This window comes from Chitinivibrionales bacterium (assembly GCA_035516255.1).
Taxonomy (GTDB): Bacteria; Fibrobacterota; Chitinivibrionia; order Chitinivibrionales; family FEN-1185; genus FEN-1185.
Genome location: DATJAL010000049.1, coordinates 1 through 96859, shown reverse-complemented (window position 1 = coordinate 96859; position 96859 = coordinate 1). Strand labels below are relative to the sequence as shown.

The 96859-nt window shown below is 55.8% G+C and carries 79 protein-coding genes and 1 tRNA gene; 58 read left to right on the top strand and 22 right to left on the bottom strand.

Features of this window, described 5'->3' with window-relative positions; translation table 11 throughout:
• Positions 1–208: 208 nt before the first annotated feature.
• From VLX68_14550 to nrdR, 18 genes are all read left to right on the top strand, one after another.
• Positions 209–3934 (top strand): tetratricopeptide repeat protein, encoded by a 3726-nt coding sequence (locus tag VLX68_14550; protein ID HUI93464.1) that lies wholly within the window; start codon positions 209–211, stop codon positions 3932–3934.
• A gap of 124 nt (positions 3935–4058) precedes the next feature.
• The gene (locus VLX68_14545) at positions 4059–4685 is read left to right on the top strand and encodes a MotA/TolQ/ExbB proton channel family protein (GenBank protein ID HUI93463.1); all 627 of its coding nucleotides are present in this window, start codon (positions 4059–4061) and stop codon (positions 4683–4685) included.
• Positions 4686–4829: 144 nt separating this feature from the next.
• Positions 4830–5642: a hypothetical protein gene (locus VLX68_14540; GenBank protein ID HUI93462.1), complete on the top strand. Its 813-nt coding sequence runs from the start codon at positions 4830–4832 to the stop codon at positions 5640–5642.
• A 1-nt stretch (position 5643) separates the two neighbouring features.
• Positions 5644–6150 carry a biopolymer transporter ExbD gene (locus VLX68_14535; protein ID HUI93461.1) on the top strand — a complete coding sequence of 169 codons (507 nt, stop codon included), beginning with the start codon at positions 5644–5646 and terminating at the stop codon, positions 6148–6150.
• A gap of 164 nt (positions 6151–6314) precedes the next feature.
• Positions 6315–7457 carry an AgmX/PglI C-terminal domain-containing protein gene (locus VLX68_14530; protein HUI93460.1) on the top strand — a complete coding sequence of 381 codons (1143 nt, stop codon included), beginning with the start codon at positions 6315–6317 and terminating at the stop codon, positions 7455–7457.
• Positions 7458–7541: 84 nt separating this feature from the next.
• On the top strand, positions 7542–8801 hold the full coding sequence (locus VLX68_14525) for a hypothetical protein (protein HUI93459.1): 1260 nt from the start codon (positions 7542–7544) through the stop codon (positions 8799–8801).
• 83 nt (positions 8802–8884) lie between these two features.
• Entirely contained in the window at positions 8885–12091 is a 3207-nt protein-coding gene (locus VLX68_14520) for a cyclic nucleotide-binding domain-containing protein (protein ID HUI93458.1), read from the top strand.
• Positions 12092–12135: 44 nt separating this feature from the next.
• Complete coding sequence (locus VLX68_14515; protein HUI93457.1) at positions 12136–13626, top strand: extracellular solute-binding protein; 1491 nt, start codon at positions 12136–12138, stop codon at positions 13624–13626.
• Between the two features lie 12 nt (positions 13627–13638).
• On the top strand, positions 13639–14538 hold the full coding sequence (locus VLX68_14510) for a sugar ABC transporter permease (GenBank protein HUI93456.1): 900 nt from the start codon (positions 13639–13641) through the stop codon (positions 14536–14538).
• 8 nt (positions 14539–14546) lie between these two features.
• Positions 14547–15392 carry a carbohydrate ABC transporter permease gene (locus VLX68_14505; GenBank protein ID HUI93455.1) on the top strand — a complete coding sequence of 282 codons (846 nt, stop codon included), beginning with the start codon at positions 14547–14549 and terminating at the stop codon, positions 15390–15392.
• Between the two features lie 7 nt (positions 15393–15399).
• Positions 15400–16515 (top strand): ABC transporter ATP-binding protein, encoded by a 1116-nt coding sequence (locus VLX68_14500; GenBank protein ID HUI93454.1) that lies wholly within the window; start codon positions 15400–15402, stop codon positions 16513–16515.
• A gap of 12 nt (positions 16516–16527) precedes the next feature.
• The gene (locus tag VLX68_14495) at positions 16528–16905 is read left to right on the top strand and encodes a hypothetical protein (GenBank protein ID HUI93453.1); all 378 of its coding nucleotides are present in this window, start codon (positions 16528–16530) and stop codon (positions 16903–16905) included.
• The gene (locus VLX68_14490) at positions 16865–17965 is read left to right on the top strand and encodes a tetratricopeptide repeat protein (GenBank protein HUI93452.1); all 1101 of its coding nucleotides are present in this window, start codon (positions 16865–16867) and stop codon (positions 17963–17965) included. The genes VLX68_14495 and VLX68_14490 overlap by 41 nt, the downstream gene beginning before the upstream one ends.
• A gap of 65 nt (positions 17966–18030) precedes the next feature.
• Positions 18031–18606: a L,D-transpeptidase family protein gene (locus tag VLX68_14485; GenBank protein ID HUI93451.1), complete on the top strand. Its 576-nt coding sequence runs from the start codon at positions 18031–18033 to the stop codon at positions 18604–18606.
• Positions 18607–18899: 293 nt separating this feature from the next.
• Positions 18900–18972, top strand: a tRNA-Thr gene (locus VLX68_14480).
• Between the two features lie 171 nt (positions 18973–19143).
• A complete protein-coding gene (locus VLX68_14475) occupies positions 19144–19896 on the top strand; it encodes an FHA domain-containing protein (GenBank protein ID HUI93450.1) in 753 nt (250 codons plus the stop codon).
• A gap of 61 nt (positions 19897–19957) precedes the next feature.
• Positions 19958–20461, top strand: coding sequence for a dCTP deaminase (gene dcd, locus VLX68_14470; protein ID HUI93449.1), 504 nt, complete (start codon positions 19958–19960; stop codon positions 20459–20461).
• A 194-nt stretch (positions 20462–20655) separates the two neighbouring features.
• Positions 20656–21141 (top strand): transcriptional regulator NrdR, encoded by a 486-nt coding sequence (gene nrdR / locus VLX68_14465; protein HUI93448.1) that lies wholly within the window; start codon positions 20656–20658, stop codon positions 21139–21141.
• Between the two features lie 30 nt (positions 21142–21171).
• Here the strand turns inward: nrdR and VLX68_14460 are convergent, their stop codons facing one another.
• Positions 21172–21387 (bottom strand): hypothetical protein, encoded by a 216-nt coding sequence (locus VLX68_14460; GenBank protein ID HUI93447.1) that lies wholly within the window; start codon positions 21385–21387, stop codon positions 21172–21174.
• Between the two features lie 212 nt (positions 21388–21599).
• On the opposite strand from VLX68_14460, the gene dacB reads away from it, so the two are divergent.
• The 8 genes from dacB to lpxA all read left to right on the top strand — a co-directional run bounded on the left by dacB (position 21600) and on the right by lpxA (position 36485).
• A complete protein-coding gene (gene dacB, locus VLX68_14455) occupies positions 21600–23078 on the top strand; it encodes a D-alanyl-D-alanine carboxypeptidase/D-alanyl-D-alanine-endopeptidase (protein ID HUI93446.1) in 1479 nt (492 codons plus the stop codon).
• 194 nt (positions 23079–23272) lie between these two features.
• Positions 23273–25714: an ATP-dependent Clp protease ATP-binding subunit gene (locus VLX68_14450; protein ID HUI93445.1), complete on the top strand. Its 2442-nt coding sequence runs from the start codon at positions 23273–23275 to the stop codon at positions 25712–25714.
• Complete coding sequence (locus VLX68_14445; GenBank protein HUI93444.1) at positions 25701–29921, top strand: hypothetical protein; 4221 nt, start codon at positions 25701–25703, stop codon at positions 29919–29921. Before VLX68_14450 ends, VLX68_14445 begins: the two co-directional genes overlap by 14 nt.
• A 7-nt stretch (positions 29922–29928) precedes the next feature.
• Positions 29929–32199 (top strand): outer membrane protein assembly factor BamA, encoded by a 2271-nt coding sequence (bamA, locus tag VLX68_14440; GenBank protein HUI93443.1) that lies wholly within the window; start codon positions 29929–29931, stop codon positions 32197–32199.
• A 330-nt stretch (positions 32200–32529) separates the two neighbouring features.
• Positions 32530–33051: an OmpH family outer membrane protein gene (locus VLX68_14435; protein ID HUI93442.1), complete on the top strand. Its 522-nt coding sequence runs from the start codon at positions 32530–32532 to the stop codon at positions 33049–33051.
• Between the two features lie 6 nt (positions 33052–33057).
• Entirely contained in the window at positions 33058–34110 is a 1053-nt protein-coding gene (gene lpxD / locus VLX68_14430) for a UDP-3-O-(3-hydroxymyristoyl)glucosamine N-acyltransferase (GenBank protein HUI93441.1), read from the top strand.
• Between the two features lie 180 nt (positions 34111–34290).
• Complete coding sequence (locus tag VLX68_14425; protein ID HUI93440.1) at positions 34291–35673, top strand: bifunctional UDP-3-O-[3-hydroxymyristoyl] N-acetylglucosamine deacetylase/3-hydroxyacyl-ACP dehydratase; 1383 nt, start codon at positions 34291–34293, stop codon at positions 35671–35673.
• A complete protein-coding gene (lpxA, locus tag VLX68_14420; GenBank protein ID HUI93439.1) occupies positions 35673–36485 on the top strand; it encodes an acyl-ACP--UDP-N-acetylglucosamine O-acyltransferase in 813 nt (270 codons plus the stop codon). Before VLX68_14425 ends, lpxA begins: the two co-directional genes overlap by 1 nt.
• Positions 36486–36671: 186 nt before the next feature.
• Here the strand turns inward: lpxA and VLX68_14415 are convergent, their stop codons facing one another.
• Positions 36672–39191 carry a radical SAM protein gene (locus tag VLX68_14415; protein HUI93438.1) on the bottom strand — a complete coding sequence of 840 codons (2520 nt, stop codon included), beginning with the start codon at positions 39189–39191 and terminating at the stop codon, positions 36672–36674.
• 318 nt (positions 39192–39509) lie between these two features.
• Between VLX68_14415 and VLX68_14410 the strand changes: the two genes are divergently transcribed.
• Positions 39510–42308 (top strand): DUF2723 domain-containing protein, encoded by a 2799-nt coding sequence (locus VLX68_14410; protein HUI93437.1) that lies wholly within the window; start codon positions 39510–39512, stop codon positions 42306–42308.
• A 170-nt stretch (positions 42309–42478) separates the two neighbouring features.
• On the opposite strand, the gene VLX68_14405 is transcribed toward VLX68_14410, so the two are convergent.
• Positions 42479–42811: a TIGR02147 family protein gene (locus tag VLX68_14405; GenBank protein HUI93436.1), complete on the bottom strand. Its 333-nt coding sequence runs from the start codon at positions 42809–42811 to the stop codon at positions 42479–42481.
• A gap of 228 nt (positions 42812–43039) precedes the next feature.
• On the opposite strand from VLX68_14405, the gene VLX68_14400 reads away from it, so the two are divergent.
• The 10 genes from VLX68_14400 (at position 43040) to VLX68_14355 (ending at position 55341) form a co-directional block, all read left to right on the top strand.
• Positions 43040–44197, top strand: coding sequence for an anhydro-N-acetylmuramic acid kinase (locus VLX68_14400; protein ID HUI93435.1), 1158 nt, complete (start codon positions 43040–43042; stop codon positions 44195–44197).
• A 271-nt stretch (positions 44198–44468) separates the two neighbouring features.
• Positions 44469–48215: a beta-ketoacyl synthase N-terminal-like domain-containing protein gene (locus tag VLX68_14395; protein HUI93434.1), complete on the top strand. Its 3747-nt coding sequence runs from the start codon at positions 44469–44471 to the stop codon at positions 48213–48215.
• Positions 48212–50536: a beta-ketoacyl-[acyl-carrier-protein] synthase family protein gene (locus tag VLX68_14390; GenBank protein ID HUI93433.1), complete on the top strand. Its 2325-nt coding sequence runs from the start codon at positions 48212–48214 to the stop codon at positions 50534–50536. The genes VLX68_14395 and VLX68_14390 overlap by 4 nt, the downstream gene beginning before the upstream one ends.
• Positions 50537–50548: 12 nt before the next feature.
• A complete protein-coding gene (locus VLX68_14385) occupies positions 50549–50845 on the top strand; it encodes an acyl carrier protein (GenBank protein ID HUI93432.1) in 297 nt (98 codons plus the stop codon).
• A complete protein-coding gene (locus VLX68_14380; protein HUI93431.1) occupies positions 50842–51951 on the top strand; it encodes a glycine cleavage T C-terminal barrel domain-containing protein in 1110 nt (369 codons plus the stop codon). The genes VLX68_14385 and VLX68_14380 overlap by 4 nt, the downstream gene beginning before the upstream one ends.
• 206 nt (positions 51952–52157) lie before the next feature.
• Positions 52158–52676, top strand: coding sequence for a hypothetical protein (locus VLX68_14375; protein ID HUI93430.1), 519 nt, complete (start codon positions 52158–52160; stop codon positions 52674–52676).
• A 12-nt stretch (positions 52677–52688) separates the two neighbouring features.
• On the top strand, positions 52689–53198 hold the full coding sequence (locus tag VLX68_14370) for a DUF5946 family protein (GenBank protein HUI93429.1): 510 nt from the start codon (positions 52689–52691) through the stop codon (positions 53196–53198).
• A gap of 83 nt (positions 53199–53281) precedes the next feature.
• Positions 53282–54016: a 3-oxoacyl-ACP reductase FabG gene (gene fabG, locus VLX68_14365; protein HUI93428.1), complete on the top strand. Its 735-nt coding sequence runs from the start codon at positions 53282–53284 to the stop codon at positions 54014–54016.
• Between the two features lie 7 nt (positions 54017–54023).
• Positions 54024–54965, top strand: a complete 942-nt coding sequence (locus VLX68_14360) for an ACP S-malonyltransferase (protein ID HUI93427.1) — start codon at positions 54024–54026, stop codon at positions 54963–54965.
• Positions 54966–54975: 10 nt separating this feature from the next.
• Positions 54976–55341: a GIY-YIG nuclease family protein gene (locus VLX68_14355; GenBank protein ID HUI93426.1), complete on the top strand. Its 366-nt coding sequence runs from the start codon at positions 54976–54978 to the stop codon at positions 55339–55341.
• On the opposite strand, the gene VLX68_14350 is transcribed toward VLX68_14355, so the two are convergent.
• The 9 genes from VLX68_14350 to VLX68_14310 all read right to left on the bottom strand — a co-directional run bounded on the left by VLX68_14350 (position 55336) and on the right by VLX68_14310 (position 61372).
• Positions 55336–55665, bottom strand: a complete 330-nt coding sequence (locus tag VLX68_14350) for a DUF86 domain-containing protein (protein ID HUI93425.1) — start codon at positions 55663–55665, stop codon at positions 55336–55338. The genes VLX68_14355 and VLX68_14350 overlap by 6 nt on opposite strands.
• Positions 55658–55945, bottom strand: coding sequence for a nucleotidyltransferase family protein (locus VLX68_14345; protein ID HUI93424.1), 288 nt, complete (start codon positions 55943–55945; stop codon positions 55658–55660). The genes VLX68_14350 and VLX68_14345 overlap by 8 nt, the downstream gene beginning before the upstream one ends.
• A 104-nt stretch (positions 55946–56049) precedes the next feature.
• Positions 56050–57135, bottom strand: a complete 1086-nt coding sequence (locus VLX68_14340) for an NAD(P)H-dependent oxidoreductase (GenBank protein HUI93423.1) — start codon at positions 57133–57135, stop codon at positions 56050–56052.
• Positions 57132–57596: a hypothetical protein gene (locus VLX68_14335; GenBank protein HUI93422.1), complete on the bottom strand. Its 465-nt coding sequence runs from the start codon at positions 57594–57596 to the stop codon at positions 57132–57134. Before VLX68_14335 ends, VLX68_14340 begins: the two co-directional genes overlap by 4 nt.
• A 178-nt stretch (positions 57597–57774) precedes the next feature.
• Positions 57775–58584, bottom strand: a complete 810-nt coding sequence (locus VLX68_14330; GenBank protein HUI93421.1) for a lysophospholipid acyltransferase family protein — start codon at positions 58582–58584, stop codon at positions 57775–57777.
• Positions 58585–58604: 20 nt separating this feature from the next.
• Positions 58605–59150, bottom strand: coding sequence for a dTDP-4-dehydrorhamnose 3,5-epimerase (gene rfbC, locus VLX68_14325; GenBank protein ID HUI93420.1), 546 nt, complete (start codon positions 59148–59150; stop codon positions 58605–58607).
• 12 nt (positions 59151–59162) lie between these two features.
• Positions 59163–60035 (bottom strand): glucose-1-phosphate thymidylyltransferase RfbA, encoded by an 873-nt coding sequence (gene rfbA / locus VLX68_14320; protein HUI93419.1) that lies wholly within the window; start codon positions 60033–60035, stop codon positions 59163–59165.
• Positions 60036–60188: 153 nt separating this feature from the next.
• Complete coding sequence (locus VLX68_14315; protein HUI93418.1) at positions 60189–60845, bottom strand: outer membrane beta-barrel protein; 657 nt, start codon at positions 60843–60845, stop codon at positions 60189–60191.
• 107 nt (positions 60846–60952) lie between these two features.
• Positions 60953–61372: a secondary thiamine-phosphate synthase enzyme YjbQ gene (locus VLX68_14310; protein HUI93417.1), complete on the bottom strand. Its 420-nt coding sequence runs from the start codon at positions 61370–61372 to the stop codon at positions 60953–60955.
• Positions 61373–61695: 323 nt separating this feature from the next.
• Here VLX68_14310 and VLX68_14305 point away from each other — a divergent pair, with 323 nt between their 5' ends.
• The 3 genes from VLX68_14305 to xerA all read left to right on the top strand — a co-directional run bounded on the left by VLX68_14305 (position 61696) and on the right by xerA (position 65820).
• On the top strand, positions 61696–63897 hold the full coding sequence (locus tag VLX68_14305; protein HUI93416.1) for a hypothetical protein: 2202 nt from the start codon (positions 61696–61698) through the stop codon (positions 63895–63897).
• Entirely contained in the window at positions 63894–64610 is a 717-nt protein-coding gene (locus VLX68_14300) for an outer membrane beta-barrel protein (protein HUI93415.1), read from the top strand. Before VLX68_14305 ends, VLX68_14300 begins: the two co-directional genes overlap by 4 nt.
• Positions 64611–64848: 238 nt before the next feature.
• Positions 64849–65820: a site-specific tyrosine recombinase/integron integrase gene (xerA, locus tag VLX68_14295; protein ID HUI93414.1), complete on the top strand. Its 972-nt coding sequence runs from the start codon at positions 64849–64851 to the stop codon at positions 65818–65820.
• A 49-nt stretch (positions 65821–65869) separates the two neighbouring features.
• Here the strand turns inward: xerA and VLX68_14290 are convergent, their stop codons facing one another.
• The 3 genes from VLX68_14290 to VLX68_14280 are packed head-to-tail and all read right to left on the bottom strand — an operon-like array spanning position 65870 to position 67227.
• Positions 65870–66361 (bottom strand): Spy/CpxP family protein refolding chaperone, encoded by a 492-nt coding sequence (locus tag VLX68_14290; GenBank protein HUI93413.1) that lies wholly within the window; start codon positions 66359–66361, stop codon positions 65870–65872.
• Between the two features lie 21 nt (positions 66362–66382).
• Complete coding sequence (locus tag VLX68_14285) at positions 66383–66706, bottom strand: hypothetical protein (protein ID HUI93412.1); 324 nt, start codon at positions 66704–66706, stop codon at positions 66383–66385.
• Positions 66703–67227: an RNA polymerase sigma factor gene (locus VLX68_14280; GenBank protein ID HUI93411.1), complete on the bottom strand. Its 525-nt coding sequence runs from the start codon at positions 67225–67227 to the stop codon at positions 66703–66705. The genes VLX68_14285 and VLX68_14280 overlap by 4 nt, the downstream gene beginning before the upstream one ends.
• Positions 67228–67360: 133 nt before the next feature.
• Between VLX68_14280 and rpiB the strand changes: the two genes are divergently transcribed.
• Complete coding sequence (gene rpiB, locus VLX68_14275) at positions 67361–67819, top strand: ribose 5-phosphate isomerase B (protein HUI93410.1); 459 nt, start codon at positions 67361–67363, stop codon at positions 67817–67819.
• Positions 67820–67833: 14 nt separating this feature from the next.
• Positions 67834–68292, top strand: coding sequence for a dCMP deaminase family protein (locus VLX68_14270; GenBank protein HUI93409.1), 459 nt, complete (start codon positions 67834–67836; stop codon positions 68290–68292).
• Positions 68293–68490: 198 nt separating this feature from the next.
• Here the strand turns inward: VLX68_14270 and hisA are convergent, their stop codons facing one another.
• Entirely contained in the window at positions 68491–69264 is a 774-nt protein-coding gene (gene hisA / locus VLX68_14265; protein HUI93408.1) for a phosphoribosylformimino-5-aminoimidazole carboxamide ribotide isomerase, read from the bottom strand.
• A 249-nt stretch (positions 69265–69513) separates the two neighbouring features.
• Between hisA and VLX68_14260 the strand changes: the two genes are divergently transcribed.
• Together VLX68_14260 and VLX68_14255 are read left to right on the top strand one after the other, a co-directional pair.
• On the top strand, positions 69514–70260 hold the full coding sequence (locus VLX68_14260) for a toxin-antitoxin system YwqK family antitoxin (GenBank protein ID HUI93407.1): 747 nt from the start codon (positions 69514–69516) through the stop codon (positions 70258–70260).
• Positions 70261–70498: 238 nt separating this feature from the next.
• The gene (locus tag VLX68_14255) at positions 70499–71413 is read left to right on the top strand and encodes a cation diffusion facilitator family transporter (GenBank protein HUI93406.1); all 915 of its coding nucleotides are present in this window, start codon (positions 70499–70501) and stop codon (positions 71411–71413) included.
• Between the two features lie 131 nt (positions 71414–71544).
• On the opposite strand, the gene VLX68_14250 is transcribed toward VLX68_14255, so the two are convergent.
• A complete protein-coding gene (locus VLX68_14250) occupies positions 71545–71763 on the bottom strand; it encodes a hypothetical protein (GenBank protein HUI93405.1) in 219 nt (72 codons plus the stop codon).
• A gap of 341 nt (positions 71764–72104) precedes the next feature.
• Between VLX68_14250 and VLX68_14245 the strand changes: the two genes are divergently transcribed.
• From VLX68_14245 to VLX68_14225, 5 genes are read left to right on the top strand one after another with little or no spacing between them, the layout of a single operon-like run.
• Positions 72105–73457 carry a TolC family protein gene (locus VLX68_14245; GenBank protein ID HUI93404.1) on the top strand — a complete coding sequence of 451 codons (1353 nt, stop codon included), beginning with the start codon at positions 72105–72107 and terminating at the stop codon, positions 73455–73457.
• Complete coding sequence (locus VLX68_14240; GenBank protein ID HUI93403.1) at positions 73454–74950, top strand: efflux RND transporter periplasmic adaptor subunit; 1497 nt, start codon at positions 73454–73456, stop codon at positions 74948–74950. Before VLX68_14245 ends, VLX68_14240 begins: the two co-directional genes overlap by 4 nt.
• Before the next feature lie 16 nt (positions 74951–74966).
• Positions 74967–78116 carry a CusA/CzcA family heavy metal efflux RND transporter gene (locus tag VLX68_14235; GenBank protein ID HUI93402.1) on the top strand — a complete coding sequence of 1050 codons (3150 nt, stop codon included), beginning with the start codon at positions 74967–74969 and terminating at the stop codon, positions 78114–78116.
• 30 nt (positions 78117–78146) lie between these two features.
• The gene (locus VLX68_14230; GenBank protein ID HUI93401.1) at positions 78147–78569 is read left to right on the top strand and encodes a hypothetical protein; all 423 of its coding nucleotides are present in this window, start codon (positions 78147–78149) and stop codon (positions 78567–78569) included.
• Between the two features lie 29 nt (positions 78570–78598).
• A complete protein-coding gene (locus VLX68_14225) occupies positions 78599–80884 on the top strand; it encodes a heavy metal translocating P-type ATPase (GenBank protein ID HUI93400.1) in 2286 nt (761 codons plus the stop codon).
• Between the two features lie 86 nt (positions 80885–80970).
• Here VLX68_14225 and VLX68_14220 read toward each other — a convergent pair whose 3' ends face one another.
• Together VLX68_14220 and VLX68_14215 are read right to left on the bottom strand one after the other, a co-directional pair.
• On the bottom strand, positions 80971–81393 hold the full coding sequence (locus VLX68_14220) for a PAS domain-containing protein (protein ID HUI93399.1): 423 nt from the start codon (positions 81391–81393) through the stop codon (positions 80971–80973).
• 100 nt (positions 81394–81493) lie between these two features.
• A complete protein-coding gene (locus tag VLX68_14215) occupies positions 81494–82954 on the bottom strand; it encodes a hypothetical protein (protein ID HUI93398.1) in 1461 nt (486 codons plus the stop codon).
• 237 nt (positions 82955–83191) lie between these two features.
• Between VLX68_14215 and VLX68_14210 the strand changes: the two genes are divergently transcribed.
• Complete coding sequence (locus VLX68_14210) at positions 83192–84019, top strand: hypothetical protein (GenBank protein ID HUI93397.1); 828 nt, start codon at positions 83192–83194, stop codon at positions 84017–84019.
• Positions 84020–84056: 37 nt separating this feature from the next.
• On the opposite strand, the gene VLX68_14205 is transcribed toward VLX68_14210, so the two are convergent.
• Entirely contained in the window at positions 84057–84824 is a 768-nt protein-coding gene (locus tag VLX68_14205; protein ID HUI93396.1) for a sialate O-acetylesterase, read from the bottom strand.
• A gap of 448 nt (positions 84825–85272) precedes the next feature.
• Here VLX68_14205 and VLX68_14200 point away from each other — a divergent pair, with 448 nt between their 5' ends.
• Positions 85273–85539 carry a hypothetical protein gene (locus tag VLX68_14200; GenBank protein HUI93395.1) on the top strand — a complete coding sequence of 89 codons (267 nt, stop codon included), beginning with the start codon at positions 85273–85275 and terminating at the stop codon, positions 85537–85539.
• A gap of 304 nt (positions 85540–85843) precedes the next feature.
• On the opposite strand, the gene VLX68_14195 is transcribed toward VLX68_14200, so the two are convergent.
• Positions 85844–86488, bottom strand: a complete 645-nt coding sequence (locus tag VLX68_14195; protein HUI93394.1) for a hypothetical protein — start codon at positions 86486–86488, stop codon at positions 85844–85846.
• Positions 86443–86952: a hypothetical protein gene (locus VLX68_14190; GenBank protein HUI93393.1), complete on the bottom strand. Its 510-nt coding sequence runs from the start codon at positions 86950–86952 to the stop codon at positions 86443–86445. The genes VLX68_14195 and VLX68_14190 overlap by 46 nt, the downstream gene beginning before the upstream one ends.
• Before the next feature lie 243 nt (positions 86953–87195).
• On the opposite strand from VLX68_14190, the gene VLX68_14185 reads away from it, so the two are divergent.
• From VLX68_14185 to VLX68_14155, 7 genes are all read left to right on the top strand, one after another.
• Positions 87196–89529: a right-handed parallel beta-helix repeat-containing protein gene (locus tag VLX68_14185; protein ID HUI93392.1), complete on the top strand. Its 2334-nt coding sequence runs from the start codon at positions 87196–87198 to the stop codon at positions 89527–89529.
• 690 nt (positions 89530–90219) lie between these two features.
• Positions 90220–92394, top strand: a complete 2175-nt coding sequence (locus VLX68_14180; GenBank protein ID HUI93391.1) for an ATP-dependent RecD-like DNA helicase — start codon at positions 90220–90222, stop codon at positions 92392–92394.
• A gap of 197 nt (positions 92395–92591) precedes the next feature.
• Positions 92592–92864: a hypothetical protein gene (locus tag VLX68_14175; GenBank protein HUI93390.1), complete on the top strand. Its 273-nt coding sequence runs from the start codon at positions 92592–92594 to the stop codon at positions 92862–92864.
• An 80-nt stretch (positions 92865–92944) separates the two neighbouring features.
• Complete coding sequence (locus VLX68_14170; protein ID HUI93389.1) at positions 92945–93592, top strand: DsbA family protein; 648 nt, start codon at positions 92945–92947, stop codon at positions 93590–93592.
• A 581-nt stretch (positions 93593–94173) separates the two neighbouring features.
• Complete coding sequence (locus tag VLX68_14165) at positions 94174–95910, top strand: T9SS type A sorting domain-containing protein (protein ID HUI93388.1); 1737 nt, start codon at positions 94174–94176, stop codon at positions 95908–95910.
• Between the two features lie 217 nt (positions 95911–96127).
• Entirely contained in the window at positions 96128–96496 is a 369-nt protein-coding gene (locus VLX68_14160) for a hypothetical protein (GenBank protein HUI93387.1), read from the top strand.
• 177 nt (positions 96497–96673) lie between these two features.
• A partial coding sequence (locus VLX68_14155; protein HUI93386.1) for a hypothetical protein occupies positions 96674–96859 on the top strand: 186 nt, incomplete at its 3' end.

Genomic DNA, 96859 nt, shown 5'->3' with positions numbered 1-96859 from the left:
GAATACGCGCTGGCGAAGGCGACGAGCATGATGAAGAGCGCGGGCCAGGTGAAGGAGATCGAGAAGTCGAAGAAGGAAGAGGAGAATATCAACAAAGAGATCGAGAACCTCAAGAAAAAGCTTAATAACGAGAAAAAGTAAGTAAAACTGGAAAAATAAAGAGTCCATAAAAAACGTGGGGGATGCTTGGAAAAAAGGGAGAGGATAAATGAGAAAATGTGCTAGCAAATCGTGGGTAGGCCTGTTTACCGCATTCTTGCTGTGTTATGCATGGACAGCGGGCACCGCATATGCCCAACAAAGTAAGGAAGACATCCTCAAAAAGATAAAAGAACTTGAGGAGAAAAAGAAATCCCTCACTGACCAAAGCCAGAAAAATGTAAGCGCAAAAAAAGAAAAAGGAAGCATTGAAGAAATCATCAAACGGTATGAAACCCTTCTTGAAAGCTGCACAAAAAAGAGCGATAGGTGTGCGGACGTTCTTTTTACCCTGGCGCAGCTGTACTACGACGAAGCGCGCGATAAATATATCAAGGCCCGCGAAGATTATGGCGACGCGATGAAAAAATGGGAGGATAACGGCTCAAAGGGTCCCGAACCGACAAACCCAATCCCCAATTATACCAAGCCCATGAAGATGTACCTGCGCCTCGTGAAGGAATATTCCGATTTCCGCACCATCGACGAGGCATATTTCCAGATGGGAAACATCTACCTTGTCATGGGCGACCTTGACAGCGCCGCATGGGCAATGGAATTGGTTGTCAAGGCAAACCCGAATGGCTGCCGCGCGGCGCAGGCCCATTTCCGGCTTTCGGACTTCGCCTATATGCAGCGCGATTTCCCCAAGGCGCTCAAACATCTTGAGCTCTGTAAACCGCCCGAATGCCTCTCTCCCGACAACCTCGGCATGGTGCAATACCGCAAGGGCGAAATCAACTATAACATGGGAGAGTTCGACAAGTCCGTGCAGTTGTTTTTTGAATACATTGAGAAATGCGATAAGGGAGAATATCCCAAGCAGGAATTCCGCCAGGAAGCCATGGAATACATGGCGATCGCCTTTTCCGACATGCCCAATGGATCCGAAGAAGCCGCAAAGTTTTTCAGGCGGATCGGCAGCAAGCCGTACGAAGACTATGTCATTTATACCATCGGCATGAAAAACAGGGTGCATGGTCAAACCGACGATGCAATCAAGTCGCTTCAGAACGCGCTCCAACGATTTCCTTATTATAAGGATGCTCCCATCGCCCAGCAGATGCTGGTGGAATGCTATATAATAAAGAAGGATTATGAGAAAGCCAACGCGGCGCGCGAAAAGCTCGTTGATAATTATGACGAGAAAAGTCAATGGTATTCGAAGAACACGACCCAGAAGGCGGTTATTGATCAATCGAGAAATGAAGTGCGGAAGGCGCTTGCCGCCATCCCTCTTTATTACCATGGTATCGCCCAGAAGAATAAAGATAAGGCAATGTACGAGAAAGCCCTTGCCCGGTACAACGAATTTGCCAAGAAATTTCCCGAAGACAAGTGGCACAACTACGAATTCAAATACTACATGGCCGAAATTTACAATACGCTCGGCGATTATCTGAAATCGGCTGAAAACTTCGACTACGTTGCAATGGCCGACCTTTCCACGTTTGGTCCTTATAAAGAGGAAGTCGACACGCTCGGGATGGACCAGACTGAAATTGAAAAGCAGAAAAAGGAAGAAAAGACCGGGCCCATATCCATTTCTCAGGAAGACGCTGCCTACAATGCGGTCGTTGCGCTTATGAACGCGAGAAAAAAAGCAATGGCCCGCGACGGCCTGACCGACGAGACCGCAATGACCCTGAACGAAACCAAGCTGCTGCTTGACTATATCCATCGGTATCAGGTAAAGTTCGCCAAGAGCGCGAATGCCGCGGAAATCACCTATATCGGCGCGGACGTTTATTATGCCGCGAAGATGTACGACAACGCCAGTAAAGATTACAAGTTCATTATCGACACCTATCCGGACTCGAAATTCGCCGCCAAGTCAATGCGCATGATCGCAAACTGCTATGTGAGCACTGGTGAATTCGACCTGGCCATGGCAAAGTACAAAGACCTCTTGAAAAAGACCGCGCAGAACACGCCTGAATACGCCGAAATCATCGAGCTGGCTGCCGGCGCCATGTTCAAGAAGGCAGAGTCCATGAAAAAGGCCAATAATGTCATGGGTGCGGCGGATGCGTTCAAGGCCATCGCCACCGATTATCCCAAGAGCAAGGTCGCGGCCCGCGGGTGGCTTGAGGCCGCGATATGCTACGAAGCCACGAACAACTTCGAACTGGCGGCCTCCACCCTGCAGGACCTTGCCGCCAAGTTCCCATCATCGGAACTACGGGAGAACGCGTTTCTCCGAGCGGCCGATGATTTTAAAAAGATAGAAAAATGGGCCAATGCGGCCAACGTGTATCAAACGGCCGCTCTTACCATCACAAAGCCCGATTATGCCATTCCCAGCCTTTCGTACGCCGCCGAAGCCTATTCAAAGGTGAATGATTACGATAATGCCGGAAAGATGTTCGAGCTTGCCTACGAGCGCTATCCCAAGGACGCGAAAACCCCGCTGGCGCTCTACAACGCAGGACTTATTTACGAAAAGGGAAAGCTTTACGAAAAAGCAATCAGGGCGTACATGGTTCTGACGCAGAATTTCCCCGCCTCCGAATATTCGGCCGAGGCTTTCTTCTCCGTTGGCCTCTGCTACGAGAAAATGGGGAAAAACGTGGACATGGCGGCCGTGTTCACCGATTTCGCGAGGAAATACGAAGGCGACAAATACAAGCAGGTTGAGGCTCTTGTAAAGGCCGGGAACGCCTACTTCAACCTCGGCGATTTCAAGGAAGCGCAGAAGGACTACCTGCTTGCCAATGAAGTATATGAGAAAAACAAGGGACATGCAGATATGCCCGTGGAAGCTGTCGCCGAATCGTATTTCAAACAGGGTGAAATTTTGTATAAGGCATTTACCGATATCAGCCTCAAAGGAAACAAACAGCAGGTTCAGGCCAACCTGAAGCTCAAGGAAGAAGCCCTGAAGAATGCGGCCGGTCCTTATGCCAAGTCAATTGAGCTCGGCGTTGAGGAATGGACCTTGCGTTCCACATATAAAATCGGCATGGGTTTTGTCGATTTTGCAGATGCCATTGAAGACCAGTCGATCGAAGGCTCGACCGAGCAGAAGATCGGGGCAAAGATAAAAATCCTGCAGGGCCTTCAAAAATATTATGAGAGTGCGCTCAAATATTTCCAGAAGAACATAGAGTGGGCCTATGATCAAAATATCACCGGCGAATATGTGACCAAATCCATGGACATGTTCATGAAAGTCCTTTTTCTCAGGGCAAACACCCTCGAAAAGGTCGGCATCATCATTAAAACTTCACCGGTACCGAAAGACCTTTCCAAAGAGGACAAACAGTCGTACATGGAGGTGCTGGAGGAGAAGGCGCTCGAGTTCATGGACAAGGCGTTGCCGCTTTACGAACAGGCCATAAACATCGCCGCGGACATGGGGATCGCGGAGAGCCCGTGGATTGCAAAGATCAAGGAACGGATAACGGAAATCAATCCTTCATCCGAGGCACTTAAGAAGACCATAACGCCGCGCCAGCCCAAGGCACCGCCTCCTGAGCAGGAAAAACCGGTTACGAAAAAGACCGAGGCGGGCGAAAAGACAGTGCTGGCGCCGACGACTTCCGAGGCTCAGGCTCCGGCAAAGAAAGTATATCGCGACGAGCAGTATCAGAGAAACATGAAGAGAATACAGAACATCGTGCAAATGGAAATTCCTCTTGAAGATAAAATTAAACAGCTGAAACGGATCGAGATAGAGGCGCAGAGGAGCCAGCAGGAGGAAGAGGACAAAATACAGGAACTCAAAAAGCAGTAGTGCATGAATCTTCAGCGGGAAAAGAAAGGAGTGAAAAAAGCGAGCGGTTTTTATTGATATACTTTGATTATTACAAATTTAACATTATTTTATTTATATCACTTTAATGGAAGGGGTTCAACCTATGCAAATGTTCAATTTCTTGTTGCTGGGCTTTCAGTCTTCGGCCAGTTTGGTTATGTGGCTCATTCTGGTTCTTTTCTTTGCGGCTCTCGGCCTGTTCCTCGAACGCTTCTGGTATCTCTTCCTCAAATGCGATATGGGAAGCGCCGCGTTCATGAAGGGCATTTCCAATTACCTGAAGGCCGGTGATTATGACCGCGCTATCAAGTATGCCCTCACGATGAAGTCGCCTCTTGCAAAGGGCGTGCTCACCGTTCTCCAGAACCGCACCAAAGGGCCCAAGGTCATCAGAAAAGCTGTTGACGAACTGTTTCTTACGGAAGGACCCAAAATCAAGAGAAACGTGTTTCTTCTGAATACCTTTGCCAACCTTGCAACGCTTACCGGTCTTACCGGAACCATTTATGGCACGATGGAGTGCTTTGACGCCATCGCGAACGCTCCCGCAGCGCAAAGAGCACAGCAGCTGGCTTCCGGTATCAGTATCACCATGTCGGCAACGCTCATGGGGCTGCTTTGCGCGGTTCCGTGCATTCTTGCGCATGGTATCTTGAGCGGCAAGGCGGACAAGGTCATTGAAGACATGGATGAAAAGATCACAAAGCTGAGCAACGCTGTTGAGGAATAAAGAAAACAGGTTTTTCCGTTAACGGTGATGTAACGTTTACGGTTAATTAAACGTTATTATAGTGCGAAGAAGCTTTAATTGTATTTTCCAGCGCCGGGTAACGGGAAAAGTATTTAATCCACATTTAAAACAGGATAAAGTACAATGGCAAAAAGACCATCAAAAATGACGGACGACGGTGGCGGTCACGATTTAGCCATCGATTTAAAACCGTTTATTAATTTCTTAATAGTGCTTGTCCCGGTGCTCATGCTTTCAGCGGAATTTGCCAAGATTTCCATTATCAATTTAAAGCTGCCTGAAGGCCGCGGGTCCAGCCCGTCCATCAAGCAGACCGTGGCTCCGGAGCAGACGGATGCAGATAAGCTTCTGCTTACCATGATCATCACCGACTCCGTTGTTACCCTCGGCGCAAAAGGCGGTTTTCTGCCCAGCATGTTTTACCGGGAATTTCACAAATACGTTTCGCGCGAGGACCGCACCGTGGAAGTTTCCGTAGAATATGACCCGTCAAATCCCAAGAAAGAAGTGAAGAACCCGAAAACAGGCAAACCGTTCCTCATTAACGAACGACAGGAGATCATGCTGTACGTTACCGATGAGAACCGGAATATTGTCAATTGCCTGTACACCAAAAACGGGGAAATGCTTACCGACGGCGCCGGCAATCCGTTGAAGGCGGCCAAGGTGGGCGACACGGTTTACATCCTTACGAATCCTCGCCGCATGGTGGTGGTGACGGCCCCTGACCAGTACACGTTGCACCCGCTGTCTGCCTACGATGAGATGAAAAACAGGCTCATGAAAATCAAACAGCGGTATTCCGACGTCAGCGACGCGAATGATATTATTTTGGCCGCGGAAAACCAGGTCGCCTACGACAAAATAGTCCAGCTCATGGATGTGGCGCGGGCGGCGGAGTTTCCCAACATTGCGATTTCAAAATTAAGGAGTTAATATGGCCATCCAGCGGGGAAGAAACAAATACACGACGCCGAAATCGACGGGGTTGATTGTAACCTCCCTGATCGACTTTTTTTCCATCGTCGTTATTTATCTCATGAAAAGTTATTCATCCGAGGGAAGCATTCTCACCAATGCAGATAATCTTGTGCTTCCCAACTCGGTTGCCGTTACAAAACCCAAGGAGATATTTCTCCAGGTGGCGGCAACGAACGACATGATCCTTGTTGACAACGTTCCAATAGTGCCGACCGAAGACGTGAGAAGAATTCCTCAGGAAAATCCTGACCCTATCGTGGCGAAGCTCGAGGAAAAATTGAACGCCTCCTATGCTCAGGAGCAACAGATGGTGAAGCTGGGGGCGCTTAATAAAATCCAGGGGAACGTGATCATTCAAATGGATAAAAACGTGGAATTTGATGTGTTATTCAAAATCATGAATACCTGCGGCAAAGTGGGTTACAATAACATGAATTTCGCAGTTATGGAAAGGGAGCAGTAGCTGTGAAGTACAAAGTATTAATCAAAAAATGCACAGATATCCAACGTGCCGAAAGAATCGCCGAGGAAGTAGCCCGGTGGTCAGGCACGACAGCGGATGTGGTACGGGGCGTTATTACGCAGAAACCAGTATGCATCCGAAAAGAAGCTGAGGAAAACGAGGCGATGCGTCTCAAGCAGCAGTTTGAGGCCATTGGCGCCGAAATCGAGCTGGTGGCTTTGGGTGCGCCGGTTGCTCCTGCGGCCGCCGCTGCCGAAGAAGGCGAGGAAGTCTACGGCCGCACGCTCACCGATCCTGAATATGCGCAGGTGCTCGGCAAGCGGCCCGATATTTTCCATATCGAACGGGATGCCAAGCTAAGGAACCTTCTTATTGTTTGCATGATCCTTGGCCTTGTCACGGGCGTGTGGATGAGCACCGTTAAGGTAGTTCAGGTCGCCACCGACTTCTTCGAGAAGATCCCTGAGGAGCGCGTCGCCAAGTTCGTGAAGGGCGATGTCGATGCGACCCTTGAGGACCAGAAAAAGAAAAAAGAAGAAGAAGAAAAAATGAAGAAAGAAGAGGAGAAAAAGCTGGAGAGCGATAAGAAAACGCTCAAGAAAGAATCTGATAAAAAGGGCGCCGGCGGTAAATTCGGCGGCGGCGGCGATCCTCGCGCGCGCGTGACCCAGAAGGGCGTTCTCGGAATCATTTCCGGAAAAATCACCGGCAAGGCCGTTGCCAGCGCCGATATCTTTGGCAAAGGCGGTTTTGCCACGGGAATTGACGGAATCTTATCCGGATTGGGCGGGTTGAAGGCCGGCGGCTCAGGCGGCGTCGGCAGAAAGGGCGCTGCGGGAATCGGATTCGGCGCCGGTTATGGGAGCGGCTTCGGCGGCGGCAGCGGGTTCTCGGGCGTTGATGACCTTATCGGCGGGCTCCTCGGCGGTGAAGGCGAAAGCAGCCTATCCCTTAAGAAGCGCGGCAGCCTTACCGTGTCCGAGCCCAAATTCGTGAAGGGCGGCGCATTGACAGGCGGCAGAAGTAGGGCGAGCATCATGCGCGTGGTCATGCAGAACCTTGCCGCGCTGCGGTATGCGTACAACAAGCGCCTGCGTGAAAAACCGGGTCTCAAGGGCAAGATCACCTGCAAATTCGCCATCGACGAATTCGGGAAGGTCATTTTCTGCCAGGTGCTCGAATCCACCATGAGCGATCCGCAGCTTGAGCAGGAAGTTGTCGACAAGATCAAACGGTGGGTCTTTGAGAAAATCGACAAGCCCGGTGACATTACCGAGGTCGAGTATCCGTTCGCGTTCTCGCAGTAGGGTCTTGACAGTAAAAATCCGGAAGCATATAATAAAGCCGTAGCCTTTTTTCTGCCGTAGCCCTTTTTCTATGGAGGATATGATATGAAGAAATTCATGTGTGCGGTGCTCCTTGCGGGGTTCTTTGTCAGCAGTTATGCAACTGACGCGAGAGTGCTCACCATGGGCGGGAACGATAATTTTTTCATGGATGACGTGAGCATTTTCCGGAATCCGGCCAATATCAATTATTATCCAAATATGATAATTGGTTCGCTCGGCGTGTATCTTCCCGACAGCACGGACACCGGCGCGCTCGCCGCACTTCGCCTTAATAACAAGGAGCCGCAAAAACCCTATGGCGGCACCATTCTTTCGTATTCGCTCAACCAATCTTCCGAATCCGGAAACCAGTATCCGCTGCTTTCTTTTGGTCTTATCTTGAACCGATATGATCCATTGCTTAATTATCTTGACCCGGGTTCCAGCGATTTCCAAATGGCTTTCGGCACCAACAGGCGTGATTTGGTTGCGCCGGTGGGAAAAATAGACCTCATGTTGGGATATGCGCTGCAAAATGGGGCAATGATCGGGGTGGGAACTTATCTGGCTTTTCAAAGACAAAACATAAATGACACCAATTACGAAACCAGCGTCTACAAAGCAAACGTGGGGATTAACTGGCCCATAGCAAAATCGATGAATCTTGAGGTTTCATTCGATTTTGCTTCACTTACCGGAATAGGAACAATAGCCCGCCAGACAGGAACGAATAGTCCTCTCGTCGACACCAACGAAAACATCGCGAAAAATGATTTGTACTTTAAAGGGGATATTCGTCTTTTTTCCGCGCTCACCGCGCTTAATGGAGATTTTGTCCCCCATCTTTCCATTGAAAGGATTGGGCTTGAGGGATTTTCCCAAATGAATTATTCGCTGGGCCTTGGCGTCAACATCAATATCGACAAAGGCTTTTTCTGGACGGGGATTGAAGGACTTGTTGAAGAAAAAAATTATTCAAAAGTTAATGGATATGTAAAAGACTCCATGCCCACAGGTATCGGTGGCCGCATAGGCGCCGGCCTTGAAAGAAACGTCGTATGGGACTGGCTCGTATTAAGAATCGGCGTTAATAAGAAATTGCTTTATGTCTCAGACGGCGGTGAAAACGGGCACTGGGAGCAGAACCCGGAGGCCGACGGCTCGGACGACGATTTCGCGGCCGTTGGGGTGGGCGTCAATATTGAAAACCGTTTCAGGATAGATGGTGTGCTTGCCGAAAATATCTTTTACACGTGGACAAACCTGATAAGCGCGCCGCAGCACCACGTCATGGACAGAATCACGCTTACGTACAGCTTCTGAAGCTGGCGTCGGCGTTGCTTGTTTCTTCATTAGCAAAAAGCGGATGATAGCGATGCTATCATCCGCTTTCTTATTTTACAACTATGGCAGAACAAAACCTCCGGTTCAGGCTCTTGTCATTTCTTCTCCTGTTTCTGTTCGGCGGCGCTATCGTCGGCGAAACCGTGAGCCTTTCGATGGCCGTGACCGTTGCCGGGGCGGCCGTCCTCGGTAAACTTTTTTTCATCAACGGCATGCTGCTTTTTTTTCTGCCCGCGCTGTTTTTCAGCAACATCGACCGCGTCAACCGGGGAAAACTGCTCTCCGCCCAGCTGCTTGCTGTCGCGGGGATCCTTTTCTGCTATTGCGTGCTTTTTATTGTGGTCGGGAAGGAAAACCTAGAAGCGGTTTCCTTCTGGATACTCCTCATCTACCCGGTATCGTATCTCTCCAAGACAACCTTGTTTCTCACCTTCTGGACCATGGCAAACGACATCTACACCACCGACGAAGCGAAAAGAGGGTTCCCGAAAATCGCGGCCTGGGGATTTGTCGGCGGCTTGTGCGGTGCCTGCGGTGCGCGGCTGCTGCTGGTGGCGGTTGATGCGGAAATGATCATCGGTCTGTGGGCGGCAGCGTATTGCGTGGCATTCGTTCTGTCCAGAAAAATCACCGCGAGATACTGGATAAAATTCATTAAAAAAGAAGTCCCGATGAGAGAACAGGCAGAAGGAAAAGGCATTTTTGCCGGCATCCTGGGCGTTCTCTCGAACAGGTTGATACGGCTCATCGCCATTCTCTATTTTCTGGTATTTATTGCAATTTTTTTCCAAGACTACCTGTTCTGGAAAAAAAGCGCGTTATGGTTTACCACGTCGAATTCACTCGCTTCATTTCAATTCACCTTTTATTTGGTTTATTCCGTTGTCATCATCGGGGGGCTGCAGTTCGCCATGCCCGGCGTCATCGCCAAATGGGGCTTCACCAGGATTTTTTACCTTCTGCCCGTCACGCTTCTCCTCGGATCACTGGTGATGCTTGCCCTAAGCGTGCTCGGTGGATCCCGGATGGCGCTTTTTTCGGGGTTCATCATTTTTCAGTTCCTGCGGTATGTCGTTTTTGAAAATGCCTTTTCACCCGTATACCAGATGTTTTTTGCCGTGATTCCAAAGGAAAAACGCGGCCGGGCCAAAACGTTCCTCGACGGCATGGTCAAACCGTCCGCCATCATGCTCACCGGGCTGCTTCTCATGGCCGCAGAACCCAACGTTTCCGTCATTCTGCTGATGATTTCCCTTGCATCATGCGCCATGGTGTTCGCGGTTGCGATGATACGAAAGACGTATACCGAAGCGCTGATACCGCAACCGTCCGCTCGTCACATCCCCGATGAGATTATAGCAGAAATCGGTAGTCGCCATGACCAAAAAATATTATCTTTAATCAAAGAATATTCCTCCTCGAACGACGGCGATGTCCGCAGCTTGGCGGTCAAGATTCTCTCGCGTGAAGGATCCAAGCAGGCCTTTAAAATTCTCTGCAGCATCTATGATAACGAGCCGGGTCGCACCGTGAGAGAGATGATCGCCCGTTCCCTGGCATCGTTTTCCGGCAGCGGCGATGTGCAGCCGATGATTGAAAAAATGCTCAGGGACGAGAATCCAAGGGTGCGTGCGAACGCGTTGTTCTCGCTCAACGCTGTGGATGCCGACTGGAAGGGCCGGCTGTATTCCACGGTAAAGTCCATGTTCTTTGAAAGCAACCCTCGTGTACAGATCGAAGCGGCCGTTTATTTGTGGCAAACGGGCGACGACCCAGAGCGGGAGAATGTGCTCGCCTATCTCGGTTATTTGCTTTCGGTGAAGAACGCCAACCGGCGTTCGGCCGGTTTGTATCTCGTGGCCGCGCTGAAGCCCGAGGGATGGGAGGAGACCTTGCTCGCAAACCTGCAGTCTTCGTCGCTGCAGGTGTTTATCAAAAGCGTTGAAATCATTTTCTCCTCGGCATCAAAAAAAACACAGTGCGCCACCCTGCGCGTCGTTGAGGGTCTTTCGCGAAGGCACATCGCCGCGGCGGGGCGCGTGTTGCAACAACAGGGCGCGGCGGCCATCACCGCGATCACGGAATATCTGCGCGGTGCGGACACAAAACGGATGATTGTGGAGTGCATCCATGCCCTGCGCGTCGTCATCGAATCAAGTGCCGAAGGGCTCAAGGGGTATCCACTCTCCCCTGAAACAACGTCGGTTCTCTCGTCATGGGTCCTCAGGGAACTCGAACAAGTCTATCGGGACTGCGTCGCCTGGTCGCTGCTGCAAAAGAAGGACCGGGAGGCGCCCGGAAACGACGGGATGATTTTTCTCGAAGATGCGCTGCGGGAGCACCTTTCAAGAGTGTGCGAATGGGCGCTCGACGTCGCGACGCTGCTTGACCCGAAGGGCGTGATGGTGGCCGGGAGGCGGGACCTTGACGTCAGTGAAAGCACGCAGCGGTTCAACCTGATCGAGCTGCTCGATAATTTCGGCCCGCACCACATCACCATGCTGATAACCCCCATCCTTCGCAGGGACCCGTGGGAAAAGCTCGCGAAAACAGGGAAGGGGTTTTTCACCATCGAAGAGGGGGGCGAACCGGACATCGGCTATTTCGTGCGCTCGTCAAACCGATTGATAAGCATGTGCGCCTTGAATGTGCTCCGGAACATGGCTGATCGGGAGCGGCTCATCACCAAAGAAAAGGAAACGCTGGAAAAGATACGGAAGGATCACCACTCATATGCTGCGAAGGCCGCGGCACAGCTGCTTTCGCCGGAGGCAATGTCGAACACTATGACCATAGATGCTTTTGAATTGCTGGAGCGGGTCATGTCCCTAAAGAAAACGCCGCTGTTCGGCAATGTTCCCGCCGAAAAACTCATGGAACTGGCCGAAATAACCCAGCGGCTCTCCTATCAAAAAGGGACGCTCATCTCCCGGGAAGGAGAGCTTTCCGACCACCTCTACATCGTGGCCAAGGGAAGCTTAAAAATTGTTAAGGTAAAGAACAATGTAAAAAGTATTTTATCTATAGTGCGCAGGGGCGAGACCTACGGCGAGATCGGCCTGTTCAACCAGGCGCCGCGGTCGGCCTCGGCATTGGCCAACGAAGACTGCGAACTGTGGGTGATCCAGCGGAGTGCCCTTAAGAGAATTCTTTTGGATATGCCGGAAATCGCGTATAATCTCCTGGAAGTGTTCAGCGAGAAACTGCGCAAAAGCGGGGATGAGGTGGCCCTGCTCCATACGACGCTGTCAAACAGCATCAAGGAATAAATTTCTACGAAACGCATTACAAACATTAAAAAGCAGGAGGGTGTATGATGAGAAGACGCAGTGCGGTGTGGTTCGTTTGCATTGCCGTGGCATCGCTTTGCATGATAGGATGCGCGGGCGCTAATAAACCCAAGCAGGAATTCACCGTCTTGATCCGGATGATGCCGGCTCAACAGCGCTGGTTTGACCAAGAGCTCGTGGCGAAATTCAACAAGGAGAACAATTGCAAGATTTCCCTGGCCATTTTCCAGAACCAGCTCGACATCGAACGGTTCCTCAAGCTTGACGCGGGCAAGAAACAGCCGGAAATCGGACTGGTCAAAACGCCGTTCGAGGCGACGCGCGTGCTCGTTTACAAGGGCTACATGATGCCCCTGACCCAGATTGAGGATTCGATGCAGGTGATGCAGGACCTCGCCGAATACCACCAGCTCGCCACGGCGCTGGGGTACGTGGACGGGACCCCGTATTACATCCCCCGCAAGCTCGAGACCAGGATCCTGTTTTATCGTAAGTCAATGGTGCAGGACGCGGTGTCGAAATTTGAGAAATACAAGAAACAGATCAACGACGAATTGAAGAAGCAGAACAAGTACGGCCTTCCCAAGGGCTACACGCTCGAGGCGGATCCCGCGCAGTGGGACCTGTATGACCTTTATGTGGTGGGCTCCATCTGGGCCAAGGAAACATACAACGGCGTGAAAATGCCGCGCATCGCCCACCGCGGGGCGAAATATGAAGGCACCGCGCTCGATCTGGTCGACCGCGCGCTCCAACTGGGGGCGACCCACCAGGACATCCTTGGCCTGGGCGACAAGACCGTCCAGACGTTCCTGTGGGAAAACGTGTTTGTCCGCAACGGGCTTTACAATCCGGGAATGTGGCTCGACCCGTGGCGCGGCTCCGACCTCTACAACGGCATCAAGGACGGCAAGGTGTTCTGCACCTACCTCCAGCAGATCGACTGCTTCAACGTGCACGGCTGGGCCGACGATCCCGGCATGCCCACCTATTTGCCTGATGTCAAGGACATGGGGCTCTGCGTGGTCCCCAAGGCCGTGTCGTTCGACCTGAACGCACAGGGCCTCCCGGCCTACGAGGGAACCCGTTCGATTTCCACCGGCGGATGGTGGTGGGGGATTCCCAAGACGAGCCCTAACGCGAAGCTCGCCTACAAATTCGCCCGTTTCGTCACCAGCAGGGAAAACCATGCCAAGGAATGCTCGAAATTCGGCATGATCCCGGTGAGGAAGGACCTTCTGATCAATCTGCCCGACGTGTTCGACGAAGGGTGGGTCGGCGAGATTTTCAAGACATCGGTGGAGCAGGTGAACGACAACCAGCTCACCACGGTGCCTCTTGTCAAGGGATATCCCCAGGTCGCGCAGAACCTGGTCGATGCCTGGTACACGCTGTGCGCCGGGTATAACGAGAAAAAAGACGGGAAAATGGACGCTGATGTCATGAAGCAGAAACTCCACAAGGATTTTCTGCAGAAGCAGAAGGATATTCTGGGAGCCGATTTTCCAAAATAACCGTGCCGGCGAATGAATGGAACGTGGCTAAAAGGAAAAAGTGCACGGATCCTCGAGTTGTGGCCGCTGCTTCCGGCAGCGGCCTACCTTGTGGGTTTTCTCATCATTGTTGGAACATACCTGATCGGGTTGAGTTTGTCGTTCGAAAAAAGCGGCGCGCTGGTGTTCCCGTCGGTAGGCACCTTCGCGTCGGTTTTTACCAGGCCCGATTTCAGCCGCGCCCTTCTTGACACAACTCTTTTTGTTCTCGTGGGAACGCCGCTCGAACTTGCGGCCGGATTTTTCCTCGCGCTCATCCTGTACCAAAGTTTCAGGTTCAGGAATTTCATCAGGAGCCTGTTTTTAATCCCCCTGGCGATTCCCGCGCTCGTCACCGCAACGCTGCTGTTCATCCTTTTCGACTATCCGGGCGGACACGTCAACCATTTCCTTTTGGGCCACTATGGCATCGTTCCGTCCCTGCTGAGCGTTCCGGTGAACTGGCGCGGCTCCGAGGCTTTAGCGCTCGGCATATCGATGCTTGGAAAGGTATGGCGGGACATGCCGATTTCCATGCTCATCCTGCTCTCGGGCCTCAATGCCATCGATCCCGAGCTGTTCGACGCGGCAAGGGCCATGGGCGCCGGTTTACGGAGAAGAATCTGGCACGTGGTGCTGCCGCTCATGATACCGTCAATCTCGGCGGTCGTGCTTCTCCGCTCGATCGAGATGTGGAAGGAATTCATCTTTCCCTTTATCCTTGCCGGCAAATACAACTTGCTCGGCACGCTCATCGAATCATTGTATAATGACTGGGGGAACTCCTATGGCGCGGCGGCCGTCGCGATTGTCATGGTGCTTTGCATCGTCATCACCACGGTGCTGTTCCTGTCGGTCATGGAATTGATAAAAAGAAACCTGGTAAGAAGCTAGGGTGATCCGTGAAGAACCGTATTGCAGCAAAAGAAACCTTTAAGAAGGTCCTGTGGGCCGCGAGCATCGCGTTTGCGCTCCTGCTCATTGCCGGACCTTTGTATCTGCTGTTTAAATATTCCATCAGCGACAGCGCGAGCATCAACACCGGCGGCGCGCCCATCCCTTTGTGGCCGTATCATCCCACTTTCAGGAATTTCATTTACCTTTTTTCCGACCGGCATTTTTACGGCGTGCTCATGAACAGCGTCATCATCGCGGTTTCCACCGTTGGGCTTTCGCTGCTGCTCGGGGTGCCGGCCGCGTACGTCCTCGGCCGTTTCAGGGTGCCGGGCATGAGGCTTTTACTGCTGGGGCTTATTTCCGTAAGGCTTTTCCCGGACATCGCCTCGGTGATTCCCGTCGCGGAATTTTTCATCAAGCTCAGGCTGCAGAACACCTATACTTCCGTCATCCTGGCGCACACGCTTCTGGCCCTGCCCTACGTGATTTTCATCGGCATGAGCGCCTTTGAAACCATCCCCAACGACCTTGAACAGCAGGCGCGGGTGATGGGGGCGAACGGGTTTTCCATTTTTTTCAGGGTGCTTTTTCCGCTCTCCTTTCCAGGACTCGCCGCCGCCGCCATTTACACATTCCTGCTGTCATGGGATGAATTCATCTTTGCCTATTTTCTTTTGGGGCTTGGAAAGATATCAACCATGACGCTTTTTCTGAAACAGAAACTCGCGTATTCGCCGCCGCAGAACCTGCTTGCGGCGATTTCGGTTCTGCTGAGCCTTCCGGTCATCGTGTTTTCCCTGATGCTGCAGAAATACATGACGGCGGGCATCACCACCGGCTCGGTGAAATAGGTGCCTCATGGCTGAAGTACTGTTAAAAGACATTTCAAAGCGGATGGGCGCGACCCAGATAATCAAGGGGCTGAGCCTCGAAATCAAAAACGGGGAGTTCGTGACCCTGCTCGGCCCCTCGGGGTGCGGCAAGACCACACTCCTGCGCATGATCGCCGGCCTGGAGACGATTGACAAAGGGGATCTTATCATCGACGGCAGGCGGTACAACGACGTTCCCGCCCAGCACCGCAGGCTTGCCATGGTGTTCCAGAGTTACGCGCTGTTCCCGCACATGACGGTCAAAAAGAACATCCGCTTCGGTCTCACCATCAACAATACGCCCGCGGCTGAAATCGAGAAGAAACTGGCGTGGGCGCTCGACCTGTTCAGCCTCAAGGGCCTCGAAGACCGCCTGCCCAAGGAAATTTCGGGGGGGCAGCGGCAGCGGGTCGCGCTCGCCCGCGCGCTGGTGCTCGATCCCGACGTCCTGCTCCTTGACGAACCGCTCAGCAACCTCGACGCCGCGCTGCGCGAGCAGGCGATGGAGGAGCTCAAGCGGATCCATCACCAGGTGGGCAAGACCATCATCTATGTGACGCACAACCAGGTTGAGGCAATGAGCATGAGCGAGCGCATCGCGGTGCTCAGCGCAGAGGGCCTTGAGCAGTATGACACGCCGCGCATGGTGTATGACGCGCCCGCCACGGTATTTTCCGCTTCGTTCATCGGCAGCCCGGCAATGAACTTTTTCAACGGCACGGTCGCGTTAAAAGGGGACGATGCCGGCGTTGACACGCCGCTGGGCTTCATCAAGCTCGACAAGGAGCGGTTTACGAGGGCCCAGGCCATGGCCGGGAAATCCGTGAAGGTGGGGGTGCGGCCGCAGAACATCAAGTATGCCGAGCATCATGAAGCAAAGCGGTATTCGGACACCACGGTTGACGTTGCCGTCGAGCTTGTGGAAACGCTGGGCGACCGCAGCCTGGTGGTCTCCCACGCCGAAGGCGGCACTATGCTCCGGTTCCTTGTGACTCGCGACGTCGCGCTTTCGCCCCAGGAGCGGGCCGAGGTTTTTCTTGACGGCAGAAGAGTGCACTTGTTTGATCCCCTTTCCAATACGAACCTGTTCTATCCATCGTAACGAGAGCCGCCTATGATTCGGAATGCGGGGAGCTCCCGGCTTTTTATTTTCACCCTTGTAACGGCGGGGCTGCTGCTCGCCGGATGCGGGGGCGGGGAACCCGACGGCAGCATAAGAAAAAAATTCGATGCGGTGGTCGCCAGCGATTTCAAGACCATTGTGGGCGACCTTCCCAAGGAGAGCCTGAGCGATTCGATGTTCTTCCGCATCGTCGAGTACAAGTCGTTCGATAAAGGCATGTACAGCGTTCTTGCCGTGGTTGATTATTACTATCTCAAGGACGTCCACGTGAAGCGTACCGTGAAATACCGGTATGTAAAGGCCGCCAGAAAATGGGAGCGCTTTGCCAATGAGTACCGGTTTTTCCAGGATTCCGCGCGAGCGCACTGACCCCCTGCGTCTTCCGGCGCTCTGGGTGCTGGCCGTGTTCGTTTCCCTGTGCGGCGCCGCCCCGCAGCTCCCCCCGGAAATGCACGAACTCGCGATCAATAGCATCGATTTCGTGTACAAGGAAAAATTCAAGCTCGCCGAGGACGAGGCCAAGAAAATAATCAGAAAATATCCGGACCATCCGGCGGGATACTTCTTCTACGCCGCGGCGCTGGAATTGTGGATGGACTATTACGAGACCGACAAGCGCGAGGTGGAATTCTACAAATATTGTGATTTGGCGATCGAACAGGCGGAAAAGCTCATTGCGCGGGGCGGCGTTGACAAGGACTGGGCGTTGTTTTTCATGGGCGGTGCCGACGGCATCAAGGGCACCTATGAATCGCGTTATGAAAAATGGATCACCTCGTTCAGGCACGGCTGGAAAGGGGTGTCCAACCTGCAGCAATTGTATAAAAGGAACCCCAATATAAAAGACGTTCTCTATGGAATCGGCCTGTACGACTACTGGCGGAGCGCGCTCACAAAAATCCTGTGGTGGATGCCGGGCATCGAGAACAGATGCCAGCAGGGCATCAATGAATTGTACGACGCGAAAAAAAACGGGATGTACACCTGCATTTCCGCGGGCGTGAACCTGATCGACATTCTCTGCAACGAGGCGCGCTACAAGGAGGCCCTGGCGCTCGCCGACGAGCTGCTCGAAAAATATCCCTTCACGCTGAAATTCTTCTGGGGCAGGGGAGCGGCGCTGTACGGCAGCGGCCGGTACAATGAGGCCGAGGGCGTATACCGCTACATCCTGATCAGGGTCGAGGCTGAGCCGTTCGACAACCACTACAACGCGGTCGTATGCCATTACTGGCTCGCCAAGATTTATTATAAAACCCGACAATACACGGAGAGCATCGCCGAATGCAACAGGATGCTGTATTACACTCCGGACGTGGACACAAAACGGCGGCTCGCAAAATATTATTCCGAAGCCGCAAGGATCCGGGCGCAGGCGCATAGCGAGAGCGTGAAAAGCGGGGGTGCGAAAGATGCAACGGGGAAATGAAAAGTTGATCGTTAGAAGTTGAAAGCGCCCTGCGCGGACGGAATGACGAAGGTGGGACACGATACATGACGAGAACCTTTGTGATACTCATGGTTTTACTGTCAACCTGCTTTTCTGAAACCTTCCTTGAACAGCAGAAAAAAGCGCCCAGGTTCGTTCACGCCGAAAAGGACAAAAAATATTTTGTCCAGGAATTGTTCCAGTCAAAAGGGCTAACCTTTCCGAACGTCGAAGTGTTCATCCGCGTCTTCAAAAACGAAGAAAACCTGGAATTGTGGGCCAGAAAAGTGAACGCCGGAAAATTCATCCTGATGCGGACCTATAAAATATGCAGCAATTCCGGGAATCTGGGGCCCAAGAGAAAACAGGGCGACGGCCAGGTCCCCGAGGGGTGCTATTACATTGACAAATTCAATCCCTGCAGCAATTTTTATCTTTCCCTGGGATTGAATTATCCCAACGAGTCGGACAGAATTCTTGGCGGCAAGGAAAATCTCGGCGGTGACATTTTTATCCACGGTGATTGCGTCACCATCGGGTGCATTCCGCTCACGAACTATTACATAGAGGAATTGTATTTGATCTGCGTATATGCGAAAAACAACGGACAGTTAAAATACCGGTCCATATTTTTCCGATAACAATGGACAAAGTGGGGATGAGCACGTTGAAGGAATATTTTAAAGACCCGAAACTTATTTCTTTTTGGGAAAATTTACAGCAGGTGTATGAGAAGTTTGAGACGACGCATGAGGTGGCGAATTATGCCATTGATAAAAAAGGAGATTACGTTGTAAAATAATTTGACAGGACTGAAGGATGTTCTCGCCGTCGATTTGATATCGGAAATCAGATTCTATCCTGCCTCCTGAAATATTCACCCTTCAATAATTGATAAAAACTATTTTTAAAATACTTATTTTTAACCCGCCATGCCGAGATAGCTCAGTTGGTAGAGCAACGGTTTCGTAAACCGTAGGTCCCCGGTTCGAGTCCGGGTCTCGGCTTTTTAATTCTCCATACCTGCCATTTTTCCCTCACTCGATAAAACAGATTGACATGAGATTTTGTCAACTTTAGGGAGGCGGGAACGCGGCGAGGAGGCTGACAAAAAGAGAAAGTAAAAAAGTCTTTCATGCCTCCTGTCAATCTTCTATTTTGAAATGGAAAGGGGGGGTATGCCAAATCTGTTCCTCAGCCGGTACCCTGCGCCGCCGATACCCGTTCCCAAAACGAGCAAAGCCTCCATCGGCCGGTCCGCCCATAACGCCATAGTGCTTTCCGAACCCCGCGTGAGCCGGTTCCACGCGCAGATTGAATGGCAGAAGGCAAAGAGCCGTTTTGTTCTTACCGACCTCGGCAGCGCAAACGGCACGTATATCAACGGAAAGAAAATAAAGATGCGCGAGCCCCAGCCGTTGAGCGAGCGGGACAAAGTCCGCATCGCCTCCACGGTTTTTACGGTGAGGTTCGTGGATGATCCGAACGCAATCGTGGATGAATACGAAGACCTGATGCAGCAGTCCTCGCGTGAGATGACGGAAATCATCGGCCCCTCCAGAATGGCCAGCCTTCCGCAGCAGCCGTCATTTTCCGGCGACCTCGAGCACCTGTGCGCCATCGAGCTCTTCCAGATACTCGAGACGGGCGAAAAAACCGGCCTGCTCACCATAAAGACCGCAGCCGGCGACGGCTGCTACACCATCCTGAAGGGAAAAGTCCTCACCGCGCAATTCAAGAACCTCCTCGGCGAAAACGCGGTGTACGAAATCCTGAAATGCCAGCGGGGATCCTTTGAATTCGTGCCGGAACTGGGCGACATCACCAACCCGCAAATCGAGCTCGCCACGTCGGTGCTCATCATGGAAGGGTGCCGGCTGCTGGATGAGGCGACGGGAAAGGCGCCCAAAGGCGCTGTCAAGCGGTTGTAATTATCAAGCGAGAATTCTCACGTAATGGCCAAAAACGAGCCTTTCGGGAAAACGGTGATGCATGATTCTGACGAGGGATGTGATACGGGAAAGACTGCGGACCGGAGAGCTGAGAATAAACCCTTTTAATCCTCGTTCCGTCGGCCCAGCATCCATTGACCTTTCTTTGGACAAACAAATACGGGTATTTAACGGCCGCCCCGTGTCGATAATTGACGAATTGACCAATTATAAATCGATCACGCGGCTGGTTGACATTACCAAAGGGTATATTCTAAAGCCCGGGGTGCTGGTGCTTGGCATTACTAAAGAGACCGTGACGTTGCCGGGCAATATCTGCGGCTGGATAAACTCCCGGTCGCGGTTCGCCCGAATCGGTTTGATGAGCCATATCGCCGCCCCTTTCATCAGCCCGGGAGTTTCAAACAAACAGGTCTTGGAGATTTTCAATGCGGGGATCCATCCGATCAATCTGGTCCCGGGAGTTAAAATATGCCATCTGGTGCTGCAGGAATGCAAAGGCTCCGCGATTTACAAGGGAAAATTCAGGAAGCAAACCTTGTGATGCATTTTTGATTTGGTAACCCATCCATAACAATCTCGACTTTATTTCTTGCAATTTCTCTTTGAAAACCGGAATTTTCCGATGTATTTTCCTACTATATATGGTATCAAGCACGGTATAATAATACCATATACGGAAATCCAAAGCATTATCCGGTGAAGTGATATTCCATCATTTCAAGGAGAAAAAATCCCATGAAATGCCCCTACTGCGGACACGAAGAAGACAAGGTGGTGGATTCGCGCTCGAGCAAGGAGGGACAGGCGGTGCGGCGCCGCAGGGAATGCCTGAAATGCGAGAAGCGCTACACGACCTACGAATACATCGAGACGGTGCCCCTCACCATCGTCAAGAACGACCAGCGCCGGGAGCCGTACGACCGCCAGAAACTGATGAACGGCATTTTATCGGCGTGCAACAAGCGGCCCATCAGCACCGAGAAGATCGAGGCGATTGTTGACAGGATAGAAAACCAGATTCAGAAGCTCTCGAAGACCGAGATCCCCAGCAAGGAGATAGGCGGCCTCGTGATGAGCGAGCTGTACCAGCTCGACGACGTGGCCTACGTGCGGTTTGCGTCGGTGTACCGCAAATTCAAGGACAAGGGCGAGTTTATCACCGAGGTGAAGGAGCTTGCGGCAAAGGGCGACACGCCGCACACACGGGAAAGAAGCAGGTAACGTGTAAGCGGGGCCGGATGGTAGGTCTCGTTACTCTGAGCGGATCACACTGCCCGACGGATTTGTTTCGTCGAAAAAGTCTTCCTTGAAGTAGAAGAACCCCTGATCGTCGTCGGAATAATATTCGGATGCCTCTTCGGAGAAAAATGACTTGAGAGCGGAATCCTGGTCCTGGCTTTCGATGATGCGGTGCTTGAGCGTGCTCACCTTTGACGGCGCGATGAACGCGATGGAAAATTTCGGCATACTGATAAAAACCTCCAGCCCTTTCATTGATTGAGATTTACTCGTATACTGAGAATTATATAAAAATAGGTTGTGAAACTATGCAAGAGAATAAAAATAGCATAATAATTTTGACCCGGACGGTCCATATTGCTAAATACGAAGACGAAAAATACTGCGGGGAAACGGAAAAACCGCTAAAGCCTGACCGCAGTTTTCGATGGGCTTTTTTTATGCTGGTTTCTCTGGCGTGGGGGATTGCGCTGCCTGCCACGCCGGCAAAGAACGAAAAGGCGTTTGATTCGGCCAATGCGACTCGGGCGCTTCCCGCAAAAAACCCTGCACAGGCAAAACTTGAGGCGCTCCTTCTTGCCAATAAATACCCGTTGGCGAACGTGGCGGTGGTGGTAAAGGACCTGGACAGGGATTCGCTTCTGATTTCCCTGAATGCGGATTCCATGTTTAACCCGGCGTCCTGTTCCAAGCTGCTCACCGCGGCGATGGCGTTTGACAGGCTCGGTACCAATTACACCTTCAACACCGCGGCATATGCTGGATCGCCCATTCCCGCGGATTCAGGGATATGCCGTGGAAATTTTTACCTTAAAGGCTCGGGCGATCCGTATTTCGTTGTTGAACGGATGTGGCTGTTTGTCCAACACCTGGTCTGCGTTGGACTTAAAACGATCGAGGGAGACATCGTGGTGGACGGATCGTTTTTCGATTCTTTGTCAATAGGCCCCGGGTTTGACGAGGACGATTCCAGTCATCCGTATGTTGCGCCGGTGAACGCGGCGAGCGCGAATTTCAACTGCGTAAGCATCTGGATGAGGCCGGGCCGCTTCGTTGGCGCTCCGGTGCTCGTTGACGTGCTCCCCAAGGCGGCAACGGTGAAGGTGGCGGTTTCCGCACTCACCATCGCAGCGGGCAGGCCTTCCACCTGCGGCGCCGCAACAAAAAGAGACGGCAGTAGAACCCTGGTCACCGTTTCCGGCGGCCTACCCCTTGACGCGGGCCTTTTGGTCCAGTATAAAAAAGTCTGGCAGACATGGGAATACACCGGCGCAATGCTTGAGCGGCTTTTCAGCGATAATAAAATTGTATTAAAAGGCAAGGTGAAAACCGGAGTCGTTCCGGATTCGCTCCTGGCGCGCCAGCCTTTTTATGCGTTCCCCTCGGTGCCGCTTTACGAAGCAATAAACAGCATGATGAAAGTGTCGAACAACTACATGGCCGAAATGATCTTCAAGACCCTTTCGGCAGAGGCGGATTCAGCGCCCGGCTCGTGGGAAAAGGCCGCCGCGCTCGCGCTTTCGTGGTGGAAGGAGAAAAAGCTCCCCGGTGTGCCGAAAGTCAAGAACGGCTCCGGCATGGGCGACAGCAACCGGATGAGCGGCCGGCAGATGGTGGAGCTCCTGGCGCATGTGTGGGGACAGAAATCATACCTGCCCGAATACCTGTATTCGCTGCCGTCGGCCGGCGTGGATGGAACGCTCAAGTCGCGCTTCAAAAACTGTCGGCTCAAGGGAATCGTGCGCGCCAAAACCGGCACCCTCAACGACTACGGCGTGAGCACGATCGCGGGATATGCCCTGTATCAGGACAGGACCGTGGCGTTCGCCGTCATGTTCAACAACTGCATGAACCGGAAGCAGATGGGACATTGGGAAATGCAGGAGAAGATTCTGGAAATGGTGCTGCCGGAAAAATAAAACGGTTGACCATTGCGGTCGCAGGGTTGCCAGACCTGATTTTCAGCCCATCCCCTCATAAATTATTGATTCCACCTCAATAAAATTGATTACTGGACGAAATGCTGTGACTGGCTTAAATTATTTTTATTTATGGGAACAATAATGAGGGTGTTAAAGTCCAATAATCTTGAATAAAAGGGAATAAAAAATATATGGTCAACGGAATGTTCACTGACCGCGTCAAAAAAGTCATGCAGATCGCGCGCGAAGAGGCGATCCGCTTGGGAAACGATTATGTGGGCACGGAGCACCTGCTGCTCGGCCTTATCAAGGAAGGCGACGGCGTCGCCGTCGCGGTGCTGCGCAGCATGAGTGTTGATCTCGACGAGCTCGCCGCGAACATCGAAAAGGCGATCACGTCGTCGGGCGGCATGATGACCATCGGCCAGATGCTGCCGTTTACTCCCCGCGCCAAAAAAGTGCTCGAGATGGCGACCAACGAAGCGCGCTCCATGTCGCACAAGTACGTGGGCACCGAACACCTGCTTCTCGCGCTCATGAAGGACACCGAGTCGACCGCGTCGAACGCGCTGGCATCGGCGAGCCTGGAATACGACAGGGTCAAGGAGGAGATAAGCCGGGTGCTGCGCGGCGGCGAGAGCGTGGGCGCGCAGAAGGACAAGAGCAAGACCCCGTTCCTTGACCATTTCGGCAGAGACCTCACGGGCCTTGCGCGGGAGGGAAAGCTCGACCCGGTGATCGGCAGGGAAAAGGAGATCGAGCGCGTGGTGCAGATCCTGAGCCGGCGCAAGAAGAACAACCCCGTGCTCATCGGCGAGCCCGGGATCGGCAAGACCGCCATCGTTGAGGGACTCGCCCAGAAGATCGTGGAGAAGAACATACCGCAGGTGCTCGAGAGCAAGCGCGTGGTCAACCTTGACATGGCCTCCATTGTGGCGGGAACGAAATACCGCGGCCAGTTCGAGGAGCGGCTCAAGGCCCTCATGGTCGAGCTGCAGAAAAACGAGAACATCATCATCTTCATCGACGAGCTCCACACGATCGTGGGCGCGGGCGGATCCGAGGGCAGCCTCGACGCCTCCAACATCTTCAAGCCCGCGCTTTCGCGCGGCGAGATCCAGTGCGTGGGAGCCACCACGCTTGACGAATACAGAAAGTACATCGAGAAGGACGGCGCGCTCGCACGGCGTTTCCAGACCATCATGGTGGACCCGCCCAGCACCGCGGAGACGGTACAGATCCTCAAGGGGCTGCGGCACAAATACGAGGATCACCACAAGGTGACCTACACCGACAAGGCCATCGAGGAGGCGGTCAAGCTTTCGGAACGGTACATCTCCGACCGGTTCCACCCGGACAAGGCCATCGACGTGATTGACGAGGCAGGCGCCCGCAAGAGGCTCTCGAGCATGGAGATTCCGCCTGAGATCCGCCAGATGGAGCTCGAGATCAACGAGGTGATCAAGGAAAAGGAGAAGGCCGTCGAGCACCAGGAGTTTGAAAAGGCGGTGATCTGGCGCGACAAGCAGGAGCACCTCAAGGAGACGCTGATCGAGAAAAAGGCGCTCTGGCGCAAGTCGAAGTCGGAGGAACGGCTCCTTGTTGACGAGCCGACCATCATCGAGGTGATTTCCACCATGACCGGCATTCCGCTGTCGCGGCTCGAAGAGGAGGAGTCCAAGAAGCTGCTCCACCTCGAGGACGAGCTGCGCAAGCGCGTGATAGGCCAGGATCCCGCCCTCGAGGCGGTGGCTAAGAGCATCCGGCGCTCGCGCGCCGGTCTGCACAACGCACGCCGGCCCATCGCGTCGTTCATCTTCCTGGGACCCACGGGCGTGGGCAAGACCGAGCTCGCAAAGGCGCTCGCCGAGAACCTGTTCAACAGCGAGGACGCGCTCGTGCGAATTGATATGTCGGAATACATGGAGAAGTTCGCGGTGTCGCGGCTCGTGGGCGCGCCGCCCGGCTACGTGGGCTACGAGGAGGGCGGCCAGCTCTCCGAGAAGATCCGCAAGAAGCCGTATTCGGTGATTTTGCTTGACGAAATAGAAAAAGCGCACCCGGACGTGTTCAACATCCTGCTGCAGATCCTCGACGACGGCCTGCTCACCGACTCGTACGGCCGGCATGTCAATTTCAAGAATACGATCATCATCATGACGAGCAACGCCGGCACGCGCGACGTGCGCAAGATGGGCGCGGTCGGGTTCGGCAAGACTTCCGAGGTGTCGGACTACGAGGCCATGAAGTCGAAGGTGATGGATGAGCTCAAGCGCATCTTCAACCCCGAGTTCCTCAACCGCGTCGACGACACCATCGTGTTCAATCCACTTGGCAAAGAGGAAATCGCGAAGATCGTTGACATCCAGCTTGCCGAGGTGCAGGAAAAACTCAACGAGCGCAACGTCATGCTCAAGGTGAGCGACGCCGCCAAGGGCTACATCCTCGAGCACGGGTTCGACCCGATCCTGGGCGCCCGCCCCATGCGGCGCTGCATCCAGCGGCTCGTTGAGGACCGGCTGGCCGAGGAGTTCCTCAACAGCAGGTTCGCCGACGGCGACACCATCGGCGTCGAGGCCGGGAACGGCCAGCTCGAGTTCACCAAGGTTTCCTCCAGCCATGAAACCCCGTAGATGGGTCATTGTCGTATGCCTCTGCGTCCTCATTGCCGTTACGGCATTGTTTCAGGGCGTCAGGTACCTTGAAAAGCACAAAAACATCGAGCGGCTGCTGGTGCAGCAGCTGTCGGCGTCCACCGGCGGCCAGTTCTCGGTGGGACGCGTAAGGTTGGGCTTCTTCTCGGTGTATCTCCAGGACGTGAGGGCATCCCTTTCGACGAATTCCTACAACGCAAGCGTCCGCGACATCAAGATAGCATTTTCTTTGTGGAAGCTCATCGTGACGCGCCTCAACTTCGGGGCAAGCATCAGCAAGATCATCCTTATCTCACCGACGCTCACCATCCGTCTGTCGCAGAGTCCCGCCGTTGCGCCAAGGCCGCCGGACTCGCTGCTTCCCGCAGCCGCGCCGCCCCCGCCGGCCGGGGGGGCGAAGATTCTGCCCGCCTTTAAAAACTTTCCCGTGCAATATCTGCTGGTGCGCCGCGGGACCGTGACGCTGCTGACGCGCGGCGGGGCAGTGGTCGTGGGCGACGAGCTTGCCGGACGCGTGTGGGACGAACCGGCGGCGGTGATGGCGGAGCTGCGGGGAACCGTGGCCTCCAATAAAAGAAACCTGTTTTTATCGGCCGCGTTTTCGAAGACGGGGGAGCGGCACCGGGTGTCCCTGCGTCTTGACAAAGCGCAAATCAGCAGGCCCTTCAGCGCGGGCGGTGCAACCGTGACCGCCGGCGTCATCGACGGCGTGTTCGAGCTTACGTTCCCGGATTCGGTGAACGCGCGGTCCATCGAATCCAACGGATGGCTCCGGATTTCGCGGGGCAAATGCACGGTAAAGGGACTTGTTACCCCCATCACCGCGATAGGATTTTTTGCCTCGGTCTCAAACACACGGGTGAGGCTTGATTCCCTGCAAGGCGAGCTGAAAGGCGCGCAGTTGTCGGCAAAAGGCTCATGGGACTTTGCGGAATATGACAGCAGCGAAAATTATCTCACCATCCATGCCGCAGGCATAAGGCCCGATGCGCTCACCATGCTTCCCGCACCGGTGCGTAAAAACCTGACGGAAACCGGATGGGCCGAAGTGAAGCTGGGAAAACGGGAAAACGTCGCGCAGTACTGGTTTTCCTGTTCGGCGGGCGGGGTGAGTGTGTGGGGCATGCCCGTGACGTCGCTTGCCTGCTGCGGCCGCTTCGATGCGTCACAGGCAACCGTGGATACGCTGAACCTTTACGGAGGCTCCTGTAAGGCGTCGGCGACCGGCCTTGTCAATTACGAAAAGAAACCCGTCGCCTATACGGTGACCTTCAATGCCGGATGCGATTCGCTCCCGGGGGTGCCCGCCGTGCGCGGCAGGATTATACTGCAGGGCAACGCGCGCGGGCTGGGTCAATCGTACTATGTTGACGCGATGCTTGGGGCTCGCTCGCTTTCGTACAATGGGATCCCGCTCGGCGGGCCGCAAATCCGCCTCACCACCACCAATGGAAAAGGCCTGGCGTTTTCTTCACTCAAGGGAAGCAGCGGGTATTTTTCCATTTCCGGGCTTGTCGACAGCCTGGGAGGCGCACGGCCGCTGGCCGCCTTCACGATAACACTGGGCTCCCGTCTGCTGCGCGAGGCACTCGCAAGGGCGCAGCCGGGACTCGCCGCAGCGATTGACTCGGCGTGGGCCGTGCTGTGGTTCAGGGGCACGGCGAGTTCGTTTTCAGCCCGGGCGCAGGCGGGGATCGCGGCGGCCCCGCGCCGCGGCCTTCCCCGCATCGGCGGCGGGCTTGAGATCAAACTTGACAAAACAGAAAAAGAAAGCGCGGCGCGGTGGCAGCTTGCGCAGCGCGATTTTTCGGTTGGCGACAGCGTGGTACCCGTGTGGGGCTGCGGCATGTTGAGCGGCGATTCGCTTCGCATTGATTCGATGGCCGTTCTCGGGAGCATTCGGACAAGCGGCGAGATGCGGTTCGGCAAGGCGGGAGGCATCTACGTGGTCGCGCGCTACCGCGACGTTTCGCTGGCGGCGCTCAACCGGCTTCTCTTCGGAAAACGGCTGCCGGTTACCGCGGGAGCGCTTTCCGGGTTCACGCAGATTTCCGGACCGCCCGACCGGCTGCGCACCGATTCGGAGCTCCACCTGCGCGGGGGAGCAATGTCGGCGCTCTCCGCGATCGAGACGGACATGGTTCTGCAGACGAGAGACTCCGTTTTCACCGTGCTGCCGTTGGTGATCCGGCAGCACGGCGTCGCGCTGGTGACGGTGGACACGGTGACGAACAGAAACGGGCTCCATTTTTCGGGCACCCTGCAGGACATCGACGCGGCCTCGTTCCTCGCGTCCCTGCTGCCCGAGGATTTCGCGAAGGATAACCACGAAATCAAAGGCACGATCAGGGGCGGCTTCGCCTCGTCGAACGCGGGCCGGGCCGCCGAGGTGCGGATTGCCGCCGACCGGCTGTCGCTGGACGGCTGGCACCTTGACAAAATACAAGCTTCGTTCGCCGTCGACGGCTGCGGCATCGCGGTGCATTCATTCTCCGCGCATGATTCGCTGCGCACGACGCTGTCCGCGGGCGGCACGGTGCCGTGGACGGTGCTTTCCAATGAGGAAAACGATTCCGACACGCTCGACGTGCATTTCATGCTGAGCGGCGACCTCTTGGCCTCGCTCGAGCACAACGCCGGCATCCCGCTGGCCCTTCCCATCGCCGGACACGGCCAGGGCACGGTTGAACTTGCGCTCGGCGGAACGCCGGGCAACGTGCGGGTGATCAAAGCGGCGGCGGAGATCCCCCACGGCATTCTGCGCGTGAAACCATTTGTGCCCGACGACATCAAGGATTTCTCCCTGCATATGGCAATAGAGAAGGCCGCGGGCGCTGATTCCGCGTCGTCGGATGACCAGGGCTCCGGCACGGAAGCGACAATGATCACCACGCTGCTTAAAGGGACCATTGCACGGCGGCCGGTGGAAATCCGTTCGACGCACACGATCCCCGGCGGGTTCGAGCCGCTGGTGCTCGGGCCCCTCGATTTCGGCGCCCTTCTCGTGACAACGCCCAAGCGGGGCGTCGACATCCATGTGCCGGGGCTCCAGGCGATAGGTGCTCCCGCCGACGTCGAATTCGCGGCCAAGGCGCCCTTTCCCGCTTTCGCTCTTTCGGGCCCCGTCGACCACCTGTGCATCACGGGCACGTGGATACTCCGCACCTGCGACCTCACTTTCCCGATTCTTGACAACGTGGAAACCCGCGTGAAGTTTGACCCGTTCCCTTATATCAATTGGAACCTTGACCTGCGGGTCGGCAACCGCAACGTGATGTATTATTTCGACACCGGCCGTAAACGGAACCTGATGCGGCTTACCGAGTTGTACTTCGACCCCGTGTCGGAGTTGTCCATGCGGGGACGCGTTCTCGATAACACGTTCCGGCTCTTTAAATCCCTCCGCTCGAGCAAGGGGTGGGTGTTTTTCGGCAGGACGTTCGACCGGAACGTGGACATCGGCCTGGATTTCGTGCCCGAGCTCCTGCCGGGACGGCAGGGGTACAACAACCTCCCGATCATCTGGGGAAGCGCGGAGGCCATGTCGGACACCAGCAGGTTCGAGCGCGTCAAGATCACGCTTCTCACGCGCGACTCCGTGACCGGCGCATGGTCGGAGCACGGCAGGCTTTACGACATCCATTTCCGCGTCGGCTCGAGCATCGAGCAGATCCCGGGCGAATCGGAAAAGCAGTTCGTTTCCGACGAGGGCAAGAAGTACGGGTCGATCGAAGGCGCCGGCGAGTTCGTGGGGACGCTCGGCGAGCAGTACCTGCACCGCATTCTGCTCCAGAACCTCGAGCGCCGCCTCGCAAAGACGCTGGGACTCGACGTGATTACCGTTGAAACGTCCATTGCGTCAAATTATTTTAATAACCTCTATACCCGTCAATTCGAGATCAGCAGATGGGATTACCTGACATTTGCTAATGTCGGCATCACCCTGGGACGCTATATCCTGTACGACAAGGTCTTCCTCAAGTGGCGGACGGAGCTCGTGCCTGTTGATACGCTCTTGCGGCCGGAATACCAATTCGGGTTCGAGTTCCAGCCCATGCAGTACCTCCTCATGGATGTCAATTACGGGGTTCATATGGGAGACAACAAGGCTCTGGAAGGCAATCCACAGGTGTACCTGTTGCTGCAGCTGCCCATAAAAGACGTAAGGAAACTTTTTTCTTTTTAGGAAACACATGACCCGCGCTTCCCGCATCATCCTGATGGTCGCCCTCGCCGCCGCGCTGGCGAACGCGAAGGTCCTCGACACGCTCGCGATCGAAGGCCTCCAATGGCAGCAGCCCTCCACCGTGAGGAACAGCATCGCCCTGCGCGAGCACGAGGAGTTCACCGCCCAGGACATCCAGCAGGCGATCAAAAGCCTCTACAAGCTCGGCTATTTCAAGACCGTTGACTTTTATGTGACAAAGGAGAGCGATTCCTCGGCATCGCTGCGGTGCGTTGTTGCCGAGAACTCAACGGTGGAGGTCATTGAATTTTCCGGAAACAAGGTGCTCAAGCAGAAGGACTTCGAGGAAAAGATGACCATGAAAAAGAACATGATGGGCACCGACGCGCTCGTGTTCGACAATGTGCAGATCATAAAGAAGCTGTACGCCCAGAAGGGATATCTGCTCGTGGACGTCAAGCCCGAGGTCATGCCCACCAAAATTCCGGGTAATATCCTGGTCAAATTCAAAATCAACGACGGCCCCAAGGTGGTGCTCAAGAAGATCTACTTCCGGGGCAACACCGCGTTCAAGGAAGGCAAGCTGAAGTGGAACTTCAAGACCAAAGAGCGCACCTTTTTCTGGGGCGGTGATTTCGACGAAGAGCAGTATAAAAACAATCTCGACACGCTCGTCCTCTTCTACAATGACCAGGGATATATTGACGCGCGCGTGGTACGGGACAGCATGTGGTACGGCGTCAACAAAAAAGACCTCTTTCTCATGGTTGAGCTATCGGAGGGCAAGAAATACCTCACCGGCGATTTTTATTTTACCGGCAACAAGGTGATCGAAACGTCGACGCTCACGAGCACCATTCTCATGAAGAAAGGCAAGCCGTTCCAGAAAAGTAAGTTCGAGGAGACCAAGGAGTTCGTGGTCAATTCCTACCGCGAAGAGGGCTACCTGTGGGTGCAGGTGCGCGACCGGCAGAATTTCCGCGGCGACACCGTCGACGTCACCTTCGACATTACCGAGGGCAAGCCCGCGATCGTCCGGAAGATCGACATCACCGGGAACCTCAAGACCAAGGAGAAGGTGATCCGACGCGAGATGGCCATCATGCCGGGCCAGAAATACAAGCAATCGCTCATGATGCGCAGCGTGCGCAACATTTACCAGCTCAACTTTTTCAGCAACGTGAAGCCCGACCTGCATCCGAACGATGACGGCACCGTGGACCTCGAGTTCGCCATTCAGGAAAAGGACAACATCGGCCAGCTCTCGCTCGGTGCCTCCTATTCGCAGGCCGACGGCTTCATGGGCACCTTCACCACCTCCATCCCGAACTTCCGCGGCGAGGGCCAGAAGCTCGACCTTAACCTTGACATAGGGCAAAACCGCCAGGACGTGTCGGTCGGGTTCATGGAGCCGTGGGCCTTCAACACGCCCACGTCGTTGTACGGCAGCATTATCTTTCAGAAAAGCAACTACTACATGGAGCAGACCGAATACGGGTTTTCGGGCTCCGCGTCGCGCAGGCTCAAGTGGCCCGACGATTACTTCAGTGCGTCGGTGGGTTACGATCTTTTATGGAAAGAGGAAACCGACACGCAGACCACCATTTATCCGGCAAGCCGCGCCCGGCTGGCGCCGCGGGGACTGCTCAGCAAGCTGGCGTTCTCGTTGTGGCGCGACGACACCGACATGCCCAAGTTCCCTAACGAGGGATCGCGTTTCACCCTGACCCCCGAGATCGCGGGCGTGGGCGGAAATTACCAGTACCTTAAGACCGCGGTAAGCTACGACTGGTATTTTCCCCTGTTCTGGAAATTTGTCTTAAACACCAAGACGAAATTCGGGCTTATCAGCCCGCTGCCGGGGACCGATACGATACGATTGACGCGCTATGACGCGTTTCGGGTGGGCGGAGGCTGGATCACGGACGGCATCGTCCGGGGGTATGACGACATGTCCATATCGGGATACTCCACACCCAATACCGGCATTTCGATGCTGACGCTGTCGGCGGAACTGCGCTTCCCCGTGATCGAGCAGATGCTTTATCTCTCGGCCTTCGGCGACATGGGGAACGGGTGGGAGAACCTTTCCGAGGTGAGTCTCACCGACCTGTATCCGGGCGCCGGAGTCGGCGTCAGGATCGATGTTCCGATGCTCGGCCTGCTGGGGTTTGACCTTGGATACGGTTTTAGGGCACCCCCGCCGAACCAGTTCCAGCATTTCGGGGGCAAGCCCAACGGGTGGAAATTCGGGTTCCAATTGGGAAAGGGATACTAAAAAGGTTCAGAGGTTCAAGGGTTCGGCGTTCAGAGGTTAATAGAAAAGGATGCAAATAAAGCGGTTTGAGGATATCGAGGCATGGCAATTGGCAAGGGAGCTCACTAAGAAAGTATATTCCTTGACAAAAGAACCGTATTTTCCCGCGATCTTGGCCTGAAAGGACAAATTCAGGACGCAGCGGGATCAGTCATGCATAATATCGCTGAAGGATTTGACGCAGAATCAAATACTGAGTTCGTTCGGTTTCTTCGATACGCCAAACGGGGAACCTTAAACCTTTGAATTTGGAAGACAAATCAATAATAATTAATTAAACGGAGGTTGTTTATGAGTCCAGTTGTCAAGATGTGCGGTATGCTGGTATGCATATGCGGGCTGCTCTCGATTGCCAGTGCCCAGATGAAAATCGGGTACATCAACATCGAGGAGATCTTTCGCAACTACGCCGGCACGAAGGAGGCGCAGTCGAAGATGGACAAGGAAGTGGCGAAATGGGAACAGGACGCTTCGACACGCCAGAAGGAGATCAAGGACCTCAAAGATCAGCTCGACAAGCAGAGCCTGCTGCTTTCCGCCGAGCGCAGGGCCGAAATCGAGGCGAAGCTGAAGCAGAAGATGCAGGACTACCAGGATTTTCTTCAGACCAAGTTCGGCAACAAGGGCGAGGTGCTCTCGAAGAACGAGGAGCTCACCAAACCGATCATCGACAAGATACAGAAAATCATCGACAAGATCGCAAAAGACGAAAACTACGATTTTATCCTGGACGCCCGCGCGGGCGGAGTGATCTTCGCTAAGCCGGCCTACAACCTCACCGAGCGCGTGCTCAACATCCTCAACAAGGACTAGGCAGGCGTGGAGCTTGAGCGGATCGCGCAGCTGCTTGGGTGCGGCCTCGACGGACGGCACCGCGGCATCGTTATCGAACGTATCGCGGACCCGCAGGACGCGGACGGCCGTTCCATCACGTTCGTCTCCAGTCCGAAGTACCTTCCGTTTGCGGAGCAGTCACAGGCGAAAGTGGTCATAGTCGCAAAAGGCAAGCCTGTCGCGGGAAAGGTCTGCCTCGAGGTGGACGACCCCTATGCGGGGTTTGCGAAGGTCGCGCAGCTGTTCGAAGACCGGTCGCCCCTTTTTGACGGGCCGAAGCATCCCACCGCGCTCATCCATCCGACCGCGATTGTGCACGAGACAGCGTTCGTGGGGCCGTACTCCGTTGTCGGAAAAAAATGTCGCATCGGTAAAGGAACCGTGATCGGCGCGCATTGCGTCATCGAGAACGGCGCCGCGGTGGGCGAGGACTGCCGTATCGATTCGGGCGCCGTGGTCCGCAGGAATTGCAAAATCGGAAACCGGGTGATCATACAATCGTGCGCCGTGATCGGAAGCGAAGGCTTCGGCAACGCCCGCGAGGCCGGAACATGGATCCGCATCCCGTCGTTCGGGGCCGTGGTCATCGAAGACGGCGCGGAAATCGGCGCATGCACCACCATCGACCGCGGCACCCTCGGCGACACGGTCATCGGGGCGGGCGTGAAGCTCGACAACCTTATCCAGGTGGCGCATAACGTGGCCATCGGCGAGCACACCGCAATCGCGGCTCAGGCGGGTATTTCGGGAAGCACGAAAATCGGCAGGCGCGTGATCGTGGGCGGCCAGGCGGGGTTCGCCGGCCATAATGAAATAGGAGATGACGCATTTGTCAATGCTCAGTCGGGCGTGGCGAAGGACGTTGCCGCCGGCGCGAAGGTGAGCGGCTCTCCTTCCCGCGATTTCATGACTTTGCGCAGGCTGGAGGCCGCCACCATGCGGCTTCCCGAGGCGCTCAAGGAGATCAAGCAGCTAAGGAAGGAATTGGATGAAATAAAAAATAGCCGCAGAGGCACGGAGGACACGGAGAAGAAATAGTGAAGAGTGAAGAGTGAAGGGTGAAGAAAATCACCTTAGAGGAACCAAGAAAAGGTTAAGTAAAAAAATGATTCTGACCGCTGACCGGTGACATCTGATTGCTAAAATTTAAACGGATTGCCGTCAACCGTAAACTGCTAACTGTCAACCAATTAACAAATCGATCAAGGACAAGGTACCATGCCCCTCCAGCACACCATCCAGAAATCGGTCTCCCTTTCCGGCACAGGCCTTCACATGGGGGAAATGACCAAGGTCACGCTCCATCCCGCGCCCGACAACGATGGCATCAGGTTCGTGCGCGCCGACGTGAAGGACTCCCCCGAGATCGAGGCCGACATCGACAACGTGGTGGACATCGCCCGCGGCACTACCATCGGCAAGAACGGCGTGAAGGTGCATTCGGTGGAGCACCTTATGAGCGCGTTCGCCGGCCTCGAGATCGACAACTGCCGGGTGGAGATTGACGCGCCGGAAATCCCGCTCATGGACGGCAGCGCGCTTCCCTTCGTGGAACTCATCCAGCGCGCCGGCATCGCCGAGCAGGAGTCGCAGCGGGAGATCCTCGTGATCGACGACTCGATGCTGGTTGAGATGAGGGACAACATCACTTTCGGCATCCTGCCGTCGAACAATTTCCGCGCCACCATCATGATCGACTACAACCACCCGGCGCTGGGCGCGCAGCACACCACGCTGTTCGCGTTGCATGACTACGTGAATGATTTCGCGCCGGCGCGCACCTTCTGCTTCCTGTCGGAAATCGAGAAGCTGCGCGAGTCCGGCCTCATCAAGGGGGGACGGCTTGACAACGCGGTGGTGGTGCAGGACATCGAGCTCACCCGCGAGCATATTTCCTACATGCGCAAGCTGTTCGACTGGAAAGGGCCCATTGAAAAAGGGGACAACGGGTTCGTCAACAGCACCAAGCTGCGCTTCCCCAACGAGCTGGCCCGCCACAAGATGGTGGACATGCTCGGCGACTTCTACCTGCTCGGCAGGCCGCTCTTGTGCCACGTCCAGGCGGCGCGCACCGGTCATGCCGCGAACATCGAGATGGCGAAGAAGATCCGCGAGTACCTCAGGAAAAAGAAGAAGAAAACGGAGGCCGGGGAGTCGCCGGTGCCGTTTGAGGAGATCTGCGCGATCCTGCCGCACCGGTACCCGTTCCTGCTCATCGACCGGGTGCTCGAAATAGAGCCGCGCAAGAAAATCGTGGCCGTCAAGAACGTTACCTACAATGAGCCGTTTTTCCAGGGCCATTTCCCCGGCGACCCCGTCATGCCCGGCGTGCTCCAGATCGAGGCCATGGCCCAGGCCGGCGGCATCATCGGCCTGCACGGCAAGAAATTCGACAAGGGCAACGCCATCGCCTTCCTCGGCATCGACAAGGCGCGCTTCCGCGGCTGGGTGAAACCGGGCGACGTGCTGCGCATCGAGGTGGAAACCCTGCAGGACCGGCGCAACACCATGCGGTTCGGCGGAAAATGTTACGTGGGCGACAAGCTCGTGTGCGAGGCCGAGCTGTTCGCCATGCTGGGGAAAAAGGGGGACGCGATCTAGTGGCCGCCGTCATCCATCCCAGCGCGATTGTTGACAAAGGCGCAAGCATCGGCGCCGATGTCTCCATCGGGCCGTACGCCGTGGTCGAAGGTGACGTGGTGATCGGCGACCGGTGCGAGATCGGCCCGCATGCGCTGATCGCAGCCGGCACGCGGCTGGGAAAGCAGTGCAGGATCTTCAAGGGCGCGTGCCTGGGGTCGGTGCCGCAGGACCTGAAGTTCGGCGGCGAGAAGACCCTGTTGCGCATCGGCGAGAACACCACGATCCGCGAATTCTGCACGCTCAACCGCGGTACCATGGCAACGGGCGAGACCGTGATCGGCAGCAACTGCCTGTTCATGGCCTACTGCCACGTGGCGCACGACTGCCGCATCGGCGACCACCTCGTCGCGGCGAACACGCTCAACCTCGCCGGCCACGTGGAGCTGGGCCACCATGTCAACATCGGAGGCACCTGCGCCATCACCCAGTTCCGCAAGGTGGGCGACTACTGCCATCTCAGCGCGTATTCCCTCATTATCAAGGACGTGGCTCCGTTCGCCATCACCGCGCCCGGCCCCATGCGCGTGGTGGGCATCAACCGCATCGGCCTTTCGCGCGCGGGATTTTCCGAGGAGCGGCGCCGGAACATCAAACGGGCGTACAAGATCCTGTTCAGGAGCGGGCTCACCGCGACGGAGGCGTGCGCCAGGCTTTCGGCCGACTTCACGGGCGACAAGGACGTGGAGGCGATAATTGCGTTTGTAAAGAGCTCAACCAAAGGATTGCTGCGGATGACGGAGCGGGAAGATCAAGAAGAAGGAGAGCGATAAAATTTCCATGTGGGGGAAGCTTCCCCCTCGCTGCGGCCCGGTCTCGCTTCATGTTAAAAAAATAGTAATACCAGCGAGCCGGTCCTCCGCTACCCCCTCCTGGGTGCGGCCGGGTGCCGACAGTCGCGAGATTCACCCGTTCGCTGGGCGCACCCGCGGAGAGCAGTTGAGAAGAAATTAAATCCGTCAACTATCTAATTTCTTTTTGCCAGCCTTCGATTCCACTCTTATTCTCACCCAATCGTTTTCGTTCTTGGACCCAAATGTTTCCTTGATAAATTCCTCAGGATCGAATTTGTCAAACACCGTCATCCGAAGCTCTGTCATTCCATCCATGAGCATTTTATGATCAAGCGATTTCACAATCTTCTTCTTTAAAGCTTTTTCGCTGAAATCAAATACATACGCACCGTCCCCAGTTTTCCGTAACATATAGGGAAGTCCTTTTTCCGCAAACCATACTTTTGGCTCAAAAGGGAAGGGTGAACGGATGGAGAGCGACCATGAGGATGGTTTTTCATCAACAATGTTCTTGATCGTCCCCCAATCTCCCAGCACCTTGTTTATTCGTGAAAGACGCGCCGGATGAGGCAACCCATTTTCTAGGAGTTCGACGCCCCGTCCAATCCACAAAAGCGTGATAATGTCATCCCCGGTTATCCAACAGGAAGAATTCCCTTTTGACCAGAAGGAGCCGCCAAACCCAGCGTAACACCCGGCCAAATCCGGTTCGGTAATCATGAGGGTGCGTGCCAGCGCCGCGCCCGCGCTCTGGCGCGGCAGCCCGCGGCAGCGGTCGTTCAGATGAACGAGAAACGAGATTTCCTTTTTGGATGATTGCCAGAGTTTCATTTTTTCGGATAGCACTGATGCCTGAAGCGTGCTTTTATGACATTGAGCGGTCATGAGCGTGCGGCTTTTATCATCGCACACTCCGCAAGCCAGGCATTTTCCATCATATCCAACCGTCCCCAGGCAATATCCTTTATCAACAAACGTCAGCGCGGCTCCGTGCTGTTTGACAAGAAATGCCCGGTCGACGCCGGTTTCAAAGGTCAGCCAGGGTTTATCGTCGTCGCCGCGCGAACTTCCGGCGGTCAGCGATTCAGGCCGGATCCCAAGCGCGCCGCATCGGTCAATAAATGATTTGACGAATGACGCGGGCACGGAACGGTAATAGACATAGCCGGTGTCGCGGATTGCGGAAAGTAAAGCATCATACGTCCCCGGATCAGAAACGCGCGCAAGTATTTGGGACAAATGATAGTCGCAGACATCGCTTGACATCCTGAATTCAAATCCGTGCTTCTCAACGGCCGTGCGCACGGCTGCGATCACCGGTTTAAGGGCGTCAGGGCCGGTCGCGTCCTCGAATTCAAGCGGCGTCCACGGGAACCGCACGAGCGGCGTTGCCGAGAAAATGATGCGCGGGGCATGCGCGGCCTTGGCCGCGTGTTCCTTGATAAAGCGCAACAACGCTTCAAAATCAGTAAAGTCCTGTTTTTCTTCCTTTCCGGTGATCAGAAGAAAAATCTTAAGCTCGCGCATTTTCGAAGAAAGAATGGAAACGAGGCTCTTTTCGAGGTCGGCCTCCGAAAGGCTTTTGTGCAGATAGCGCCGGAGGCGCGGCGATATGCCCTCCAGCCCGCAGGTGAGGCTTGTCTTTCCCGCCGCGTGCAGAAGCGGGAGCATGCCGGGCTGCGCCGCAAGCATGTCGAACCGCTGGCTCTTAAGGCCGATCGCGGGAAAAATATCGGCCAGGCCGCCCAGGATACGGCCGAAGCCCGAGTGCATGTTGAAGTTGAAGCTGTACAGTTCGACTTTGTCAAGTCCCATGCCGGCCTTCATCCGGCCGGCGTCTTTGATGATATCGTCCGCCGGTACTTCGCGATACGGTTTGCGCACATAACTTTCGCTGCAGAAACTGCAAAAGCACGGGCAGCCTTCCGAGATCTGCAGGTTTCCCGTGCCGTACTGCCCTTCAAGATTGAAGACCGGCGCGTCAATGAGCAGGCTGTTGAGATCCGTCGCCGTTTGAATATGCCGTTTTGTTTTTTTCGGCTTGTCCGGCTGGATGAATCCTGGGATTTTCTCGAGTCGCTCCAGTGTTTCCGACTTGGAAAGTCCTTTTTTCTTCCCGTCGGCACAGGTCTTAAAAATATCGGCAATGCATTCCGTTGATTCGCCGAAAAAGATACCGTCAACCGGAGGCTCGGGCGTGAAAAACACCGAAGTGTGTAAAGCGTTTGATCCGCCGAGAATGACCAGCGGAACGGAAGGATCTGTGAGCCGGGCGCTCTTGGCAGGCGGAATGCCGCTGTTTTCGAGCATGAGTGGCACGTTCACCAGTTCCTGCACGATTGAGTTTGAAAAGGCGATTAGGTCAAAATCGCGCGGCCCGCGTTTTGTGCCAATCCCCATGAGCCACGGCACATCGTCGCGCAAAAAGACGGGCGCATCATTGACAGGAGGGAGAAAGGCGAAGTCAGGAAACAAGCCCTGCCTTCGCGCGATCTGGTACAACACCTTGTGTGAAAACGATTCCGCGGTGTCGAAGTAGGTGGAAAGCCGGGTGATGAGAATCTTGAACGGTCTTTTGTCATATTCCGATACGGAAAGCGTGTTAAGTTCGCCGCCCCGAAGCCAGAGGCCGTGGCCGGTGAGGAAGGGGTAGGTTGTTTCGTACCAGGAGGCGTAGGAAGACATGAAAAGAAAATAATTTGAGCGATGAACGGTCAGCAGACAGCGGTCGTAAGAAAGCGGCGAGTGGGCCGTGTGACTTTAATAAATTTCTCCGTGCGGCACGGCACTCCGGGCCGTGTTTTTCCTACCGCAACTTGAATCATGGTGCTTGGAACTTGCGCGCCGGATACGTTCCGCAGTCCTGAATTAGTATTAACCCCTCCTGTCCCAAATCGCAATATATTGCATTTCCAATTCCCTCCCCTCACGGAAACACATATTTTATTTGGTCTTTTAAACCTTACAACAATCTCCGTCCATCGGACTGGGAAAGGCCCGGATATGTTCACCCATAAAAGAGTCAACGCGGCACTGGCAATTCTTGTCATGCTCATTTCTGCCATCGTCTACATCATGACCGCGGGGCCGACCGTGGCGCTGTGGGACTGCGGCGAATACCTTGCCTCCTCGGCCTGCCTCGGCATCCCGCACCCGCCCGGCACGCCGCTGTTGATTCCCATGGGGCGCGTCTTTTACCTCGCCTTGTCGTTTCTCAAGGACCCTGGGTTCAGGTTGAACCTGATCGCGGTGTTCGGCAGCGCGTTCACCGCGCTGTTCATATACCTGATCATCGTGCGTGCGTTGTGGTACGTGGTCGGCGAGGCTGACACCATGTGGAAACGCCTGACACTGTATTGCGGGGGCGTGACGGGAGCGCTTTTGTGCGCCTTCAGCAACACGTTCTGGTTCTGCTCGCTTGAATTCTCCGAGCAGTGCAACGTATGCCTTCTTCCCGTGGTGATCACCCTATGGCTCGCGCTCGTGTGGGCACAATCGAAAGACCCGAAGCGCGACCGGCTCCTGCTCCTGCTCGCATACCTCGGCTTTTCGGGCGTCGGCATGCACATGATCTCGGGCATCACCCTGCCGGCGATATTCCTTTTTGTCATGATGGTTGACAAACAGAAACGCTTCGACTGGCGCCTGTGGATCGTGGGCGTGGGCATGGCGACCTTCATGTACAACCTTTCGTGGTTCATCGCGGTGAGCCTCGTCTGTACGGCGGTCACGTTCATCATGATGTTCGCGCAGGGGCAGAACAAGGCAAAGTGGCAGTTCTGCTTCTGGTTCTCGTTCATGGCCGTGGTCGGTTTTTCGAACCACATCTACATGCCGATACGCTCGGCGCTCAACCCGATCATCGACGAGGACCATCCCGTGACATGGCAGGCCTTCGCGGCCACGCTCGACCGGAAGCAGTACGGCTCCGAGAGCATGGTGTCGCGATCGTTTTACCGCCGCGGGGCCCTGTCGCGGCAGTTCGGGATCGAGAGCAACATGGGCTACGGCGGGTTCCACCTGACGCAGTTTTTCCATTTCTCCCTTAAAGACACCCAGAAAAATTTCATGGAGGGAAACTTCGGCATCGGCTTTCTCAAGCTGCTTGTCTACCTGCTGCCCACCGCATTCATGTTCATGGCATGGTTCTACTATTACCGGAAAAACAGGAACGCCGCGATCATGCTGATCCTGGTGACGCTCATGACCACCGTGATCCTCACGTGGTATATGAATTTCGCCGACGGCACAAAGCCCGAGCACCAGGACCTTCTCGCCTGGGCGCGCGCGGGCAGGGAAGGCGCGCCGCCCAACGTGCACCGCGAGGTGCGCGTCCGTGATTATTTCTGGAACGCCGGCTTCATGTTCTACGGCATGTGGCTCGGCATCGCTTCGGGCCTCTTTCTGGCCTATTTATTTACAAACAAGAACAGACTCCTGCGCACCACCGCGGCGCCCCTGTGCGCCGTGGCGATGTTCGTGTCGCCCGCCCTCCCCCTCGCCCAGAACTGGGGCCCGCGCGACCGCCACATGAACTGGATCCCGTTCGATGCCTCGTACAACCTACTCATGTCGTGCGACAAGGACGCCCTGCTCATCACCAACGGCGACAACGACACGTTCCCCCTGTGGGCGCTCCAGGAGGCATACGGCATCCGCAAGGACGTCCGCCTCATCAATCTGAGCCTGCTCAACACCGACTGGTACATCAAGCAGCTCAAGGACGTGCCCCCCAAGGCGCCCATCTCGTTTTCAACCGCCCAGATCGACGCGCTCAACGCGGAGCTGAACCCGTTCGAGGACCCGACGCAGTACACGCTGCCCAACGCGGGGATCAACGTGGTCATTCCGGGCCGGCGCCAGCTTAACGTTCTGCGCGTGCAGGACAAGATGGTGCTTAACATCGTGGATTCGAACCGGTGGCGCAAACCGGTGTATTTCGCGGTCACCGTGTCTGACGACAACTTCATGGGGCTCGATCCCTACCTCCAGATGGAGGGCCTTGCCTTCCGGATCACGCCGGCCATGATTCCGCAGGACCGGCGCATGGACGTGGACAAAACGGTCTATCTTCTTGACAAAGTATTCAGGTACGGCACCGGCAAGATCACCGACGAGCCGGTGGACGAGGCGGCAAAGGGCCTGCAGGCCAACTACACCGCCTGCTACGTGGAGATGGCGCTCATGCTCCGCAAGCCGCTGCAGGAACAGAAGGCGCGTCTCGATTCGCTCCAGACGCAGATCGCATCCGCCGGGAGCGGGAGCGCGCCCCTGATCGAGGAGAAAAAGGCCGCCTTCATGGCGCTGGAGAAGGAATATAACGCGAAGCTGGACATGGTCACCACCGAGCTCGGAAAATGCATTTCGATCGTGCCCTGGGACTGGCGGCCGCGCGCGCTGCTGCAGGAATATCTCGTGAACCACGGCAGGCTGGCCGAGGCCGAAACATGCGCCCGCGAGGCAATGAAGAGCGACCCGAGAAATCCGGAATACGTGCGCATGCTGGCGCAGGCGCTCGAAATGCAGGGTAAGAGCAGGGAGGCGATTCCGGTGCTCAAGATGCTTCTGGCCCGCGACCCGGACTATTACAGCGGCTACGAAAGCCTGGCGAAAATGTACGTGAACCTGCGACAGTTCGACAGCGCGCTTCTGGCCATCAACGCGTTCCAGGAGTCCCATCCGGGCGACCGGAGGGCGGACGAGCTGCGCAGCCAGATTGCGGCAATCGCGGCGAAAGAACGGCCGCAGGCGGCGCTGACACCGCCGGGACTGGCGGTTCCGGCGCCCATGCCGAAGAAATAAAAAGGGTTTTTGTTTGAAAATGAGAACGCCGGCGGGTGTTTGACGCTCGACGGCGTTTTTGATTTTAATGCAGGCTTTTTTATTAAAGATTCAGGGCGTTCCCCCGTTGCGTAGGGGCTGTTCGCGAACCCGCCCCTACACGCCGGGGGAACGCCCATTTTATTAATTTTTTATTTTCTTTTCTTCAATCGGCTATTCATCGCAACCATGCGCCGATAATACTCATCCTTTTCTAATTTTGTTTTCGCCTGGTTGTAATGCGTCATGTGCTCGAGGTAAAACATTTCCCTGCGCTTGAGCTTTAAAAAGGCGGACAGCTTAAGCACCAGGAGGTCGCCGAGGTTTCGCTTGGCCTGGAGCACGAGAAAAATGTGGCTGGGCGCGAGCAGGCCGATGTGCTTTGCAAGGGCGCGGAACGAAAGCGACGGGTCTTTTTTCCGCATCGCCTTGATCGCGTCCCTGAGGAATTTGCGGTAATCGGTGTAACGAAAAATGTCCGGCATCGGTGCATTCCTTTTATTGGGGGGTGGAAAATAACGGATTAAGTATAATTGATTTCACCCGACTCTTTCCATACATATTTATTACATTTCTTGGAGGCATTCTATTAGGCAGTCCCGCCCGAGCATATGTTACAGGATTTCGAATACCGGCCGTTCAAATCTCCGTTGCTTGTTGCTCCCTCCGCCCACATTTATTATTTATAATTCATCACACGCGGGGCATGATCCATGAATTTTTTTTCCGCTTTAAAAAAAACAAAAAAAAGGCGCATTCTCGTCGTTTCCGCGGGCGGGCCGCAGAGCGGGATCCAGTGCATCTATTTCTGCGCCGAGGGGGACGCGTGGGAGTCCGTTGCCCATGCGATTCTTCCGTATCCTGACCCCGTTGAACAGCTCGTGGAAACGCTTGCGCTCAATCCCGCGGCCGCAATAGGGCTCGACCGGCTTGCGTGGCTCGACCAGCGGCTGTCGTACCTGTTCCTCGAATGCGCCCGGACCGCGCTGTCGCATGCGCATAAGTCAATGCGCCAGCCGCACTTCGTCGTGATGAACCCCTGCACGCTCTTCAGGGGGCCGGCGGGCGACGGGGACCAGGCGCGCGTCTGGGACGTCACGCTCGGCGACGCGCAGCTGCTTGCCTCTGCCCTGAAGGTCCCGGTCATCACCGGGTTCGGCAGGCACGGCATCCTGGCCGGCGCCGACGGCGGGCTGCCGCTGTTTCCGGGCAACGCGAAAATCGCCAAGCACGCCGAGCCTGTTTCCCTTTACCTCAACATCGGGCTCGTCGCGCACATGGCCGTGGTTGACAACCAGGCAATGGCCATCGTGCTCGACAGCGACATCGGGCCCGGCACCTGCCTCATCAACCTGGCCGCGCGCGAGGCCGGCTGCCAGGACGGGTTCGACCGCGACGGCTCGTTCGCGGCAAAGGGCAAGGTGGACAGCGCGTGCCTGGGCGCGCTCATGGCGCACGAATGGTTTTCCCGCCCCGCGCCGAAGCAGGCGTTTCTGCAGGAACTTGCGGCGCTATATTCCCTTCCACAGGTTGCGGCCCTTTCACCGCTCGACCGGCTCGCGACGCTCACCGCGCTCACGGCGCGGTCCGCGTTTGAATTCTTCAAGCGCGAGTACCGGCAGGTGATTCCCGCTGAAGTCGTTTGGCTTTCGGGCGGCGGCGCCAACAACCTGACGCTTATCGAATATCTGGGTACCTATTTTGATCCGGTCAAGGTGAAAAGCGTCGAGGAATCCGGCATTCCCGCCGCGCTCCGCATCCCGCTTGCGCTCGGCCTTTCGGTGCACGAATATATTTCGGGGCACCGCGGCCCGTGGAACGTCCGCCCCAATCCGGAAATAAGGGGGATTGGAAGATGGGTGTTTCCGTGAAGTTTACAAAAAGAGAAGACCTGGGCGCCCCGCCGAAGACGGCGGCGGCCCTCGGACCGCCCCGACGCTTGTCCGGCGGGGTCGGCCGGCAATTCGCTCCGGCTCACCACTCCAGTCCGGCCTGGCGCGAAAACATGCGAATCCAGATCTCGCTGTTTTTAAATGACGTCTTAATACCTTCGGAAATGCTTTAAAATTCCCCTCGCAATGGGTTATTTTTATCACCGCTCAGTAATAACCATTGCGCCGCATTTTCCAAGGCCGAAAAAACGTGAAAATAACCTTTATTTATCCCCGCTTCGAAAAGTTCCTCCTCAACAACCCCGAATTGGACAAGGGGCTGGTCGAATATTTTCTCGGCGATTTCACCACGCCGCCGTCGCTGGGCATCCCCATCCTCGCGTCATTGACGCCGCCGGAATTCGAGGTCGAGCTCATAGACGACAACGCGGGCGACCCGGTGGATTTTTCCGCGAAAACCGACCTTGTCGCGATCAACTGCTTCACGCCGCAGGCGCAACGCGCGTTTGAAATAGGGGACGGGTTCAGGGCGGCGGGCGCTAAGGTGATCATGGGAGGATTTTTCCCGTCGTTCATGGCGGAGGAATGCCTCAAGCACGCCGATGCGGTGAACACCGGCGAGGGCGAGCCCACGTGGCCCGTCATACTGAACGATCTCAAAGCCGGCGCCTTGAAAAGGATTTACAAGGGCGGCTGCTCGTTCAATCTGGCCGACATGAAAATTACGCGGCGCGACCTTTTTTACAAAAAAGACTATTACGACTGGGACGAGGACCTTGTGCAGCTCACGCGCGGGTGCACGTACAACTGCGCGATGTGCGCCATACCCGCGCACATGGGCGGCAGGATTCGGTTCAGGCCCATTGACAAGGTGGTGGAGGAGATCCGCGGGCTCAAATACGAGAACGTGTATCTCGCCGACGACACGCTTTTCTTCACCCAGCGCAAAATGACCGAATACGCGCAGAGTCTGCTCAACGCGCTCATCCCGCTGGGGAAGAAATATTTCGTCTCCTCCACCATGGCGCTCAACACCGACGAAAAACTCCTTTCCCTCATGGCGGCCGCGGGCGTCAAGAATTTCTACTGCACGCTCAACGTTGACCCGATCTCGATCCGCGCGCTTGCCGGCGGGGCCAGGGAACGGCGGATGCTGTTTGATCTTGTCAAGAAGCTCAGCGACCACGACATCAGGTTTTTCGGGTCGTGCGCCGTTGGACGCGACTGGGACGAGAAGGGCATCGGCGACCGTGTGGTGGAGCTGTTCGACAAGGCCGGCATCCACACGTCTGAATTTTTCCTATTCACCCCGTATCCCGGCTCGGTGCACTGGGATCGCCTCGAGCGCCAGAACCGCATCGTTGACAAAAACTGGTCGCATTACAACGGCGCGCACGTGGTGTTCGAGCCGCTCAACATGACGCGCGACGAGCTGTACAGGGAATTCATCGGCCTGTGGAACAACTTCTACCGGCTCCAGAAGGATTCTCATGCCGCAAGCCTTGAGCCGGCCACATGGAAAAACGGCCGACGCGCCGTGGGCAAGCCGCTCGAGCGCCGGGGCGTGAGGGGCCAGGCCGCGGTCACGGGCATCGGCGCCTTGAGTCCCATCGGCAACAGCTGCGCGGACATCACGGCGGCGCTGCGCGAGGGGAGGCACGGGCTTGCGCCCATCACCCTGTTCGACGCGCGCCATTTCCGCACCGACCTCGGCGGCGAGATAAAGGGGTTCGATGCGGGCAAGGTTCTTGACGAAGAGGAAATTAGGGAATACGGAGACAAATACCTGCATTTCGGCATCGCCGCGGGCCGCGCGGCCATGGCGGACGCGAAGATCGAATGCCTGCCGCGCGCCGCGCGGCGCGACATCGCGCTCGTACTCGGCACGTGCAACGGCGGCCTGCTGTCCGCCGAGGAGGAGTATAAATGGCTGCATGGAAAGGGCGACAAGATTTTTGACGAGAAGATGAACCTTCAGGCGCAGTATTACGGGTTCGGCAAGGCGCTGTCGCGCGCGCTCGGCACCGGCGGCGAGCCCTGGCTGGTCACCACTGCCTGTTCGTCAACGACCGGCGCGCTGGGTCTGGCCGCGTCGCTTATCAATCTCGGGCTGTATTCCACGGTGATCGTGGGCGGATCGGACACGCTCTGCGTCGCCAACGTGAGCGGGTTCAACGGCCTCAAGGCGGTGTCGACCGGCCGCACCGCGCCGTTTTCCCTGCCGGCAGGCCTTAACATAGGCGAGGCCTCGGTGTTCTGGGTGCTCGAAGACATGGAGCAGGCGCTGTTGCGCCACATCCGCATTTACGGAAAAATCGCCGGCCACGCGTTGACCTCCGACGCCTACCATCCTACCTCGCCCGACCCTCGGGGCGACGGCGTGTATAAAACGCTTGTGAACGCGCTCAATGACGCGGGCGTCAAGCGGGACGACATCGGCTGCATCAACGCGCACGGCACCGGCACCGAGGCGAACGACCGCGCCGAATCAAAGGGCATCGCCAAGTTCTGCGGCACGGCCGCGATTCCGGTCACGTCAACAAAGTCATTTTTCGGCCATTGCATGGGCACTACCGGCATGCTGGAGGCCACCTGCAACCTGCTCGCCATGAACAATGGATTCATTCCGCCCACGCTCAATTTCTCGGAGCCGCGGCCCGGCTGCGCGCTCGACTATGTTCCCAACAACGCGCGCGACAAGGAATACAATGCCTTTCTTTCCGCGAATTACGCGTTCGGCGGCAACAACGCGGCGGTGTGCGTTGCCAAATGGGACTTTCCCCTGCCGCCGCGCAGGCGCGAGCTTTCCCGCGTGGTAATCACCGGCCTCGGCACGGTCACCTCGCTGGGACTCGGCATCACAAGAACGCTTGATGCGCTGCGGCGCGGCGCGGTGGGCATCGGGCCTGCCGGCAGGCTCGGGCACACGACATCGGCGTCGAAACTGGCAGGGCTCGTGCCGCCGTTTACCGCGCAGGACGTTGACCGCAGGCTTGACTTTGCGCAAATGAACCTGTTGAGCTCCTATGCCACCGCAGCGTCGAAGCTCGCGCTCGACCACGCGGGCCTGCGCGTGGGCCAGAAAAACGCGGCCGACGTGGGCATCGTGATGGGTGTGTGCAACGGCCCGCCCGAATCAGACCACATGAACAGCGTTTTCAAATCGGACAATTATCAGCCCGACATCGCCTGTTTTTCCAACATCACGGCAAACTCCACCGCTGGCTGGGTCTCCAATGCATTATGCCTCAAGGGAGTCAACATGACGCTTGCGCCCGGGCCGCACGCGGGGCTCGCGAGCGTGGCTTGGGCATTCAACGCCCTGCGGGAAAAGCGCGCAAAGGCGGTGTTCGCTTCCGCTGCCGACGAGGTGTATTACCAGAGCTTTTATAATTACGACCTCATCGGCTTCCTCAAACAGGGTGAGGCCGAGTCGGCGTATCACCTTGACATTTCGGAACCAAAGCGTAAGGTGATCGCGGAGGGCGCGGCCACCCTCGTGCTCGAAACGCTTGATGCGGCACGGGAGCGCGGCGCGACGGTCCTGGCCGAGGTGCTGGCGTACGGCATGAGCATTGACGGGAAGGAATTTTCCGGCCAGAGCATGGAACCGGCGGGGCTCGAACACGCCTGCGCAACGGCGCTTTCGCGCGCCGGACTTGCCTGGAACGACATCGGCCTCGCCGTGTGGGCGCCGCAGGGCAACGCGCAAGACAAAAAGGTGCTCGACGTTCTCGGACGCAACGCCGCGTCGGTCCCGCTCGCGGCAACGAGCTTCAACACGGGATACATCGAGACCGCGTCCATTCTTGTGACGGCCGCGGCCTCGCTTGAAAGCCTGCGCAACGGCGATGGGCTGTGGCCCCAGAAAACGGGGATCGCCGATCTTGACAACAGAAGACTCGGGCAGGTGCCACAGCACGTGCTGGCGCTGGCAAGCACCGACCTCGGTTATAATTTCACCGTCGTTTTCAAAACCGGAAGCTTTGTATCGTGAGGCAGCGCGTCGTCATCACCGGAATGGGCGCCGTGTGCAGCGCCGGCGCCGACTGCAATGCTTTTGCAGAGGCGGTACTGGCGGGGACGCCGTCGTTTTCGGCCATCGGAAGGCCCCATCTCTCACATTTCAGGGCAAGCCACGCGGGCATCATCCGGGAATTCGATATCCGCGGGCTTGTTGACGACCCGTGCGTGCATCGGCTTGACCGGTTCGTGCATTTTGCCGCGGCCGCCGCAAAGGAAGCGCTTTCACGGGCAGGCATTGCGCCGTCCGCGCTTTCGCGGAGAATGGGTCTTGTGTTCGCCACCTGCAGCGGTCCCATGCAGAGCATCGAGCGGCATTATGGCCGCATCCTCTCGGGCGATCTCTCGCTTTCCAAAGAGGAACTTTTCAGCCTCCGGTACTACTGCGGCGCAAAGTCGCTGGCCCATGTTTTCGGCATTGCCGGGCCGAGCGCGACCGTGGTCACGGCCTGCTCGGCGAGTACCGCCGCGATCGGTTTCGCCGCCGACCTCATACGGCTCGGCATCATCGACGCGGCGCTCGCGGGCGGCAGCGACACGTTCAGCGAGACCACGCTCGCGGGGTTCGACGGCCTCAAGGCCACCTGCGAAGGCACCTGCGCGCCGTTTTCAAAACCCGTGGGACTCAACCTGGGCGAGGGCGCCGGTTTCTTCGTGCTCGAAAACCTGGCGCATGCCCAGGGACGGAAGGCCGCGGTGTTGGGCGAAGTGATGGGGTTCGGCCTTTCGAACGACGCCTTTCACTGCACCGCGCCTGATCCTTCGGGCGCGGGCCAGGCGCTTTCCATGGAGCGCGCGCTCAACGACGCGGGTATTTCTCCTTCGTCAATAGCCTACATCAATGCGCACGGCACCGGCACCGAGGCAAACGACAAGGCCGAGACCAAGGCGATCCGCAAGGTGTTCGGCGAGCGCGCTGCGGCCATTCCGGTGAGCTCTACCAAGTCAATCATCGGACACTGCCTCGGCGCAGCGGGCTCGCTCGAGGCCGCTGCCGGCATCATGGCCCTTGCCAAAGGGTATTACCCGTCCACGGCGAATTTTTCGCAGCGAAGGGACGGCTGCACGCTCGATTATGTCCCGGAGGCGGGCCGCCGTGTCGGGCGCAGCGGGCCGATGTTGAAGAATAACTTTGCCTTCGGCGGCAACAATGCCAGCATCGTGGTGAATCCGCGTTTTGATCCGGCATATTCTCCTCCGGAAAATGGTTCGGACGAGCCGGTGGTGATCACCGGCATCGGTATCGTTTCCGCAGCCGGACTGGGCCATGCGCCGCTCATTGAGGCTGCGGCTTCAAAAAAAAACGCGCTCGGCGCCGATGCGTATTCGGGCGCGCCGCAGGTGCGGCTCGGCATGGTCCCTGCCTTTGCCATGGCCTCGGTTGACAAACGCATAGATGTGCGGAACATGGACAAGTCCAGCCTGTATGCCACCGCGGCGGCGCGCCTGGCGCTGAAACATGCCGGCAGTCCCGACAAGCTTGCCGGACGCGGCGGGGTGGGCCTGTTTCTCCATCTTTCGGCAGGGCCTTCGTGGGCCGAATCCGAGCACATCACCTCGCTGCTCAAGAAAAAATTCCGCATCGACCAGGTGGCGGCGTTTCCCTATATCGTCCCGAATTCGGTTGCCGGAAACATCTGCAAGGCGCTCCGTCTCACGGGGCACAACACCACCATCAGTTTCGGCCCGGGCGCAGGGCTCATGGGGCTCGGTTTTTCAATGGCCGCGTTACGGTGCGGCCACGCAAAGGCGCTGGTGAGCCTGTCGGTCGACGAACTTTCGGAAAGGATCGTCACCGATTTGCGCATGGCAGGCCTTCTGTCGTCCGGCGCTTTGTCATGGGGCGAGGGCGCCTGCGCAATCATGCTCGAGACAGCCTCGCACGCACAGGGCCGGGGCGCAAAAATATTGGGAAAGCTGTGTTCGGTGGAGTATTCGACCGAGACGGGCGATTGCATGAAGCCCGACGCTGACACCGCGCGGCTTGATGACACAATAAAAAGCGCCCTTGACAAAGCAGGGCTCGCCGCCTCGGGCATCGGCGCGGTTTGCTGCAATGCCGCCAATCCACGGGAAACGGCGGCTGTCGGGAAAGTTGTTGGAAAAAAGTTCGATAGCATCATCGATGTTTCACCCGCGCTGGGGTTCGCTGAAGCGTCGGCCCCGCTGTTTTCGCTCGCCCACGCTCTTTTGGGTTCGCCCTTGAGAAATGGGCATGACAACAAGTATATTCTCGTAGTTTTCAGCTCATCGCACGGGGTGAATTGCGCCGCCGTGATACAAAAAAACGGGTGAAAGAAACCGCGTATGACCACGACGATGCAGGCGGCGATTGATAAACGCCGCGCTGTGATAGATACCTTTAAAAAAGAACTCATCCGCCGCCTCAACCTGCCCTATGCGCCCGAAGACCTTCACGAGGACGTGGCGCTGCTCGGCGCGGGCCTGGGCCTCGATTCGCTCGACGCGCTGGAAATCGTGCTATGCATTGAAAATTCCTTCGGCATAAAAATACCGGACCAGAACATTTCTGTTTTGCGCTCCATCAACACCGTGGTTGATTACGTGCTCGAACGGCAGGCGGCCAAAGGGGCGCAATCATGAGGGCATCCCTTTTTCACGACGGCTTCGCAAAACACAAGGCCGCTTTTTCCGAGCGCTTCGGCGCGGAAATAGTTTCAAAGGTTTCCGACCCGAAGACCGAATATCGGCTCGTCCGCGACGCGGTGGGGATCGGCGATATCTCGTATATGCAGCGCTTCCGTTTTCCCGAGGACAAGGGACTTGACTTTCTCGACACGCTGTGCGCCGGCAACGTTGCCAAGGTGCGGTTCGGCCGCATGCTCCACACCTTCATTGCCGACAACGCCGGCAACATCGTTGCCGACTGTTATGTCGCCAACAACGACGAGGAATTCATCCTGCTGGCAGAAAGCATCATCGACGACGCCGCTTTCGACGCGATGCTTCAGGAGCACGGCGCGGCCGGCGCGGGCATCACCGATTGCCGCGCCACGCACGGCCTGCTCAGCATAGACGGTTACAAGGCCTGGGCCGTGGTCAAGGAGCTGTTCGGCGCCGACGTGCTGGGGCTTCCGTATCTTTCGGTGGAGCGTTACGACTTCGAGGGCGAAAGCGTTTCGCTTTTCAGGGCGGGAAAAACCTCGGAGTTCGGCTATTACCTCATGGTGCCGAAAACTTCCGCGGTAAAACTGTTTGAGGCGTGCCTCGCCGCTGCAATAAAAAACAACGGCGGCCTTTGCGGCGCTAACATTCACAACGATCTGCGGCTCGAAGGCCGGTTCTTCAACGTGTTCGCCGAAGGCGCGGCGGTGCGCGATCCGCTTGCGCTCGGCCTGCAGTGGATGATCGATTTCAGCAAGGAAAAGTGGAGCGGCCGCGACGCGATCTGCAAGCGCAGGGAGGCCGGCACCAAGAACAAGATCATCGGCATCTGCACCGAACACGGCGCAAAGGAACTTAAAAAGGGGACGCCCATTTTCAACGGGGCCGCAAAGGTGGCTGAAGTAACGGCGTCTTGTTTTTCCCATGTTTTAAACGCCCATGTGGGCCTGGCGCTGTTTCCCGTTGACATCGCCTATGCGGGCCTTCAGTTCAGCCTCGGGTCTGAAAAAGGCCCCGTGATAAAAACCATTTCAATGCCGCCCATCATGCCCAAGAGCCTTTCGGTGAAGCTTGACGAGCTGTAGACAAAAACCAGATCGGTTTTAACTGCTAGTGCTGATGACAAAGCGGAAAGGGATTTGGTCATCATGTCCCTTCTGAAATAATTACGCAAAAATCATATTTTATCCAGCCGCTGCGCTTGCAAAGAATTTCAGGCATGTCATCACGCTTTCTCATTTAATAAATTGCGAGGATGAGTTTGGAGAAAACAGGCAATTTTGTTTTTTCAATGGTTGACAAAACGAACGAAGCCGAGCTCCGTTCCTACGAGCGGGCGTTCTACCGGGCATTCGGTCATATGAAAAACCTGGACCACCTTTGGGACTTCGATCACAAGTCAAAAAGGATCGTCACGAAGATTCCTTACGAAACCCAGGAACTATATGTGGCGCGGCTGGGCGAGCGGATCGTGGCAGGGTGCGCGGTGAATTTCGACCATAAGAACCCTTTGCAACTGGAAATGGAGGGTTTTGCGGTTGACAAATCAAACAAGGCTGTCGCTGAAATAATCCAGATGTTCTCCCTGCTCGATCCCATGGGCGGCACGCCCATGCTGAAACTGTTCACGAAATATTTTCTGGAAAAACTGGTCGCCAGAAACGTCAGAAAAGTCTACGGCACGTGCTCGGAAAGGCGGGTGCGGCCGTATCAGATGATAGGATTGAACGTGATCGGCGATTTGTCATATAAAAACGAGAAGGTGTATTTGCTTGAGATGGATCTGGCGAAGCTGCCAAACCTGCAATAGTTAACATAAAAAATGCAACCCTTGATTCATTGCATCGGCTGCCGCGCCCTCGTGCCCGACATTGATGGCCCGACCTTCCGGTATCCCCATTCATCCTCGGCAGGCTGCTGGAAACTCTACGGCGAAATATTGGAAAAGGAATTTTCAATTTACAAATACCCGTCCTTTCATCGCCTCACGTTGGATGCCTATGCCGTACAGCATCCGGGCGACCAGACGCCGCAGACCACGCAGTCGGTGAACGTCCATCTCGCGGCGCTGCACATGGTGCTCGTGAAAAAAATGGAGTACAAAAGGGTGACCCGGTTGATGGACGCGCTCATAAGGAAAAACAAGGGAACGTTTGAGTGGCTTGATCCGCCGGAAAACAGGGGAGCAATAACCGTTGTTGGTGTGGTGAAGGCGGCCACGTTCGAAGAGCATAAAAAGCTGGTGGAGGATTGGGCCGAAAGCGTGTATCATGCATGGGTGAACTATCATGCGACAATTGACAGATTGGTTGAAACTGTTTTAAATGGATAAATGCGCGGTTCCGCCCTTTGCCGGTTGCAAAAACTATTTTATACCCCGTCCGCAATCATGATCATTTAGCAATAAAGGCGCTCATGTTCTCCGATAAAATCGCCCTCGTCACCGGCGGGTCCCGCGGCATCGGCAGGGCCGTTGTCGAGGAATTCCGCAAACGGAACGCGAAGGTGTATTTCACCTATCACCGCCACGAGGAGGCCGCGCAGGACACGGCGCGGAAGACCGGCGCGCAGAAGATCCTGTGTCCCCAGGCCGACGGCGATGCGATCGGGAATGCCGTCGAAGGCATCGTCAAGGCCGACGGCCGCATCGACATCCTGGTCAACAACGCGGGCATCACGTCGGACCAGTACCTCATGATGATGCCGTTTGACGAATGGAACAAGGTGCTCGACACGAACCTCAACGGCGCGTGGCGTTTTGTAAAGGCCGCAGTGCGGCCCATGATGAACGCGCAGAAGGGCGTTATCGTCAACATCGCGTCGGTGTCGGGCATGGTGGGCATCGGCGGGCAGACCAATTACAGCGCGAGCAAGGGCGCGCTCCTGGCCTTCACCCGGTCGCTTGCGGCCGAGCTCGGCCCGCGCGGCATCCGCGTGAACGCCGTGGTGCCCGGCTTCATCGAAACCGACATGACCGCGAAGATGCCGCGGCAGATCAAGCAGCAGAACCTCGGCCGCATCCTGGTCAAGCGCTTCGGCACGCCCGCCGAGGTCGCGGCCGCGGTCGCATTCCTCTCCTCGGACGAATCCTCCTACATCACCGGGCAGTCGCTTGTGGTTGACGGCGGCCTTACCGCGACGGTAGCATAAGGGCAGTATGATCGTATTTCTTTTTCCCGGCCAGGGCTCGCAGGAAATCGGGATGGGGCAGGACCTTTTCAAAGCGGACGCCCGTTTTCGCTCGTTGGTTTCGCTGGCACGCGACCTGACCCACGAGGACCTTGAAAAACTTTGCCTGCGCGGGCCCGAGAAAAAACTGCGCAAGGCCCAGTTTCTGCAGCCCCTGCTCGCGGCGGTGTCGCTCGGCTATCTGCGTCATGTGCGCGAAAAAGGCATAACGCCCGACGCGGTGCTCGGCCATTCGCTCGGCGAAATCACCTCGCTCGCCGCGAGCGGCGTGGTCTCGGACCAGGAAGCCGTGACCATCGCGGCCATGCGCGGCGGATTCATGGATGAGGCGGCGGCTCGCGCAAACGGCGGCATGATGGCGGTGCTGTTCACGCCGCTTGAAACGGTCGAGCAATTGCTCGCGGACATGAACGCTCCCGATAAAATCGTTCTCGCAAACGACAATGCGCCGGACCAGATCGTGGTGTCGGGAGACCTGGAGACCATGCAGGCGTTTTCGAGGCGGCTTTCGGAGCTCGGCGTCGGCAAGACCAAGACAGTGCTTGTTTCAGGGCCGTGGCACAGTCCCTACATGCGAGAAGCAATGGAGCGGTTCGCCGACTGGGTGAAATCCATAACCTTCAAACCGCCTTCAGTGCCGCTTCTGCTCAACGGCACGGGCGCTTTTGAAAGCGATCCGGTAAAAATTAAGGAACTTGTCACACTGCAATTGACGAGGCCCGTTTTATGGCGCGCAAGCATGCAAACGCTCCTTGCGAAAAACGCGGACGTGTTTCTGGAAATCGGGCCGCAGCGGGTGCTTTCGGGCCTGGTGCGGGTGAACGGGTTTCCCAAGCGCACGACCGTTTTCAACATCAACAATCTCACCGGACTGGAGCGGGCGGCCAGGGAACTGGTCCCCGGCAGATAATTTTCACACAATGACTGACAAAAAAGAGCTCATTCGCAATTACAAGCAGACCCTTTTGCCCATGGGAATTTTTCAGGTGACAAACACCGCGAACGGAAAGATCCTTGTCGGAAAATCCAAGACCCTCAATACCAAATTCAACAGCATCATGTTCCAGTTGAAAACAGGTTCTTTTCCCAATCCCGACCTCCAATCGGATTTCGTGAAATGCGGTGAAGGCGCGTTCAAATACGAAATCATCGACCGGCTGGAGCCGAAGGAGGACCCGCTTTACAACTACGACGATGATTTGAAGACGCTGGAGGAACTGTGGCTTGACAAGCTGAAGCCGTTTGGAGAGAAAGGGTACAACCGTATTTCGCGGACAGGGTTATAAACTGCGCAGGTTGTTTAATAATTCCTTCATGTCTGAATTGATGATCTGCCATACCAATTCCAAATCGACACCGGTGTAATCGTGAACGATCCTATGGCGCAACCCGGTAATTTGTGCCCAAGGGATTTCGGAATGTTTGGTTTTAAACGCTTCGGGACATTGGCGCGCGGCCTCTCCGATTATTTCAAGATTGCGGGTGACGGCATCGCAGGTCTTTTCGTCCTTTAGAAATTCCCCCATTTTTAATCCAGCAATATACCGGTTAATTTTTTCAATTGCCGCGATCATATCATCAAGGAGGAGACGTGCTTCGCGTTTAGGCATCTACCAGATCCTTTGTAATTTCTTTTCTAAGCGCTGGTTTTAAAGCTCGAGGGGTGACAAGGTCAACTTTCATTCCGAGAAGTTTCTCAAGGTCATCGGCGAGTGAAACGAAACCAAGCCCAATAGATGGATCCACGTCCGCCAGGATGTCAACGTCGCTCATTTCCGATTGATCACCCCGTGCCCATGAACCGAACAGAGATAGCCTGTGAAGAGGATATTTCCTCATAAGCTGGGGTTTTTTTTCACGAAGCCTTCGTAAAATATCTTCTTTTGTCATGCAAAACGACTCTCTTGGATGTTTCGAGTGCCAGGTTTCAGTTCGAAAATATAGGTGTTTTAGTGCCGTTTTGTCAAAAACAACCTTAAAACCGATTATCCTGCTTACATCACCGGCGGCGGAAAATACCTGTCGAGCCTTGAAAAAATAAACTTGTCCCCCTCCAGCACGATCTGCCTGTTCATCAGCGCGTCGCGGACGTTGATCTGCCGCATGAACACCTTTGCCCACACGCCGGTGGAGGTGGTCACCTTCAAATCTGGCTTGTCGGTTTTTCCCTCAATAAACGTGCATTTCCCCTTGTCAACAGACAGAATGAACGAATACGGCTTGTCGGTGAATTCGAACTGCAGCGTTGTTTTTAGGTGCGCGGTGGCGGCAGGGTCGATGCTGCGCGCCATTTCCTGCATCAGGATGCGCACGTCCGCCATCACTGTTTTGGTGAGAAGGTCGAGGTCGTGCGACTTCTCGCCCAGCGCAACGGCGTGCTCCCAGTAGATGTTGGAGTATTTTTTGAAATATCCGAGATCGGGTGCGAGGGGCGTGGCGGCCTTTTGCCGCGTTTCGGGCGTGATCCTGCCCTCCGTCGCGAGTTCGTAGCCTGCCTTGACAAATGCGGTCTCTATGGTCTTTACCGTGAGCGGCTTTGCAAGGGCGAAACGCAGCAGGTGCGATTCGGGCCGTATGAGATCGCCGGCCGGTTCCATGCTCATGGCGTTGGCGAACAGGGAAAACGTGCTTTGCACCGCCGCGAAATTCTCCTCGCCCTTGAACGCGCCCACCACGATCGCGGCGAATTTCTTCGGCCATTTTTCAGGGAACCGCAGGCTGTTGCGCACCAAACCGGGCGGCGACTGCTCAAAGGTCGGCTGCGTGAGCGGCAGCAACCTGTCCATGACGTTTTTAAGGGGGCCGCTTACCGTGAACGCGTTGAGCGGGGTCGCGAAAACCACGGTGTCGGCGTCGAGGAAGTCCTGCAGCACGGAACCCATGTCGTCGCTGATGATGCATTTCCCCGGCGAGGTGACCCAGCAGGAGTAGCACCCGGTGCAGTTTTTAATGGAAAGCGATGACAGGTCGCGGTCGACAAGCTGCCCGCCCGCCTCCCTGACTCCCTTGACAAATAGGTCTGTGAGGTAGCGGGTGAAGCCGTTTTTTCTCGGGTTTCCGCGCAGCAAGAGCAGCTTCATGGCGCGCCGTCCATCATGGCAAGGGCGAGGGTGCCCTTGGCGATTGTTTTTTTTCCAACGCACGCCTCGACCGCATAGCTGAAAAGCGCGCCGAAGCTCGTCTCGCACCGGGAACGGAGCTCGAGCGTTTCACCCGGGAACGCGGGATTGACGAACTTTATATTCGCTTGGGCGAGGTAGAATATCCGGGGTTCCTTGGCAGGCGACTCGCCGCCGACCTTTTTTGAGAGTCCCCACAGCAGGCCGCTTGTTTGGGCCAGCGCATCGGTCACCAGCACGCCAGGCATGATGTGCTTGTGCGGGAAATGCCCCTTAAAGAACGGCTCGTCGTCGCGGATGTCTCTCTCGGCGAGAATTTCCCTGTTCACGACAAGCCGCACCACCCGGTCGACAAAAAGGAACGGCGGCCGGTGGGGAAGGATCGCCAGGATGTCTTCCATGCCGAAGGTCGTCTGCTGCATGAGAGGGTGTCCTTTTATATTCGCACAATTTATTTAGAAAATCACCGCAAAGGCGCAAAGGACGCAAAAAAAAATGTGAATTGGAAAATATCCTGTATTGATCTTTCTTTCCCTTTGCGACCATTGCGCCTTTGCGGTGAGCGTTTTCATTTTTACGAATAATTCGTGACGGAGCGGATCAGGTACCGCTTGCCCCAATGTCCCAGCAGGTGCCTTTGTCAAGCATTGCGAGCTGCCCGGCCATGAGGCCGCGCACCCGCGCCGCAAAGTCCGGCGCGCTCTCGCCGGGACCGGGCCGTTCGGCCTGCAGGAACCTGATCGTGTACCTGAACCGGTACCTTGGAAAAATACTTCCCCTGCGGCGCGCCATGAAAGGAAGGTCGGAATGGATGATGACCGGCACCACCGGAGCGCCCGTTTCCATGGCGACCCTGAAGGGAAACGTCCTGAATTCGAGGAGCCTTCCGGTTTTCGCGCGCGTGCCCTCGGGAAACACCAGGAGGTTTGTTCCCTTCGCCAGCACTTCCCGGCATTTTGCCGTCGCCGCGCCGAGCGACCCCAGGGAGTCCGGGTCGATGCTCACGAAATCGAGGTACTTGACAAATACGTAATACAGCGGTTCGCGGGCGTAATGCGCCTTTATCACCACGCCCGTGCGCGGGAGCATCGACAGCAGGAGCAGGGCGTCGAGCCTGCCCCGGTGGTTGGCCACCAGCACGGCGCCGCGGAGCGCGCGGTCCAGCCCCGAGATCTCGGCGACGGCATAGAGCCCCAGGGCCGGCAGCCACAGGCGCGTCAGAAAAAACGTGTATGCCGTGAGCGCGGCGCGCATGAGCCTTTGCATCAGCTTCGGCAGCAGCGCGAACAGCAGGAAAAACGGGAGCCCGGCGCACAGGAAAACGAGGATGGCGAGGAAATAACTTACATAGCCGACGGACGCGGCAATAACCCGCAGCGGATACACGAGCCCGGTGAATGTTGTTTTCATAGGTGTTTCTGCGGGCGCGGCTAAAACGGCGGCTCGATGTCCTTGAGAAAGGGGAGCCTTTTGTCCTTGTCGGAGATAACGGGACTCACGTTCGGCCAGCCGATGCCGATGCCGGGATCGTTCCAGCGGATGCCGCTGTCGTGCGCCGGAGAATAATAGTCGTCCACTTTGTAAAGGAACTCGGTGCCGGGCGCCATCGTGCAGTAGCCGTGCGCGAACCCCTTGGGGACAAACAGCATTTCCTTGTTCTGTTCGCTGAGGGTGAACCCGAGCCATTTTCCGAACGTCTCAGAGTTTTTGCGGAGATCCACGACCGCGTCGAACACCGAGCCGCGCACTACGCGGATGAGCTTGCTCTGCGCCCTGGGAGGTTTCTGGAAATGCAGCCCCCGGATGACGCCCGCCGCTGTGGAGCGCGCGTGGTTGTCCTGCACAAAGCTCCCCGGCAGGCCGTGCGCCTCCATTTCGGAAGCAAGGAACGATTCGAGGAAAAATCCCCTGCCGTCCTCATGCACAACCGGGCTGATGATCCACACGCCTTTTAAATTTGTCTCGGTGAATTTCATGAAAGGGTCTTGCTACCGTTTGCCGCTGGCGATCTGGACCAGATATTCGCCGTAGCCGTTTTTCTTCATGGGTTCCGCGAGTTTCATGAGCTGATCGCCGGTGATATACCCGAGCATGAAGGCGATTTCCTCCGGGCATGACACCTTGAGTCCCTGGCGGGACTGTATCGTTTCCACGAAAACAGACGCCTGCAGCATGGATTCATGGGTTCCGGTGTCGAGCCACGCAACGCCCCGCCCCAGCAGCACCACGTCGAGCCTGCCTTCCTGCAGGTAAAGCCGGTTGAGGTCGGTGATCTCAAGCTCGCCGCGCGCCGAGGGCTTGAGCCCCTCCGCATACCGCACCACCGCGTTGTCGTAGAAGTAAAGACCGGTCACCGCGTACGGCGATTTCGGGGCCTTGGGCTTTTCCACGAGATTCACCGGCCTTCCCGCGTTGTCAAGCTCCACCACGCCGTAGCGCTGAGGATCGTTGACCCAGTATCCGAAAATGGTCGCCCGGTCTTTTTTTACCGCAGCCTCGGCAAGGGTGCTCACCAGGCCGTGGCCCCAGAAAATGTTGTCGCCGAGAATGAGCGCCACGCCGTCGTTTTTGATGAATTCCTTTCCCAGGATGAATGCCTGCGCGATGCCCTCGGGCTTTTGCTGCACAGCATAGGCAAAGTTGAGTCCCCATTGCGCGCCGCTGCCGAGCAGGCGCCTGAAGGCATCGAGATCCTGCGGCGTGGTGATGACAAGGATGTCGCGGATTTTCGCGAGCATCAGGATCGCAAGCGGGTAATACACCATGGGCTTGTCATATACCGGCAGCAGCTGCTTGCATATGCCGATCGTTGCCGGATACAGCCTTGTGCCCAGTCCGCCGGCGAGAATGATGCCTTTCATGGTGCCCCTCTTGATTTTCCGTGGAAAGGATTACGATTTAAAAAAATACAATCTGTCATGCATCAAATGAAGGCTAAAAGGCAAGCGGTAAGGAATAAAAAAAGGCCGGAAAGTTTTCTTTCCGGCCTGATTGTTTGCCACCTGATTCAGGTGTTAGAAGTAAAACGCCATGATCAAGGCGCCGGCGGCGACGATGCCAAGAGAATTGGTCGCGCCATTTTTAGTCGTGACGGTCACGGATGGATTTCCCGCAGTGGTGGCTTTTGTGTCATACGGGGCATCCAGGGTATATCCAAGACGATACTCGGCGCTCAGACTCAATTCCTTAATAATGAAAAACTCAACACCGCCCAGCGCGGCTATGTTGAACGCAAAGTCGCCGCCGGTTGTGGTGGTCTGAGGGTTGAGAGTGTTTTTTGAGGAAGTCTGAGTTGCCAGAAATCCGATTTCGGCTCCTACATAGGGGCTGACCCTGGTTTTAAGAAGATGGTATTCTCCACCAACGCTGAGCCCGATGTCCCAGGTGTTATCGTCGCCCTCGGAGCCGCCTGTCGGGGCCGGCGTCGCCTTATCGGTAAGGCCGAATTCCAGACTTCCACGGAGTGCAAGCATGTCCATCAGGTAATATTTCCCTCCAACCCCGCCGTTAAAATCGCCCGCACCAATAGTTGACAATCCTTCGAAGGTGAAGAGCATGGCCTTTGCACCTGACGCTATCGGCGTGGTCACATCATCACTCCAAGCGGCAGGCGCCAGAAGCATGACAGACACTGCAACAGCAATGCATGAAGAAACAAGACGTTTATACATAAAACCTCCCTCGTTGATGGTGAAATTTCTACTCTGCACGCTACTTGGTACCAGTAATAAAATATTAAAAAAACAGCGGCAGTCAAATAAAATATGCTGTTTTGCCGTTATTTTTCCCCGATGATCTGTACGAATATTTTCCGGGAACGGGGCCTGTTGTCGTGGTCTATCACCACGATCTGCTGCCAAGTGCCCAGCGTCAGGGTTCCGGCCGAAACAGGCACGGTGACGCCGGGCCCCATGAGCGTGGCGCGGATATGGGAAAAGCCGTTGTCGTCGCCCCAGGTTTCGGAATGCCTGCTCCTGAGATCGCTCGGCACGAGTTCGTTGAGCCGGTCCTTCAGGTCCTGGACAAGTGCGGGCTCATATTCGATGGTGGAGACGGACGCGGTGGAACCGACCGCGAACACAACGGCGATGCCGTTTTTTACTTCCGATTCCGTTACAACGGACTCCACGTTCGAGGTGATGTCAATAATATCCGAAAATCCTTTTGTCTGGACTGAAAAGCTTTTTCCGAAGACCATGGCATCGTTTCCTTTCAGTAAAAAAATAATCTGCGCTCGCTCCCGTTTGCACGTTCGCCTATGGTATAACGGATGTCGTGGATTTTTCGATCCTCGCTTCCAGCCGTTGCCGACGGCTTGAAGCAAACTACAACGGACCTGTCGGCGCATCAAGGGTTCATTGCACGAAAAGGTTTCCCACAAGAAAACACTTTGTTGAAAAAGGTTTGGGAATTGGTCTTTTCCCGCACTATATTTTGTTCAGCACCCATGAGCCACGCATTTCACCATCCCCGGTCGCAAATCATTTCTTGCCACGCTCATTTTGCCTCCAAGGAGGAGCCATGAAGAAATACCTGCTGCACGGTTGCATTGTGCTGATGGCGGCGGCGCTTGCCGCGCCGGTTTGCGCGCAAATTTACTTTATGACGTACCAGAAGGTCGTGGACTACCAACAGGTGAACGACTCGCTGCTCGATTCCACGGTAAACTTCAGCCCGGTCCAGCTCGGCACCTCGCAGCTGGAGATCTCGGAACTCACCATCAACCCTCGGGGCAGTTATCTTGACGTGGTGGAAGACGCCTACCTCACGGGCAACATCAGCCAGGTCAATGTTCCGAATACCATCGGCTCGTATTTCTTCAAGGGACTGGTGCAGCTGCCGCAAAACGCGGTGGCGACGGGCCTCGAAACGTGGATCGGCGACACGCTGTACCGCGCCAAACTGCTGGAGGCGAAATACATCGTCGATGTCAAGACGCCGGACAGCAGCGCCGTTGCAAGCTCGCTCGACCGGCGCGTCGCCATGCTGCAGCAGATGTCGGCAACCGTTTACGAGGCGACGTTTGCGCATGCGTCAATCGGAATGCGCCGGCATGTGCGGCTGCGGTACCTGATACCCAATCCGGGCAACGGCAACACGCCGTATGCCGTGCCGGTGGTGTTCAACGACCCTAACGGGCAGAATCCGCAGTTCATCAGACTTACCGTCTATGCCAATACCACCGACAAACAATACTATCTCGGGACTTCCACCGGTCAAATCCAGCTCCGCGATTCCACGTCGCAGCTCATCCCGTACCAGTCCCAGGTGATGCTCACCTACTTGCCCAAGGCCCTGAGCGTGATGCATTTCACGTCGTTTGCCGACGGCGCGTGGGCGGGCAATTACCTGCTCCTCAACACGGCGCTCACCGACTCGACCATGATGAGGCTTTCCAAGCCCATCCAGACCGTATTCCTATGGCGGTGGAACGCGCCGGCGCAGATGATCGATTATAGCACCGGGATCCGCGGACTGTCCGGGTATGCGCAAACGGTGATCAGCCAGGCCAAATTGATAAAGCAGAATGTGGCGACACTCAGGGAACGCGGCTACTCCTGCGGCCTGCTCCACAGCATCGAGGGCGTGTCGGCATTGCCGTACGCGACGCAGGCGATCACCGACAGCGGCCCCGCCGCCATTAATGCGTATCTGTCAACATTCGACGAGCAGTCGCTGTACGCCAAATATCTCAACGAGCCCGACCCCACGCCGGTCTGGGTGCCCACGGCCGGAAGTTCCGAGCCGATGATCCAGAAGGCACGGGACGATTTTCTCTCCCTTCTCAAAGCGGCGGCCCGCCTGCTGGCGGACACATCGGTCGCCTACCGCCACGTGGTGCTCGTTACCGTGGGCGACGCCACCACGGCCTACCAGGAGGATCTCCGCGAATCCACGGACTCGATCCTGGCGCACACGTCAATCGACGCCAGCACCGGGGGCAACTCGTGGCGCGGGGTGGATCTTTCCGCCTCCCTCCCGTGGGTGACCAGCCAGAACCTGTCGCAGTGGCAGGGATTTTACTACCCTTCGTTCTCGCCGGTCACCGTGCAGCTCAAGATCAAAACGTCGCAGCAGGCCTACTCGTTTCCGCTTGCGAGCCTCGAGCCCAGCAACTTCGCGATTTCGGCGCGCGTGTCGGGCGTGTGGGACACTATCATCTCCTGGGTCGGGTTCGATCCAAGCGGGCACATCACGTCGTCGTTCACCACCGCGCCGCTCATCATTTCGGTGCCGCAGGACTCCGGCGTTGCGAAAATCTGGGCCCACGACGACAATCATCTTGCGGAAAAGGAAGAGGTGTATCCCGGCGGGACATTCGGGATCGTGACGAAATCCACGTTCCTGGCCGCGTCCCTCGCCGATACCACCATCGATACATCCGCGACAATTCCGTTTTTATCCGACAACGAAATCCTTGCGCCGAGGTCGGCCCTGCGCAGCAAGGTTTTTTCCGCAAAGCACTTCCAGCCCGTGGTGGCGTTTTCGCACGGCTTTCTGGACATATCGAACGCCGGCGAGCTCACCAGGATCGAGTTCTTCGACATCTCAGGCAGGCTTCTGCTGCGGCTCGATCCGGCGCAATTCAGGATGTCGGACGGCAATTACCGGATCCCGCTCGCAAGATTCAGCGTGCTCAAGGCGCACCGCGTGCTCATCATCCGGATGAGTGGAAAAACGGATGTCAGAACGATGAGGATCATGACTGGAGGTCTCAAGTGAAACACGCACTCCGACTTTTCTGCATCTGGCTTGCCCTGTTCTCCGTTTCTTCGTTCGCGCAGCCGCTTGCCGTGGGCGGCGTGCCGCTGCGTTTTTCATTCGCGCTCACGGCGGGAGCTTCACAATCGAGCATCGCCGCAGACAGTTTGCTTGCGTCTTATTTCGCTCCGAACGCAAGCGTGGTCCATATCATCGGCCCGGCGATCGGGTTGGACTATGAGATCCGCATCGGCCGATTTGCCGCAGTTTCCCTGGGGACGGAGTACCAGGTGCGCGGCGAGAACACGAATAAAACAGCGGTCATGTTCACCGACGATATTTTCCAGCACGACCTTGCCACGACCGCCGAACTCCGCTACCTCGCATTTCCCCTGGTGGTCAAGGGCGGCTATTGCGGACCGGCGGGCTGGATATACGCCAAGGCCGGGGTCACCGGTTCCTGGCTGCTCGGCAGCACGCTCAAATGGTTGATTGACGGAAGGGAAGCCACTCCCGGCAGCACGCACATGCCGTACGTGGGTATCTACGGCAACGACTTCGGGGTTCTGGGCGGGCTCGAAGCGGGAATGTCGTTCGGCAGACACGGCTTCTTCGTTTCCGGCGAATACCTGTACGGGCTCACCAGCATTTCGTCCGATTTGAGCGGGACCGCTTTCAACCGGGCGACCGAGGTGACGGTGGGGTACCGTTTTTTTATCAGCAAGACAAAATAGAGGATATGGAAGGTTGGGCGTTCCCGTCTCAACAAGGTTGGGATAGGGATCGATTTCCTCTTTGCTGGAACGCCTCTGACGTCGGCGGAACTTCTCGTCCGTAAATTAATTTCAGTGCTTCCCGTCAAACCCGCCGTATCATATCAAGTAAAATGTTCTTTATAATCGGTGCCTTTCATAGGAGAAGAATCCATCTTACTATGTTCTGAAATATATTTTCCATCAAGGAACTCGTTTTATGGCCGCTCTTCAGGAAACCATCAATTCTTTTCTCGAATATCTGCTTAAAGAAAAAGGATATTCGACCCACACGGTCGAGGCTTACAAAAGAGATCTTGCCCAGTTTGTCGCGTTTGTGAACCAAAATTATCCCCATGCTGACTTCGAAACCGTCATGAAAAAAGACATGCTCCGCGATTTTACTTATTCCATGGGGGAGCAGCACCTCCGGCCTCGGTCGGTTGCCCGGAAGGTCGCGGCGCTCAAATCGTTTTCAAAATTCTGCGTTAAGCGGCATTTTCTTGTTATCAATCCGGCAAAACTGCTCGCCAATCCCAAGCTCGACAAGCCGCTGCCGGCCTTTCTCACCGAAAAACAGGCGCAGGAATTGGGGAGCATTAATGCGCCAAAAGGAAAAAACGGAAGCGATGCGGAAACGGCAAGGAACCGCGCGATTGTGGAACTTCTCTATGGAAGCGGTATCCGCCTTGCCGAGCTTCATGGCCTCAACGCTGGGAACATAGAATTCAAAAGGGAATGGATACGGGTGCTCGGCAAGGGGAAAAAGGAGCGAACCGTGCCGGTGACCGATCAGGCCATGTCCGCGATACGGGAGTATCTGGATAAAAGATCCCCCCTCGCCTCGGCCGATGCGCCGCTTTTTGCAAACCACAAGGGGGGCCGGCTTTCGCGCCGACAGATCGAGCGCATCGTGGAAGGCGGGCTTGCCGCGGTGAGCCAGCAGAAGAAGAAAAGCCCGCATGTGCTGCGCCATTCGTTTGCCACGCACCTGCTCGACCGCGGCGCGGACATCCGCGCGGTAAAGGAGCTGTTGGGGCATTCATCGCTTTCCACCACGCAGATCTATACGCATATGTCAAAAGAACACCTGCTCAAGACCTACCGGCAGGCGCACCCGAGGGCGGGCTCGGGAAAAGAAAAAAAAGGCTGGCAGAGCCTTCCGCCAACCCATAAACCTTTCAACCTTTGAACCCGTGGCCCTTTAAACCTTAAAACCTTTCAACAGTTCAGCCTTCCAGTCAATCTTCATCCTTGTCATGCTTGCCTCCCGGACCTCCGTGTGGCGGGCCGTCATGCGTACCCCGCTCGCGCAATCCCTTGAGGAAATCCTTGCTCAGCATCTTTTCGAATTGCTCTTTGGTAAGAATCGCCTTCACCTTGATAAGATGGTCGGCCATATGCTCGGCCATCGTCTTGTGCAGCTCTCCCATTTCCTTTGCGTAGCCGTACAGCACGGACTTGTTCGGCGTTGCCTTGAGCAGCTCTTCCTTGCTTTTCTCGCGGAGCGCCTGCATTTTTTCAATGTTCGCCTTGCGCTGCGCGCGCATGTCATCGCGGAGGGCCTTCATTTTCGCCCTCTGGTCGGCGGTAAGGTTGAGCTGGGCGATCCACTTCTGGTGGGATGAATCCCGCTGTGCCGTCGCAGCTGAATCATGGGGCGCTGCAAAAGCCGACCCCGCGAGGAACAAAGCGGGAACCAGAACCGCGGTCACTAATGATTTTGTCTTCATACCAAATCCTCCTGAAAAATGTTATTCCTGATAAAGCACGTTTTCCAACGTCGCGTTATCATCGTCCTGAAGATCGTCGCTGCTGAAATAAGTGCTGATGCTGGCGATCTCATCCGAAATTTCCGCATTGCTTGCCACGGCGGGCGCGGACGCGCGGTATACGGTGAAAGCGGACACCGCGATGATGATTGAGGCGGCCGCCGCCCATGCGGAGCGCATGATGATCTTTCGGTGATCGATTTTCCGCGTGATTGCGCCGAACAGGTGGTCGGGCAGCGGCGGCACTTCCGCCATGGCGCTTGCAAATTGTTCAGCCAGCTGTTTTTCATTCATCTGTTCCATCATTCCTCCCCGAATTTCCTCCGGATCTCCTCCTTCAGCCTGAAAAGCTGGGTGCGGAGAGCGCCGGCGGTTTTTCCCGTGATATCGGCAAGTTCCTCAAACGAAAATCCCAGCATTTCCCTTCCCGTGAGCAGAAACCTGTCCTCCGCGGAAATGCTTTTAAGGATTTTCTGTAAGTCGTGCTGCATATCCGTTTCCACTGCTGACGACACGGCGGCGGTATTTTCATCAAGGTCCTGCATCTCGTCAGCCTTTCCCTTTTTTTGGAGCAGCGTCATGCACACGTTAAAGGTGATTCTGTAAATCCATGTCGAGAACGCCGCGCCGCCCTCAAATTTGGGCAGCGAGTTGTAGGCCCTTATGAACGTGTCCTGTACCGCCTCCTCCGCCAGTTCGCTGTTGCCGTGCAATGTCCTGAAGGCGATCTTCCATGCAAACGGCGCGTAAAAATCATAGACGCTCTTGAATGCGGCCTTATTCCTCCGTTTCGCCCGCTGAATGGTAAGATCGTCCAACTCTTCCATTATTTTCATCCTGTTTGACTTTAAGATTTGACTCGATGTTACGGCGGGAAAGTATTTATTTTAATGGGTGTTTCACGCTGGATTAACATAATTTATGTATCCACGAATGCATGAGATAAATGAAAGGAATAACATGCCCCAGCCTGACAACGCCATTGTCATCGGCGCAGACCACGCCGGTTATAAGCTCAAAGAGCACATCAAGCAGGAGCTCCAGAAAATGGGGATCCCCTGCGAGGACGTCGGGGTGTTCAGCGAGGAGCGCAGCGATTATCCCATCTATTCGGCGCGCGCCGCGGCCAAGGTGTCCAACGGCACCTTCAAGCGGGGCATTGTCATCTGCGGGTCGGGAATCGGCGCGAGCATCGTGGCGAACCGGTTCAAGGGCGTGCGCGCCGCGCTGTGCGTCACGCCGCAGATGGCCGCGATGTCGCGCCTGCACAACGATGCGAACATGCTGGTGCTCGGCCAGCGGACCACGCCGGATGAAACGGCGACGGAAATCCTCAAGAACTGGCTTTCGACGCCGTTCGAGGGCGGCCGTCACGAGCACCGCGTTAAAATGATAGACACGGTTGACGGAACGCAGTAGGCCAAGGAGCGGCAATGAAAAAGAAAAAGGCGTTTGTTCCTAAACGTAAACGCGCGCCGTGGGACGAATATTTCATGAAGATCGCCCAGCAGGTGGCCACGCGCTCCACCTGCGACCGCAAGAACGTGGGCGCCGTGATCGTGCGGGACAAGACCATCCTCTCCACCGGTTATAACGGCAGCGTGCGCGGCATGCCGCACTGCGACGACGTGGGGCACTTCATGGAAAACGGCCACTGCATCGCCACGGTGCACGCCGAGGCCAACGCCATAATCCAGGCGGCCAAGAACGGCGTCGCGGTGGACGGAGCCGACATCTACATCACGGCCTCGCCCTGCTGGCATTGCTTCAAGCTCATCGCCAACAGCGGGATAAAACGGATTTTTTATTTGGAGTTTTACCGTGACAACCATGTTATCGAAGTGGCGGGGCAGGCGGGGATCGAGTTGAGGCAGGTTCTTTTAAATAAATAGTATTAAGATTTGGGCGTAACCCCATGGAGGCGCATGCACCTCCATGGGGTCGGCCCTCCTTCCGGGCTCGGCCTTTGGCCTCGTTGCCTGACCGCCCGATGCCTGACTGCAGGGTCGGCCGGCAATTCGATCCGGCTCACCGCTCCAGTCCGGCCGACCCGACCCCGAGTTTGATGAGGGGGAGGGGAACGCCCATTTTTATTTTTCTTTATTGCGTTTCAAATTCCATTCCACCACCGACTTGTACGTTAAATCCCCGCCAAAAATATCCAGCGCGCTGCCGATGGTCGCGTCAACCCGTCCTTTACCCAATTTTTCCACAAGGTCAAGGTCGGCAAGCGAGCGGATGCCGCCGGCATAGGTGACCGGAATGGGGCTCCGGTCACCGAGGAGAGCGACAAGTTCCTCGTCGATGCCCGAACGCTTGCCTTCCACGTGCGCGGCGTGGATGAGGAATTCATCGCACTGTGCGGCGAGGCTCGCAAGCGTTTCACCCGAAACAGGCACCGGGGAAACGTTTTTCCATTGGTCCGTTGCCACGAAAAACGCATCGCCTTTCCGCACGCAGCTCAGGTCGATCACCAGCCTGTTTTTTCCGGCGCAGGCAACCATTGCATCCACATTTTTCCAGGCAATCTTACCGTTCTGGAAAATATAAGACGTGACGATCACATGCGACGCGCCGTTGTCAAGAAAGGTTCCCGCATTGTCCGGCGTGATTCCTCCGCCCACCTGGAATCCGTTCGGAAACGCGGTCAGCGCTTCGATCGCGGCGTTTTCGTTCCCGGGTCCGAGCATGATGACATGACCGCCAAAAAGCCCGTCGTTTTTGTACATGCGCGCGAAATGGGCGGGGGAGAGGCCGGTTTCGAAGTTGGTGACAAGCGCATGGTCCGCTCCGCCGTGCAGCGTGCTCCCCACGATCTGTTTCACTTTTCCTTTATGTAAATCTATGCACGGGCGGAATCTCATGACGACGACGGCCCCTTTTTCGAAGAATCGGCATGCAAGACGGTTTGGAAGCGATGGGCTGCCTGCTCATAAGGAAAATATAATTTCCCATCGGGATATCCTCATGGTAATAGGGCAAACCCATGAAACAATTGACAAATTTGCGCCGTTTTTGCATAATAAATACATCAAGGCTGGATTTTTGTTTCAAGCATCATCAAATATATTTTATCAAGAGAGGCTGGATATACCTTTCAAAAAGGAGAGGCTATGCGCTTGAGGAATATCATCGGTATGTGCGTTCTGGTCGCCGTGGCGGGATGTTCGAAGCCCGAAATGAAATCACAGGTGACCGACACGTATCCGAACGGCGCCAAGAAAAAGGAAAATTTTTTCCTTGTCGTAGGCGCGAAAAAAGACGTGGTGCGCACCGTCTATTATTTCCCGGACGGCAGCATCCAGTCGGACACACATTATAAAAAAGGGAAACAGGACAGCCTCATGGTGGGCAATTATCAGAATGGAAAGCGGTATATTGAGACGATGTTTTCGGACGGAAAGAGAAACGGCTGGGACAAGTCGTGGTGGGAGGACGGCAAGCTCAAGAGCGAGGCGAATTACTGCCTCGACACGCCGCTGGGAACGGCGACCAATTACTTTCCCGATGGGAAAAAGTCTTCCGAGACCTCCTTTAAGAACGGAAAAAAGGACGGCGCGGAAACGGTGTGGTATCCCAGCGGCAACATGAAACGGGTTACCACCTATGCCGCGGGAAACAAGAACGGCCCGGAAAAGAAATGGTTTGAAAACGGTAAGCTCGAGGTGGAGCAGAACTATGCCAACGATTTCCTCGACGGCCCCTGCATCGAATATTACGATAACGGCAAGAAGGAGGCCGAGTCAAACTATAAAAACGGCCATCTGGACGGCCTCAAGATCATGTGGACCGAGAAGGGCAAGAAACAGGGCGAGGCCACGTACAAGGACGGCAGCCTGGTCGAGGGAAAGTCGTTTTGACAGGCTGCAGGTTTACTTTTGATAATTGAAGGTTGAAGGGCGTTTCTGCTGAGGAGTGGAAATGCCTTTTTTTTCACGCGTGCAATGGCGACTTTGGAAAGCCTTGCCACACGCTGGTTCACCATTCTATATTCATTGCGAATGATCAGGCAGCTGCCAAAGGCAGCGTGGCCGGGCCCGAGCGGCAACGGAATCCCCAGCTCCGTGGGACATGCACATGTTCCGCGGGGCTTTTTGTTTGGAGGTTTTGGTGCAGACCGAACGGTACAAATTCCTTATAGCCCTTTTATCCGTGGGGTCCAACGTCCTGCTGGTGGCGCTGAAGCTCATTGTCGGCTTTGTGATGGGCTCGATTTCGGTGATCTCCGAAGCGCTGCATTCGGGCGTGGACGTTTTTGCCGCGATCGTGGCCACCGTGGGCGTCAGGCGCGCTTCTGAGCCTGCGGACGAGCGGCACGCGTTCGGCCACGGCAAGTTCGAAAGCCTTTCAGGGCTCATCCAGGCAATCTTAATTTTTCTGGCCGCGGGATGGATCCTTTACGAGGCGGTGCATAAGCTGATCAAACCAGGCATTATGGACACCGTCGGGCTGGGCGTCGTCATCATGTTCGTTTCCGCTGCCGTCAACACCGTGGTGGGGCTGCTGCTGCTCCGCGGCGCGCGCACAACCGATTCCGTCGCGCTCAAGGCAGACGCATTGCACTGCCTCACCGACGTCTATACTTCAGCGGGCGTGATGCTGGGGCTTTGCATCGTGTGGGCGGGCAGGAAATGGTTCCCCTCCGTGAACCTCACCTGGGTCGACCCAATGGCCGCCATGGCCGTTTCAGTGCTTATTGTCAAGGCCGCATGGAACCTTACCCTTGAATCGGCGCGCGACCTTCTCGACGCGAGTCTGCCCCGGCAGGAGGAGGATGAAATCAAGTCGATCGTTTTCTCGAAATACCCAAAGGTGATCAGCCTGCACAAGTTCCGCAGCCGCAGGTCCGGCGCCAAGCGTTTCGTGGAATTCCACATTCAGGTGGATCCCGCCATGTCGGTGGAGACCTCGCACGAGCTGGACCACGGCCTTGCCGAAGAGATCAAACGGCGCTTCCCCAGCACGGAAGTGATCATGCACATAGAGCCGCACAGGAAAAAAAGGCGCGGATAGCTTCTGCAGTTGACGAAACGCCCTTTATAAATGCACAATATTGAAAAACGGCAGCCGTATTTAAAAGTTGGTACAAAGGTGGATTTTTTAATGCTTAGTACTATACCAGTATTATTATCCTCGTTTTTTCTTCACGTTGCGCAACCCGTGATGAAGGCCGCGGACGTCACTGTTCCCGCGGCTGCGACATGCCAATGCTGCTGCTGCAAAAACAAGGTCTGCACCTGCGGAATGCACAAAACCAAGGCGCCACTTTCCGCCCAATCAAAAAGCTCCGGTTCAAAAAAAACCTGCTGCGGAAACAGTCCGCCTGCATCCAAACCGGAAAACAGCGCCGTTGCATCGGTCAATCAGTATTCTTTCAAGGAGATCCAGCAGAACGTCCTTGCACCTTTTGCGGCCGTCATTTTATTATCGCCGGGAAGCGGCGGCAACCGGTATATCATTCATTCCTCATCCTCTCCGCCGGGTTTTTCTTTGCAGTTTCCTCTCCGCATTTAATCCCCTGCAATTCATACCTGTGATGCAGAAACAGTCTGCATGTGGCAGAATTATTGCTCATTGTCTATATATTGATCATCGGTTTTACCGATAGTCATGATTTCGATTAACCAAAAGCAATTGCGCTATCGGCAGAAAGAGGGTCGAGAAGAAGCATGTTTCATGTGTACGACTTGACAAAGGAAATTCTATGAACAATCTTAAAGAAATATTGAAACCGGCTGCACTAACTCTTATTTCACTTGCCATGATCGTGCAATTCCAACCCGCCAGAGGCCAGGATAAAGGAAGTCTTGCGGACCTCTCTGCAAATCGCACGATTGTCGAGCACCGGCTGGCCCAATTTATCGACGAGGTGAAGAAGAACAACCCCGGTCTCAAGGCCCTGGCAAGCAAGATTTCTGCAGCACAGGCTTCCGTCAATTATGCAAAGAGCCTTGACCCACCGCAGATCGGGGTGGAATTCTATCAAAGCCCTATCACTACTTTTCCCAATCCGTTTGATGGCCAGCGGGAGATCGATTATTCCGTGCAGCAGATGTTTCCTTTTCCCGGCAAGCTCTCTGCAATGGCAAGGGTGGAGCAAAACCGAAAGGCGATGACGGAGGGCGAACGGACAGGAGCGCTTCAACGGATCGTCGGTGATCTCAAGGCCGCCTTTTATGAGGCATACTTCATCCAAAGGAAAATTGAGATCAATGATGAAAATCGGGAGATCTTGAAGAGCTATGCGGCGATCGCCCAGAAACAGTATGAAGTGGGAACGGGAAAACAGGCGGATATTCTGCGGGCGCAAACCGAGCTTTCCACGCTTGTCAATAATGACATCGTATTCCGGCAGGAATTGCGTTCAATGGAAGCCATGTTGAATGCCTTGAGAAACCAGCCGGTCGAGACCCCGGTTGACCCGATCCCGGAGATCGAGCCGCCGCTGTTCGATTGCCCGCTTGCAGGGTTGGTAAAACTTGCGCTTGAGCATCGGCCCGAGCTTTCTGAAATGGAGGCCGGGGTTTCCATGCAGAAGGCGGAACTCGCGGCGGCGAAAAAGGAATACTATCCTGATTTCATGGTGCGCGGAATGTACAAACAAATGTTGCGCCAGTCGGACGATTGGGATTTTACGGTTGGGATCACCGTTCCCGTTGCTCCCTGGTCGTTTGGTAAAGCATCAGCAGGAGCTAACCGAGCGAGCTTACTTCAAAACCAGTACGAGGAAGAACTGAACAACATGAAGAACATGGTGGCGTCTGAGGTTCAACAGGCACTCATTGCCGTTCGGAGCAGCACAGACCGGATTAAACTTTACAAGATGACGGTGATTCCTCAGGCGACCCAGACCTTGAACTCGACATTGGCCTCATACCGGAGCGGAGGCCAAGATTTTGTTTCGCTCATCGATGCCCACCACATGCTGCTTTCCGCCCGTCAGGACTATCACATGGCCGTGATGAACCTCATGACCGGAATTTCCAAATTGGAAACTGCGGTAGGAATGAGCGTTGAAGACATCGAAAAATCTCCCATGCAGGAGGAACGCAAATGAAGGCCAAAATGAGATTGACAATGATTGTGACAGCGGCTGTTGTCGTATCGGTCGTCATCATCCTCGGTGCAATGATTTTGTATCACAATAAGGGGCCGGCAGCGGCATCGAGTCAGCAGACGCAACACATAGTTTACCACTGCCCCATGCATCCGAACTATCTCTCTGACAAACCCGGCAACTGCCCGATCTGTGGAATGAAGCTTGTTCCAGTTAGTCAGCTGGAACATCAGTCGGAAGCCAATAAAAACGGGCAACGGAAAATCCTTTACTATCGCGACGCGATGAATCCTTCATATACTTCCCCCAATCCTGGAAAGGCCCCGGATGGGATGGACCTAGTCCCTGTTTATGAGGACGGGGCGTCGGGTGAGAAAGGCGCGGTGAAAATAGACCCGGTTACCGTCCAGAACATCGGCGTCACCACCGAGACAGCCGCCCGAAGGACGCTTACAAAAGAAATCCAAGTATCCGCGAATCTCGAAGTCAATGAAACCTCCATTGGCATTGTCAACACAAAGGTGATGGGTTGGGTGGAGAAACTGTATATCGATTTCACAGGGCAACCCATAAAGAAAGGCCAGCCGCTGCTAACGATATACAGTCCCGACCTTGTGAGCGCACAAACCGAATACCTTCAGGCAATCCGGTATGTCAAGGGACTGCCTCCGGGCGCGTCCGAAGAGGCAAAACATGGCGCGGAGGAGCTTGTCGAAAGCAGCAAACGCAGGCTGCTCAACTGGGACATTCCCGATAAAGAGATCAAGGCGCTCGAAGATCGCGGCGCTCCCGAAAAGACCATGACCATCTATTCTCCCATAGACGGAGTTGTCCTTGAAAAGATGGTGGCCGCGGGTCAAAACGTAATGCCCGGGACGACGCTTTACAAAGTGGCCGACCTCTCGACGTTATGGGCGATCGCGAACGTGTTCCAGCAGGACTTACCGCTTATCAAGATAGGTATGGAAGCATCCATCGAAGTGTCTTCGCTGCCGGGGCGCACTTTTACGGGAAGGGTGCAATTTGTGTCTCCGGTCCTTGACCTGGACACAAAAACCGCGGCAGTTCGTATCAGCATCAGAAATTCCGCGGACCGTGCGCTCAAACCGCAGATGTTTGCGGATATTAAGATCAGTTCGCCGATGGCGGTGAACGGGCTGTCCGTTTCGGAACAGGCGGTGATCCATTCGGGAAAGCGCGACCTGGTGATCGTGGCGCTCGGCAACGGGTATTTCAGGCCGCAAGACGTAAAGGTCGGCGCAAACGCGGGCGGTTTCGTTCAGATTCTTTCCGGGATTGCCGAAGGACAAACAATCGTCACTTCGTCGCAGTTCCTCATCGATGCGGAATCGAATCTGAAGGAGGCGGTCGGCGCCATGTCCCCTCCGGAATCCGCACGGGCGCAGTCCGCGGCTTCAGTACCGGAAAAACCGGCCGCGCTGCGGGGCGGCCGTTCGAACATGCAGGGAATGAACATGCCCGGTACGAACTAAAATCGAAGGAATTCATATGCTCGAAAAACTCATAGAATGGTCGGTGAAAAACAGGTTCCTGGTAATCATGCTCACGGTGTTCGTGGTTGCCGCAGGGCTCTGGGCAATCTTCAGCACACCAGTCGATGCGATTCCGGATTTGAGCGACGTGCAGGTCATCGTGTATACGGAATTTCCAGGCCAGTCGCCCCGCATTGTTGAAGACCAGGTCACCTATCCGCTCACGACGTCGCTTTTGTCGGTGCCTGGCGCAAGCGTCGTACGCGGATATTCGTTTTTCGGATACTCACTCGTCTACGTGATCTTCAAAGATGGCACAAACATCTATTGGGCCCGCAGCCGCGTGCTTGAGTACCTCAATTATGCGCAGAAGCGCCTTCCGGGAGGCGTGATTCCGACGCTCGGACCCGACGCGACCGGCGTGGGCTGGGTATATGAATACGCCTTGACATCAGAGAAACGCTCGCTGCAGGAGCTGCGGTCCTACCAGGACTGGTATCTCAAATACGGTCTGTCGAGCATCGAGGGCGTCGCCGAAGTAGCCAGCGTCGGCGGATTTGTCAAGCAGTACCAGGTAACGGTCGATCCCGGCAGGCTCCAGGCATTCGGCATTCCGCTCAAGGACGTCGAAACGGCGATAAAAGGCGCCAACAGCGACGTGGGCGGCGAGGTCATCGAAATGGGGGAGGCGGAGTTCATGATTCGCGGCCTCGGTTACATCAAATCCATTGACGACATAAGAAAGATTCCCGTAAAGACAAGCATGCGGAACGGTGTGGCCATTCGCATCGGCGATATCGCCGATGTCGCTCTTGGACCCGAAATGAGGCGCGGCCTGGCCGAGCTGGACGGGCAGGGTGAAGTCGCGGGCGGCGTGGTGGTGATCCGGTTTGGCGAGAACGCCCAGAAGGTCATCAAGGCGGTCAAGGAGAAACTGGAAACTCTCAAAACAGGGCTTCCGCCAGACGTGAAGATCGTTACCACCTATGACCGCTCGGCGCTTATCGAGCGAGCCATTGCAAACCTCCGGGTGAAGCTTGTTGAGGAAATGCTGATCGTCACCCTCGTCTGCGCGATTTTCTTGTTTCATGTTCAAAGTGCCGCGGTGGCGGTCTTCACTTTGCCAACTGCCATTCTCATGGCGTTTTTCGTGATGCGGATGCAGGGACTCAACGCGAACATCATGTCGCTCGGCGGCATCGCGATCGCCATCGGCGCAATGGTGGACGCCGCGATCATCATGATCGAAAACGCGCATAAACGGATTGAAGCGGAAAACGCTAAGCCGCCTGAACTTCGCAGCCCACACTGGCAAGTGATACTGGAGTCATCGAAAGAGGTCGGACCGCCATTGTTCTATTCCTTATTGGTCATCACCGTGTCTTTCCTTCCCATATTCGCACTGGAAGCCCAGGAAGGAAGATTGTTCAAGCCGCTGGCCTTTACAAAGACATATTCCATGGCCGCAGCGGCGATTCTTGCCGTTACAATCGTTCCGGTGTTGATGGGATTCTTCGTGCGAGGTAAAATAAGGCCCGAACACGCCAACCCGCTTAACAGGTTTCTTATTTCGATTTACCGTCCGGTGGTGCAATTCGTTATGCGATATCCGAAGATAATAATATTCTCGTCTATTGTTATTGTATTGGTGACCATAGTGCCCTTTACCAAACTCGGCAGTGAGTTCATGCCGCCTCTATACGAAGGCGACCTGCTCTACATGCCGACGACATTGCCGGGCGTATCGATTCGGAAGGCCAAGGAGCTGCTTCAGCAAACCGACAAGATCATCCGCACGTTTCCCGAGGTGGATCGAGTGTTCGGCAAAGACGGTCGGGCCGAGACCGCCACCGATCCGGCAGGGCTTGATATGTTCGAGACGACCATTCAGTTAAAGCCGGAGAAGCGGTGGCCAAAGGGAATGACCCCCGAAAAACTCATTCAACAACTTGACGAAGCGATAAAAATCCCGGGACTCACCAACGCCTGGACCATGCCCATCAAGGCCCGGACCGACATGCTCTCCACCGGCATCAAGACGCCCGTGGGAATCAAAATTTCCGGCGCGAACCTTGACACTTTGCAAATCATTGGAAGGCAGGTCGAAGCTGCCGTGCGGACCGTGAAGTACACCACGTCAGCGTTCGCGGAGCGGGCCGTGGGAGGCAATTACCTTGATGTAAAGATCGACCGGGACAAGGCGGGAAGATACGGGCTCAATGTCGACGATGTGCAATCGGTGATAGAGACCGCGCTCGGAGGCATGAGCATCACCACCACGGTGGAAGGGCTCGAACGGTACACGGTGAATCTTCGGTACGCCAGGGAGCTGCGCGACAATGTTGATGCGCTGCGCCGCGTTCTGGTTTCTTCCCCGAGCGGTCTGCAGATTCCCCTCGGCGAGGTCGCGAGCTTTGAGATCAACAAGGGGCCCATGGTCATCAGGAGCGAAGGCAGCAGGCCCAATGCCTGGGTTTTCGTCGACATGCGCGGCACGGACATGGGGACTTACCTTCGCCTGGCGCAGAAGACCGTCGCTTCACAAGTGCGTGTGCCGACGGGGTACAACGTGGTGTGGAGCGGGGAATATGAGTTGATGCAGCGCAGCCAGAAGAGGCTCATGATTGTGGTGCCGCTCACCTTGTTCATCATATTCATCATCATCTTTCTCAATACAAAATCGATAATCAAGACATCAATCATTCTTCTCGCTGTTCCGTTCTCTCTCGTAGGCACCGTTTGGTTCCTGTTCGCCCTCGGCTATAATATGAGCCTTGCGGTGTGGGTGGGAATCATTGCATTAGCAGGGCTCAGCGCTGAAACCGGGGTCGTTATGCTCTTGTATCTGGATCAGGCATTTGAAGCCGCAAAAAGTAAGCGCGTGCTTAGAACACTGCGGGATCTGAAGGAAGTTATTGATCACGGAGCAGTAAAACGTGTTCGTCCGAAGATCATGACCGCGTCGGTGATCATCGCGGGTCTTCTCCCTATTTTGTGGAGCGCCGGAACCGGATCGGACGTAATGAAACGGATCGCCGCGCCCATGGTGGGCGGAGTGGTGACATCGGTGCTGATGGAGCTGATGGTTTTTCCCGCGATCTATTTTTTATGGAAAAGGCGGTCGGTTGTCAATGATGAAATCCGGACGGATAAAAGATTGCCGTAAAGTTTTCACTAACAATCAACAGGAGGAAGTATGACATTTTCCAAGGTTCTGGTCACGGCTGCGGCTGCCCTGGCCGCGGCGTCGATGCTTTTGAACTCGGTGGCGGCACAAAACGCCGGCGTAAAGTCAGACAGCGCAAAAACTGCGGCCGCCGTAAAGGAATTAAGGCCGCAGACGACCTGCCCGGTCATGGGGGGTCCCATAAACAAAAACCTCTATGTGGACTATAAAGGCAAGAGAATTTATGTGTGCTGCGAAGGCTGCCTCGCGGAAGTAAAGAAAAACCCTGAGAAATATATCAAGAAACTTGCTGACATGGGACAGGGGGTGGAGACAATCGTAAAGGGCGACAAGAAAGGCGCGCCGGCCGCAAAAGACACGTCGGCGGCCCGCTCAAAAGTCAAGAAGCCGGGGGCGAAGTCCGATACGTCAATGGATGGGATGAAAATGTAGGGAATAGATTTGCCACGGCGAGGTAAAAAATGCCCCCTTTCGGCAAAGACCCTGTTTGCGGCATGTCCGAAACGCCCGCATGGACGCGCTCGTTCGTTTACAAAGGCGTAACCTACCGATTCTGCAGCAAGGGCTGCCTCGTCAAGTTCAAGGCCGATCCGGAAAAGTACCTCAATCCAGCCGATCTGGCCACCGCAGCCGCGCCGGAAGGCGCCTATTATGTCTGCCCCATGGACCCCGAGGTGCGCTTGTCCAAAGCCGGTGCCTGTCCCAAATGCGGCATGGCGCTGGAGCCGGAGATCGTATCCCTTGACGAGAAAGAAAATCCCGAACTTGCAGAAATGACAAGGCGGTTCTGGACGAGCCTTGCACTCACTGCGCCCCTTGTTGCCGTGGCAATGCTGCACATGACGCCGAGAATCGTGCCGCACGGTGGTGCCGGTGCGGTGCAATGGCTGGAACTTGCTTTGGCGCTTCCCGTGGTGGTATGGGCGGGTTGGCCGCTTTTCGTGCGGGCGGTAAACTCGTTTGTCAATAAAAGCCCCAATATGTTTACCCTGATCGGGCTCGGGGTGTTCACCGCGTTTGTTTACAGCTTTGTCGCTACGCTCGCCCCCGGGGTTTTTCCTCCATCGTTTCGTGGCGCTCACGGCATAGTGGCAGTTTATTACGAGGCAGCGGCGGCGATCATCACATTGGTATTGCTCGGCCAGGTGCTTGAAATCCGCGCCCGGCAGCGCACGAGTGACGCCATTCGCGCCCTGCTTGAGCGTGCGCCGAAAACCGCGTGCAGGATAGGCCCAGACGGCTCCGAGCGTGACGTTGCGATTGTGGCCATCGCAGAAGGTGACCGGTTGCGCATTCGGCCCGGAGAAAAAGTCCCGGCCGACGGCATTGTTCTGGTCGGAAGCAGCGCGATCGACGAATCGTTGGTGACCGGCGAGCCGATGCCGGTTGAAAAAAACAAGGGCGATAAAGTGATCGGTTCAACCATAAACACCACCGGCTCCCTTGTCATAAAGGCAACGGCGGTGGGCGGCCACACGCTGCTTTCGCGAATCGTCGGCCTGGTTGCTTCCGCGCAACGAAGCCGGCCGCCCATCCAGAAGCTTGCGGACCGGGCGGCATTCTTTTTCGTTCCCGTGGTGGTGGCCGTTGCCGCGGTCACGTTCGCCGCGTGGGCGGTTTGGGGACCGGCGCCTTCACTGGCATACGCATTGGTCAATGCAGTGGCGGTGCTGATCATCGCCTGCCCCTGCGCCCTGGGCCTTGCAACGCCCATGTCGATCATGGTGGCCACGGGCCGAGCCGCAAAGGCGGGCATACTGTTCCGCGATGCCTCGGCACTGGAGGTGCTGGGCAAGGTCGACACCCTTGTGATTGACAAAACAGGAACCCTTACGCTGGGAAAGCCTGCAGTGACGGCCGTTGTCGCTGCGCCCGGCTTTTCCGAAAGGGAAGTGCTTTCAATGGCAGCAACACTCGAGCGCGGAAGCGAGCATCCGTTGGCCGCGGCAGTCGTTCGCGCAGCACAGGCGCGCGGTATTTCTTTTATTGAGCCACAGGCCTTTATGGCAAAACCTGGAAGGGGAGTGACCGGAACGGTGGCGGGCCGGCGTGTGGCTGTGGGCAGCCGCGCTTTTCTGGAGGGGATGTCAATATTTTCGGCCGATGCTCCATCTGCCTTTCCGTCCGAAGAAGCCCGCGGCGGGATATATGTTGCGATAAACAATAGGGCGGCCGGCGTTATCCGGATAAAGGACCCGATCAAGGAAACCACGCCGCAGGCGATGGGCGACCTGCGCCGGCAGGGACTTCGCGTGGTGATGCTCACCGGCGATAATGCATCAAATGCCTGGACGGTTGCCTCAAAGCTCGGGATCAACGAAGTGATCGCCGGGGTGCTGCCCGACAGGAAAGCGGAGGTAATCAAGCGGCTTCAGAACCAGGGCCGCGTCGTGGCCATGGCTGGCGACGGCATTAACGATGCGCCGGCGCTCGCCCAGGCCCAGGTGGGCATTGCCATGGGCACCGGCACCGACGTGGCCATGGAAAGCGCCGGTATCACTCTTGTCAAGGGCGATCTCGCCGGCATTGCGCGCGCCATGAAGCTTTCGCACGCGACCATGCGCAACATCAAACAGAATCTTCTGTTCGCATTTGTCTATAATTCCATCGGCGTCCCTGTCGCGGCAGGGGTGTTGTACCCGTTGTTCGGGGTGCTTCTGAGCCCGATCATAGCCGCGGCTGCCATGAGTTTTTCATCGGTGTCGGTGATCACGAACGCGCTAAGGCTGCGAAAGGTGAAATTGTGAGGGAGAAAGAAGTCTGAAGGTCTAAAAGTCCGCAAAGTCAAGTAATCCCATTAGGTCGTCCGGCAGGCTTTCTTGACTTTCAGACTTTATAGACGCTCCTCATCCAACAGGCGTTTTTCGCCTTTCAGCTCCATGATGTCCTGAACGTCCAGCGTGCATTCCATGCACCCGATGTAATGCCCGTCGTTATCGTGTAAGGCGTAGAATTCGATGAGCACCTTGCGGCGCGCGCTTTGCGTGCGGTCGGGGCGCATGTCGATCCAGAACCGGGCTTTCTTCCGTTTCCCCGACTTCATTTCCTGCACGATCGCCTCCACGAGGGAAAGGCTCTCCTGGGGATGGCATTCCCGGAAGTCCATGCCGTAACAGGCCTCGGGCCGGTTGAAGAGACGGTTTGAATGCTTGTTCCAGGCTATTACCTTGTCAAGAGCGTCTATCACGGTGATTTCGACCGGCACGGTCTCGAACATCGCGTTCACGAGCTTTTCGTCCATTCCGTCAACTTTCATGCAGCCTCCGCGCAGGTGGAGAAAAAGAATGGGGAAACGCGTTTCCCCGCCATCCATTGACCTTGAGATTTTATGGAGCTTACGACCGTATGGACTTGTTTCAGAATGTTCCGTCCAAAACATCGGCCCCCTTGAACGGCGCGAACGAGAACGTGTAACTGAGCTGCAGCTGAGGCGACCACCAGGTTTCCGAGTCCGTGCGCGGGAACAGCAGCCCGGCAAGGTCGAGCGAAGCGCACAGCACGCTGTGTTTGCCGACGAGCATGGCGAATCTGCCGCAGGGGATCATGGCGTAAGAATTGTTGAGCGTGTAGTGGTCCGACGAATAGGCGTCGATGGTTTCAACGGAGCTGCGGTACTTCTGCATTCCCATGATCCCGACGCCGCCCTTGAGCTGGTCGTTTCCGAAAACGCCGAACGCGCTGTATTCGAAAAACGCATTCTGCGCCCACGACATGTCCTGGTTGGCGGGCGTCGGCCACGAAATTTTTCCTTTGAACCCGGCGTTGGGCTTGCCGCCGCGGATCGTGACCACCCAGTTGACGCAGTACTGTTCGCTGAAATGCACCGGGCTGTAGTCGGTGATTTCCTTCTGCAGGACCGGGTCCCAGAATTGCGAATAGGGAACCATCATGGTGAAGGCCTTCATCTGCATCAGGGCGAGGCCCACGCCCACGCCGAAATATTTGAATCCCCATTCATGCTCGATGCTCAGGCACAGGTCGGGATATTTAAGGTCGGTGCTGTTATCGACCGAATCGTTTCCCGACAGCGGCATTCCTATTTTGATGCGAACTTGGGAGCCCGGCGTGGTGGGATGCACGTACCACAGGCTGGCACCCCACTGGCTCTGGTCCGAATTTATCTTTCCCGCGATGGCCCGGGCATCAATGCCGATGACAGAACCGGCAGCGATTCCGTTGTTGCACGGCTGTTCCGCGGTTTTCTGGCATTCTGAAGCGCGTTCCTGGGCCGCTTGCGCCGTATCAAGTATCGCCGGCGTCTCGCCCGCGGGCGGCTTGGCGATGGCGAGCGGACCCTCGGGCGCCCTTGTCCCGTGAAAGAGCAGCTCCAGGACGTCGTCCGCGATCCGCGGGGGAACCTCGGTGTAAAAATCCTCAATCGCTCCCTTGAACTGGTAATCGCGCAGGAGGATGCGTTTCTTTTCCTTTACATTGTAGAGCGTGACGCTGTAGGTGAAGAGCGTGCCCACCTTGCCGATGGAGGACGACAGAACGAACGTGCCCTGGCATTTTTCGCCGGCGGAGCACACGCATTCGAGACTGGCGCATTCGCCACCCGCGTCGAGCTTCGCGTCCTTGAGCGCGGCGGCCGTCTTGTTTTTATCCGCGACTACGAGCCGTTCGTTCCGCGACAGCTTCCGCGTGAGATCGGCGCTGATCAGCATGGCTTCGTTTTCGGATACGCCGATCGCTTTTACCGGAAGCACGCAGAGGCTCGGCTGGACGGAAACCGTGTCGGCGGCAACCGGCCCTGCCAACCGGAAACATGCCGCGCAGATGATGGACGCATAGGAAAAACGGCCGGCAATGCCTTTCATGGTCTCCTCCTATAGGTGAAGTGTCAATTTGAAAATATATTTTGTAAACCCGGCGTGCCGAGTATCTGATGAAAAGCGCCGCGTTCCATTATAATAGACACCGCGCCGAGGTTCCATCGCTCAAGAAAGTGGCGGATAAAAATTCCTCAACGCGGCTTGGTATTTTGTATTTTTTTCCAGAGCGGCCGCTCACGCAGGGATTCAGGCGGTCGGAAAATACGCAAAAGGAGTGACACCGTGTCGTATCCAACGTTACGCGAACAGGTGCAGGGCTATTCCACGCCGTTTCTTCTCGAACAATACGTGCACATGCGCGACCAGTACACCGCGGAGGCGATCAAGCTCATGGAAGAGGAGCTAGCCCGGCGGCACATCGACGCCGATCAGATAGAGGAATACCGGAAAAAAAGCCTTATCGGCGAGGACGCGGGCAGCGGCAACGTCAAGGTGACGCACCTGCGGCGCGACGATTTTGTCAAGCTCGACGGCACCTTTTCGCGCAACGACGGTTTTCTCGTGCGCGCCATGTTCGGCGAGGAGGAGGTGCCGTTTTTCGCCGACACCTCCATGCAATATTCGGCGGTTCCGGGACGCGAAAACGAGCCCCAGCCCGTGACCGTGTACGTGCACAAGGACGCGGTGGAAAAAGCAAAGGCGCTTATCGCCGCCCACTTCGACTTTGCCGACGGCGTGTACCGCGTGAAATACTCCGGCGTCAAGGAGCGGCTCGCGTCGTTCAGCTTCTACGAGATCCAGCAGACCGAGATCGACACCGCCGAGATTACGGACGCGCATTTTTCGCAGGAAGAGAAGGAAGTGCTCGTCCATTACGGAAAAAAGCTGCTTGCGGAAATCGACGACATCGAGGGCCGCGACGGCCGCATCGTGTTCAATTTTGACAACGTGGAAGGCCTCGTGGACCGTTTGTCTGGGAAAGATCCCGGCCTCACCAAGGCCGACCTGCTCACGGCGCTGGAGATCCTTCAGATCTACGTCGGCGATCCGGCGTTCGGGAAAACGGCGGAAGGAATCGCCGAGGCGCTGTTGGGGTTTTTCCTGCAATAAAGGTGTTGAAGAAAACGCCAGCCGCTTGAGCGGATGTTCATCTGTTCCAAAAATCAAGTTTGTTCATTTGAATGATCGCAGCCGCATCATCCGCCCATATTTGGTAGCCGTCGGCGTTGTAATGGTGGTCGTCGCAGAAACACGATTTTGAAATCGGGCGGATCGGCGTGAGCTTCAAATACGGATCCATCGTTTCAATCGTGTTTATTTTTTTTATGAGAATATTGTCATACCGGTGATAACTCGTATAGCTGTTCCTGTCGCCGTTCTCCTCATACCTGCCGAAAATGAAGGGAAGCGTCGGGTTGCCGGAGACCATTCTTACTTTGTCAATTAACCGTTTGAGGTTCGCGTCGATTTCCCGAACCTTTCTTTTACTTTCGCCTTCGTCAAATCCGAACATCATCAAAACGCCGCCGATGGTGGATTTCTGTTTGAGGGTATTGATTTTATCAATAAGGAACCTGTCGTTACCGTTGGCAGTAAAATCCTCGATGGTGATGCCGTTGATGGTGTGTTTTACCCCGCAAAAGTGATGGTCCGGATAGAGCAGCGCCATCCGCTTCAAGAACGGCATGACCGGCGATCCAGAATTGTTCGACATGTCCTTGTCCGTTCCGTGGTAAAACCCTTTAGAGGTGTTATAGAGCCATACATTCGGCATCGGCATGCTGTCCATTTGGGCGCAATAACCGCTCATGTTGCTGTGGCCGATGAAAAAATAGGTGATCATGGTGCTTCTCGAATAGTGCTCGATTTTAACGGCGGCATTGTGATATACCGAACCTGAAGATTGATTCGCCATCGTTGAGCCTTTGGCGTTTTGCGTGCCTTTTATATTCGAAGCCAGCAAGCAAGGGCCAGGTAAGTATGGCAATACCACTATTTTTTTTTCTAGTACCTTCTTCGCTACCGGCATCGCTCGTTCAAGAAGGCCGCCGCGCTCCGCATCTTCGCATATCACCGACGAAATAAAGGGCGCCGGCGTGTTAAGACGGAAATAAACCACCGCAATGCCCTCCGGATGCTCGCCGGCGGATTTGATGAAACACAATCCGAGCAACAAGTAACAAAGGAGAATAATTACCAACGCCATTGCAAATAAAGCCTTTGCATTTTTTGAAAGGGATGTTTTTTCTGGTTTTTCCGGAGGAACGGGAGCAATTGCCGCAAGGTTTTTCCTGGTTTGGCGGCATTCGGGGAGCACAAACAAAACAATTACGATCCCGGAACTGAGGACCAACAGCCAGAAAATGACAAGAAAAGAAACGTTCTGTACAAGCCAGAGCTGCGGCAACAGGATAATGGCGGCAAACCCGATCATGACCGCAAGAACATCAAAAAACGAAGATGCCCGGTATTTCTTCTTCGACAGGAACGCGGTGAGCCTGCGGGGAAACAAGTGGCTGCAGGGTGAACTCCGCACCGGGCACCGCGCGCAACTGGAAGCCAGGATAAGGGCGAAACTCGCCAAGGCAGCAACCAGATACAATACGGCTATCGCGGGTGATCGCGGATGAATCGCGCCCCATGCCAGGGCAATTGCGGTTGAAATGAGAAATAGGCTGAGGATACTGTAGTATCTGTTCCGCATTGTTTCCTTTTTTAGGACGACTAAACAAATCGCAATAGTATTATACTATCCCGTCAAGGGAAAATCTCCTTTTACCATGGCGGTTTGTGGGAAAAACGTGTGGTGTAGAGCGGATACTGCGGCGACCCGGAATTCGGAAAAACTGCCGGGGGAACCGCGAGAGCGCTCCTCGGGGATTTTCCTGCGACAAATCTATTTTTTACGGGATGCTATCAGCGGTGAGCACAGAATCATCTTCCGTTCCAAAAATCGAACTTGTTGATCTGTATGAGCGCAACGGCGTCATCCACCCACAGGTGGTAGCCATAGTCGTTGTAATGGTGGTCGTCGCAGAAACACCCTTTGGGAACTGGCCGTATCGGCGCCAGCTTTAAGAAGCGATCAATTTTTTCAAGAGCTTCGATTTGACGTGTAAGAACATCGTCGTAACGGTGAAACTTCCCCGGCAGAACCTTCCGCCCGTTTTCCTCATATCTGCCGAAGATGACGGGAAGCGTCTCGTTGCCGGCCGCAGCGCGCAATTTGTCGATTAAGTGTTTGACATTGGCGTCAAAGTCATCCACTTTCTTAATGTCTGTTCCTTCAATGAATCCGAACATCATCAAAACGCCGCCGATGGTCGACTTTTCTTTCAGAACTTTTATTTTGTCAATTATGAACCTGTCGCCATTATTGACGAGCAAATCTTCAGCTGTCAGGCCGTTGAGCGCGTATTTTACGCCGCAAAAGTGATACTCCGGGTACAGGAGCGCCATCCTTTTTAAGAAACGCATCACTGGTGATCCGGAATTGTTTGATAAATCAAGGTCTGTCCCATGGTAAAATCCTCTCACGGTACTATAAAGCCAGACATTCGACATCGGCTCGATGTCCATTTGAGCGCAGTACCCCCCATATTGCTGTGGCCGATAAAAAAGTACGTTATCATGGTGTCGAGGGATTTTTGGCATCGGGGAGAATTTGGATCGTAAGGGGTTGTTGTTAACGGTTGATTTACGGCAGCTGACCCAAAGTTATTTTGCAAGTCTTTTAAGGTCGGTGACAGGAAATAGAGCCCGGGCACGTAATGCAAAAGGATAATTTTTCTGTTGATAATCGGCTTTGCGACCACCGTCATTTCTGCGGAAAGGCTGGTGTTTTCCGGTTCCCTTATAAAAGCATAGGAAACAAATGGTATACGCATTCCCCAACGGAGGTATATGATGGTAACCCCCTTGGAGCGCGTACCGATGGGCTGAGTGATAAACACTCCAAGGGAAAGATAACCGAAGATAATAATTCCTAAAAGCAGCAGGAGAAGTACACCACTTCCGGGCGATGGTCTTTTCATTGACTTCATTTTTCCTCCGGCCGGCGCTCCGAACGCGAAAGCTCTCTTAATAAATATAAACATCGCAATCCGTATTAGACCATTTTAGACCATTATAGTAAAAGATTGGTTACCCAGATTGCTGAAAAACTTTCTTTCTCTTGACGGTTTACAAAAAAATTGTTTATTATATTGATAATATCGATGAGGCCAGAATTATTGGCGCGATCTTCCGATAACTTTGAAAATCATTAAAAACTTAAGAGGCTACCTATGAAAAACCTCCCTTGTCCATCCGTAGCGGTCATACCTATTGTCGCCGTACTACTCTGCTTATGTGTCCCCGCTACCGCCGCAACCTACTACTGCTCCAACGCCGGCAGCGACCAAAACACCGGCACGAGCGACACCGCAGCGTGGGCTACATTGGCCTATGCGAAAACAAAATTGCGCGGCAGCGACCAGCTGCTGCTGCGGCGCGGGGATGTTTTCAGGGACTCGCTTGACCTTTCCGGCATTTCCAACCCGGCCATCGGCGCGTACGGGCAAGCGGGCCTGGCCCGGCCCGTGATCGCCGGCAGCGCGGCGATTTCCGGCTGGAGCGTTTACAAAGGGTCAATCTGGGTCGCCGCGTGCCCGCAAAAAATACAGAAACTGTTTGTCAACAACGTCATGATGACGCTCGCGCGCTACCCCGACACCGGGTGGCTGCGCGTCGACACCATGACCGAGAACGCAGACGGCACCAACACGGTGATCACGCTCGCCGCGCTCAGCCAGCATCCGGGCAACGCCGCGGGCTACTGGACAAACGCGCAGGTGCGGTGGCGGCGCTGGAGCTGGTGGTTCGAGACGCGGCGCGTCACGGCCTACGACGGCGCGGGCAGGCTCTCGCTCGCGGGCGCGAGCGTCATCCACATCGATCCGGCCGACGGCACCAGGGGCTGGGGCTTTTACCTCGACAACAAGTTCGAGGAGCTTGACGCGCCCGGAGAATGGTACTACGACGCCGTCGCTGGGAAGGTGTACCTGTATCCGCCGGGCGGCGCTGACCCGAACGCCATGCTCGTGGAAGGGGCATGCTTTACATATGGCTTGCGGCTCGGCGGCGGCACGGCCGACAACGTCTGCTTCCGGCACCAGCTTGAAAACGGCATCGTGCTTTCGCGGCAGAGCGTGGTTTCCAACTGCCGTTTCGAGTGGATCGGCGGCGACAGCGGCGGAAGCGCTTTGAGCGCGTCCTGGGACATTGCCGATTCGCATATGTTCGGCAACGTGTTCGAAAACAACCTGAACATCGGCATATCGTGGTACGAGAACTCCGGCCGCAAGGGTCAGTCGGTGATCGAGTACGACACGCTGCTCAATACCGGATCGTTCCCCGGCTACGGCGGCACCGGCACGTGGCACGCCGTGGGCATCCTGGTCCACCTGACATCGGGCGCCCAGGTGCGCTACAACTACATTGACAAAACAGGATACGCCGGCGTCCTTTTGGGCAGCGACAGCAATTTCGTGTACGGCAACATCATCAAGCACGCGATGTGGACGCTCAACGACGGCGGCGCGATCTATACCGACTGCAGCAGGAGCCATATCTACAACAACATCATCTACGACACCAAGGGCGACCTCACGTCGAGCGGCCCGTGGTACCCGCTGGGGCACGGGATTTGGCTGGAGTTCCTGGGCGATTACCACAACAGCGTGGTGGAGAACAACACGGTGGTGCGCAGCGGCTGCAACGGCATTTATCTGCCGAACAATTTTTATGACACGGTGCGCGGCAACGTCCTGTTCGACAATGCCGTGGCCCAGCTCGATCTCGACGGCCAATTGACAAACAGCAGCACGGGCCGCACGCAGAACCTTCCGCAAGGAAACGTTCTTTCCGGCAACGTGTGCTACGCTACGACGCGTCTTGAAAAGGCGCTGGAGTTCAGGCCCGAATACAATTACGGCACGCTCACGGGAAATTATTTCTGCAACCCGTTCACGGATTCGGTGGTGTCGGGCTACGGCACCGGCAACCAGTATTACACCCTGTTCGATTACGCGCTCGGCAAGTGGAGGTCGTTGTATACATGGGCGGACGCGACGGCGAAAACCGATCCGGTAAAACGGCCCGCGGGCATGAGCGAGGCGAATTCCTACGGCATGGGCACCATTTTCATCAACGAGTCGCCGGCGACGCAATCTTTCACTCCCGGCCCGGGAACATGGGTCGACCTTGACAATACGCCCGTGACCGGCGCCTTCGCCCTGCCCGCCTTCACCTCGAAAATCCTGATCTGCACCGATTCGAGTGTGGGAGTTATTTCGGCCGGAATTAAGAATCCGAATCAATATTTCAGGCAGCTTGGCAATGTAATGACGTATGAGCTTTTGTCAAATAGCAGTGTGATGATAGTAGTTTACGATTCGAGAGGCCGAAGGCTGTCTGGATCAACGAGCTTGAATCAGTTGAAAGGATGGCATAAAGTTGATTTGACAAGTGCGATTGAGGGAAAGAGGAGACTGACGCAGGGAATTTATACCTATGTGTTTAGCGTCAAGGGGCAAGGAAATGAATGGACAAGAAGCGGAAAATTGTGTGTGATGCATTAAATCCTGGCGAACCGTCGGCAACGAAGATCGAAGCAGGAACAATTCAAAAATTGTCATAATGTTGGTTTGCGTTAGCTGAAAAATAGGGATGGGTCGGATCTTATCTGCCCGGCGTTAAGCAGGACTGGAGGCCGCGCCGGAGCGCGGTGCCGCCCGGACGCCGCCGCGCAGCGGCCTAGCGCCGTGGCAGCCCGAGGGCGAGCCCGAGACCGGAAGGAGGGCCGACCCTGCCCTTCGTCTTGACGAAGGGCAGGGGAACGCCCAATTCCCTACAATTTCAAAGCAAATCTTATTATTACCTCCTCTTGACATTTCTCCCCCGCGAAATTTATCATAATACCATAGTGTGCTTTGTTTTCATCACCGCATTTCCCGAAAGGACGATGCCTGTATGTCAAGTGTCAAGAAACACCGCAAGGCCAAGATCAACCGGCACAAGCGGAAGAAGAAGAGAAGGCTGAGCCGCCACAAGAAAAGGACCTGGCAGGCCTAGCCTCCGCTAGTAAGAAAAGGGTGAGAACGGTTCTCACCCTTTTCTATTTTATACTCTGAAGAAGATATGGAGATTGCTTTGTCGCGCCGCTCCTCACAATGACATTCTTTGGGAGCTGGAGGAAGATTGGTCATTGATATCTTCATTCTGGAATTTGCAATCCGAAATTTGTAATCCGAAATCAGGAAATTTATAATATGCAGACGCTCCAGGGAATCGTCAAGGACATCACCTTCCGCAACGAGGAGAACGGCTTCACCGTTCTCAAGCTCGAGGCGCCGGGCACGGCCGTGCCCGCGTTGTGCGTGGGCACCATGCCCGCGGTGGAGGCGGGGGAGACGCTTTCGGCGGCCGGAGAGTGGGAGCTCCACGCGAAATTCGGCAGGCAGTTTGTTGTCAAAACGTTTGAGACCGTGCGGCCCCTCACGCGCGAGGGCATCGCCGCGCTCCTGGGAAGCGGCCTCATCGAGAACATCGGCGCGGTGCGCGCGAAAAAAATCATCGACGTGTTCGGGCTGGAAACGCTTGACATACTCGACAAAACGCCCGAGCGCCTCCTCGAGGTGCGCGGCATCGGGAAGAAGACGCTGGAGAAAATCATCGGCGCGTGGCGCCGGAGAAGCCACATCCGCGCCCTCATGCTGTTTCTGCAAGAGTGCGCGATCACGGTGAACATGGCGACCAAGATCTACAACGCCTACGGCGACGCGGCAAAGGAGAAAATATCGCAGAACCCCTACTGCCTCATCGACGACGTGTGGGGCGTGGGCTTCAAGAAGGCCGACGCCATCGCGCAGAAGCTCGGGTTCGCCCATGACACGTTCAAGCGCATCCGCGCGGGCCTTTCTTATGTCGCATCCGAGGCGGCCGCCGACGGCCACACCTACCTGCCGAAAACGTCGCTGCTGTCGCACGCGGCCGAGATCCTCGAGGTTCCCGAGGACAAGGTACTGTTTTCGCTTGACCATATTGTCAAGGAGGGGACGCTTGTCGACGACGAGGACAGGATCTACCTTCCGCACCTGTACGGCGCCGAATGCGCCGTGGCGCAGGCGCTCGCGCAGCGCGCAGGCCAACTGAACCACGCCGTCAGGAAATACGACGCGAGGTATATTGCGGCATGGCTCGAGAGGTATTCCAAAAAAACAGCCTGGGCCCCGGACCCGAAGCAGGCCGCGGCGGTTCACGCCGCGCTTTCCAGCGGCGTGAGCGTGCTCACCGGCGGGCCGGGCACGGGAAAAACCACGACGCTCCAGGTGATCGTCTCGTTCCTGCGCGAGCATTCCATTGTCGCGGCGCTTGCCGCGCCCACGGGCAGGGCCGCCCAGCGCATGGGCAGCATCGCGGGACTGGCCGCGAGCACGCTCCACCGCCTGCTGGAATTCAGGCCCGGCGCCGGCGGGTACCGATTCGCACGGGACGCCGGCAACCCCGTTGACGCGGACATGATCATCGTGGACGAGGTCTCGATGATGGACATCCTGCTCACGCGGAGCTTTCTCGCGGCCGTCAAGAAGGACACGGCCCTGCTGTTCGTGGGCGACGGCAACCAGCTCCCGTCCATCGGACCCGGCGCCGTGCTTTCCGACATGATCGCGTCGGGAAAAATCCCGCACGTCGGGCTCACCACGGTGTTCAGGCAGGCGGCGCAGAGCGCCATCGTGCGCGCCGCGCACGACATCATCGCGGGGAGAGCGCCGGAATTCCCCAATGACAAGGACGGGAACCTGTTCTTCATCCCGCAGGACGACCCCGACCGCTGCTGCGGAGAGATCGTCAGCCTGGTGTCCAGGCGCCTTCCCGCGGCCTACGGGCTTGACGCGCGGGCAGACATCCAGGTGCTGTCGCCCATCCACAAGGGCGTCCTGGGCACGCAGAACCTCAACGCGCTGCTCGCGCAGGCGCTCAACCCGGACCCCCGCGCGGTCAGGCGCGGCGACACGGCGTTCGGCGTCGGCGATAAGGTGATGCAGGTGCGCAACGACTACGACCGCGGGGTATTCAACGGCGACATCGGCATCGTGAGCGAGATCGTTGACGACACCGACCTCGTGGTTGATTTCGGGGAACAGAAAACCGTGTACGAACCGAAACACCTCGACGACCTGGTGCGGGCGTACTGCATAAGCATCCACAAAAGCCAGGGCTGCGAGTTCCCGGCCGTGGTCATTCCCGTGGTGACCCAGCATTTCATCATGCTGCAGCGCAACCTTCTGTACACCGCGATCACGCGCGCGCGCCGCCTGTGCGTGCTGGTGGGATCGCAGCGCGCCGTTTCAATCGCGGTGAGGAACAACGAGACCGTGGAACGGTATTCGAGATTGCGGGAGCGGATAGTTGATGCGGTAAAGGTTGACACGCAAACGTGTTGACAGGTAGACACATTGCAAAACAGATGGGCTTATGATTTTTTCCAGCACGCTTAACATGTATACCCGTCTACGGTCAACCCGCCAACTTATATCTTGCCATTGTTGACAAAAATTCAATTCCGCTGTATATTTTCATTTGATGCAAGTCATGTAACAACGGAAAACCAATCAACGTGCTTTGAACGGAGACCGTGAATATGAAGAAAAAGAACAAATCAGCGATTCGTTTTTGGGTCCGCGCACTGGCCGTGGCGCCGGTGCTTTCGTTGTTCGTGATAGCCTGGCTCAGTTGCGTGAACCCTCTTGCCCCGGTCTGCAGTTCGGGGAATACCTATTGCAGCGGCTCGCAGAAATGCTGCCCGAACGGCTACCCATATCACTGCAACGCCGGGAGCGCCTCGGGCAAATGCTACCAGAGCATCCCGACCAATCCGCCATGCACGACGTATGACTATTGCAGCGGGCAGTGAATAAGGTTCATGTTTTTCCTGGATTTTTTTTCCTTGCACAAGATGGGTCTCCGTCGGATCAATTTATTCTAAGGTTTACTATGATCCCAGCGGAGGCGAACAAACCTGAAATCTTCTCAAAAAAGTTCCTTGCCGTCCTTCTTGTCATAAGCATTCTCACCAACGTCGTCCTCGTTCTGCAGCAGCGCGACCCCTATTTTTTCACCGGCATACGCTATGCGTTTCTTCCGGTGCCAAAGGTGCTCCCTGCCGACCATGTGCGCGGCAACCCGAACGCGAAGAACACCGTCATCGAATACGCCGATTTCCAATGCCCCTTCTGCGCCGAGTTTCATCAGTCAATGAATACGGTCATGAAGGAGGCCGACGTGCGCTGGGTGTACCGCCATTTTCCGCTCAAGAGCCACTCGCTCGCGCCAAAGGCAGCCGAGGCCTCGGAATGCGCGGCAGACCAGAAAAAGTTCTGGGAATACAGCGACGCACTTTTTAATACAAAAACCGAGTTGACGGACGAGACATTTATATTTGCAGCCGGGCAAATCGGCCTTGACGTTCCGGCATTCGAAAAATGCCTGAGCAATGGAACGCACCGCGCCGTTGTTGACGCCCACCTTAAGGATGGGAAGAAAATGAAGGTGGACGGGACGCCGACGCTTTTTATTAATGGGAAGCGGTATGACGGGTATGTGCCGCTGGATGCGTTGAGAAAATTGATTAAAATAAAATAACATCCGGTGTTCCGTCTGCGCTGCCCCGGGGTCTTCAGCCCCGGACCCTGGCCAGGGGATGATCTGCAGCGACCACCCCGCAGTTCGCCGCGGCCTTCGGGGGGCTGCGGAACAAGGGAAATTATTTATTAAAGCATTTCCCTCCGGGAAACGCGGACTCGTCCTCGCCCCAAAATCCTCCGGCCGCGTCTGCACCACGGAGGGGATGAAAAGAAAATAGTATCATCACGCCATTTGTTAACGTTTCAGGGTCGGCGCTGATGGCGACGAAAAAAAGAGAATCGGAAAGATTACTTTTATCCGGCGTTAGGCAGGAGCGGAGGCCGCGCTGAAGCGCGGTGCTGCCCGGCCCTTGCCGTCAGGCATACAGGGGCCGCGGCAGCCCGAGGCGAAGCCGAGACCGGAGTGAGGGCCGACTCCACCTCGCACGAATGCGCGAGGTGGGGGAACGCTAAAATTATATCGTTGTTATGCGAGCAGCGCGACACGCAGCTTTTTCTTATATTATAAGGTAACGCACCATCGGTCAGCTCTCGACAAACCCGTCTTCTCATCTTCCATATTTCTAGAGCGGCGCTCATATGAAATCATTTGCTGCTTTCGCAACCGTCCTGATGGCAATATCATTTGTCAATACGGCATTTTGCCAGGTCCAGTCATGGCCGCCGGGCGGCACCACGCCTTCCCCCGTCACCGCGGCCATGAAGCTGCCGTCAAACCGCTACGTGCCCTCCACGAAGAAATACAACCTGGTATGGGCGGACGAGCTCGTGGGCATGCCCACGGGAAAAATCCAGTTCATCGCCCGGAACTACGCGGCGAGCCAGAAGATGTCGGCGTCGCAGGCGGGCGATTACCGGGCCTACAATCCCGATTTTCTGTGCATCATCTATCATCTGTCAAACGGCATCAACCCGCAGAACAACAGCGACTGCCCGCTTCCGCACGGTACCACTCCCATCACCTCGTGCACGCCGCAGGGGTGGGTGTCGGAGTGGGACAACAACTTCGTGCCCTGGCTCGCGTCGGCCGGCATCGCGTTGGGAAGCGGCCGCTACGAGCAGATGTTCCAGCATTACGTCAGCGTTGATTCCAACAACAGGGTCTGGCACGGCGACCCGCAATGGACCATGTGCCTCGAAAACGCGGACTGGCAGAAGTACGTTGCCGATGTGTCGATCAACTGGATGACGGGCGAGCAGGACGACGGCGCGTTCTTCGACGTGTGCGTGGAGACCATGGTGCCCGGGCTCTACCATCCGCAGCAGGGGGACCCTGCGCCGCACAATTTCAACTGGTACCTGAGCCCGTACGGTCCCGCGGGCTACACCGTTGCCACGCTCGGGGACTTCGCGACCTGGATGAACGGCCAGTACCTCGGATACTGGCAGTCGATTTACAAACGGTTCCACACCGCCTCCGCCGATTTTCTCATCCTTCCCAACATCGACCAGATGACCACCGGCTGGTACGATCCCGTATGGACGGAGGGCGGCGCCGCCGGCGAGACCATCGACGGCGCCATGATGGAAAATTTCGGCAACGCGACCGGCGGCGACATGTACCTCACGTTGTCGCGCGCCGTCAAGCACCTCACCGGAAGGGGAAAGATCCTCATCGCGCAGTTCTACGACACCACGCAGACGGAGCGGTACCGCCGCACCGGCATGTACATGCTGGTGAAAAACGAGAACAGCTTCATCAACATCCTCGGGCCGGGCGCGCCGGGCTGGTTCCCGGAATACGAAATCAGCCTGGGCGATCAGAGCCCGGTGCCCGCGGACATCAGCGCCCTGCGGGTGGCGGGCTCGGATGCGTCGTCGCTGTTTAGGCGGGATTACCAGAACGGAATGGTGCTGTGCAACACCTCGGGCTCGGCAATGAATTACGCGATCCCGGGAAATAACTGGAACACGGTCACCACGAGCGGCGGCGGGAGCGTATCCAATGCCGGCGCAATCGCGCCGCAGTCCATTACCTTCACACCCGTAACCGCGCAGGTCTCAGTTCCTGCCTATGGTAGCTTGATTCTTACGAACAACACGGCGGTGACGACTTCAATTTCAAGGATGCGGAGCGGCGCAGGTCAGCTGTTTTCCGGTCCTGTCAATGGGGTGATCACTGTCCATCGGCCGGGGATGGTGTCGGTGTACGGTCTGGACGGCGTTTTGAAAATAAAAAAACAGGCGCTAGGTATCAAGGCAAATATTGACATAAGCGACTTAACGCGGGGTATTTATATTATAAAAGTCGCTGGTGCATCGGAATCAAGAATTATGTGGACGGGAAAAGGTGGATTCCCGCTTTCGCGGGAATGACACGTGCAAAAGTCATATTGAGATCAGATCCTGCGGGTGGTGAGAATTGAGGGGAAAAATAAAGGACGAAAAGAATCGGTGATTACAAAGGTGAATTAACGGCACGAAATAAATAACAATCTCCCTCCAAGGTAAAATGGTGCGGCCCCCGCGGCGGATAGTTATTTTCATAAAAAGAGATTGTATTGATCAACTGTCACTTTGATGCAGGCATTGCATGACAAATGTGATTGTCAATAAAGAGTGCAACCTCACCACGTATGTGAGCAAGGGTGTGCTCGCCTTTGACGGTATCCGCGATGCCATTGCGGCGTTTTACGAGGGCGCGCCGACACTCCACATCATTTGGAACTTGACCGAAGCCGACCTGTCGAACCTTTCCGGCGATGAAGTTCGGGACCTGGCAAAAACCGCTAAAAGTCATTATCGTTCACGTGAAGGCGGCAAGACCGCGCTTGTCGCCTCAAGCGACGCCGATTACGGTCTGGCGAGGATGTATGAGGTCTTCACCGAATTTGCAAAGCTGCCCGCAAGCGTTAAAGTCTTCAGGACCATGGAGGAAGCCCAACAGTGGATACGTTCCTGATAAAAGTTCGGTAATCCCACGGCAGGGGTGCGTCGTCCCGTTGTACGCGGAAAATTTTATCTTCATTCACTTCCGGTCAAGAGTAATTATTATTTTCTCATAGGCGCTTGCTTGCCGCGAAAAACCCGGTTCAGGAACGGCGTTTCAATTTTTCATTTTCACAGAGGACGCAACAATATGAACAAACATATTCCCGATCCCGACAAACGTGACCTGTACCGCTTCCCCTGGTCGCTCAACGACAATCCGCAGGGATGGGTGGAGATCACCGACATCTGCAACCTGCACTGCCGGGGCTGCTACCGCCAGCGGCTCGAGGGCCACAAGCCGCTGGAAAAAATAAAGGAAGAAATATTATTCCTC

What these genes read in the sequence shown, in the direction of transcription:
- bamA (HUI93443.1), top strand. Translation starts at nt 29,929, where the DNA reads ATGACCCGCGCTTCCCGCATCATCCTGATGGTCGCCCTCGCCGCCGCG.
- VLX68_14450 (HUI93445.1), top strand. Translation starts at nt 23,273, where the DNA reads ATGGTCAACGGAATGTTCACTGACCGCGTCAAAAAAGTCATGCAGATC.
- VLX68_14355 (HUI93426.1), top strand. Translation starts at nt 54,976, where the DNA reads ATGACTGACAAAAAAGAGCTCATTCGCAATTACAAGCAGACCCTTTTG.
- VLX68_14175 (HUI93390.1), top strand. Translation starts at nt 92,592, where the DNA reads ATGAAGAAAAAGAACAAATCAGCGATTCGTTTTTGGGTCCGCGCACTG.
- VLX68_14485 (HUI93451.1), top strand. Translation starts at nt 18,031, where the DNA reads ATGACGAGAACCTTTGTGATACTCATGGTTTTACTGTCAACCTGCTTT.
- VLX68_14370 (HUI93429.1), top strand. Translation starts at nt 52,689, where the DNA reads ATGCAACCCTTGATTCATTGCATCGGCTGCCGCGCCCTCGTGCCCGAC.
- VLX68_14360 (HUI93427.1), top strand. Translation starts at nt 54,024, where the DNA reads ATGATCGTATTTCTTTTTCCCGGCCAGGGCTCGCAGGAAATCGGGATG.
- VLX68_14400 (HUI93435.1), top strand. Translation starts at nt 43,040, where the DNA reads ATGAATTTTTTTTCCGCTTTAAAAAAAACAAAAAAAAGGCGCATTCTC.
- VLX68_14490 (HUI93452.1), top strand. Translation starts at nt 16,865, where the DNA reads ATGAGTACCGGTTTTTCCAGGATTCCGCGCGAGCGCACTGACCCCCTG.
- VLX68_14195 (HUI93394.1), bottom strand. Translation starts at nt 86,488, where the DNA reads ATGGACATCGAGCCGATGTCGAATGTCTGGCTTTATAGTACCGTGAGA.
- VLX68_14405 (HUI93436.1), bottom strand. Translation starts at nt 42,811, where the DNA reads ATGCCGGACATTTTTCGTTACACCGATTACCGCAAATTCCTCAGGGAC.
- VLX68_14230 (HUI93401.1), top strand. Translation starts at nt 78,147, where the DNA reads ATGACATTTTCCAAGGTTCTGGTCACGGCTGCGGCTGCCCTGGCCGCG.
- VLX68_14180 (HUI93391.1), top strand. Translation starts at nt 90,220, where the DNA reads ATGCAGACGCTCCAGGGAATCGTCAAGGACATCACCTTCCGCAACGAG.
- VLX68_14435 (HUI93442.1), top strand. Translation starts at nt 32,530, where the DNA reads ATGAGTCCAGTTGTCAAGATGTGCGGTATGCTGGTATGCATATGCGGG.
- VLX68_14260 (HUI93407.1), top strand. Translation starts at nt 69,514, where the DNA reads ATGCGCTTGAGGAATATCATCGGTATGTGCGTTCTGGTCGCCGTGGCG.
- dacB (HUI93446.1), top strand. Translation starts at nt 21,600, where the DNA reads ATGCTGGTTTCTCTGGCGTGGGGGATTGCGCTGCCTGCCACGCCGGCA.
- VLX68_14285 (HUI93412.1), bottom strand. Translation starts at nt 66,706, where the DNA reads ATGATGGAACAGATGAATGAAAAACAGCTGGCTGAACAATTTGCAAGC.
- VLX68_14345 (HUI93424.1), bottom strand. Translation starts at nt 55,945, where the DNA reads ATGACAAAAGAAGATATTTTACGAAGGCTTCGTGAAAAAAAACCCCAG.
- xerA (HUI93414.1), top strand. Translation starts at nt 64,849, where the DNA reads ATGGCCGCTCTTCAGGAAACCATCAATTCTTTTCTCGAATATCTGCTT.
- VLX68_14310 (HUI93417.1), bottom strand. Translation starts at nt 61,372, where the DNA reads ATGGTCTTCGGAAAAAGCTTTTCAGTCCAGACAAAAGGATTTTCGGAT.
- VLX68_14445 (HUI93444.1), top strand. Translation starts at nt 25,701, where the DNA reads ATGAAACCCCGTAGATGGGTCATTGTCGTATGCCTCTGCGTCCTCATT.
- VLX68_14520 (HUI93458.1), top strand. Translation starts at nt 8,885, where the DNA reads ATGGCAGAACAAAACCTCCGGTTCAGGCTCTTGTCATTTCTTCTCCTG.
- VLX68_14425 (HUI93440.1), top strand. Translation starts at nt 34,291, where the DNA reads ATGCCCCTCCAGCACACCATCCAGAAATCGGTCTCCCTTTCCGGCACA.
- VLX68_14415 (HUI93438.1), bottom strand. Translation starts at nt 39,191, where the DNA reads ATGTCTTCCTACGCCTCCTGGTACGAAACAACCTACCCCTTCCTCACC.
- VLX68_14240 (HUI93403.1), top strand. Translation starts at nt 73,454, where the DNA reads ATGAAGGCCAAAATGAGATTGACAATGATTGTGACAGCGGCTGTTGTC.
- rfbA (HUI93419.1), bottom strand. Translation starts at nt 60,035, where the DNA reads ATGAAAGGCATCATTCTCGCCGGCGGACTGGGCACAAGGCTGTATCCG.
- dcd (HUI93449.1), top strand. Translation starts at nt 19,958, where the DNA reads ATGATTCTGACGAGGGATGTGATACGGGAAAGACTGCGGACCGGAGAG.
- VLX68_14205 (HUI93396.1), bottom strand. Translation starts at nt 84,824, where the DNA reads ATGGCGAATCAATCTTCAGGTTCGGTATATCACAATGCCGCCGTTAAA.
- VLX68_14330 (HUI93421.1), bottom strand. Translation starts at nt 58,584, where the DNA reads ATGAAAACAACATTCACCGGGCTCGTGTATCCGCTGCGGGTTATTGCC.
- fabG (HUI93428.1), top strand. Translation starts at nt 53,282, where the DNA reads ATGTTCTCCGATAAAATCGCCCTCGTCACCGGCGGGTCCCGCGGCATC.
- rpiB (HUI93410.1), top strand. Translation starts at nt 67,361, where the DNA reads ATGCCCCAGCCTGACAACGCCATTGTCATCGGCGCAGACCACGCCGGT.
- VLX68_14220 (HUI93399.1), bottom strand. Translation starts at nt 81,393, where the DNA reads ATGAAAGTTGACGGAATGGACGAAAAGCTCGTGAACGCGATGTTCGAG.
- hisA (HUI93408.1), bottom strand. Translation starts at nt 69,264, where the DNA reads ATGAGATTCCGCCCGTGCATAGATTTACATAAAGGAAAAGTGAAACAG.
- VLX68_14530 (HUI93460.1), top strand. Translation starts at nt 6,315, where the DNA reads ATGCGTCTCAAGCAGCAGTTTGAGGCCATTGGCGCCGAAATCGAGCTG.
- VLX68_14525 (HUI93459.1), top strand. Translation starts at nt 7,542, where the DNA reads ATGAAGAAATTCATGTGTGCGGTGCTCCTTGCGGGGTTCTTTGTCAGC.
- rfbC (HUI93420.1), bottom strand. Translation starts at nt 59,150, where the DNA reads ATGAAATTCACCGAGACAAATTTAAAAGGCGTGTGGATCATCAGCCCG.
- VLX68_14515 (HUI93457.1), top strand. Translation starts at nt 12,136, where the DNA reads ATGATGAGAAGACGCAGTGCGGTGTGGTTCGTTTGCATTGCCGTGGCA.
- VLX68_14335 (HUI93422.1), bottom strand. Translation starts at nt 57,596, where the DNA reads ATGCAGCAGACGACCTTCGGCATGGAAGACATCCTGGCGATCCTTCCC.
- VLX68_14200 (HUI93395.1), top strand. Translation starts at nt 85,273, where the DNA reads ATGACAAGAAAAGAAACGTTCTGTACAAGCCAGAGCTGCGGCAACAGG.
- VLX68_14550 (HUI93464.1), top strand. Translation starts at nt 209, where the DNA reads ATGAGAAAATGTGCTAGCAAATCGTGGGTAGGCCTGTTTACCGCATTC.
- VLX68_14545 (HUI93463.1), top strand. Translation starts at nt 4,059, where the DNA reads ATGCAAATGTTCAATTTCTTGTTGCTGGGCTTTCAGTCTTCGGCCAGT.
- VLX68_14340 (HUI93423.1), bottom strand. Translation starts at nt 57,135, where the DNA reads ATGAAGCTGCTCTTGCTGCGCGGAAACCCGAGAAAAAACGGCTTCACC.
- VLX68_14375 (HUI93430.1), top strand. Translation starts at nt 52,158, where the DNA reads ATGGTTGACAAAACGAACGAAGCCGAGCTCCGTTCCTACGAGCGGGCG.
- VLX68_14410 (HUI93437.1), top strand. Translation starts at nt 39,510, where the DNA reads ATGTTCACCCATAAAAGAGTCAACGCGGCACTGGCAATTCTTGTCATG.
- VLX68_14215 (HUI93398.1), bottom strand. Translation starts at nt 82,954, where the DNA reads ATGAAAGGCATTGCCGGCCGTTTTTCCTATGCGTCCATCATCTGCGCG.
- VLX68_14350 (HUI93425.1), bottom strand. Translation starts at nt 55,665, where the DNA reads ATGCCTAAACGCGAAGCACGTCTCCTCCTTGATGATATGATCGCGGCA.
- VLX68_14190 (HUI93393.1), bottom strand. Translation starts at nt 86,952, where the DNA reads ATGAAGTCAATGAAAAGACCATCGCCCGGAAGTGGTGTACTTCTCCTG.
- VLX68_14245 (HUI93404.1), top strand. Translation starts at nt 72,105, where the DNA reads ATGAACAATCTTAAAGAAATATTGAAACCGGCTGCACTAACTCTTATT.
- VLX68_14535 (HUI93461.1), top strand. Translation starts at nt 5,644, where the DNA reads ATGGCCATCCAGCGGGGAAGAAACAAATACACGACGCCGAAATCGACG.
- VLX68_14185 (HUI93392.1), top strand. Translation starts at nt 87,196, where the DNA reads ATGAAAAACCTCCCTTGTCCATCCGTAGCGGTCATACCTATTGTCGCC.
- VLX68_14235 (HUI93402.1), top strand. Translation starts at nt 74,967, where the DNA reads ATGCTCGAAAAACTCATAGAATGGTCGGTGAAAAACAGGTTCCTGGTA.
- VLX68_14475 (HUI93450.1), top strand. Translation starts at nt 19,144, where the DNA reads ATGCCAAATCTGTTCCTCAGCCGGTACCCTGCGCCGCCGATACCCGTT.
- VLX68_14385 (HUI93432.1), top strand. Translation starts at nt 50,549, where the DNA reads ATGACCACGACGATGCAGGCGGCGATTGATAAACGCCGCGCTGTGATA.
- VLX68_14495 (HUI93453.1), top strand. Translation starts at nt 16,528, where the DNA reads ATGATTCGGAATGCGGGGAGCTCCCGGCTTTTTATTTTCACCCTTGTA.
- VLX68_14380 (HUI93431.1), top strand. Translation starts at nt 50,842, where the DNA reads ATGAGGGCATCCCTTTTTCACGACGGCTTCGCAAAACACAAGGCCGCT.
- VLX68_14160 (HUI93387.1), top strand. Translation starts at nt 96,128, where the DNA reads ATGACAAATGTGATTGTCAATAAAGAGTGCAACCTCACCACGTATGTG.
- VLX68_14315 (HUI93418.1), bottom strand. Translation starts at nt 60,845, where the DNA reads ATGTATAAACGTCTTGTTTCTTCATGCATTGCTGTTGCAGTGTCTGTC.
- nrdR (HUI93448.1), top strand. Translation starts at nt 20,656, where the DNA reads ATGAAATGCCCCTACTGCGGACACGAAGAAGACAAGGTGGTGGATTCG.
- VLX68_14225 (HUI93400.1), top strand. Translation starts at nt 78,599, where the DNA reads ATGCCCCCTTTCGGCAAAGACCCTGTTTGCGGCATGTCCGAAACGCCC.
- VLX68_14165 (HUI93388.1), top strand. Translation starts at nt 94,174, where the DNA reads ATGAAATCATTTGCTGCTTTCGCAACCGTCCTGATGGCAATATCATTT.
- VLX68_14290 (HUI93413.1), bottom strand. Translation starts at nt 66,361, where the DNA reads ATGAAGACAAAATCATTAGTGACCGCGGTTCTGGTTCCCGCTTTGTTC.
- VLX68_14510 (HUI93456.1), top strand. Translation starts at nt 13,639, where the DNA reads ATGAATGGAACGTGGCTAAAAGGAAAAAGTGCACGGATCCTCGAGTTG.
- VLX68_14460 (HUI93447.1), bottom strand. Translation starts at nt 21,387, where the DNA reads ATGCCGAAATTTTCCATCGCGTTCATCGCGCCGTCAAAGGTGAGCACG.
- VLX68_14540 (HUI93462.1), top strand. Translation starts at nt 4,830, where the DNA reads ATGGCAAAAAGACCATCAAAAATGACGGACGACGGTGGCGGTCACGAT.
- VLX68_14270 (HUI93409.1), top strand. Translation starts at nt 67,834, where the DNA reads ATGAAAAAGAAAAAGGCGTTTGTTCCTAAACGTAAACGCGCGCCGTGG.
- VLX68_14170 (HUI93389.1), top strand. Translation starts at nt 92,945, where the DNA reads ATGATCCCAGCGGAGGCGAACAAACCTGAAATCTTCTCAAAAAAGTTC.
- VLX68_14305 (HUI93416.1), top strand. Translation starts at nt 61,696, where the DNA reads ATGAAGAAATACCTGCTGCACGGTTGCATTGTGCTGATGGCGGCGGCG.
- VLX68_14280 (HUI93411.1), bottom strand. Translation starts at nt 67,227, where the DNA reads ATGGAAGAGTTGGACGATCTTACCATTCAGCGGGCGAAACGGAGGAAT.
- VLX68_14500 (HUI93454.1), top strand. Translation starts at nt 15,400, where the DNA reads ATGGCTGAAGTACTGTTAAAAGACATTTCAAAGCGGATGGGCGCGACC.